The following is a 115343-nucleotide window of genomic DNA, read 5'->3' on the forward strand; positions in this document are numbered from 1 at the left end:
AAAGTGTGTAAATTAATTAATCTATAAATATATTAAAACCAATTTATTCATTATTATAAAAGTTAAAATTATTGAAAGATATGTATAAAGATGTGTGAAAAGATTAGTGTGAAATAATGTAATTAAAATAATAAATCATTGGTTAGAAATATATTTATAGATTTTTAATAAATGTATATTTAAGAAAGGGAGATTAATATGATTATTAAAAATGTTAATGATAAAGAGTTTAAAAAGTATGGACAAGTACTAAAAAACTATGATTGCACAGAAATAATTGAAAAGATGAAAAGTACACCACTACCAGAAGATGTAATATATGAACCATCAATTAAGGAACTTGAAGAATTAGCTATAGCTAAAGAGTTACAAGATAGAGAATATGGAGAATTACCAATACAAATAGGATACTGTAATGGTAACAACTATATGTTAAATGCAGTAGAATATCATCGTTCATCTGAGATTAATATAGCAGCAACTGATCTTATATTACTTATAGGAAGTCAACAAGATATTGAAGACGATTACTCATATGATACATCTAAAATTGAAGCTTTCAAAGTTCCAGCTGGAACTGCAATTGAAGTATATGCAACTACTCTTCATTATGCACCTTGCAATGTAAATGAAGAAGGTTTTAGATGCGTTGTAGTTTTACCAAGGGATACAAATTTACCTTTAGAAAATAAGGTTGAAAAAAGTGGAGAAGATGCGTTATTATTTGCTAGAAATAAATGGTTAATTGGTCACAAGGATACAGATTTAGGTGATCAAGGCGCATTTATAGGGTTAGTTGGAGAAAATATCTCAATAAAATAGATTATAAATAGAAATTAAAATCCATTAATTTGTTTTGAATCTAAGCAGACATATTGACTCTATGATTTAAATATGTTTGCTTATTATATATAAATCAGCAAAGAAATATAGCTGATATTTACTTGATAATAATAAATTTAAATAAACTATAAGAAGACTTAATAAGCATAAAAATTATTAAATAAACTATAAGAAATAAACTATAAGAAATAAGAAAGACATTATAAATTAAATGAAAAGATTAGAGTAAAATGGAGGAATTAGACAATGAATAATATACCACAAGTAAAATTAGGAATTATTGCAGTAAGCAGAGATTGTTTCCCAATGGAATTATCAGCAAATAGAAGAAAAGCAGTAGTAGAAGCTTTTAATGGAGAAATTTTTGAATGTCAAACAACTGTTGAAAATGAAAAGGATATGAGAAAAGCTTTAGCTGAAGTTAAAGAAGCTGGAGTAAACGCATTAGTTGTATATTTAGGAAACTTTGGTCCTGAAACTTCAGAAACTTTACTTGCTAAAGAATTTGATGGACCAGTTATGTTTGCAGCTGCTTCAGAAGAAAGTGGAGATAATTTAATAGGCGGACGTGGAGATGCATATTGCGGAATGTTAAATGCAAGCTACAATTTAGCTCTAAGAAACATTAAAGCATACATTCCAGAATATCCAGTAGGAACAGCTCCAGAAGTTGCAGGAATGATTTCTGAATTTGTACCAGTTGCTACTGCACTACTTGGATTAAAGAACTTAAAGATAATTTCTTTTGGTCCAAGACCTCAAGATTTCTTAGCTTGTAATGCACCAATTAAACAATTATACAATTTAGGTGTTGAAATAGAAGAAAACTCAGAACTAGATTTATTTGCTGCATTTAATGATCATAAAGATGATCCAAGAATTGCAGACGTTATAGCTAGCATGGAAAAAGAATTAGGTGAAGGAAATAAAATGCCTGGTATCTTACCAAAGCTTGCTCAATATGAAATTACATTATTAGACTGGATGGAAGAACATAAAGGTTCAAGAGAATACATTGTATTTGCAAATAAATGCTGGCCTTCATTCCAAACACAATTTGGATTTGTACCATGTTATGTAAACAGCCGTTTAACAGCTATGGGAATTCCAGTATCATGCGAAGTTGATATTTATGGTGCATTAAGTGAATACATTGGAACTTGCATAAGCCAAGATGTTGTAACATTACTTGATATAAACAATACAGTTCCAGCTGATATGTATGAATCAGAAGTTAAAGGGAAATTTAATTATTCATTAAATGATACATTTATGGCATTCCACTGTGGTAATACAGCAGCTTGTAAATTAACATGTGGAACAATGAAAAACCAAATGATTATGGCAAGAGCTCTTGAACCAAATCAAGAACCAAATATAACTAGAGGAACACTTGAAGGAGACATAGTACCAGGAGATATTACATTCTTCAGATTACAAAGTAATGCAGATGCAGAACTTACAGCTTATGTAGCAGAAGGTGAAGTATTACCAGTTGCAACTCGTTCGTTTGGAGCTATAGGAGTATTTGCAATTCCTGAAATGGGAAGATTCTATCGTCACGTATTAGTAGAAGGCAGATATCCTCATCATGGAGCAGTTGCATTTGGACACTTTGGAAAAGCTGTTTACAACTTATTTAGATATTTAGGTGTTAAAGAAGTTGGATTCAATCAACCAAAAGGTATGCTTTACAAAACTGAAAATCCATTTGCATAGTTTAAAATTTATAAATATCTAAATAATAACTTAGAATTATGCGATAGCTTACCGAAATCATAAATATTTTGGTTACGAAAAGCTATGAAAATGTCGCTGAAGGTTCTAAGCAGCAGGTTGTATCCACTTTAGCATGCTCCAACTTTCAGTTTGACAAGCTAAAATGGAATAACCTACAGCTAAGAACCTTTAACAGCTCATTTTCATATGTTTTCTCCACAAATATATTTATGATTTCTAGTGAGGATATTAACTTAAAGTTTTAGCAACTTTGTAAATATGTTCACCTAATGAATCTAATTCTTAAGTTTTTTATTTATAAAGATAAGTCATTAACATATAATTAATTCTGTTTATATAAAGATATAGGCTGAAAGCATAATATTTATAGCTTTCAGCCTTTGTTTTATGTATTTTCTTAGAAGTGTATAAGGGGGAGACTCTAGATTTGTTTGTTATTAATTGTTAAATTCTCAATATATTAATAAGTTTTGTGATAAATATAAAAAAATATCAATAAAATATTGACAAATGGTAGTACTATAAAATATAATAAGACATAGATAAAGCAATGGAGCATTTATTTTATATAGGTGTTTTATTGCTTTTTTTTATTTATTATTGCTGATATATCAGTGGGATTTCAATGAATTTCAGTGAAAGGAGAGATAAATCTGTGTCAAGCTGAAAAGTCGTATGCTAAAGAAATATATAAGCAAATTAAGTTAGATATTTTGAACCAAAGAATAAAGGATGGCGATTTTCTTACATTATCAGAATTGGCAGATAAGTACAATGTGAGTAAAACACCTGTAAGAGATGCGCTAGGAGCGTTAGAGATTCAAGGATATCTTAAATCTTTACCTAGAAAAGGTTATTTAGTAAAACCTATAACACAGAAAAATATAAGAGAATCTTTTCAAATGAGATTTATTTTTGAAAAAGTAGCTGTAAGTTTAGCAGTTAAACTGGCTAGTGATTCGGAATTGCAAAATATAATGCAATTAGCTGCGAAATTTCCAGAAGTCTCGCAGGAAAATGAGATTGCACGGTTTAATGAGTTAAATGATATGTTTCATATGTCGATCATAAAGGCAACTCACAATTCTCTTCTAATTGAAATGTGTGAAGGAGTTATGGAAAATTTATCACGGATACTAATGACAGATAGCAAACATTTAGAGTTTGTGAATGAAAAAGAAGAACATATAAATATAGCAAGAGCACTGATTCATAGAGATAGTAAAACTGCAGAAAAACTTATAACGGAGCATCTTCTACATTTAGAATCAAGAGTAAATACTAATGAAAGCATTATAGTATAAGAAGTAAAGTTTAGGGTAAGCTTTTAGTCAGAAGAAAAGTTTTGCTTTTTGAATGTAAAGGTATGATAAGAACTTCTATATTTACAAAGAATGTGTAAAAATTTTAACTTATTATAAAATAAAAATTATTAATAAATACTTTTTTAATTAATTAAGGGGGAAAAAAAATGAACAAAAAATCGTTAGTAGGAATTGTACTAGCATCAGTTATGACAGTAGGTATAATGGCAGGTTGTGGGTCATCAAAAAATGATTCAGCAAAAAGTGGTGATGGAAACAAGAAATATGTAATTGCATGTGATGCTAAATATGCACCATTCTCTTTTGAGGAAGATGGAAAATATAAAGGTATAGATGTAGAACTTTTAGATGCAATTGCAAAGGAAGAGAAATTTGAATATGATTTAAAGCCAATGGACTTTAATGGAATTATTCCTGGACTTACATCTAATCAATTAGATGGTGCTATTGCAGGAATGAGTATTACAGATGAAAGAAAACAATCTTTAGATTTCTCAGATGGATATTTTGTTTCAGGGCTATCATTAGTTGTTAATAAAGATAACGCTGATATAAAAGGTGCAGACGATATAAAAGGTAAAAATGCATCACTTAAAAAAGGCACAGCAGGAGCAAAATTTGCTGAAGACAATGAATCAAAATATGGATTAAAGCTAAACTATTTTGATGATTCTCCATCAATGTTCCAAGCTGTTGAAAATAAGAATTGCGATTTCTTATTAGAAGACTATCCTGTTATTGCATATAAAATTAAGGTTGATCCTGATTCAAAATTAAAAATTGCAGGAGAGAAGCTAACAAATGTTGATTATGGATTTGCAGTTAAAAAAGGTGAAAATGCAGACTTATTAAAGAAATTCAATGAAGGTTTGAAAAAATTAAAAGAAAATGGGCAATATGATAAGATCGTTGATCAATATATTGCTAAATAAATAGTAGATAAAATATGAACTACTAATGATTAAAATAAGCTATGAGTTTATTTTAAATAAAAAGCTATGAACTTAGGAGACGATGTTTCTAATTTATAGCTTTTTCCTATTAAAATTGAATTTGAAACTGAAATAAAAACTTAATTCATAAAATGAGTATTAAATATCAAAAATGAAGGAGAATGCATCACTTGATTCATAATTATGAATACATAGCTTTTATAAAATCTTTGTTTTGAAACAGTAAATATTGCCTATAAACGCGCATATATATTAGATATAATTATTTTATTATATGGCTTGTTATATTTATACATATACTTAATGCATTGACAGTTTTTGAATTAAACTATATAATAAGTTTCATAATGAAGTAAAAAATTATTTGAAATTTATTGTGTGGAATGGTTTTTCCAGAGTGCAATAAATTAGATTTTTTAATTAAAATTAAATAAATATTGCAAAGGGGCAAGGAAAAATGAACAAAAGATCATTATTAAGTATTTTATTAGCATCAGTAATGTCTATAGGGCTAATGACTGGATGTGGTGCATCAAAGAGTGATACAGGATCAGGTGAAGGAAATAAAAAGTATGTTATTGCATGCGATTCAAAATTTGCACCATTCTCTTTCGAAGATAATGGGAAATATAAAGGAATAGATGTAGAACTTTTAGATGCAATCTCAAAAGAAGAAAATTTTGAATATGAATTAAAGCCAATGGATTTTAACGGAATAATTCCAGGTCTTACAGCTAATCAATTGGATGGAGCTATAGCAGCTATTACTATAACTGATGAAAGAAAACAAACATTAGACTTTTCTGATGGGTACTTTGTATCAGGGTTATCAATAGTTACAAATAAGGATAACACTTCAATTAATGGAGTCAATGATTTAAATGGAAAAAGTACTTCAATAAAAAAAGGAACAGCAGGAGCAAAATTCGCTGAGGATAATGAAGCTAAATATGGATTAAAGCTAAATTATTTTGAGGATTCTCCATCAATGTTCCAAGCTGTTGAAAATGGAAATACTGATTTCCTAATGGAAGATTACCCAGTTATTGCGTACAAGATTAAAGTGGATAGTGGAGCAAAATTAAAAATTGTTGGAGATAAATTAGATGCTGTAAATTATGGATTTGCAGTTAAAAAAGGTGAAAATCAAGATCTATTAAAGAAATTTAATGAAGGATTAAAGAAATTAAAAGATGATGGAAAGTATGACCAAATTGTTGGTCAATATATAGGAAAATAGTAAGGAGAATTAAAAATGGAGATTTTTCAACTACTAAAAGATAGTCTACCTAGTTTATTAAGCGGGCTTTCAGTAACAATAGAAGTTGCAGTAATATCATTAATATTAGCAGTTATATTCGGGATAATTTTAGGAATATTTAGCATAAGTACTTCAAAAATTTTAAAAGGTATATCTACAATATATATCTACATTGTCCGTGGAACACCACTTATGGTTCAAGCTTTATTCTTATATTTTGGTGTTGGACAGGCATTTGGTATAAGATTTGACCCTATAGTTGCAGGTGTAATAACTCTTACTGTAAATGCATCAGCTTATATGGCTGAAATATTTAGAGGCGGAATACAGGCTGTAGATAATGGTCAAATGGAAGCTGCAAGAAGTTTGGGACTTAATTACTCAAAGGCTATGAGAAAGGTTATTTTACCCCAGGCTGTTAAGATTATGATTCCATCTATATTAAATCAATTTATTGTTACATTGAAGGATACATCAATATTGACAGTTATTAGTATAAGAGAACTTACATCATCAGGCCAAATTATTATTGCAAGAAATTTTAAGGCACTTCAGATGTATGCAATTGTAGCTTGTATGTATTTTATAGTAATAACAATATTGACTTTAATATCAAGTTATATAGAAAGGAAAATCAGCTATGGTAATAAGCGCTAAGAATCTTAAAAAACGTTATGGACAATTAGAAGTTCTTAAAGATATATCAGTAAATGTTACAGAAGGTGAAGTTCTTTGCATTATAGGCCCTTCAGGATCAGGAAAGAGTACTTTTTTAAGATGTCTTAATGGTTTAGAAGAAATTCAAGCAGGTAGTATTACAATACTAGGCCAAGAGCTTGTGAATAATAAGGACATAAATAAATTAAGAGAAGAAATCGGAATGGTGTTTCAATCTTTTAATTTATTCCCACACCTAACAGTTCTTCAAAATATGTTATTAGCACCTTTAGAATTGAAGAAGATGAACAAAGCTGAAGCAACTGAAAAAGCTCTTTCATTATTGGACAAAGTTGGATTAAAAGATAAAAAAGATGTTTATCCAGATACTTTATCTGGTGGACAAAAACAAAGGGTTGCAATTGCCAGAGCTCTTGAAATGAATCCTAAGATAATGTTATTTGATGAACCAACTTCTGCACTAGATCCTGAAATGGTTGGTGAAGTGCTTAAGGTTATGAAAGATCTAGCTCAAGAAGGAATGACAATGGTTGTAGTAACTCATGAAATGAATTTTGCTAGAGATGTATCTGATAGAGTTATATTTATGGATCAAGGATATATAGTTGAAGAAGGTCCTCCAGAAGAAATATTCACTGCACCTACTAGTGATAGATGTAAAGAGTTCTTAGATAAGGTAATTAACAATTAAAATTTATTATATGAGAAATAAAGAGCATTGTTTCAATTTCAATATTTAATGATATTGAGAAACAATGTTCTTTTTATATATTTTTCATGGTTTTTTACTTGATTTATTTATTAATATGCTATAATTTATATTTATTAGGTATTATAAGTAGAATAATAAATCTAAACATTAACTCGTTAAAATATATAAAGAAATACATTATATTTTCGATTTACTTGTTTAGAAAATATGGCACATAGAAATTGGGGAGGATAAAAATGATACAAATTAATCCGAAAAATTCTGAATTAAAAAATATAATAATTCTAGCTACTGGAGGAACTATAGCTGGTACGGGAGAAGAGGGGAAGACTACTAATTATACAGCAGGTAACATAGATATAGAAGTACTAGTTAGTAGTGTCAGAAACCTTGATAAAATAGCTAATATATATGGTGAGCAGATTGCTAATGTTGATAGTAATGATATAACTATGAATCATTGGTTAACTCTTGCTAATAGAATAAATGAACTTTCAAAGCAAGACGATGTGGATGGCTTTGTAATAACACATGGTACTGATACATTAGAAGAGACAGCATACTTTTTAGACTTAACAGTTAAAACAGATAAACCAGTCGTATTGACAGGAGCAATGAGACCGTCAACAGCAACAAGTGCAGATGGACCTTTAAATTTATATCAGTCAGTAGCATTAGCTGCTAGTGATTTATCTAGAGGGCATGGGGCCATGGTTGTTTTTTCAGATGGAATTTATAGTGGAAGAAATGTTCAAAAAATCAACACTTTTAAAACAAATGCTTTTAACTCAATTGAATTTGGATGTCTTGGTTACATGAGGGATAATATACCATTCTTTTTTAATAAGTCAATAAAGCCACATACAATTTATTCACAATTCGATGTTACAGGATTAACTGAGCTGCCTAAGGTTTCTATCGCATATTTCCATATTGACGCTGATCCTTCGATTATTGACTACTTTGCTCAAAACTCAGAAGGAATTGTAATAGCAGGTGCGGGAAGTGGTACTTTCAGCTCAAATTGGTTGGAAGAAATCAAGAATCTTGAAACAAAGGGTATTCCAGTTGTGAGATCTTCAAGAATAGGAAACGGTATAATATTAACGGATTCAACTATAGATAAATACTCAAATTGTATTCCAAGTTATACATTATCACCTCCAAAATCTAGGATATTACTTACACTGGCACTTACTAAGACTAAAGACTACTCTGAAATAAAAAGAATATTTGCAGAGTATTAATTCAAATATTATAAAAATTTCAACTAAATGTAGTTTGGTATAAAATGTTTCATAGATCTCATACGAATTGGAAAAGTTATATTTAAGGTGAAGATGGTTTATAAAAATACTATCTTTACCTTTTTATTTATAGATAACCCAACTACAATCTATACTTATGCGTATAACTCACCGAAATGAATAATATACTTTTGTTCCAGTTTCTAGGTTATTTTGATGGGTAATTCTAAGGCTATAAAGTTGCACCCAAAGTGCTAGCCTCAAAGAACAAGCGCTCACAGAGAAAGTTCTGCTTACCAAATGTAAAATTTGGAGCATCACTTTTTGAACTAGCGCATTTGGAATAGTTCAAAGGAAACTCGACTCACTTCGTTCACTGAGTAATTTCAATTGACCAAATCATAGATTTGGAATTTCAATTAAGAATTACATCCATCATAATTACCAATGAAACATTCCACAAAGTATATCACTCATTTCTGGTTGGAATATATTGCATAGTCTAGGTATAGTTTATGATTGTGTTATCTATATAGGTATCCAATTTAAGAATTCGACTTATTAGATGAACAGATTTACAAAATTGCTAGAATTTTAAGCTCATATCGTTACTAGAAATCATAAATATATTTGTGAAGAAAACATTTGAAAATGAGATGTTAAAGGTTCTTAGCTGTAGGTTGTTCCATTTTAGCTTGTCACACTAAAAGTGGGAGCATGCTAAAGTGGATACAACCTGCTGCTTAGAACCTTCAGCGATATTTTCATAGCTTTTCGGAATCAAAATATTTATGATTTCGGTAAGTTATCACGTAAATACAGTTTTAAATTTAGATATTAAGAAATATTTTAGTCATCAAATAAAAGTTCGTATTCATATAATAAATGAAATCAATATAATGTTATAGGGCTTTTTATATGAAAGAACAATGCACAGAAAGCAATGACTTTTTTAAGAGATTATATAAAACTGGTAAATTAATTGAATTTGATGAAAAATCTAAAATAGTGTTTATAAGTGATGTTCATAGGGGCGACGGCGGGTATGCTGACTCTTTAAGACAAAACAGAAATATTTATAAAGCTGCTCTTGGATTTTATTTTGAAAATGGATATACTTTAATTGAATTAGGTGATGGTGATGAATTATGGAAAAATAAAGATTGTTTAGATATCGCCTATAATTATAAAGATGTTTTTTCAATGCTTAATGACTTTTATGATGATAATAGGTTGTGCTTGGTATACGGAAATCATGATATAGTAAAAGCTAACCCAGAATTTATAAAACGGCAAGAAAGACTTTTTGCAAATGCCGGAAATGGCTTTGGACGTGAGATGATAAACTTATATTCTAATATAACTTTTTATGAAGGTGTTATACTTAGATATATGCCATCAAAAGAGGATATAATTGCATTCCATGGGCATCAAGTAGATTTTATTAATTGTGAGATGTGGAAAACTAGTAGGTTTCTAGTAAGACATGTATGGAGATTTATGGAGGGAGTTGCAGGGTTTAAACCTCCAACTAGCCCAGCAAGCAATTATGATAAAGGAACAAAAATAGATCATATACTTGGACATTTAGCTCGTAAGGAGAAAAAAGTTATAATCTGTGGGCATACTCACAACGATATATTTCCTGAAGCAGATGAGGGGATTTATTTCAATGATGGCTGCTGTGTGTTTCCATCAGCAGTAACTTGTATTGAATTAACAGGTGGTAAAATATCATTAATTAAGTGGGCTATAGAAGTTGATAGTAAAGATGTTTTATACATTAATAAAACTATAATTGGAGGTCCTGAAAATTTAGAAAAGTACTTTTATTATGCAAAACAGTTTTAGCATAGAATAACGTTTAAAAAGGAGATTATATATGAAGTTTATTGATTTACATTGTGATACTGCAAGTAGAATTTTTTATGAAAAGTTAAATCTTAATCATAAGAAGTGTAAAGTTAATATTGAAAATTTAAAAAGAGGCGAAAATTTAGGGCAGGTTTTTGCATTTTTCATAGAGAAAGAATCAATTGAAGATCCATATGATGAATTTATAAAATTATATAATAGCTTTACTCAAGAAATAAGTAAAAATACAGGAGAGATAGAAATTGTAAGAAATACAGCTGAGCTAAAAAATGCTGAAAAATCAGGTAAGATTGGAGCTTTTTTATCCATAGAAGAAGGAGAAGTCATTAAAGGAGATATACAAAAGCTGAGAACTGTATATGATATGGGAATTAGGATCATAACAATTACTTGGAATTACCAAAACTCATTAGGATATCCTAACGCAGGTTATACTTATAGAAATAAAGGATTAACTAGAAAAGGAGTCGAAGTTATTGAAGAATGTGAAGCCTTAGGAATAATTCCTGATGTATCTCATTTATCAGATGCTGGATTTTATGATTTGATTAGAATCTGTAAAAAACCATTTATAGCTTCACATTCTAACGCACGTGCGATTACAGATCATCCTAGAAATTTAGATGATAATATGATAAAATTGTTAGCTGAAAAGGGTGGAGTAATGGGAATAAATTTTTGCGCTGATTTTTTGGGAAATGAAAGTGTATCTTCAATAGAAGAAATGATTTGTCATATAAAACATATTAGGAACATTGGAGGAATTGATGTACTTGCCCTTGGAAGCGATTTTGATGGAATACACAATGAGGTGGAAATAGAAAACGCTTCAGAATTTAATAAATTATATTTGGCACTTAAACAAAATAATTTTAAAGAATCAGAGATAGAAAAACTATTTTATAAAAATGTCCTAAGGGTTTTTGAAGAAAACTTTAAATAATAAAAATTTTTATATATGCTGCAATTCACAATTACGGCCAAAATTTTTGAAATATATGTATTATAAAAAAATTTAATTTATAAAATATTATCTTAAATTATCAGTCAATACAAACTAAATAATTTTATGAAGAGTGAATATGTTATTTAGAAGTTATATAGTAGAATACAATGAAAATTTAAAAGGTGGTGAATTTGTCAGATATTCAGTTATATAATATCTGACTAAGGTTTGTTATGAATAAATTAAGGGGTAAAGTTGCACTAATTACAGGTGCATCAAGAGGCATAGGAAGAGCTATAGCAGTAGAACTCGCAAAGGAAGGGGCAAGCGTTATAATAAATTACTATACTGATGACGAAGGTGCAAAGGAAACTTTGGAAGAAATAAAGAGTATAAACGGCTATGGAGTTATAGTAAAAGGAGATATATCAGCTTTCGATAATTGCCAAATGATAGTTGAAGAAGTTTTAAAAGTAATGGGGAAGATTGATATTCTAGTAAACAATGCAGGCATAAGTCATATAGGCTTATTTATGGATTTAACAGAAGAAGAAATAAGCAGGATATTGAATACAAATCTTTTAGGAGCAATTTATTTAACAAAGAATGTCCTAAATAATATGATTTCCAGAAAAAGTGGAACTGTCATAAATATTTCTTCTATGTGGGGAGAAGTTGGAGCCTCTTGTGAAGTGTTGTATTCAGCTACAAAAGGCGGATTGAATTCATTCACAAAAGCACTTGCAAAAGAAGTAGCGCCTTCTAATGTAAGAGTAAATTGTATAGCTCCAGGAGTAATAGATACAAAAATGAACTCATTTTTAGAAGGAGATGAAAAAAAATCCCTAGAGGAAGAAATTCCTCTAGGAAGATTTGGACTTCCAAGTGAGATCGGTAAAATTGCTGTATTTTTATCTAGTGAAGATTCATCGTATATAACAGGGCAAATAATAAGAGCAGATGGTGGATATATTTAATGTATATCCGCTTAATCTTCTTCACCTTCAGGTGATACTATTTTCTCCAAGTAAAAATAAAATTCTACACCATTATTGATGTTCTGTAAATTAAACTCACTGTTATGAAGACGTAGTATATTTTTAACTATTGATAAGCCAATTCCAGTACTGTTCTTTTGAGTTCTTTCTCTAGATTTATCTATTCTATAGAATTTATCAAAAAGTTTGCTTATTTCAGCCTCAGGAATAACTACGCCAATATTTTGAACAGATATTTTAAACTTGTCTAGACCTTCTTCAATATTTACGTTTATGTCATTGCCAGGAGGAGTATATTTAATTGCATTTGTTATAAGATTAGTTAAAACCTGCTCCATTTGAAATGGATCTGCATAAACATAGCTATAAGGTATTGATGAATTAAAGTTTACATTGAACTTATTTTCTTCAAAGTCTAGCTTATGCTTCTTTAATATTTTATTAATTAATCTATTAATATTAAAAGATTCAAAATTTGGTTTTATAATCCCAGATTCAAGTTTTGAAAGTTCTAGCATATTAGTGACTAATACAGTCATCTTTTTTGACTCATCAATTATAGTTTCTAAATATAAATTAGCGTCTTCGCCAGATACAATACCATCTTTAATGCCTTCTGCATATCCTTCTATAATTCCTATTGGGGTTTTTAGTTCATGACTAACGTTAGATATGAAATCTTTTCTCATATCTTCTAATTGTCTTTCTTTTTCAATATCATCTTTTAATTTCTTGTTTTTTTGCTGTAAATCTACTAAAGCAGCTTGTAGATTTTTAGATAAAAAATTTAGCGATTTGGCAAGGCTTCCTATTTCATCATCTCTATCAGCTTCACAAACTTTTGCTGAGAAATCCATATGAGATATTTTGTTTGCTGTATTGGTTAAGTTTACAAGAGGCTTAGATATAAGGTTAGAGTAAATTGAAGAAAGTATTATTGATATAACAATCAATCCAAAAAACAAATATACAAAAAATTCACTCATAACTTCAGAGGCTTCCTTTATTGGCTGAATTGAAGCAACGCAAAAAATAAGACTATCATTTTTGGTGGTTATGGACATAGGGCTAATTACACCAATCTTACTTAAGCCGCTGCTCTCATTGGTAAAAGTTGTATACTTGGTTTGAGAATGAGTAATAACATCATTAATCAAATCGCTATTATTTATTAATTCTTTACCAAAAGAAGTTAAGGTATCAAAACTCTCCTTATCACTATAAATATTGTTAGAAAAATATTTTATATCTCCATTTGTTGATGTAATGATGATTTTAGCATTATTATCATTCTCAAATTTTTGCAAGGCCTTATACAAATCAGCATCATTGTCAATATGAAGTGAATATAAATCATGAAACTTATTAACTTCTTTAACTAATGAAATTGTTTTTTTGTAAGAATAAAAACTTTCAAAGAAAAAAGCTTGTGCAAAGTAAGTTATGAACATTAATGCAAGAACAAGGCCTAATGTTATGCTAAATAGCCTTTTAGATAAACTACGCCTCATTTATTTAACCTCAAATTTATAGCCGCTGCCACGAACTGTAATTATATAATTAGATTTATCTAACAGCTTTTCACGAAGTCTTTTAACGTTAGTGTCAACTGTACGTATATCTCCATAGTAGTCAATCCCCCAAACATTATCCAATATATTATCTCTACTTAAAGCAATTCCTTCATTAGTAACTAAGTACATTAAAAGTTCGTACTCTTTTGGCGATAATATTATTTCTTTGCCATCAATTTTTACTTCATGCGAAAGTTTGTTTATAGTTAAACCGTTAAAATCTTGAAAGCTCGAATCTAAGTCTTCTCTAGTTCTTTTTAGAAGCGCCTTAACTTTAGCGATTAAAACTTTAGGACTAAAGGGTTTTGTGATATAATCATCGGCTCCATAATCATAACCTTGAAGTTTATCCTCTTCTTCACCTTTTGCAGTAAGTAAAACTACAGGAACTGTAGAGACTTCTCTCAATTTTTCCAACATAGTTAATCCATCCATAACAGGCATCATAATATCTAAAAGTACCAAATCAATTTTTTGTGTACTAAATACAAATAATCCTTCTTCGCCATTTGAGGCTTCAAAAACATTAAAATCTTCTTTTATTAAATAATCTCTAAGTAAAAATCTAATTCTTAGTTCATCTTCAACAATTAAAATAGACTTTCTCATAACATTTCATCTCCTTATATATGAACGTGTAAATTCATACAATGCTTATAATAACATAATACCTTACAAATAAGGCAATTCTATTACAATTATATATCACATTGTACAATTTTTTGTGTCCTAAGCGCAATATAATATTGCAAAAATAATCCTTTATCAAAACTCTAAAAATATTACAAGAATTTTGGTTGTAATTGTGAATTGCAATATACATATTATATTAAGTTTAGCATATAAAGATCAATATGTATGTTATAATAGTAAATCTACATTTAAGATTGCAATAAAACAAGATCTAAGCAGGACTAAAATCTGCAAGCTCAATTACAAGGTATATATTAAATTCGTTATAGTATAATAATGTAAATACGCTCATATATTATATTGGATAATAATTATCTATAAATAATAAATTTATAATGATTATCATGAATTTGGAAGAAATAAAAAAGATTTTTAAGAATATACGTCACACATCTTGCATGGATAATAATACTAATTTTGAATTGGAACATATATTTGTGTTATTATATAGATGTATAGATTATTTTTGATTATAGAAATTTACTTTTGTTTTGTGATATGATTATGAATGGCATATTTATACTTTAAAACGTGATTAGCATTACTAGTGTTATTTTAAATGAAAAGATCGCAAAGTATCAGGATATTTGATATTTAATTAGGAGAATAGTGAATGATAAAATTAAATTTTGATGTGAAGAGACATACACTTGAAAATGGCTTGGAAGTAATAACTATTAAGAAGGATACTCAAATTGCATCTATTAATATAGGAGTTAAGGTCGGTGCTCTATATGAGAATATGAAAGAAAAAGGTATAAGTCACTTTATTGAACATACTTTGTTTAAAGGAACCATCAATAGAACTGGTGAAGAGTTAAATGATGAATTAGAGGCTTTAGGTGGAGAATATAATGCTTATACAGATTATGATGTTACGGTTTATACGATTAGCTGCTTGATTGAAGAATTTAAAAAAGCAACAGAGCTTTTGGCTGATATGATTGTAAATCCAACATTTGATAAAAATGAAATAGAAAAAGAACGAGGTGTAATTTTATCAGAAATAAGGATGAGCAAAGATGATATAGAGGATTTTAGTTTTAAAAATGTAAATAAACTTGCATTTAATAAAAGTGCTTTGAAATATGAAGTTACCGGACTTGAAGAGAATGTTTCTGGATTTACCAGAAAGAAATTGATGTCTTTTTATAAAAGGTACTATACACCAAAAAATTCTCTTATAACTATGGTATCGCCTTTAGAGCATGATGAAGCTATAAACTTAGTGAAAAACTATTTCAGTCAATGGGAAGGGCAAAAGCCGGAACCTATAAATATTATAATAGAAAAAAATAAAGAAATAACAGGAATAAGTTATAAGAAGGATATAGAGCAAAGCACTATAGTCTATTTATATACCTTCAATGATTTAGAAAAATCAAATGAACTTCCACTAAGAATTTTGAATCATAGACTTGGGGAAAGTTCGAATTCACTTCTTTTTAGAGAAATTAGAGAGAATAGGGGATTAGCTTACGATATTTATACTCATTTAGAAATAACCAATAATATAAAAACTCTCTATATATACACAGCAGTTAGTGAGGAAAACATTGATGAAGCTAAAGCGGCCATTGAGGAAACAATAAAAAGCGTAGTTGATGGAAAGATTCAAATAGGAGATAGAGATTTAAATATAATGAAGAAAGTCCATAAGACAGCTGTAATATCAACATTGGAGGATTCATCTGAGTTATGCAATTACATGCTTCATCAGGCATTAGAGGGCGAGGACATATTTGAATTTGTTAAAGATATGGATCGATTAAATATGGTGGATATATTAAAGATTAATGAAGTTGGAAAAAAAGTTTTAAAAAGCCCAACGATACACATATTAAAGTCTAACTAGTAAATTAAATAATAAAAAAGGTGAAAGTTTTAACTATGGCAAAAATAACGAAAATAGAAATTCAAAAGAGAAACAAAGAAAGAGTTAACTTATTCTTAGATGGTGAGTATGCATTTTCTATTTCAGCAGAATTGGTTTATAAAGAAAGTCTTAAAGTAAATAGTGAAATAAATCCTGAAAAATTGAGGACACTAGCAGAAAGTGAAAACTTTATGAGGTGTAAGGAATCTGCTTTGAGAATAATAGAAAAAACATATAAAACCGAAAAAGAGGTTAGAGATAAGCTAAGGCTTAAAGAGTATGACGAATCATCTATTGACAAAGCTATTGAATTTCTTAAAGAATATAATTTTATAAATGATGGCAATTATACAAAAATTTTTATAAAAGATAAATTACGATCAATGGGAAGTCAGAAAATAAAATATACATTGCTTCGCAAAGGAATTTGCAAAGAAATCATTGATGAGGAATTATTAAATCTAGATAAAGAAAATGAAAAAGATGTTGCATTTGATATAGCACAAAAAAAATATAATTTAATAAAGAATAAAGAGACCGATACTTATAAGATTTCAGGAAAATTATATAGGTATTTAATTTCAAAGGGATATAATACAGAGGTTACTAGTCAGGTAATCAAAAAAGTTATGGCTGTAGACGTGGATGATTTTTAATAGTGTTTTTATATTTCGCCCGTTGAAATTCAAAGCGCATATTTTAGATGTATTTTTAATATGCTTATGTTCTCATTTTTGATATAATTAGAATATACATTATAATAGGGTGAAAATATTATTTGTGGGGGAAAAATTATGAATGAAAATAAAACTATGTTAGTAGTTAATGGAATCATCTCAGGATGTATCCAAGTAAGTATCATAATTGCACTATTAGTCTTTCCTAGTATAATATTTAATTCCACGTCAGTTCACTCATTTACAGAAAATGTTCTTAAACAAGAATATTCACCAAATGAAAATAGCAAGATTGTAAATAGTAAATTATTTAAGAACATACAGTCAACTAAAAATGCATCATCAAAAGAAATTATTCTTTATAATGGAGTTACTATAGAAGACGGTATTAAATCAAATGAAGAAATTGATAATAAAGCGCTAAAATTAACTCAGGGTGCTAAAACTGATAGGGAAAGAGCAAAAATATTATATAGTTGGATTGGAAGTAATATAAAGTACGATAATGAAAAGGCTCAAGAAGTTTTAAGTGGAGGAGACACTGAAAAAATGCCAGAAAGCGGTGCAATACCAGCGTTCAGTAGTAGAACAGGTATTTGTTTTGATAAGGCATGTCTTTATGTAGCGATGTCTAGAGCTGTTAATCTTAAAGTTAGGCTTTTAGGAGGCCAAGCCTATGATGGAGAACAATATGTTGGCCATGCATGGAACCAAGTTTATTTAGAGGATGAAAATAAATGGATCAATGTAGATACAACCTTCTATGATGGAGGAAATTATTTTGATTCCAATTTATTTAATAAGCATAATGTAGAAGAAGTTGCTGGTGAATGGTAAATTAGTTTGCTTTTTTAAATTTTGAAATAATAAGATCTATGGCCTTTTCACAATCTTTGTCATTAGGATCTATTGACCATGCTAAATTAAAAAAACGTAAAGCTGTATTAAGGCTTTCTTTCATGACATAGCAATATCCAAGATTAAAAAAGTATTTACTTTCATGCTTAAGAGAAATTGCTTTGTTAAGCATAATTATTGCATCATCAAATTTTTTGAGTTTAATTAAACAAACTCCACAATTATAGTATGAACAAGCCGTGTTTAAATTTTCTGATGCAGACTTTTTATAAAAATCCATGGCTTTTTCGTAATCCTTCATATTGTAAAATTTGTTTCCTTCGGTAAAATAATTCATTTGTGACCTCCAATAGCGAAATTGTAAATAATAACTTAAATTCTTTATAATTATAGACAATACTTTATATTAGTATACATATGGAATTATTTATTAAGGCATAATCAAAAAAATAATAGACCAGTATGCATGGGGGATTATTTTCTTTCATGTGCCTAAGCTTTAAAATTATATAACCAATATGTACATTGAAAAAACAGAGTAGGTGAAATAAATATGATAAATTATAAAATTGGTTTAGATATAGGATCAACAACAGTAAAATTAGTGGTTCTTAATAATGAGAACATTTTAATATATAGTAAATATAAAAGACATTTTTCAGATATAAGAAGTACAATAATTGACTTGATAAAGGAATGCTATGATGAATTAGGGAATATTAACTGCAAAATTAATATAACAGGATCAGGAGGATTGTCAGTATCAAAATGGCTTAATCTTGGTTTTGTACAGGAAGTAATTGCATGTTCAAAAACAGTTGAAACAATTATTCCGGAGACTGACGTTGTAATAGAATTAGGCGGAGAAGATGCAAAAATTACATATTTTAGAGGTGGAATAGAGCAACGAATGAATGGAAGTTGTGCCGGCGGTACTGGAGCTTTCATTGATCAAATGGCCATATTATTGAATACTGATGCAATGGGGTTAAACGAGTATGCTAAAGAATATAAAGTAATATATCCTATAGCATCAAGATGTGGTGTTTTTGCGAAAACAGATGTTCAGCCATTGATAAATGAAGGCGCTAAAAAAAGCGATATAGCTGCATCAATATTTCAAGCTGTAGTTAACCAAACTATAGGAGGTCTTGCATGTGGTAAGCCTATAAGAGGCAATGTGGCATTTTTAGGAGGTCCTTTATTTTTCCTTTCAGAATTAAGGGAAAGATTTATTGAAACATTGAATTTAAAGGATGACCAAATTATTGCACCAGAAAATTCTCAACTTTTTGTTGCGATGGGAGCGGCTCTATTGTCAACAAAGGAAAAATCAACATCTTTAAAAAATATAGTAGATAAAATTTCTGATATTTCTAATATAAAGGATGACACTGAACCAAGACTTGAACCGTTATTTAAAGATAAAGAAGATTACAACAAGTTTAAAGAGAGACATGATAAAAATGTTGTAAAAAGGGGAGAGTTAAGGGAATATAAAGGACAAGCATTTTTAGGAATAGATGCTGGTTCTACAACTACTAAAGTAGCACTTATAGGTGAGAATTCCGAGCTTCTATATTCTTACTATGGAAGCAATGAAGGAAATCCGTTAAATAAAGTTGTAGAAATCATGAAAGATTTATATGAAAAACTTCCTGAAACAATAGAGATTGTAAACTCTTCTGTTACAGGTTATGGAGAAGCTCTTATTAAAGCAGCACTTCATATAGATATAGGAGAAATTGAAACAATTGCACATTATAAGGCTGCAGACCATTTCTTACCAGGTGTAGATTTTATCTTGGACATAGGCGGACAAGATATGAAGTGCATAAAGATAAAAAATGATGCAATTGATGGAATACTTTTAAATGAAGCTTGTTCATCAGGATGTGGATCTTTTATTGAGAGTTTTGCTAAGTCTCTTGATATGAAGGTAGAGGATTTCGCAAATGAAGCCTTAAAATCTAAAGCTCCAGTGGATTTAGGTTCTAGGTGCACAGTATTTATGAACTCTAGAGTTAAACAGTCTCAAAAAGAAGGAGCTGAAATTTCAGATATATCAGCTGGCCTTTCATATTCGGTTATAAAGAATGCTTTGTTTAAAGTAATAAAGTTAAGAGATGAAAAAGACATAGGTGAAAAAGTTATAGTACAAGGTGGAACATTTTATAATGAAGCTGTACTTAGGAGTTTTGAACTTATATCAGGCCGAGAAGCAGTAAGACCAGATATCTCAGGACTAATGGGAGCATTTGGTTGTGCGCTTATTGCAAAGGAACGATATATTGAAGGAGAAAAGTCAACTTTATTACCTAGAGATGGAATAGATCAATTTGAAATGACAGCATCATTTAGAAGATGCGGAAAGTGTGGGAATAATTGTTTGCTTACTGTAAATAAATTCTCTACAGATGAGGAGTTCATTTCAGGAAATAGGTGCGAAAGAGGGCTTGGAATAGAAAAGTCTAAGGAAAACAAACTACCAAATTTATTCGATTATAAATATAAGAGAACATTTGCCTATAAGCCTTTAAAAGAAGAAGAAGCTAAACGTGGAGTTATAGGAATTCCAAGAGTTCTTAACATGTATGAAAATTATCCGTTTTGGTTTACACTTTTAACTAACTTGGGCTTTAGCGTTAAATTATCAGCACCTTCAAGCAAGAAGATATATGAACTTGGAATTGAAACAATTCCATCAGAGTCAGCTTGTTATCCAGCAAAATTGGTGCATGGTCATATAATGAATTTAATAAATAGAGGAATTAAAAATATATTTTATCCTTGTATATCATATGAGAAAAAAGAGTTTATGGATGCTCAAAATCATTACAATTGTCCTATGGTAACTTCTTATCCAGAAGCGATAAAAAATAATATGGATGAATTAAAGGAAAGCAACATTAATTTCATGGAACCATTTTTATCTTTGGATAACGAAAAGGAACTTATAAAAAGAATAGTGGATGAATTCAAGGCATTTGATGTAAGCATGCAAGAAGCTAAAATAGCAGTGGAAGAAGCAAGTAAAGAAAGAGAGAGTTTCAAAAAGGATATTCAAAAAAAAGGTGAGGAAGTTATTTCATACTTAAGAGAGAATAATAAAAAAGGAATAGTATTAAGTGGAAGACCTTACCATGTAGATCCTGAAATAAATCATGGAATACCTGATATAATAAATTCTTTCGATATGGCTGTGTTAACAGAAGATAGTGTGTCTCATTTAGGTATATTAAAAGATAAACTTAGAGTTGTAGATCAGTGGATGTATCACTCAAGATTATACAGAGCGGCTGCTTTTGTTGCTGATGAGCCTTGTGTAGATATGATTCAGCTAAATTCCTTTGGTTGTGGATTAGATGCAGTTACTACAGATCAAGTTTCTGAAATTATATCTTCAAAAGGAAAGATATATACAGTTTTAAAAATAGATGAAGGAAATAATTTAGGAGCTGCTAAGATTAGAATTAGATCATTAAAAGCTGCAATGGGCGAAAGAGAACGAAAAAATTATAAACCAGTTGAAGAACAAATAGTATACCAAAATCCAGTATTCACACCAGAGATGAGAAAAAAACATACGATTTTATGCCCTCAAATGTCTCCTATTCATTTTGACTTAATTGAGACAGCAGTGAATGCATCAGGCTATAATTTAGAAGTTTTACCATCAATGGACATGAAAGCTGTTGATGAAGGATTGAAATATGTTAATAATGATGCTTGTTATCCATCAATTATAGTAATCGGTCAAATAATTGAAGCTTTAAAATCTGGAAAATATGATTTGAATAATACTTCAGTTATAATATCTCAAACTGGCGGTGGTTGTAGAGCAACAAATTATATTGGATTTTTAAAGATGGCTTTAAAGCATGCTGGATTTGAACAAATACCTGTTATATCGTTAAATGCAGTAGGTCTTGAAAAACAACCAGGTTTTAAGATTACTCCAAAATTGCTTCATAAAGCTATTATGGCATTAGTATATGGAGACTTATTCATGAGAGTATTGTATAGGACAAGGCCTTATGAAAAAGTTAAAGGATCTGCCAATGATATTTATAAGAAGTGGAATGAAAAGGTAAAATTAAATTTAGTCAATGGAAGCAAGAGAGAGTTTAATAACAACATAAAAGAAATCATTCAAGAGTTTGATGAATTACCACTACTAAATGTTAAAAAGCCTAAGGTTGGTGTTGTTGGAGAAATATTGGTTAAGTTCCATCCAACAGCAAACAATGATATTGTAGGGATTTTAGAAAATGAAGGAGCAGAAGCAGTTGTGCCAGATCTTTTAGATTTCTTTTTCTACTCAGCATTTGACGCAGACTTTAAAGCAAAATATTTGGCAGGAAGTAAGCTTTCAAAAAATTTATGTAATATGGCTATTTCGTATATTGAAACATACAGAAAAACTATGAAAAAACAACTAGAAAAAAGCGTTAGATTTTCTAAGCCAAAGCACATAAAAGAATTAGCAGGTATGGCATCACCTATACTTTCTCTTGGAAACCAAACTGGAGAAGGTTGGTTTTTAACAGCAGAAATGATAGAACTTATTGAGTCTGGTACAAGTAATATAGTGTGTCTTCAACCTTTTGCATGTTTGCCTAATCATGTTACTGGAAAAGGTATGATAAAAGCACTAAAAGAAAGATATCCAAAATCAAATATAGTGGCAATAGATTATGATCCTGGTGCCTCAAATGTAAACCAGTTAAATAGAATTAAGCTAATGTTGTCAGTTGCCTTTAAAAATTTAGGTGATGAACTTAAATATCATAAAAAACAAAATGAAAGTATTGTGGAGCAGCAATTTCATAATGAGGCAGGTTTAACACTTGAAGACAATATTTAATTAAATTGTGTTAAATTTAATGTTTTAGTTAGCATAATCATGTATTTATAATGCATAATGTACATAATTTATAATTAACGTACATTATGCATTAAAGCTTTTGAAGGAATTTACATGTAATTGTTTTTATTACAATTATTGTTTTATGTTAGTTTTAGTTTATATAATGGTTATTGTACAGTTTTATAGGCTATTAAAGTAATGTGCAATTTATTAGGAGGTAATCGATGGATACGCAAAGTAATCATCAAGAAAAAGAGGAAATTAAAAATAAAAAATTTAAACCGTTAGTATTCTTTTTGGGGATAATATACATAATTCTCTTTCTGTGTATAAGTACACCTCTAGTGTTATTTTTTGGACCGTATGAAAATACAAGAAAAGTATTTGTTTCAACATTACTTGGAACAAGACATGCATATCTATTAACTGATTTTATGTCTCAGGAAGAAATAAATAAAATCTTAGGAGTTAACAAAAATACAGAAGAAACGAAAGATGACAGTACCCAAAATACAGAAACAGATTTAAATAAAGTAAAAGTTAAATATACTAGTGGAAATGAAATAACTAGATATGATATACATACGGACAGGTATAATGGATATATACTTGAAATAAAAAATCCATTAGGAGTTAAAGTTGCAATGACAAAATATTTAGGAAAAATGGGACAGAAAACCAGCGAAATGGCAGAAGAGAATAATGCTATTGCAGCTATTAATGGTGGATCTTTTGTAGATAAATCTTCTGATGGAACGCTTTATGCAGGAACTGGGGCAGAGCCAGGAGGATTTGTTATATCAGGTGGAAAAGTTGTATATCCTAAGAGCAATATCAATAGGACTAATGTTGAAAATGTTATAGCCTTTACTAAAGGTGGTCAGCTTATTGTGGGAGATCATACTCTTGATGAGCTTCAAAAGCTAGGAGTACAAGAAGCAATGTGTTTTAGAAGGCCTAATATTATTATAAATGGTAAGCCTCAAGTTAAAGATAAGACATCTGATGGGCTTAATCCTAGAACTGCAGTAGGGCAAAAAGAAGATGGTACAGTTATATTTTTGGTTATTGATGGGCGAAAAATCACAGCGCCTGGAGCAAGTTTGTATGATGTTCAAGAAATAATGTTAGATAGAGGTGCTATTAATGCGGGTGCTCTTGATGGTGGTTATTCTTCTACAATGTACTATAAGGGAGAAGTGATAAATTCTCCAAATGCTTGGGATGGTGAAAGATCTGTTGCCACAGCTTTTTACGTTGAGTAAAATAAATTTTATGAAAAATTATCATAATAAATATTACATATAACACAAAAGTAGAAGTGATTTTGAAGTATCTTTTTAGGAGAGGATAGTTAATGAAAAACCTGATAAGAATAGTAGTGTGGACACTTATAGCAATAGTAATTCAACAAGGTATATTTTTATATGTAGAAAATATATATTTATCTTCAGATGTAAAAATTCAAGCTGAAAAAGTTGAAGAAAAGGAAACTCCAAAAGATAATAAGCAAAATGAAATTAATATTAAAGATGGGGTGTCTAAAGCATCAGTATCCTCAGATGGCAGATTTGTTGCTTATATAGAAAATAGTAAACTTAAGGTATTAGATAGCAATGATAATAGTGAAAAAGAATTCCAATGTGATAATGGCGGAGATGTAGTGTTCTATAAATGGTTAACAAATGAAAACAATATAATAGTTATACAAAAAGTGCAAAAAAAAGGAGGCGCTTATTTTGAGCCAGTCTCTTTTGATGCAAAGAAAGGAGAAACACGACAACTTGCAGATTTTAATTTAAATGAGTTGAAAATAGATACAAGGAATACAAGCGATAAAGTAGGCAATGTAGTATTTTCTACTGCAACACATAGTCTTTACATAAAAATTGATAAAGCGAATGGAAAAAGTGATTTATATTATGCTAATGTAATGAATCAATTAGAGAAAGTCAGATCAAATAAAGAAATTGGAAATATAGTGGTTCCTACTACAAGTACAAATGCGGTAATGGAAATGGGGAATGGAGCAACCATATTAAATAGTGCCAATAACATAGAAATACCAAATGCAAAAGTTATAAAAATACTAGGCAGTGATATTAATGACAATGTATATTTTGGTGAAGAAGTCAGCGGAAATATTACTAAAATATATTATTCAGCATTAAACGAAGGAAAAATAAAATGGAATATGCTGATTTTGCCAAAGCCAGTAAGTAAAGAAGATATAATTGTAGATTATTCAGGAAAGGTGTATATTAATGATAAATCTGCCAAAAGTGTTTTAGAGCTTATTAGTAAGAAGACAATTAATTATGAAGGAGATCTTCTACAATCTTATTCTAAAGGGATTATTTCTATAAATGGAAATAAGTTAACAAAGTACGAGATTGGAGAAAACAGAATTTCCATTAAGCAATAATATTCTTAATAAAAACTACTGTACTAAATAATCGTGATTTTGATAATGCAAAAATATAAGAAATTTTTGTATTTAAGGATCTATCATAATAAGATATAATAATTCATATAAGTTTTAAAAGAATAAAATATAAAAAAAGTCATATAATTAAATTTATGTAAATATAAAATCAATGGTAAAAGGGGTGGAACTCATGGATAAAAGTAAAAAAAATAAGTTAATTGGTACAGGAGTTATTGTTGGATCCATGGCAGCATTAAGTGGTGCCATAGCAATGGGTAAGAGATTTAGAAATAGAAAAATAAAAAAGATCATTGATATTAAGACATATTCAACAGGTGTAATAAGGAGTTTTGGTACTTTATATTTAAATGATGAAAAGCAGAAGGTACCAGGAGATTTCTTGCAGTTTAAAGACATTACTTCATTTGCAGGCCAAAAAATAGAAATTAAAGATACTGATAAAGATGATGATTATAAATTGTCTTGGATAGAGATAAATGATGCTGGAAAGAAATTATTGATTTGTGATAGAAATATTTTGAAAAATATTTCATGGAATGAACTAAATGATCAAAATTTAGTTTTTGGTAAAGTAGTGATAGTGGAAGGGGAAAAATACATCTTAAGGCTTTTAACTGGATATAGTGAAAAGAAAAATTATAAGAATAATGAATGGGATAAGTATATAGTAAATCCTAATAAAATTGATGGACTTCCACCAAGTGAAGATTATGATGTAGATAATAATATAAAGAAATTTGATGATGAGAAGATTAATGGAAATAATAATGCTTTATGGCATTGGTATAATTTCTCATCTTTCACTCAAAGCGAAGGCTTAAGAAGTGAAAAATTCTGTATAATAAGAGGATATTATTCAACAACATATTCTAAGCAGTCAGTTAAGGACTTAAAGTATGAAACTGTAGGGTATAGACCGGTTTTAGAATTGATTGAATAAAATATAAGCGTATGGGCACTTATTTATAGTAGCTTATGCGCTTTTATATTAAAAATAGATAATAATAGGAGGAAAAATGAAATTAACAAATTTAAGTAACAGAAAGAAAGGAATAATATTTATAACTGCATCTGCATTTGGATTTGCAATGATGTCAGCATTTGTTAAGATTTCTGGTGATTTGCCATCATTTCAAAAAACTTTTTTTAGAAATATAGTATCACTCATAGTGGCATTTGCACTAATATCAAAACATAGAGGAAACTTTTTTGGTCAAAGAAATAATCAGAAGACATTATTGCTTAGATCAATATTTGGAACATTAGGGATTTTATTTAATTTTTACTCCATAGATAAATTGGTTCTATCAGATGCTAATATGTTAAATAAATTAAGCCCTTTCTTCGTAATTATTTTTTCGGGGATATTTTTAAAAGAAAAAGTGAATATAAAACAAATTATAGCAATAATTGTAGCATTTATAGGAACTTTATTCATAATAAAGCCATCTTTAAACTTAGAAATAATGCCTGCAATAGCTGGAATTTTAGGTGGCGTCACAGCAGCAGCAGCTTATACATGTGTTAGAGCTTTAAGTGGAAAAGAACATCCGGAAACTATTGTGTTCTATTTTTCTTTTATTTCTAGTGTAATTACTTTTCCATTAATGATAATATACTATGAAAATATGAATATAATGCAACTTATCTATTTGCTTTTAGCTGGTATTTTTGCAAGTCTTGGACAATTTGGAATAACTTTAGCGTATAAGTATGCACCAGCAAAAGAAATATCAATATTCGATTATACAAATATAATTTTTTCGGCAATAATAAGTTTATGTTTATTTGGAATACTTCCTGATTACTTAAGTCTTGTGGGATATATTATCATCTTCAGTGCATCCTTATATATGTTTGTATACAATAAAGATTGATTATAAATAATATAAAAAATATTAGTTAAGGAAAAAAATATAAAATTTATTAATAAAACTTGACAAAAGTGGTTATATATAATATTATCTAATTGAGAATGATTTTCAAGATTATTTAAATAAATAGGGAGTGGTATAAGTAATGAAAATAGTATATTGGTCAGGAACAGGAAACACAGAAAAAATGGCAGAATTAATTGCAAAAGGAATCATAGAAAGTGGGAAAGATGTTAATACTATAAATGTCTCAGATGTAAATATAGACGAATTACTAAATGAGGATATACTTATTCTAGGTTGTTCAGCAATGGGGGATGAAGTATTAGAAGAGTCAGAGTTTGAACCATTTATAGAGGAAATTTCAACTAAGGTATCAGGTAAGAAAGTTGCGCTTTTCGGTTCTTATGGTTGGGGCGATGGAAAATGGATGAGAGATTTTGAAGAAAGAATGAATGGATATGGTTGTGTTATAGTAGAAACACCATTAATAGTTCAAAATGAGCCAGATGAAGCTGAACAAGATTGCATAGACTTTGGTAAGAAGATTGCTAATATATAATTAAATTTGGTGGTGATATGATATGAAATATCTAGATTTTTACAAAAGATTAGATTTGATGGATGAGAAGGAATATATAGAAAATTTCTTGGTATATAATTCATCATTAGTAATCGCAGGAGTTAAACCAGCTGTAACTATAAATTTGAAAAAAAGTAATGAAAAGATGTATATTGGCTGGAATGACTTCGGAAAAAAATTTATAAAGAATATAAATCTAAAATTCATAGAGTTAAGAGAAAATAATGATTGCATGATAATAATGATTTATGATGAAAATATATTAGAAAAAGAGTTAAATAAAAAATCACATATAGATTTTTTAGCAAACATAGGGTATCCTTCCCAAATAAAAATAGATAGATATATTGATACATTAAAATTTAGATATAATAAATATCACTGCCCTCATGAGCTTGGATTATTCCTAGGAATACCATTTGAAGATGTTAAAGATTTTATGGAATGTACTACTAAAAAATGTTTACTATGTGGATACTGGAAGGTATATAACGATAGTAAGAAAGCAAAGATGATTTTTAACGCATATGACACAGTTAAAGAATATACAATAAATAATATGCTTGAGGGAAGTTTATCGCGTGACCTCGCTTTAAGTATAAAAAACTCCTTTTATAAAAATGCTTTATACATTTGATTATAAAAATTGTATTTAGCAAATAGATAATTTAGATTATTAAAATTGATTAATATAATTAAAAAAGTTTTATCAAAATTTTGAATACAAAATAAAATATTCTTGGTAACGCACACTACCATGAATGTGAGTAATTAACCACCAAAAGTTTAATATTTAGTGACCACACACCACTAAGTATTATGATTAAAAGATATTTGTTAATGTCCACACACCATTATGAATATCTTCATAAATAGTACAAACGAACAATTTCTATTTAATATAAAAAAGTAGATACATTTCATAAAATTCAAATATGGCCCACAAGGTTTGCAAAAACTTTGTGGGTCTAAAATTTTAATAAATTTTTACAATAATAGATAATTAAAGTATAATTTATTTAAGGATATTTTTCTGTAAAATAGTAAAAAATATAAAAAACATCATTAATGGCTAACTAAATTAATTATTATTTTAACAATATCTGGGCGAAATCAAAGATTTAGTAGATAAATTATTTATGGTATAGGGAATTTTGAAGAATAAGGATGTGAGAAAATGAATATTATGTTCAACAAACTTTTTGAAATAGATAAAGTAAGTGATTCAATTGAAAAAATCAATTTTAGGGAAGCAGTAAGAGGAATAATAATAAAGGATAAAAAGATTCTAATGGTACATTCCAAGAATAAGGATTATAAGTTTCCAGGAGGAGGAATGAAAAAGGATGAGGGGCATATAGATGCTCTGAAAAGAGAAGTAGAAGAAGAAACTGGATATGTTTGCAGTAAAATTGGTGATCAACTTGGAATTATAACAGAAAGAAGCAAAGATAAATATGTTAATAATAGAGTTTTTAAGATGATCTCTTACTATTACTTAGCAGAAGTATCAAATGTAAGGAAAGCTCAAAAATTGGATCCATATGAGGCTAAATTAAAATTTAGGCCAGAGTGGATACAAATAGAAGATGCTATTAATAATAATGAAAAAATAATATCATCAGGAGTAGAAACAATTCCAAACTGGATTTTTAGAGAAACTTATGTGCTAAAAGTGATAAGAGATTATATAAATAGATTTAATAAAATAACATAATAATTAATACGTATATATTGCTGTAATAAATTTATATCTAAAGTTTTAGTAAGTGAAATACTAATATGCAATTTAAATGTAGAAATCTAATTAAAGAATATATATTAAAAAGGCTCGAAAGAAATGTAAGAAATTTTATGAATTAATTCATATTGCACAGAATATTAATAAAAACAAGTGTTAGTCAAAAGAAGAATAATCTAAATACCTTATTTTAGTGATAAAGTATGTAGAGTAAGGTGGTGATTTTTAGTAATAAGTGATAAGATTATAAATAGTTATAAAAATTTTATATCAAAGAAAGAATGATATATGTTTATGAAATATTAACGATATGTCATTCTATTTGTGTGTTTTTATAAAAAATATATTATAAATTATTGATTTTGGGATAGCGTGTATTAGAATACATTATGGAAGATGGAATTTATTATTGAATATATGAGCATTAAATTGTTGGAGTAGCGAGGAGTGATATAAAGACGAATATGAAGATATATAATGTGAATTGAAAATGGACAGGGGTAATAGCTATAAATATATAGCTTTAATTTTTGTTTAACGTTAACAGAAAAAACTAGTAACTTGGGTGTTTTACTAGAAGGAAGAAGGATATTGTGTGTTAATAAGAAAAGATGTTTTAAAGTTAGCAATACCTATAATGATAGAGCAAACATTTGTTATGTTATTAGGTACATGTAATACAATGATGGCAGGACATATTGGTGAACAAGCTGTATCAGCAATAGGAATGGTTGATTCTATAAACAATATGTTCATATCATTTTTTGCAGCTTTATCAGTTGGTGCAACGGTAGTAGTTGCGCAGCAGATAGGAAGAAATAAACCTAAGAAAGCAAATGAAACAGCTAAACAAGCTATTGTATCAGGTATTTTAGTATCATTAATTATAACACTGCTTTTGTGGATTTTCAGGATTAAATTAATTAATGTACTTTATGGTTCAGCAGAAGAATTAGTTAAAATCGATGCAAAACTATATTTGGAGTTTACTTTGCTTACGTATCCATTTATAGCAATAGAACAAATTGCTAATGGTATACTCAGAGGATGTGGAGATACAAAAACTCCTATGCAAATAACAATATTTATGAATCTTATAAATATTGCTTTAGGATATACATTGATATTTGGAATTAATACACTGAATATACCATCATTTGGAATAGCTGGTGCAGCAGTAGCAATTGCAATTGCTAGACTTATTGGTACTTTAATTATAATGTTAGTTTTATTTAGAGGAAGTAAAATTATAAAATTAAAAAATATATTTCCATTTAAATTTGATATGGAAATACAGAAAAATATATTTAATATAGGAATTCCAGCGGGCATGGAACAAGTGATATTTAATGCAGGAAAATTAATAGTTCAGATGTTTATAGTTACAATGGGAACAGCATCTATTGCTGCCAATGCAATTTCATCATCAATTGCTATAATGATAAATGTTCCAGGAAATTCACTTTGTTTAGCAGCAACAACTTTTGTGGGACAGTATGTAGGGAGAAATGATATTAAAGGTGCAAAGAGTACATTAATATACTTGACTAAGTTTGGTACTATTTGCTTAGTATCTTTGGGATTGATTTTTATACCTATATCAAAATGGTTAGCATCTCTTTATACAAATGTTCCAGAGGTAATAAATATATCAGCAACATTAACTAGAAGCAACAGTATAGCATTAATTGCTTGGGGGATATCTTTCATACTTTCATCAGGCCTTAAAGGAGCTGGTGATACCAGATATACTATGCTAACTGCATTTATAGGTATGTGGATATTTAGAATATTTGCAGGTTATATTTTAGGTATTGTTCTAGGAATTGGTGTTTTAGGAATTTGGATTGCTATGTATATTGATTGGATTGTACGTGGACTTATGTACTGCTTTAGGCTTAGAGGAAATAACTGGCTTAAGCATAGAATTTCTGACTAAAATAGTTAAAAGAAGTTATCTAAGAATAGGAAAATAATAATGGATGATTAACATTAATTTTTATTATTTTTAGATAACTTCTTTTTATATAGTTATAAAAAATTTGCAAAGATATTAAAAAAATAGTTATAATTTAAAAGAAAATGTTTACAATAATAACGCATAAGATTATAATAAGTAATAGAGTGTTTAAAAGTTTAAATTATTAAATATTAATCTAACTTTTAATATAACCTCTAATACTCATTAATCTCTTTACATATAATTGGACTCCACTTTGGAGTTCTTTTATTATGTTCAAGAAATATTAAGTACATAGGAGAAGAATTATGAGAATAAGGTTTGGCTATGTAGCAATTTCAATGAGGTTGGGTAAAAAGATTTCTAGTTCAAGCACAGTTACATTTACAAATTATAATAAAATTATTTCTGAAAAGAACAAATTAGATAAACTAAAGAGCATAACACTATCTAACTTAAATGATCTAGAGAAAATACTTAATTATAATGTGGAGAATCAAATACACTTTTATAGAATAACATCTGCTTTAATTCCTTTAGTTACTCATCCTGATGTTGGTTATTGGGGACATAGAGAGATTTTTAAAAAGGATTTTGAATTTGTTGGAAGAATAATTAGGCAAAATAATATGAGAGTGGATACACATCCAGATCAGTTTAATGTTTTAAATAGTGCAAGTAATGAGATCGTTAAAAATTCTATCAGCAATTTAATGCGTCAAGTAGAATGGTTTGAGGATCTTGGGTATTTACATGGAAAAATGGTTTTGCATGTTGGAGGAGCAACTGGTGGAAAAGAGTCGGGAATAAGCAGATTCATTGATAATTTTTCTCTAATTCCAGAAGAAATAGGATCTAAATTAATTCTTGAAAATGATGATAAAATATATACGGCAAAGGAAGTTTTAGATATATGCAGGACTTTAAATCTTCCAATGGTGTTAGATGTTCACCATCACAATTGCAATAATAATGGTGAAAATATAGAGGACTTACTTGAGGAGATTTTTAATACATGGGATAATGAATTTTTCCCACCTAAAATACATTTTTCAACGCCTAAAGACCACGATAAAGATAGAAAACATGCTGATTATATAAATGCAGAGGATCTTATTGAATTCTTAGAAAAAGCCAAGGTTCTAGATAGGGATCTTGATATAATGCTAGAATGCAAGCAGAAAGATGAGGCACTGTATAAATTAGTAAAAGATATAAAAGTCATAAGACCACAGTATAAATGGATCGATAACAGCACTTTTGAATTATAAAATAGTTTTAGCAACTACCTAGAAAATTTAATATTTTAGGTAGTTATTTTTATGAATATATATTTGAATTTAGCATCATTGATAATATTCTGATATAATAGATATATATGTTTTGGGAGGTAAATAATAATCTGAGAAGGAGGAAAGTATTGAATTGTGCTGCTTTATAACATAATATTAACAAAAATTATTCCAATGGGATTCATATGAAGAAAGAAGGGATTTATTGATGAGAAACGTTATTAGAAATCTATTACTTGGATTAATAATAATATCAGCAATAATAGGACAACCTGTTTTTGCAGCAGATAATGATTTAAACTCATATGTATATAACCATTTAGAAAATTGGGACACAGAGTTTCAAATTGATTATTATAAATCTGATGTATTAGAAGTGGTACAAAATATTGCAAAAGATGATGATTACTTAATGAGATCACTAGAGAAAATGGTCTATGAAAGAGTTGGAGATAAAGCAACATTAAAGGTTACTTATAGAACAACTAAAGATCAAGAGTTATATATTAATCAAGAGCTAACTAAAATAGTTAATTCTATAACTACCAATGGAATGAGCGATTTTGATAAGGTCAAGGCAATAAATGAATATTTAATAAATAGATTTGAATATGATGATAGTCTTGTATCTAATAATGCCTATTCTGCATTGACAACTGGAAAAACTACATGTCAAGGTTATGCCATGACTGCTTATAAAATGCTTAAATTAGCAGGTGTAGAGAATAAAATTATTATTGGAAATTTAGATGGCGTTCCTCATGGATGGAACTTAGTTAAATTAAATAATAAGTGGTACCATTTAGATGTCACAAATAATGATGCATTAGGAAATAATAAATATTTTCTAAGACAAGATAAGGTTCTAAAAAATGATGGATTTACATGGAAAGAAAGTGATTATCCAGAATGCTCTGAGGATTATAATTATGAGAATAATAAGGCAAGCAGTTATGCTGGATTATTATCTGAGCTTAAGTCAAATAAAGATGGTAAGTGGAATTTAGTTAATTCTGCGTGGTGTTTTATGGAAAACACAGGACGTTATGCAACTGGATGGAATATAATAGATAATAATTGGTATTACTTAGGCAATGATGGCATAATGAAAACAGGATGGATATACTCTAATGGAAAATGGTATTATTGTTATCCTGGAAGCGGGGCTATGGCTCTTAATTCCGTTATTGATGGAAAATATAGAGTTGATTCAAATGGAGCATGGATATCATAGCTGTAGCAATTAAACAATAAAGTTTATATTGACAAAAGCTTAAGTTTTTTGTACAATTTAAACAATTTAATATATCGCATAATAAGGAAAGTAATTTATTATATTTCTTTATTCTAGATTTTCAATAAAAGCAATGAAAAGAATAAGTAGAAATTAGTGATGCCATACAGAAAGTTACCGGTTGATGAGAGGTGCATGGAAGCTGGTTTTGAATACATCTTAGAGCTTCAAGCTGAAAAAAGTTTCTTTTGAGTAGGTGATGACGGAACCCTGCACCCGTTATAGTGCTAAAGTATAACCAAAATTTTGGCGTACTTGAAGAGGTTAATCGTGTGAGCGATTAATGAATTAAGGTGGTAACACGGGAGTTATACTCTTGTCCTTTATATTTTAAAGGACAAGAGTTTTTTTGTTGCAAATATTGAATCTTGTAACGCTTACTTATATTAAAAATAAGAAATATTTAGGAGTTAAGAAGATGAAAAAGAATGCTGAAGAACAAATTAAAATTATAAGGAAAGGAGCTGCAGACATAATTAGCATTGGTGATTTGGAGAAAAAAATTATTAAATCGGCAAAAGAAGATAAACCTTTAATAATTAAGTTAGGGTTAGATCCAACTGCGCCAGACATCCATTTAGGTCATGCGGTTGTATTAAGAAAGATTAAGCAAATGCAAGATTTAGGGCATCGAGCAGTTATAATAATTGGGGATTTTACTGGTAAAATAGGAGATCCAACCGGAAAATCTAAAACTAGGAAGCCTCTGACCGAAGAAGAAGTAGTAGAAAATGCATTAACGTATCAAAAGCAAATTTTCAAAATTTTAGATAGAGATAAAACAGAAATTAAATTTAATAGTGAATGGTTATCTAAACTGTCATTTGAAGAAGTTTTAAAACTGGCTGCGACTACAACAGTTGCAAGAATGCTGGAAAGAGAAGATTTTAAAAAGAGATATAATTCTAATACTCCTATTGGAATTCATGAATTTTTTTATCCTCTAATGCAAGGTTATGATTCTATCGCATTAAAGGCGGATATAGAATTAGGAGGAACTGATCAGACATTTAATATTCTTATGGGGAGAACATTACAAAAAAATGCTGGAATGGAGCAACAAACAGCAATATTTATGCCTATATTAGAAGGACTGGATGGAAAGGAAAAAATGAGTAAGAGTTTAGGAAATTATATAGGAATACAAGAATCAGCAGAAATAATGTTTAAGAAAGTAATGGAAATTCCTGATGATTTAATTATAAAATATTACGAACTTGCTACCGATGAGCATCCAGATAAAATTAGAGGAATTAAAGAAGAGTTGGATAATGGCAAAAATCCAAGAGATGTCAAATTTGAGCTTGCAAAAATTATAACAAGATTATATCACACAGAAGAAGAAAGTAAATTCGCACTTGAATATTTTGAAAATGTATTTAAAAATAAAAATATACCTGATGAGGTGCCTGAAATAAATATATCTTCTGAATGTAGCTTGTTAGAAGATGTTGGAAAAGTTCTTGTTAAAAGTAACTTAATAAAATCCTATAATGAATTTAAAAGGATTTTAAGTCAAGGTGGAGTATATGTAAATATGCAAAAAGTATCTGATTTTAACAATATAACAATTAAAAATGGAGATATAATAAAGTTAGGCAAGAAGAAGTTTGTTAAAATAGTAAAGTAGCTAAAAGTGTATTAAAAGAATTAAATGAAAGAATATATACTATATTAAAAGAGGCACTCAATTGAACTGCCTCTTTTAATAAATTAATTCATAAAGAATTATGACTGCTTTTGCTTTTCTATGTAATTTTCGTACCAATTATTAAATAGAACTTTACATGAAGCAGCAACTGGCACAGCAAGGAGCATTCCTAATAACCCGCCTACATTGCCACCAATTAGTATAGCCATCATTGTAAATACCGCATGTAAACCTACACTATTTCCAACAATTTTAGGGGCTAGAAGATTATTATCAATTTGTTGTACAACTAGCATAGCAACTATGGCGTAAACTATTCTTATAGGTGTACCACTTAAAAGTCCCATAATAGCAGCAAGAATAGTGCCAATAATTGGGCCTACATATGGAATCATATTGCTTATTCCTGCAATTATACCAATTACAAAAGCGTAGTCTATTCCAACAATTGAAAGTGCTATCGCTGATAAAACTCCAACGAAAAAAGCTTCTAGCAATTGACCGCGCAGGTACTTAGCAAAGACTTCATGAACAACTCTAAAAACGTAAATAATTTTACTGCCTAAAATACTTTTACCAAATACTAAATAATAAAGCTTATTCCATAGTCCTATAAAATATTCAGAATCCTTTAGAAGATATATACTGATTACAAGTGCAATAAAAAATGTTGCAACACCACTTCCAATTGACATTATATATGAGGTCATATTACCTAAGTTGCTTTCAACATATCTTTGTAAATATATAATTCCGCTAATAATATAAGGTTTTATATTATCTATAAAAGAATTATCCAGCCTATCTAAAGTCCCTTTTATGGATTCAGTTGAAAAGGAATTACTCTTTAAGTATAGGGAAATGTGTTGAGTCATATTTATAATAGTAGTATTATTTGATATCTGACCGCCTATCATAAAATAGATTCCTAAGATTAAGCCTGAAAATATACCAATAATTAAGACATATGTAATCATAATTGCTATAATTCTTCGAGTAGATGCCTTCTCTAATTTATATAGTTTGTTCTGCTTTAGAAAAGTTTCAATGCTTCTAGTTATAGGATATAAAAGATATGCTATTATGATACCGAAAATCAGCGGCTTAATTAAATTAGTTAAATATCCTAGAAAGTCAAATGCAGATCTAAATAATAATCCCATATTTAAAATAATTAAAAATGCTATATATAGTATAACTGCTGTAATAACTATATATATGGAATACTTGAATAATTTTTTATCAAATTCAATTTTCATATAACGGTACTATCTCCTTATTTTATTTTAACTTAATTTACTATTATATGAATTATATCATATTTTAAAGCAAATATATCATATAAATATTTAAGTAAAACCTATAATGGGATAATAGATAACTTTTTGTTAAAACATTTCTTAAAGCTTTCATCCATTTCTACAGGTAAACTATCTTGCATGTATTTAACACTACTCTTTGGAAGTGTTAACTTAAAAGTATCTTTCTGGTTTATAATTGTGACTTCGGATAAACTATTATAAAAATACTTATCAATTTTATGAGCAAGACATAATATTATTGAAATTTTTTTGCATATTAGAATCTCCTCTTTTCTAAGGATGTTTTTATATTCATCTGATAATTTGTAATCAAATTTACCGCTTAGTGCTATGGCGTAACCAAGCATTAATATTTGTTTATGTGTAAGTCCTGAAATTAAGGAGTTAATTATGATATATAAGCTGTGTTTATAAGCATGTTTTATGGAAATACTTATCCCTAAATCATGCAATTTAGCTGCTGCACCAAGAAGTTTATATTCTAATTCTAAAAATTCATAATTTGGTTTTTCAAGGTATTTAAAAAATACAAGAGATAGATCACGTATTTTTTCAGCATGTGAAATATTTAAGTCATTATTTGTTAAAATATTGTTCAATGAGTAATCTAAAATATCAAGATTATCAAGATCTTTATTCAAGAGTTTTTCGTATAAAACACCTTCACGGATTCCATATTGACTAATTCTAAAAGCAGGACAATTGCAATAGTTCATAAGCATTACAAGTGCCGAGAAAGGTGCAGTAAATATGTCAGATCTTTCTCTAGGTAATCCCTTTAATTTTGCCTTTTGGTTCGTATTAAGATTGAGAACATATTCATGAATTATTTTAATTTCATCAAAAAGCATAGTATAATTATGGAGCAGATCAAGTGGATATTTAATAAATTTCTTATGAATTTTACCAATCGAACGAGCTGTTCCGCCAATTCCTATTAAAGGCAAATTTTTAGCAAGTTTTAGCCAAGGCAACTTATCAAATTCATTAAATATAAATTTCTTAAATGCTGAAATAGTATTTTTATCTGCGGGCACATCAAAAGGAAATAGCTTAGTTAGTGGTATGGATCCGAGGGGCAAACTTACTCCATTAAGTATTTTTTTATCTTTCATTAAAGTGATTTCCATGCTTGAACCGCCAATATCAATAAGTAAAGCATCCTTTATATCCATGGTAGCTTTGATTGTTATATATCCATAAGCTGATTCTTCAATTCCACTAAGAACTCTAATATCTAAGTTAGTCTTATCTTTAACCAAAGATAAAATATAATCTCTATTTTTTGCACGTCTGATTGCCTCAGTAGCAACTACAATTATTTCGACTACATCATTTTTCTCGCATAAAATCTTGAAGAATTCTAAAGTAATTAACAACTTACCTATTCCTTCATTTGATAAATTGTCATTTTCATCAATAAACTGACCAAGTCTTGTCATTCTTTTTTCTTCATCAATTATTTTAAATGAATTATTCTCATATATTTCATATACTAGAACCCTCATTGAATTGGAACCTATATCAATAACTGCGATATTTTTCATTGTTCACTCCTCCTCTATATAAAAATATGATAAAAAGTTAACTTGTATATAATAACATTTTAACTTAAAGTTAACAAAAATATTAGATTATATTAGTATACATTTAAATATATTACATTATTCAATGTGTATTTAAAATACTATATTTACAAATAATTAAATTAAGTTGAAAATGATTAGCTTATAGGATGAGGAGAATAATTATGGATGAAAATTATACATATGATAATTACGAAAATTTTTTTAATCGTGAACTTAGTTGGTTGGAATTTAATCAACGAGTTTTAGATGAAGCTAAGGATAATACGAACCCCTTATTGGAACGATTAAAATTTTTATCCATATCAAGTTCCAATCTCGATGAATTTTTTATGGTGAGAATTGGATCATTATACAGTCAAATTCAAGCAGGATTTGATGAAAGAGAAGTTTCTGGATTAACACCAAGTGAACAGATTAGTAAAATACTTTATAGAGTTAGGGAGATGGTTAAGGACCAATATCATACATATGAGCATTTATATGACCACTTAGGTTCCAGAAATATAAGAATTTTCACGTATGATATGTTAAATGAAGAACAATTAGAATTTATAAATGACTATTATAAAAATATATTATATCCAGTTTTAACACCTATGGTAATTGATTCAGGTAGACCATTTCCTTTGTTGTTGAATAAAACATTAAATATAGGGGTTATATTAAAAGAAAGTAAGAGTGAACAAGAATTGTTTGCTACAATTCAAGTACCATCAGTTTTAGGGAGATTAGTTCCTATACCAGGGGGGATAGGTGAAAACTTTGTATTATTGGAAGATGTCATAAAAAACCACCTAAAGGAATTGTTTGGATTTAAAGTATTAACAACAGCGTGCTATAGAATAACTAAAAATGCAGATTTAAGTTTAAATGAAGAAGGCGCAGAAGATTTGCTTGAAACAATAGAAGAATCTCTTAAGCAGAGAAGGTGGGGGCTTGCCGTAAGATTAGAAATTGAAGAAACAAATGATACCAGGATTATAAATAAATTAGAACAAGAATTTGAAATTTCGGAGGATCAAATATTTTGTATAAAAGGGCCAATTGATTTAACATTTATAAATAAATTATATAGTATTAAGGGATATAGTGAACTTAAGTTTGAGCAAATAAAGAGTCTGCAAGTTAAGGAATTACAAGAAGAGGATATATTTCAAGAAATAAGCAAGAAGGATATTTTTCTACACCACCCATATGAAAGTTTTTCATTAGTAGTAAAATTAGTAGAAACTGCTGCTCAGGACGAAAAAGTACTAGCTATAAAGCAAACCCTATACAGAGTAAGTGGGAATTCACCTATAATAGCTGCGCTTTCAAAAGCAGCAGAAAACGGAAAGCAGGTAACAGTATTAGTTGAACTTAAAGCTAGGTTTGACGAAGAAAATAACATTCATTGGGCAAGGCAGCTTGAAAAAGCGGGATGTCATGTTATATATGGTGTGATTGGATTAAAAACTCATAGTAAAATATTATTGATTGTTAGAAAAGAAAAAAAAGGTATTAAAAGATATGTTCATTTAGGAACTGGAAATTATAATGATGTAACAGCTAAATTCTATACAGATATTGGGATAATAACATCAAAGCCTGAATATGGAGAAGATGCATCAGTTATATTTAATATGCTTTCAGGATATTTTAAACCTGAAAATATGAGTAAAATAACTATTGCACCGTACGGATTACGAAAAAAGTTGGAGCATCTAGTTGAAAGAGAAACTGAGCATGCTAAAAATGGAAAGAAAGCAAAAATAATTGCAAAAATGAATTCGTTAGTTGATAGAAAACTTATGATAGCCTTATATAAGGCATCACAAGCTGGAGTTAAAGTAGAACTTATAGTTAGAGGAATTTGCTCATTAAGACCTGGAGTTAAAGGCTTAAGTGATAATATAACAGTGAGAAGCATTGTAGGAAGATATTTGGAACACAGCAGAATATATTATTTTTATAATAATGGAAAAGAAGACACATATATATCAAGTGCTGATTGGATGTATAGGAATTTAGACAAAAGAGTTGAAACTATGACAGTAATAGAAGATAATCTTATAAAAAAGGAACTTAAAGAAATGCTTGAATTATATATAAAAGATAATGTTAAAAGTAGGATATTACTAGAAGATGGTTCTTATACAAAAATTAAAAGTGAAGGTAAAATTGTTAATGCACAGAAGGATATGATAGAGATTTGTAAAAAGTTTAATCAGAAAAGTTAGATAAATATATGATTTAAATAAATATGTTATATGTTGAGCAGAAGTGATATAAGCAAATAAAATTCGATAGAATTTAATAATTAGGATTCTTGAAAATGGAAATTAGCTTAAGTAGTGTTAAATAGAGATAAAAAAGGCTAAAGTGTTAATAGTCATAATCGATAATTAATTATAAGAATATAATTGAGACATAAATATTAAATTACATTAAATATTCTAGGAGATGAGCAAAATGAAGAATAACAAATTAAGAATTTTATCTTTAGCCTTATTAGCATTCCTAGCTCAAGGATCTTGTACTTATGCAGCAAGTTCGGATAAGAGCGATTATACTAAAGATGAATTAAACAATTTAACTCCAGGATGGGATGCAAAAGACATAGACAAAAGTAACTATAAAGTTGATTCCTATAAAAACTCATTTTCAAGTACGCAGACCCCAGATGCAAAGGATAAGGATACTAGTGATACAACAAGTAAAGATAATACTTCAAGCACAACAACTGCCGTAGACACAAGTGTAGGAAATGCTATCGTAAGCAGTTCACCGAGCACAGGAAACAGAGGAGATTTTTGGGGAAAGACTTCAGATGGAAAATGGATATTGATTGAACAAGGTGTTCCCGTAAGTGGTTGGAAAATGGTAAGAGGACAATGGTATTACATGGATTCTAATGGAGTAATGCAGACTGGATGGATAAACGATGGAAACAACTGGTATTATTTAAATTCAGATGGATCTATGGCATATAATACGTATGTAGGCGGTTATTATCTTGATTGGAACGGTGTTATGCAATAGTCTATTAAAAAATAAATTGTTATAAGTAATTTCTAGGCAAAACTTATGTTTGGTTTAATCAATCAAGCTGTGAGTTTTGTCTTTTTTATTTTGAATAGAAAAGAGTTGAATCTTAATATTTAACAAGTAGGGTATAATAATTTATCTTAAATGGAAAAATGAAAGATGATAAAATTATTATTTATAAAATGATAAAAGATAATGACATTTAAAATTTTAAACATAATAAATATAGTTAAGTGCAAGAGTAAAGTCGTTAATAACGAATTTACTCTTGCAATCAAGAAGTTAGTTTTTCATTTTACCAAAATAATAAATATATATACTTGACATAAAGTTAACTCTAAGGTGTAAAATTTATAGGAAAGGTTCATATTCATGGATTTATTACCTGATATTCTTATATTATGATATGAAAAAATAATATAGATTGAGGTATGAGAAACAAAATTCATGGATTATTATTTTTAATAATTATAACTTAAATTATATATTATAAGGAGAGAGCGTTTATGGAAAATTTTAATTATTCAATACCTACTAAAGTTTATTTTGGAAAAGGGCAAATCAAAAATCTTGCTGCCATAATTAAAGAATATGGTAATAAAATACTTATAGCATATGGCGGAGGAAGTATTAAGAAAATTGGGTTATACGATGAAATGATTAAAATATTAAATGATAATTCAATATCATATGTTGAATTGTCAGGAATAGAGCCAAATCCAAGAATTGAAACAGTAAGAAAAGGAATTAAAATTTGTAAGGAAAATAATGTTGAAGTAGTTCTTGCTGTAGGAGGCGGAAGTACAATAGATTGTGCGAAAGTTATTGCGGCAGGAGTAAAATACGAAGGAGATCCATGGGATTTAGTAACTAGTCCACAAAAAATTAATGAAGTATTGCCTATAGTAACAATATTAACACTATCAGCGACTGGTTCTGAGATGGATCCACATGCTGTGATTTCTGATATGACAACTAATCAAAAATTGGGTACAGGTCATGAAAATATGAAACCAAAAGCTTCAATTTTAGATCCTGAGTATACTTATTCAGTTCCTAAAAATCAAACTGCAGCTGGAACTGCTGATATTATGAGTCATATATTTGAAACTTATTTTAATCATACAAAGGGTGTGGATATCCAAGATAGTACAGCCGAAGGATTACTTAGAGCTTGCATAAAATATGGTAAGATTGCAATAGAGAATCCAAAGGATTACGATGCAAGAGCAAATTTAATGTGGGCTTCAAGCTGGGCTATTAATGGCTTGATTTCATATGGAACAAATTCACCTTGGGTGGTACATCCAATGGAGCATGAATTGAGTGCTTTTTATGATATAACACATGGGGTTGGATTGGCTATATTAACACCTCATTGGATGAAATATTCTTTAGACGATACTACTGTTTTTAAGTTTGCTCAATATGGAATAAATGTTTGGGGAATAGATAAAAACTTAGATAAGTTTGAAATAGCAAATAAAGCAATAGAAAAGACATCTGAATTCTTTAAGGAATTGGGTATACCAAGTACTTTAAGGGAAGTTGGCATTGAAGAAGATAAGTTAGAATTAATGGCAAAAAAGGCTATGAATCCATATTTTAAGTATGCTTTTAAGCCATTAGATGAAAATGATATATTAAAGATTTTTAAAGCAGCACTTTAGCAAATACCACAGTGTACGCTTGTGTAAGAAAAGTCTAAATATATTAGATTAATAGCGTACAAATTTTATGAAAATTATATACTAAAATATTAACGGCAGTATACTTACTGCCGTTAATACTATATAAATTTAGAGGGAGATAATGTTTATGAAATTATTTAGTAAAGGTGATAAAGTAGGAATTGTTGCTTGTTCAAATGGCTTAGATAAAAGTAATATATTAAAGATGAACGAGCTAGGAGAAGCATTGAAAGAATTAGGACTTATACCTGTATTTAGTGATAATTTATATAAAAATTATTCTGTATTTAATGGGAGTAATAAAGAAAAAGCTGAAATATTAATGAATTTTTTTATAGATAATGATATTAAGGGGATTTTTGATGTATCCGGTGGAGACTTAGCTAATGGCATATTGGATCATTTGAATTTTGAAACGATAAGAAATAATATGAAACCATTTTTGGGGTATAGTGATTTGTCTGTAGTTATTAATGCTATATATTCTCAAACAAATATGAAGACTTATTTATATCAAATAAGGAATTTAATTGGTGATAGAAGAGAAGTTCAAGTGGAAGAATTTAAAAATACATTTATGGATAATGGAAGTAAACTTTTAACATTTAATTATGAATGGGTGCAAGGATGTGCTATGGAAGGAATTGTGGTAGGAGGAAATCTTCGATGTTTATTAAAACTGGCAGGTACAAAATATATGCCGGATTTTAAAGATAAAATTATTTTCTTAGAAAGTTTAGGTGGTGACGTTCCAAAGATGTTCACGTATTTGACACAATATAAACAACTGGGAGTATTTGAACAAGTTAAAGGAATAATTCTTGGTGAATTCAGTGAAATGGAAAGAGAAAAACACGTTCCAAACATTTCGGAAATTACTAAAGAGATAGTAGAAAATTCTAATATTCCAATTATAAAAACTAGTGAAATTGGTCATAGCAAAAGTTCAAAATGCATAATAATTGGAGGGAAAATAAAACTATAGTTTATATGAAAAACCATGTGCGAGTAGAAGTGATTCTTTTATATACATGGTTTTTACATTATTTTATGGAATTTATATGAATTTTAACCTATAATTATATAGTACATAATGAAAATATTATAATGGGAGGGGAAAATGTTAAAAAACTTTAGGACATTATCTATAACAATAGTTATGTTATTAATAAATTCTATTGCTTTTACAGGATGTAAAATTGATACAAGAGATAATTATGGTCTGGATAAGGACAATCCTGTTGCAGTGGAAGTATGGCATTATTATAATGGAATACAAAAAATACAGTTTGATAAAATGGTAGAGGAATTTAATAAAAGCGTAGGTAAAGACAAAGGAATAATTGTTGAGGCATTTAATCAAGGAAGCGTAAGTGAAATTACGGATAAGGTTATTGATATCACAAAGAAAAAAGTTGGAGCAGAAAAAATGCCAGATGCTTTTATGGCATATCCAGATACAGCTTATGAGATAGAGAAGTTAGGACTTTTATCAGACTTTGGCAAATATATGTCAGAGAATGAAATAAATAAATATATAGACAGTTACATAAATGAAGGAAAATTGGATACTGAAGATAAGCTAACTATATTTCCATTAGCTAAATCTACAGAAATTTTAATAGTAAACAAAACAGATTGGGAAACGTTTTCCAAAGAAACAAATGCAGATATAAGTGAGTTTAATACTTGGGAAGGGATCGCAAATTTAGCTAAAAAATACTATGATTGGACTGATAGAAAAACAGAAGCTAAAGATGACGGGAAAACTTTTTTCGGAAGAGATGCTATGGCAAATTACATGATAATTGGAAGTCAAGAATTGGGTGAGGAGATATTCAAGGTTACTAATGGCAAGCTAGAGGTTAATATTAATGAAAAGGTTATGAGGAAGCTATGGGATAATTTTTATGTGCCATATATAAATGGATATTACGGAGCATATGGCAGATTTCGTTCTGATGATGCAAAGGTAGGAAATATAATCGCATTAGTAGGATCTACGTCTGGAGCAGGGTATTTTCCAGATTCAGTTATAACAAATGATGATCAAAACTATAAAATTGAATCGATGATTTTACCGCTTCCTAAGTTTAAAGATTCAAAAGTTGCGTATATGCCACAGCAAGGTGCAGGTATGGTCATGATTAAATCTGACTCTAGACATGAATATGCAGTTACAGAATTTTTGAAGTGGTTTACAGATTCTGATAGAAATGCTAAGTTTTCAATAGCAGCTGGATATTTACCTGTTAAGAAAGAAGCAAATCATAGTGAATTTATTGAGGGGAAAATTAATAATAACGATGTTTTGGATGTCCCCAAAAAGTCACAAGAAGCTGTTTTAGAAGCTATAGATCAGGAAAGAACATACAAGTTTTATGCAAGTAAAGCTTTTAATGGCGCAGATGAAGCAAGAGATATTTTAGAAAAATCTATGCTGGAAAAAGCAAAAATAGATAGAGAAAAAGTTAAATCTTTGTTGAAAAAAGGAATTTCTAGAGAAGAAGCTATAAAGAGTTTTAACACAGATGATAATTTTAATAATTGGCTTGAAGATTTAAGAAAAAGCATTAATGCAGTTACTTAATTTGATTTGTAATTCATAAAATTACAAAGGTTCAAAGTCACTGCGAGCGGGGTGAAATAATGTTCTTAATAAAAAATAAGAACTCTATAATTAGAAAGTTACTTATTCCAATGGTAATTGTTGTATTAGCACAAGTAGTGCTTTTTGTAAGTGTGGTTCTATTGAGTGGAATTGTTGGGATTCTTAAAAATAATTCATTTAATTTGTTAAACCAGAAAATTCAATCAAGAGGTAGTTACATTCAAAATGAGATGATTCAACATTGGAGTAATGTTAGTGAATCTGAAAGCTTGATTAATGCTAATATTTTGCACAAGCTTCATAGTAAGGGGATTACGGTAAAGGATTTGGACAGCAACACACAATTCACTAAAGAGTTATTGGAAGATGTTTCGAGTAATTTGATATTTATGCTCAGAAAGAATTATGTAACTGGAGCATTTTTAATACTTGATAATAATTCTGAAGAAAAAGTAGGATTATATTTTAGAGATTTAGATCCTAATTCAAATCCAAGTGATAAATCAGATTTATTGATGGAAAGAGGTCCTGCTTCCATTGCACAAAATTTGGGGATTCCTTTAGATACATGGTGGAATAACAGGTTTATATTTAATCAGAATAAGAATTCATCTCCAGAAGAATTTTTTTCAAAGCCTATCAACGCAGCTGTAGATAATAAAGGATTATCTTATAAGGATTTAGGATATTGGAGTAAACCATTTTCATTAAGTGATAAAGATATACAAATTGTTACTTATTCAGTTCCGTTGTTAGATGAAAATGGCAAACCATACGGAGTTCTTGGAATTGCTATTTCATTAAATTATTTAAATTCATTACTTTCATATGATGAAATAGACTCTAATGGGAGAGGTGTTTATCTAGTAGGCGTTGACGATAACAAGAATATGAACTTTGAAAAGATTACAACAACAGGACCATTAGCAGGAAAAATACTTGGAGAAGAAAAAAATATTCAGTTTAATAAAAAAGAAATATATGATTCAATATATGAGATAAAAGAACCAGATTCAAAAAATATAGCTTATGCATCAACAAAATATATTAATTTATATAATACAAATACACCATTTGAAAAAGATACTTGGGCAATTATTGGAATAATAGAAAAGGATAATCTTCTATATTATTCAGAGAGATTTGAAAGGCTTCTATCGGTATCATTAATTATTTCGACTCTGGGGGGAATAATAGTAATTGTTATTGTAGGTGAAAGGGTTACGAAGCCAATAAGAAATTTAGCTCAGGATGTTAGAGAAAGTAATCCTAGTAAACCAATAGAACTTGGGAAAATAAGTATCTCAGAAATCGATGAGTTGTCATCAGCAATAATGACGTTAAGTTCTAACGTGGCAGACTCTGCTTCGAAAATGTCTCAAATTATAAAATTATTCAATATGCCCATAGGCGCTTTTGAATATAAAATAGGACATGAAGTAGTGCTATGTACAGACACATTTTTTGATGTAATAGGAATTGAAAAATCAAAGCGATTTGATTCATACGTAGATAAAAGATATTTTAGTAAAATTATAAAGAAGATAACAGAGGAGAAAGAAAGTTTTCAAGAAGAAACTTATAGGATTAAAGGAGCGAATAAAGAAACTAAGTGGATTAAGTTAAAAATTTTAGAGGAAGAGTCTAGAACTCTAGGAGTAGTAAGTGATATTACACAAGAAATTTTAGAAAAGCAAAAAATAGAGTATGAAAGAGATTATGATATACTTACTAATATGTTAAATAGAAGAGCATTTCATAATACAGTAAAAGAAATATTAGAAAGCGAGGATCTTAAAGTAGGAGCATTTATAATGTGGGATTTAGATAACTTGAAATATGTAAATGATACTTATGGACATGATTATGGAGATGAATACATAAGAAAAGCATCCGAAATATTAAAGGAATTTGAGAAATATGGAGGAGTTGTTGGAAGAAGATCAGGGGATGAATTCTATACATTTTTATACGGATATGAAGATAAGTACGAAATTAGAAAAATTGTAAAAAGTATTCATTCTGGTATCGAGAATTCAGTACTTAAGTTACCTAATAATAGAGAATTGAAAGTTAGAATATCAACAGGGATAGCATGGTATCCACATGATGCTATAACTTTTAAGGATTTAGCTAAATATTCAGATTTCGCAATGTATAAAATTAAGAAAACAGTAAAAGGAAATATAAGTGAGTTTAACAAAGAAGAATATACTGAGGATTCTTTCTTGTTCAGCAGTCAAGAAGATTTAAATAAATTACTTGATGAAAAACTTATTAAGTATGCATTTCAGCCAATAATAGATGCAAGAACAGGAAAAATATTTGCGTATGAAGCTCTTATGCGTTCACAGTTAGAGTCCCTTAAAAATCCGCTTCATATAATAAAGCTTGCAACTGCTGATTCACGATTATATGAAATAGAGAAAATTACATTTTTTAAAGCTCTTGAGAGCTTTGTAAGGAATAAAGAGGAATTCAAGGATGCTAAACTTTTTATAAATTCTTTGCCAAACTATGTCTTATCATATGAGGATAGGAAGAGGTTTGAAGAATTGTATGGAGAACATCTTGAAAGATTAGTAATAGAACTACTTGAAAATGAACGCTCTAATGGAGATAACATTTCTATAAAAAGAAAAGTAATTGAAAAGTGGAATGCCAAACTTGCTATTGATGATTTTGGCTCAGGATATAATAATGAAGCAGTATTGTTAGCAATTACAACAGATTATGTTAAAATAGATATGGAAATTGTAAGAGGAATTGATAAAGATTTAAATAGGCAGCAGATTTCAAAAAACCTCATATCTTATGCTAAACAAAGAAAAATTAAAGTTGTAGCTGAAGGGGTTGAAACAAGAGAAGAATTAACGAAACTTATAGAATTTGGAGTTGACTATCTCCAAGGATATTATTTTAGCAAACCAGAATTTACTCCACCTGAGATAAGTAAAGACTCAGTTATGGATATTCTGGAAATCAATAAAGAATTTAACACAAAATAAAACCAAGTCATATTTTGGGGGATAGATACTAATGGAAAAAGAAGTAGGCGCTAAAGTTGTTAATGGGAAAATAATAATAGCTGATGGGATAAATGGGGAAATTATAACTATAAAAGCTAAAGAAAATGTAAATCTATTTATTAATGATGTAGAATGTGAAAAGTTTAAACCATATGAAGTAAGTTCAAAAGATAAGATTACTTATAATTGCGAGACAACTCCTGCAAAGAGAGAAGTAAATATAACTATATCTGAAGATAAAATGAAAGCTTATATGACAGTGGAGTATATACCTAAGACTGAATACAAAATAAAGGACAGGGAATTTTACATAAATTTAGCTGTATCTACTGAAGTTCTGTTGAAAGAAGAACCTGAATACTTTACTGTTCAAGAGTTATATAAAAAACTAAAAGAAAAAGGAATAGTTTTTGGAATAAAGGAAGAATCTTTAGAATTGATCTTAAAAGGGTGCTCGAGTGAAGTTTTGGTCGCAGAAGGATTGGAGCCAGTTAAGGATACACCGAGTGAGGTAAAGTTGTTTTTTACACCAACTCAAATGGTTTTTCCAGAACCAGATTCTAATGAGAAAGTAGACTTTAAAAATTTATTTAGAATTTCCAATGTTAATGCTGGAGATAAAATCGCAGAAATAATCCCTGAGATTCCAGGAAAGAATGGAATGAATATTTTTGGTAAAGTTATAGAGCGCGAATATATTAGAAGCTTACCAATTGATGCATCAAAAGGATGTAAGATTGAAAATAATCATATTATATCTCTTATTGATGGAAAAGCACATATTGCTAATAGAAGTGTAAGCGTAAATCCTATTTACACCGTGGAATCAGTAAATATGGAAACTTGCAACATTAAATTTTATGGAGATGTAGAAGTTTATGATAGCGTACAGGATAATATGTTTGTTAGCGCTGGAGGTTCATTAGATGTAAGTCAAAATGTTAATATGGCTAATGTTGTTACAGGTGGAGAAATAACAATCTTAGGAAACACAATTAATTCAAAGATATTATCAGGACAAGTAGATATAAGAAAAAAAGAATATTCAGATGTACTTACTGAATTTAAAAATATTTTAGTTAGTATGATAGAGTATATTAACGGATTGAATCTACAAAATTTTGAAAGAAAAGATTTTGTAAAGACACTGACTGAGAAGAATTTTGGGAATTTTCAAAAAGTAGCATTAAATATAATTTCTTTAAATATAAAAAATAAAACAAAACGCAGCAAACTTGTAGATTTTATAAAAGGAAAGATATTAGGACTTAATATCTTGGAAATAAAGTCAATTTATGATCTAAAAACTTTACTTAACATATTGGATAATGAAATAGATTATTATGATAAGAATATAATAGTCCCCCTAGATATTCGGATTGGTTATTGTCAAGAATGCGAGATAAAATCTACAGGAAATATTATCATAGGTGGTAAAGGTGAATATACTTCAAAGTTAACTGCAATGAAGGATATAATTTTTACAAGATCTGATTCGGTGGCTAGAGGAGGAGTTTTATCTGCCGGTCAAAATATAAGTTTAGGAGTAGTAGGGAGCAGAGCATATATACCTACAACGTTAATGGTACCACAGTATGGGAGAATAACTGCTGCTAAAGCATATGCAAACACAGTATTTTGTTTTGGTAGGACAAAGGTTACATTGGATGAAGATCTGAAAAATATTAATGTGTATTTTAATAGTGAGAAAAGGGCAATTGAATTTGGTAAAACGGCACTGTAAAACTATCTACTCTAAAAATATAAAAAATATAGGGTATGATGGTTCGAGAAAATATGTTTGTTTTAAAAGAATTTTTGGAGAAAATTAAAGAATTATAAAAATAATAAGTAAGTATTTGTCTAAAAAATATATATGTGATATAATAAGTCAACAGTTCATACAAAAGACTCGTATATTTCCGATATTATGGTTGGAAAGTCTCTACCTGCTATCCGTAAATTAGCAGACTACGAGGTAGTGTTTTAGTGCTAAGTATTATTATATTCGCATATAAATACAACACCTCAGCTTTAAGATGGGGTGTTGTATTTTTTTGAAAACTTTTCTGAATATATGTATAAAGAATTTGCGTGTCTATGTATGATTAAATTTTACATAGGGAGATTGAAAGAAAATGGAATTAAGTAACAAAGAGATTTTAATCGAAGATTTGGACTGTAAAAATGAAGAAATTAGCGAGCTTCTTTATGGAGTTGAAGACAAGCCTAATTTATCTACACAAATTTTGCTAGGATTTCAGCACATATTTGCTGCGTTTGGAGGAATTATAGTAGTTCCATTAGTTATTTCTAGTGCATTAGGTTTTGATATAGTTACATCAACAGCACTTATGAGTGCAACTATATTGTCAGCTGGGATAGCAACTTTTATTCAATCGAAAGGTATTGGTCCTGTTGGTGCAAGAGTTGCATGTATAATGGGAACAGATTTTACATTTGTAGCACCATCAATTGCAATTGGGAGTATTTACGGACTTCCAGGAATATTAGGTGGGACAATACTTGGGTCATTAGTCGGAATAGGTTTAAGCTTTGTAATACGACCTATGATGAAATTATTTCCACCACTTGTTACAGGAACAGTGATAACATTGATAGGACTAACTCTATTACCTGTATCGATGGATTGGGCTGCTGGTGGTAGTGGTTCGCCTAATTATGGAAACTTAACTAATATTTCAATTGCTATGATTGTAATGATTATAACTTTATTGTTAAACAGATATGGAAAGGGATTAGTAAGCAGTGCCTCAATATTAATTGGAATGGCAATTGGATACATTGTTTGTATTCCTCTTGGAATGGTTGATTTTTCATCAGTAAGTTCAGCAAGTTTTATATCATTTCCAAAGATATTTGAGCATGGAGTTAACTTTGATCCTAAATTAGTACTTCCATTTATTCCTGCTTATTTTGTTACAACAATTGGAACAGTAGGATGTTTAAAAGCTATCGGAGAAGTTTCGAAGGTTGAAATGGACGATAAGAGAATTGGAGCAGGAGTATTATCTGATGGACTTGGAAGCATGCTTGCAGGTATTCTTGGAACTTTCCCTAATACATGTTTCAGTCAAAATGTAGGTTTAATTCCGTTAACAAAAGTAGCAAGTAAATATGTGGCTATGATGGCTGGGATAATACTCGTAATACTAGGGTTTTTACCAAAATTTGCAGCACTAATAAATATAATGCCTCAACCAGTTTTGGGTGGAGTAGGTATTGTAATGTTTGGTACAGTTGCGGCATCGGGTATTAAGACTTTAAGCAGAGTAGAATTAAATAACCGTAATTTATTAATAATAGCAACAGCAATTGGACTTGGTGTTGGAATTACATTCCGTCCTGATTTTATAAGTCAATTACCAGAAGGTCTTAAAATGATTTTCTCATCAGGTATTTCGACTGGAACTATTGCAGCGCTAATATTAAATTTATTATTAAAACAAGAAAAGAGTGGAGTAGAATAGAATGGAAAGCTTACATAAAAGAATTTTAGAAGAAGGACAAGCATTGTCAGAAAATGTACTGAAAGTTGATTCATTTTTAAATCATCAAGTGGATCCGGAATTAATGTACGAAATGGGTACATACTTTAAAAATTACTTTGAGAATCATAAAATAACAAAGGTGTTTACAATTGAAAGTTCTGGTATAGCACCTGCTGTGATGACTGCAATGCAAATGAATTTGCCTATGGTTACTCTAAAAAAGCAAAACTCAAAAATACTGAATGGTGATGTTTATCAAACAACTGTACATTCATTTACTAAAAGTTTAGATTATGAGTTGACATTATCTAAAAAATATATAAATGATGAAGATAATATATTAGTTATAGATGATTTTTTAGCAAATGGCGAAGCGGCACTTGGGGCTGCACGTTTGATAGAAGAAGCTGGAGCAAAAGTTGCAGGAATAGGAATAGTAATAGAAAAGTCATTCCAAAAAGGAGCTCAAATGCTTAAGGACAAAGGATATGATGTATACTCTTTGGCAAGAATAGCGAAACTATCAAAAGGTATAATAGAATTTGTTAAATAAAGTATTTTTATTACAAAGTAAAAATTAAATTATATTTATTAGCATTTTAACGAGTGTCTAATAAAGATCTTATAAATTAGAGTTGTTCAATTTTGCATAATACAAGCAAAGTTGAACAACTTTTAATATTTTACAGAACATTTAAATTATCTAATAGTTATTAAAAAGTTATATAAAAATTATTTTTTATATAACTTTTTTTCAATGGAATTCATTTTTTTGTGTTTAATATACACAAGATATAAAATAAAATACTTTATCAGGATAAAGGGAGTATAATACTTTCTTAAATCAATTATTGATTTATGTCATTCTAAAAAGTAAAATAGATATATAATTAATTTCCAATATATGAAATTCTTTATTGGAAAGCTATATAAAATAAAAAGGAGACAAAGATATGAAAGCTTATGAACGTTTATTAAAATACGTTAAGGTATATACTACCTCAGATGAATCTTCAGAAACACATCCAACAACTAAAAGACAATTTGATTTAGCTAATATATTAGTTGAAGAAATGAAGGAAATTGGACTTCAAGATTGTAAAGTTGATGAACATTGTTATGTATATGGAGTTATTCCTGCAACAAAAGGATATGAAGATAAGGCAAGTATGGGGCTTATAGCTCATATGGATACAGCACCAGCGGCTAATGGAAAAAATGTAAAACCACAAATCATAGAAAATTATGATGGCGGCGATATTATTTTAAAAGGAAATAATAGCATTTTGTCACCTAAAAAGTTTCCACATTTAAAAAACTTAAGAGGTAAGACTATAATTACTACAGATGGAACATCATTGCTTGGAGCTGATGATAAAGCAGGTATTGCAGAAATACTTACTGCATGTGAAACTATAATAAATGAAAATATTCCTCATGGGAAAATATGTGTCGGATTTACTCCAGATGAAGAAGTTGGACTTGGAGCGCATTTATTTGATGTAAAAAATTTCGGGGCAGATTTTGCATACACAATTGATGGAGGCGAGGAAGGTGAAATTTCATATGAGAATTTCAATGCTGCAGCAGCAGAAGTGAATATTCATGGGGTATCAGTTCATCCAGGGTCTGCAAAGAATACAATGATTAATGCAACAAATGTAGCTATTGAATTTAATTCTATGCTGCCATCATGTGAAAGACCTGAGCATACAGAAGGATATGAAGGTTTTTATTATTTAGATAGTTTTAATGGAAATACTGAACATGCATCACTAAAGTATATTTTGAGAGATCATAATAAGGAAAAGTTTGAAAATAGAAAATCAACAATGCAATTAATAGAAAAATTATTGAATGAAAAATATGGTGAAGGAACAGTTAGGGTTACATTAAAAGATCAATATAAAAATATGGTTGAACTTATAAAACCTTGTATGCATTTAATAGATAACGCTACAGATGCTATGAAAGATTTAGGTGTTGCTCCAATAATAGAACCTATTAGAGGAGGTACTGATGGTGCTACTTTAAGTTATATGGGACTTCCATGTCCTAACCTTGGAACAGGAGGCCATGCTTTCCACGGTGAATTTGAACATATTGCAGTTGAGAGTATGGACATTTGCACTGAAATTATAATAGAAATTCTAAAGAGATATGCAAATCAATAAATGAGAATATTTAATTTGAAATAATTCTTTTGGATTAAATTACAAGTGAAAATATGAGATTATAAAAAATGAATTATTAAATTAAATATTATACCTCAGGTTTTTAATTACATTAAGAGCCTGAGGTATTATTATATTATTTTATAAAATGCAGAAAATATATAAGTTCTTACTAATGAATACTTTTTTAATGGAAGATGTATTTAAATGAAACTTTTTAAAAAGTCGAGAATTTAAGAATAAAGGAATATAAGAATTTAAATTTTTAACAATAAAAAAACTTAGAAAGTTAATAATTTATAGGGAACATAAGGGTTTGTAGAGTATATAGAAATCACCATAAATAATAGATTTAAGTTATTATGCTTAGAATAGTATAAAAATTACTAATATAGCTTGTTCGAGCTATTCTATTTATTTCTATTAGATAGGTAGTTCTTGTGAATAGCATTAAAGAAAAAGTCGGTAATTTCTTCATTAATTTTATCATTAGAATTATTATGGACTTGATTATTTTTCTTTTTTAAACAAGGAGTATGTTCATTAGATTTTTGCTTTTTAGCTGAATCGAATTTTATTATTTTTGAATTGCTCATTATAATATCATCTCCGTTCTTTATTATAGAATGTCTTTCGCCATTTATATATTTTACATACATTAATTCCATGAACGCACCGCCTTATACTTATTAATTAAAATAAAAGTATTAAATAAATTTACTGATAACTAAATATATGAGTCTAGCTTATGAAATATTACATAATAATATTAAAGTAATTTTTATCACCGATATGAGTTATGGTATAATTTTCATGTAATCTTATAAAGGAATAAATATATTTAATCATAGTTATATTATTAATAGGAAATATTTTTGCAGTTAAATATTATATTAGTATATGGAGTGGGATAAATGAAAAATAATGCAGCACAAAGAGAATTTAAAAAGTATAAGGGTCAGATAAATCAAATAGAAGAAATAGTTGAGCATTCAAAGCCAGGAGCATTATTAGAGCATGAGAGTTCAATAAGAAAGAAACTTAGACATCTTAAGGAATTAGAAAATCAGAGTTTAAGAGATTTTAATGAGGTTTATGAGAGATATGAAGAGCTATTAGAAACTGTTTCAAAGAAAATGCTTGATTACTATAATAAAAATAATAATACAAGTTTTGATTTTTATGAAGTAGTGCGTGGAAATTATAATAGTTTTTTAAATCAAGGACTAATGACAATATTAACAAAACAACATATTCCCAAATTAGTTGCAAAAGAATTTGAAGAAAATTTCCCAAGTAATCCTAAAGATGAGTATCGTCAAGCAAGAAGCATGAAAAGAAAGTTCTACATACATTTAGGCGATACAAATACAGGTAAAACTTATAATGCTTTAGAACGTCTTAAAAGTGCAAAAAAAGGTGTTTATTTATCACCACTTAGAATTCTAGCTTTAGAAAATTTTGAAAAGTTAAATAGAGAAGGAGTAATTTGTGATCTTTTAACTGGTGAAGAGGAAATAATAAATGTAGGATCTACTCACACATCATGTACAATAGAGAAAGTTAATTTAAAAGAACATTATGATATAGCTGTAATTGATGAGATTCAGATGATAAGTGATCCTTTTCGTGGAATGGCATGGAGTAAAGCTCTACTAGGGCTTCAATGTGATGAAATACATATATGTGGAGCTGCTAATGCTAAATATATATTAGAAACAATTATAAGTGATTGTAAAGATGAATATGAAATAAGAGAATATACAAGAGCTATACCATTAGAAGTTGAATATAAGAATTTTAGTTATAATGATGTTCAGGAAGGTGATGCTGTTGTAGTCTTTTCTAAAAAAAGAGTATTAGAAATAGCAGAGGAATATTCAAGTAGAAACATCAAGGCAAGTATAATTTATGGTGATTTACCACCTGAAGTTAGGAAAATGCAATACGAACAGTTCATTAATAAAGAAACAAAGATTCTTGTGACTACTGACGCAATAGGAATGGGAGTCAATCTTCCTATTCGAAGAATTATATTTATGAGTATAAGGAAATTTGACGGAGAAGAAGTAAGAGAGTTAACTTCGCAGGAAATAAAGCAAGTAGGAGGGCGTGCTGGTAGGCTTGGTATTTATGACGTTGGGTATATTGCCAGTGTTGGCGGCAATGCAGATATAATTAAATCTAAATTAGAAACAGAAGACGAGGTTATAAAACAAGCTGTTATAGGACCATCAGAAGCAATACTTAAGATTAGAAGTCTGCCTTTAAATGAAAAATTAGCCCTTTGGAGTACAAGAACAGAAAAATTAGATTATTATACTAAGATGGATGTAAGTGAATATATTTTGATCTTGGATAGGCTAAGGAAATACAAGCTTAATGAAGAAATTCAATGGGATTTACTGAAAGTTCCATTTGATGTGTCTAGAGATGAACTTATGAATGCATTTTTAAATTATGTAGATGAACTATTTGTGAATAAACAGAAAGAATTATTTAAACCCCAAAACTTTAATGGTGGTTTGGATGATTTAGAAATTTATTATCAGAAGATAAACATGTATTACTCATTTTCTAAAATATTTAATTTAAAACTAGACGTTCAATGGGTTTATGATGAGAGATTAAAAGTAAGTGAAGAAATAAATGATATATTATTAAGACTTTAATAATATCAATAATTAATGATGTAATAGGTAATAATAAATTGAGTATTAAGCTTACTTAAATTTGTTATTACCTATTATTTCGTAAAAACACATTTCAAAATAAACATTATAAAATTAGCAACCTAAGAAAGATTTAAAATTAGTAACAAAATATGATAAGGGACAATAATATGAGATTGAAAACATAGAGTAATAATGTTAATAGATAAATTTGTCCTATTTCAATTTTTCATGAAATATTGGAGGTAGCTGATTGAGTAATAATATTATCGAAATGAATAAAATTACTAAAAGTTTTTTTATAGGGAAAGAAAATCAATTAGATATACTTAAGGATATTGATATTAATGTACAAAAAGGTGAATTTATAGCCATTGTTGGCTCATCTGGATCTGGAAAGAGTACATTAATGAATATTATAGGAGTACTTGATAGACAAACATCAGGTCAGTATGTTCTTGATGAAATAGATGTTAGTAAAGTAAGCGATAATAAATTAGCAGAGATTAGGAATAAGAAAATTGGATTTGTATTTCAGACTTCTAATTTAATAGCTAGAACAAATTCTATCCAAAATGTAGAGCTGCCAATGCTATACTATGGAATGGATAGAAGAACAAGAATTAATAGAGCAAAAGAACTATTGGAGTTAGTTGGAATGGGAGATAGGTTAACTCACCTGCCTAGTGAGCTGTCAGGAGGGCAGAAGCAAAGAGTTGCTATTGCTCGTGCATTAGCAAATGATCCAGATATTATACTTGCTGATGAACCAACAGGAGCGCTTGATTCAGAAACAGGAAGAATAGTCATGAATTTATTTCATAAAATACATGAAAAGCAAGGAAAGACTATAGTGCTAATTACGCATGATAATAATTTAGCAAGTGAAACCCAAAGGATATTAACTATAAAAGATGGAAAAATTATTGGGGAAAAGCATCTTTGTTAAAAAATATAAACTCAAATTATTTATTGATATTCCATATTAAATAATTCCGTATTATTGTAATAGTATAGCACATTTATGAAATGTTGTTCACAAATACCAATAACATCGCTAAAGTAATATACGAATTTGAAAATTTATCTCAATGATTATATTAAAATGGAATTTTATAAGGAATTGAAAAGGTTAACTTTAAAATTATCATAAAATTTTCTTGAAAATTGTAATAATATATTTATATATATCCAATTTTGAGGTATACTTTAATTGTTTGAGTTTTTTTATAATAATAAGCCGATTTACAAAATAATTTAAAAAGGGGAACGCAAATGAGTGAATTAAATCATGAACTTGGAATTATAGCATTAGAAAGTTGTTCAGAATTAGGAAATGCTATAGACAAGTATATCCAAAAAAACAGAAATTGTACTGAGTCATTCTTAGTGCCACTTGATGAAATACGATTTTCTAATGGAGAAGGAAAAGTAAAAATTTCTGAATCTATCAGAGGAAAGGATATTTATATTTTATGTGATGTTGGAAACTATAGCTGTACATATAAGATGTTTGGGATTGAAAATCACAAGGGTCCTGATGAACATTTTCAAGATATAAAGAGAACTGTTGCAGCAATTAGAGGTAAGGCAGCAAGAATAACTGTAATTATGCCTCTTTTATACGAATCAAGACAACATAGACGTAAAGGTAGAGAATCTTTGGATTGTGCTTTAGCACTTCAAGAACTTGAAAGATTAGGTGTTGATGAAATTATCACTTTTGATGTACATGACCCTAATATTCAAAATGCTATTCCTTTACTATCTTTTGAAAATGTATATCCAACATATGATATTGTAAAGGGAATCTTATCAAATGAGAAATCATTAGAATTAGATAAAGAAAAGCTACTTGTAATAAGTCCTGATACCGGAGCGATGGATAGGGCTATATATTACTCAAGTGCTTTAGGAGTAGATGTTGGCTTATTCTACAAGAGAAGAGATCATTCTACAATTGTTAATGGAAAAAATCCTATTGTTCAACATGAATATATGGGAAGAGCTGTTGAAGACAAAGATGTATTAATAGTTGATGATATGATAGCATCAGGAGAGTCTGTTCTTGATATAGCTAAGGAATTAAAGAAAAGAAATGTTAAGAATATATATGTTGCAGCAACTTTTGCTTTCTTTACAGAAGGCGTTGAAAAGTTTAATAAGGCTCATGAGGAAGGTTTATTAGCAAGAATATATTCTACTAATTTAACATATATACCAGAAGAGTTAAAAGACTCAGCTTGGTTTAAGAGCGTTGATATGTCAGAGCTTTGTGCTAGAATTATCAATAGATTAAATTATGGAAGATCAATTGCTAAATACATGGATGCGACAAGAATAATACATAGCTTATTAAATAAGTAATTACTTTATATCTATATTTATAAGAAAAGAGCTACTTAGGTTTTTAAATGAAATAACAATTTCATTTAAGTAATTAAGTAGCTCTTTTTAATAGTTATAGTAGTGAAAGTAAATTTATATAATAAAGCAGTGTACATACTACAATAATGTTAATTATAAAAATGTTCTTCTTGATGCTATTAATCTAAGCTCAGTAGCATCTGTTATATCATAATTATATTCACTACCTTTAGAATGTGCTGAATTTTTATTGTAAATATATTCTGAATTACTGAAAAGTGAATTTAAAACAGACTTACATAGTTTAAATGCATAATTTAGAATTTTAGATATACCTTTTGAAACCTTATTAAGGGAAATATTTTTATTAGTTGTATAGGTTACCAATTTAAAATTAGATTTATTAATAGCTTTACCGTTCATAATAATCCCTCCAGTTTAAAAAATAATTTGTACTTTTTAATGATATTTAATTTTTTATTACTTCTATACTAATAATATAAATCATTTATATAAAAACTGCATCCTCATATAAATTCCCATTTGGTAAAATTGTAGGCAATTTTCTGAAGATATTTATGAAAATAAATTTAATATTATCTTTATAGTAATAAAGGTTTGGTAAATGTTAATAATTAATAAATTTAATACAAATTTCTTCTGAAATGGATTAAAAATTTAATATATTTTAGTAACAATACAGTAATAAAAGTTATGATTAGTTAATATATATAATGTGAAAGAGAATTAAGTAAAATAACTTTTTATAAAACTATATAATATCAAGTGAAACTTGATTCAGGTGGGGGAATGCCCGGCTAAATCGTAGTTTAACTTATCTAGGTCTACCCAAAGTTTCCACCTGCTTAAAAAGTGATGACAAATGTGACTAGACATCAGATAAATTATGTTGTTATTGTTAGTTAAGAATATTCATATATTAAGATTTTGTTTTTAGAATGTTGAGATTTATATTTAGTAGATGCCAGGGGAGGATAAGATGAAAATTAGGTGTAAATTTGCGTTAATAGTAGCTTTACTATTTTTTATGACAATGATGAGTAATGAATTGCCAGCTTTTGCAGAACCTGAACTATCACTCGAACAAGCTATACAAAACATTCAAGAATGTGATAGCAAAATTGATAATAATATAGACAAGCTAAATAAGATTAAAGAAGAAGTTTCTCAAAAGGAAAAGCAAATAAAGGATAATGAAGAACAATTAAAGATAGCTAAGGAAGATGTAGAAGAGAAAGATAAGAAATTAGCCGATAGATTAAAAGGTATACAGTTAAATGGAGGTGTTGAATCAACAACGCTTCAATACTTAGATGCTTTAATTTCTTCGGGAAATGTTTTAGAAGCAATGAATAAGGCATCATTAATATATAAAATATGTGAAAATGATAAAAATATGATTTTACAAGCAAAAGAGTCCGAAAAAAGGATAATAGAAGTAAATGAAGAGATAGAAAAAGGAAAAGCTGATTTGCAAAAAAATGAAAACGATATTAGAAATCAAGTTGTAGAATTAGAGGATCAAAAAGATAAACTATTAAAATATATTAAAGATAATAATATATTATTGAGCAGGAATACAGGCATAACTGTTCCGGTTACATTATCATCTGATATTACTGGTCAGAAAAGGTCTCTAATAGAAGAAGCTGAAAAATATTTGAAAGTTCCTTATTTATGGGGAGGAGAGTCACCATCAGGCTTTGATTGCTCGGGTTTGATTCAATATGTATTTAAGTCGCAAGGGATATATATACCTAGAATATCACAGGACCAGCAGCGTTTTGCGAAAACAATTAGCATATCTGAAATTAAACCAGGAGATTTGGTATTTAATAAACCATCAGAATCTACACACGTAGGGATGTATATAGGGGATGATATGTATATTCAAGCGCCTCGAACTGGAGATGTTGTTAAAATAAGCAGATTAAGTAGGTCCAATATGAAATATGTTGGAAGAGTATTAGATTAGAGTCATATTAAAAATTACAGCACATAAGGTACTTAAAATATTAATAGCGGCCTTATGTACTGATGTTAAAAATATTTAATCATATATATCAGAAAACTCTATTTTTATTCTTTGAATATTACTTTCTTTTGCTAAATCCTCATCTGAAGTAACATTTTCGCTTTCTGGCAAAGCTTTAACGGGAAGCTCTATTATAAACTCACTGCCTTTGCCATATTCACTATTGATTTTAATTGTACCATTGTGAAGTTCAACAAGAGATTTTACGAGAGAAAGTCCTATGCCACTTCCTTCTCTTTTTCGCGAAAGTGATTTATCTACTTGAACAAATCTCTTGAAAATGGATAATTGTTTATCTTTAGGGATTCCAACACCAGTATCTCTTACAGAGACTATAATGCTTGAATCTTTATCTAGTATATTTACAAATATGCTTCCTCCAGAAGAAGTAAATTTTATGGCATTTGAAAGAAGATTAAGCATTATTCTTTCGATTTTATCCGCATCGCAAGCCATTAGCTTTTCTTCAACGTTTGTATCAAAAATAATGTCTAAACCTTTGTTTTTAGCATAATCAGTTACAGATAAAGTTATATCTTCTATAGTGGATATGATATTTTCATTTTTTAAGCTGAGTTTAAAGTATTCAGCATCAATTTTAGTAATATCTATTAAATTATTTACTAGCCTTAATAACCTATAGCAGTTTTGTTTCATAATATTATAGTATTTGCTTATTTTGTCTTTACTATCTGTATTAGTTTTGTTTGCTCCAATTAAATTTAGAAGCTGCAGTGTGCTAAGCATTACGTTTAGTGGGGTTCTAAATTCATGAGATAAATTTGCAAAAAATTCTGTTTTAAGTTTATCATATTCTGCAGCTTTATCTAATAACCGACTTTGCTCTTGTATTTTTAATCTAAGATTTTCAGATTTTTTATGTTCCGAAATATCTCGGATAACACTTAATATACATGGGTTGCCTTCATATTCAATAGCTCCGGAGTATATATTTACTGGAATAACATTTCCATCGAATTGAATCATTTTTTCTTCGATTATAGGTACTGATATATTATGCTTAAGCACTTTTTCAAATCTATTAAGTATAATATCGCGATAATCCTTATGAACAATGCCAATTTCAAATAAGTCTCTACCTAGAATGTTTTTAAAATTATCAATGTTTAGTAATTTTTCCACGCCTTTATTTACAAAAAGAATTTTATAATTTGTGTCTAAAATAAAAACTCCCTCATAAATACTGTCTAATATGTATAAGAGTTGCCCCTTTTTCTTTTCAATTAACTTATAAGTGTCTTTTAGTTTTTTATATTTCTCTTCTCTGAGAATTTTTATATTACTAATTTTTTTCTTATTTTTTAATTCAAGTTTCCAATCAAGCATAATCTTTTCAATAAACATATGAAAAAAATCTAAACCGACAAAAAAAGAATCGTAAGGTAAATTTAAGTTGTTAGCTAGTATTTGAATTTCTTTTGTGCTGTCCTCATAAATTCCTGTATCTAATAGGAGAAGCTTATTGGGTTTTTTATCTAAAATAAATGAGGTATTATCTTTATCCATGTTTTTAAGCCAGCCTGATGTTATAACATATGAATTTGTATCTAAAAGATTATTAACTACATCTTTATTAATAAATAAGTTAAGACAGTGTTCCATTTTATATAGTGTGCATTTTTCTTTGTTATTAATAAAATCTTCTAAGTTAGAGCTGCAACAATTATTTTCAATAATAACAAAAATTTTATTACACATTTTTTCACATAAATTAATAGCCTCTATTAAACAGTGATTTTTTGTGTTTGTTGCTTTTGAACATGTGGATGTAAATGGTATAATCATAACATTTTTTATATTATAAGTCTTTACTGCAAATTCAATCTCTTCAATAAAATTTTCACAAATTACTATACCCAAATTAGTTTTCATGTTATCCTCCCATTTTAGCTAAGAGATTAATTTACCTCATAGCTGATTTTTACTAATAGATCATATATTATTCAATAGCGATTTTGTAAGTAAAAGTGACTATTCCATATGTTTAAATAATTAGCTATGTATATAGGCTTGGCTAAGTATATATAAATTTATAATTTATCAGAAATTTGTTTTAACATAAAAAGTTGATTAAACAAATGCATTAATATTATACCCCTTTTTTTTCTAAAATTCTATAAAATTACCCATTTTTACAGTTTATTTGATATTATAAAATGTAGATAGTATCTTGTATTAAGAGCAAGGTAAATTTAAAATGAAGAGATAAAACAATGAAAGATGATACAAATATAATTTTTAATATTATAAAGTTACTGTTTTGCATATACTATGTTTAACTTAGAAGCAATATATAAAATAAGCTGATAAAATTGGAGGAAACAATGAATACAAAAGAGAATTTTTTAAGCAATGTGAAAAGCGGTGAAAGCGTAAAAATATCACTAATGGTCATGAAAATATTATTTAGAGATCCTGCAAAAATAGTTTGCATATTGGCTGATAAAAGTGGAGAAACGAAGGCAAATTTACCCAACAAGAAAGATGATATTACAGATGGAATAGTTTTAGAAGTTGAGGGAATTAAAGATGGAATTCTAGATGTGAAAAAATATGAAATTATTACAAGCTATAGCATTTCAGATTATCTTCCGACAGTAAATAGGCCTATTGATGATATTATGCAGGAAATAGAGCTTTATACAAGTAAGTATATTGTTTCAAAAGAGGCTAAAGCCTTGAACGATTATTTCTTTAAAGACGAAGAGTTTCTAGACAAATTTAAAAGAGGTATAGGCGGAGTATCGATGCATCATAATTACATAGGAGGACTTGCGGAACATACATTAAATGTTATGCATTTAACTTTAATGCTTTGCGAAAGATATGGTTGCAGAAGAACAGAAATTGCCATACTTGCTGCAAAACTGCATGACATAGGGAAGATTTATGAGTTGTCTTATGATGGACCGTTTAAATATACTCTTAGAGGTGAAATGGAAGGGCATATAGTTATTGGTGTTGAAATGATAGATAAGGCAATCATGAAAAATCCTTCATATTATAGTGAAGATTTTATCATGAGAATAAAAGGCTGTGTAGTTCAACATCATGGAAAACTTGAATATGGTTCACCTAGAGAAATGAGAATGGAAGAATCTTTTATAATAAATTATGCAGATTCAATAGATGCAACAATGAATAAAATTTCTCAAATAAAAGATAGAACAGAGCCAGGAAACTGGTCAGAATATGACAGAAGAATTGAAACTAAATTATATTTATAGTTTAAGAAAAGGGACGCGATTATTATATGAATATTTTATTTATGAAAGTCACATTAAGAGCATCGTGGGTTCACTCATTAAAAGAGAAAAGAATGATTGTAAAAAGCGTAACACAAAAATTAAAAAATAAGTTTAACATATCTGTATCTGAGGCTTATGAACAAGATGTTCATAAAACAATAGTTATAGGTATTGCAGGAATATGTTCGAATTCAGCTCAATCCGATTCTACTATGGAGAACATTATAACCTTTATAGAAAATAATACAGATGCAGAAATAATAGATATACAAAGAGAAGATATTAGAGTGTAAAGATAGAGACACATAAATATAAGTGTTTGAGGGATGTGTCATAGAGCAATAATTTTAGATTCTATATATAAAATTACGAATTTAAATCCGATACTTTTTAATAAATTGTGTAATTAGTTCTAAAGAATACCAAGTCAGTATGATAAAATTTTCATACTGACTTGATTATTTAATTAATATATTTTATTAAACTTGTTCTGCAATATAGTAAAGCAATTGCTCAGTAGCAGCCCAACCTAAGCAAGGATCAGTAATTGATTTGCCATAAATGTGTTCATCAATTTTTTGACATCCTTCTTCTATGTAACTTTCGATCATAACACCTTTAACTAATTTTTTTAAATCATTGTTATATCCTCTGCTGTAGAGTATTTCTTTAACTATGCGGGGTTGTTCAGCAAATTTCTTCATAGAGTTAGCATGATTTGCATCGACAATTACTGCTGGATATGGAAAGTTGCATTCTCCATATAATTCAGAAACTCTCATCAAATCTTCGTAGTGATAATTAGGAATATTATTACCATGCTTATTAACTGAACCACGCATAATTGCATGCGCATAAGGATTACCAGTAGTATTTACTTCATTGTGCCTATATAAAAAATTATGTTTTGCATGAGCCGCTTGGATTGAGTTAAACATTACTGATAAGTCTCCGCTTGTTGGATTTTTCATACCAACAGGGACATCAATCCCACTGGCTGTAAGTCTATGCTGTTGATTTTCAACACTTCTTGCTCCAATAGCCACGTAAGTAAGTAAATCATCGCAGTACATATAATTCGAAGGATAAAGCATTTCATCTGCTGGAGTTAACCCAGATTCTTCTATAGCACGAATAAACATCTTTCTGATTGAAATCAATCCTTCAAGAATATTAGGTGATTTTTCAGGATCTGGTTGATGAAACATTCCTTTATATCCTTCACCCGTAGTTCTAGGCTTATTTGTATAAATTCTAGGAACAATAAAAAGCTTATCTTTAACTTTTTCATTTACTTTTGCAAGTCTGTTAACATAATCGCAAACAGAATTTTCATCATCTGCCGAGCAAGGTCCTATTATAACTACAAACTTATCACTATTGCCTGAAAATATTTTCTTGATTTCTTCATCTCTTTCTGCTTTAATCCTTTTTAGATTGTCAGCTAGAGGAGTAATTTCTTTTATTTCCTCTGGAGATGGTATTTTTCTTACATTTACAAAACTCATTGTAAAGCCCCCTTGTATAAAATTATATATCTAAAAATGAATGAAAGAAATATGTTGTATACTATAAATGATATAATGTTATATTATTTTAAAAGAAGTATATATCATTTGAAAAAAAATCAAATTTAGTATATCTATATTACTATATAATTGCTGAAAAATCTAGTAACGTTTAGAATTTATCAAAAATATTTTGAATTTTTTATAAATATGTTAAGAAAATTTACGAAATAGTAATCAAAGTAGATTTTGTCTTTGTTCGATTTACGAACAGAGACAGAAAAGATAAATGGAACATTTTTATTATTTACAATTTAAGTGCTTTTTAGGAATTTATTTCAAGGAAACTGCATATATTTTATAGGTAAAAATATTTGAGAGGTATTTATGTCTATTTATTTTGATTTAAAAACTATTAATGAACTTACAGGAAGCAATTCTTTTAGGCAACCTAAAGAACTTACATTAGATGATTTATCACAATATGATGGAAGAGGAGGAAAACCTGCGTATGTAGCTATAGAAGGTGTCGTTTATGATGTAAGCAATGAATCAAATTGGAGCGGAGGGACACACCATGGTCTTAATGCAGGTCAGGATTTAACAGACCAATTTAATTCTTGTCATGGAATGATGCAAATTCTTAATAATGCACCTAAAGTTGGTATATTAGTAGATGATAATAACATGCGTGACATGAATTTTGATATCAATGAAAATATGAAGAGGCAAGTTAAGCAAAATACATCGAATTTTAGACCAGATGATTGGATTAGATATATTGAGCCAATAGTGAGTTATTCTTTGAATGATACTAGTCAGGGAGCTGGATTACAAGGTGTTGGCGCACGACGCGCATATCAAAAAGCTATTTTACTAGGAGTGCTTGTTGGCTTAGGTAAAACTCCTCAGGAAGCAATTACACAAGTTCAACAGTGGCAGAATACAGGAGCAACCACTTTATTAGGAGGACCAAGTACCGGAGGAACAACAAGCGGTGGCATGGGAACCGGAGGAACAACAAGCGGTGGCATGGGAACTGGAGGAACAACAGGCGGCATGGGAACTGGAGGAACAACAGGTGGCATGGGAACCGGAGGAACAACAAGCGGTGGTATAGGAACTGGAGGAACAACAGGCAGTGGCACAGGAACTGGAGGTACAACAAGCGGTGGTATAGGAACCGGAGGCACCACTAGAGGCGAATCAATAGTAAGAAATAGACTTTTTTTTGATTAGATTAGATATTAAAAGCATAAAGGATGTGATATTATTCATATCCTTTTTGAGCAGAAAGATAAGTTTGCCTAATATATTAATTTACAATATAGATTTTATTTATCAATAAGATTATTTATTAAATACAAAATAAAAAGAAGCATTGATTAAATATTAATAGTTTGGGATTAAATTACATTACATTAAGATATAAAATAGGAATATGTTTAACTTATGATAATGTTCCAAGTTATAGAAAATTAGAAATGAAAGTTATCATAAAGTTTATCATACACGGAATATCAAAATTAGAGGTCTGAATCATACTAACATTCTTTCGATTTTGTTTATTAATTCTAAAGGTAAATCACCTCTTAAAGATCTTTCTAGTAAATTGGGATTTTTTATGTCATTTGTTAATAGAAATTTTTCTATTAGCGCTGCTTTTTCTTTTGTGTTAGGATTTAATTGATAAAGTACATACAAATCTTCTAAGGACATTAAGGGGATATCAATCTTATTAATTTCCGTTAATTCTGAGATTGAATCAGAATGAAAAATATATTTGAATGTACCATTGCTGTGATTAATCTTTAATCCGGCTATAATATTAACCTCAGAGCCTTCTATAATAGATTTATGAAAATATTTTGGTGAATATAATTTACTTTCATTGTTTGCTATTTCATTACTCATATCTTTAAACATTTCATCAATTTTTAAAATATCGTTTACATCAACAAAAATAGATATATCATTTAGGTTATTTAAAAGACCAAAGTGACTTAGTAAGACTGATCCCCCAGCACCCCAAACGATATTTAAATCATTAAACTTATTTCCTATATAACTCAAAGCTTTAAGCATTTTTTTCACCTCTTGAATTTATATTAATATAGATTATTGATGTTAATAATATTATTAATATTTAAAAAAATTTTATTCATTAGAGCGCAAAATATAAATAATGACCTATTTAGGGGAATAAGTCATTATTTACACCTTTGTTAGCATTTATATAATTATTAATTATGGGGAGAAATAATAATAATTAAATTACTATCTCAAATATATGGTATAGTAGTTTATAGAATATATAAAATTAGTGAGAGTGAGATAAATTATGGAGTGGATTGATGCAGTAAAGGAATACAATCCCTGTAATGAGCAGGAAATGAAGGATAAGGAAATTATATTAAAGTATTCTAAAATATTTGATGATATTTTAACTAGAGATAATGAAATTATACATATGACAAGTTCAGCATTTGTGATTAATAAAGCTAGAAGCAAGGCTTTAATGGTTCATCACAATATATATAATTCATGGGCATGGACTGGTGGCCACGCTGATGGAGAAAAAGATTTACTTTTTGTTGCTATTAAAGAAGCAGGAGAGGAGACTGGGGTAAAAAAATTAATGCCAGTTAGTAATGAAATAGCTTCAATAGATATTTTACCTGTTTTTGGACATATAAAAAAAGGAAAATTTGTTTCTCCACATTTACATGCTTCTCTAGCATATATTATTGAAGCTGATGAAACTGAAGAACTTATTGTTAAGCCAGATGAAAACAGTGCTGTTAAATGGATACCTATTGATGAAATAAATTTATTTTCTAATGAACTACACATGAAGAAAGTATATGATAAAATAGTTTCTAAGATAAAGAATTTATAGTTATTGAAATATGCAGGGAAATGCCTTCAGCACATAAAATTGATAGGGTAATAATGCTGATAATTATTTACATAATATTTTATTGTAATGAAAAAATAGAATTATGAAGGGGAATCTGATTATAAACTTAATTACAGTAAGTTTGATTATGTAAGGAGAAATAAATATGAGATATGTAATAGTTTCTGTAGTACACGGTGAAGCAGGAGATTTTAATAGTAATTTAAGAAAAGAACTTTTTAAAAATTTTAAAGCAAAATCATCTAAACTTCCTTCACATTTTACAATTAAGGCACCTTTTGAATATGATGATGGAATTACAGATTTAAATAATGTTCTCGATGAATTTATTAAAGTGGAAAAAGCAGAGCTATTTACAATTGATGGATATGATCATTTTAATGATAGGGTAATTTTTATGAAGGTAAATATGTCTAAGGAGGCAAAAGAAGTTCATGATAGGCTAATCGATAAAATGAATGAGATACCGTATGTTAAATTTGATAGAAAAGATGGCAAAAATAAAACTTTCCATGTGACCTTGGCATCAAAGAATTTAAAATCTATTTATGATAAAGTTTGGGATTACATTCATCGATATAATTGTGAGTTTAAGTGTAGCTTCGATAATATAACTATTTATAAATGGGAAGAAGGAACTTGGAAATTATATAAGGAATTTAGATTAAGTTAATTTAACTACAATTGAAGGATATAGAGATAAAAAACTATTTTGTTGTTTAACTATTTAAAAGGATAGATAGACAACAAAATAGTTTTTTATTTTTTAAAACAATTTTTATACGGTCATATTTTTCTTTGAGTGCATGTTTAAAACTAAAAGCCTTGAAGATATTAATGCAGTAATAGGAATTATAAGAATAATACCTATGCCGCAGCTTAAAACTTGAAATACTTCAGAACAAAAAACTTTTTCATTTATAATAGTAGAGATAGGGTAATTGAGTTCATTAAAATATATTATTAATGTCATAAATCCGCTTATGTATGCAAAGAGAAGGGTATTAGTCATAGTTCCTAATATATCTTTGCCAATATTCATTCCAGATTTAAATAAGCTATACTTACTTGACATAGGATCATTCTTATAAATTTCATTCATTGATGATGATATTGATATAGATACATCTATAATTGCTCCCAATAATCCAATTAGAATTTCACATATTACAATTTTTGAAAAGTTCAATTGAACATATAGAGATAGGAATGCAACAGTTTCTGCCTGCTCATTGCTAAAACCTTGTATTTGAGCATTCATACTCATATTATATGTTATAAACATAACTAAGAAAATAACTATTATAACAGATAATAAAGAAGAAAATGTTTTTTTATTAAATCCATTAATAAAAAATAAACTAAAAAAACTAATGAAAATTGCACAAATAAAAGTAACTTTAATAGGATCAATTTTTGCACCAATTAGAATAAGCATAAAGAAAAAAGTAAAGAAATTTAAGATTAAAGTAAAAAATGATTTAATTCCTCTTGTGCCTCCAACAATTGTCATAAGAATAAATAAAATAATTAATAATATTAGTATTATATTCATGATCTTAAGCTTCTCCAATCTTATGTTTTTTTAGAATAGCAATAGAGGTAAAAATTGTTATTGGAATACTTAAAACTATTCCGATGCTTCCAATAAGCGCTCTCATAAATTCTAGAGAAAGATTTATATTTATAATATAAGTTATAGGTAACCCGTTTCTAAGCAGAAGTAATATTATTGGCATACTACCACTTAGATAAGCAAAAACTAATGTATTTGACATTGTTCCCATAATATCTTGTCCAATTTCTCGAGCAGATTTAATTATGGACTTACTATCAATATTAGGATTTTTATCATAAAGCTCATCTATGGCAGAAGATATAGAAATTGCAATATCCATTATTCCACCTAGTGTACCTATAATAAGTTCAATGAAAAATATCTTTTCTGGAGGATGAGTTAGAAACTCCATTTCTTCAAAGTGAATTCCACTCCAATTATTTAACTTAATCACAATACCAGCTATTAGCATTGAGGTTAAAGTACCTGCTAAAGTTCCAATTATGGCGGAAGCTGTTTTTTTATTTTTTCCTGATACTATAAATAAAGAAGCAATTATAAAAAGTATACTTCCTATTATAGAAAGTATAGCTAAGTCATAACCTTTGGAAAATAGACCAATTATTGAAAATACAATTAAAATATTAGCAACAACACTTACTAAGGATTTAAAACCTTTTATTCCTCCAACGAGTAATATCAGAGCTATAAAAATGTTTATCATATAAATAACATATTTGTCCCTCTTTAAATCCAGAATTTTTGCAGAAGTTATTCCATTATTATCGTCACTTTGCAGAGATATAAAAATTTCATCATTTACTTTTAAATCTAAATCGTTAACTTGAGAAAATGATGTTGTATTATTAAGTTCAATGGAATTTCCTTTAAATGTACCATTCATAATAATAGCTTCAATTTTTTGATTTTTCATAGGTTCTATTTTTCCAGTAGAATCTTCTTCTTTAGATTCATTTTCAGTTATTGATGTTATTTTAGCTATTGGATTTCCATATAAATTTTCATTAGTAGAAATAAAAAACAAACTAGCTAAGGATACAACAATTAGAATTAATATAATTAAAACAGTCTTTTTATTAGGTTGTTTACCTGTATTTGCCTCTAATTTAAATAAGCACTTATTTAATAAATTCTTAGTCATACACCTGGATCTCCCTTACAATGGATAATTATAATAAATTGTAAATTTACATTCTAAAAAATTATACTCTTATAAAGTTGTGTAATCAATCATATTATGATCAAAAAATGTAAAGTTACTAATTATTTGATTTTACATAATAAGATAAGGAATTATGGAATTTTTTTATTCTTGTAACATTTTTGACTAAATTCTGTGACAAAACTGTAAAAATTATCTTATATAATTTAAGAAAACATAAGTTAATACAAAAATAATTGGACTATAGAATAACATATTTGAAAGGATGTAATTTAAATGAAAAATAAAAGTATTAAGAGTAAAGTTATGACAGGCGTTATTTTAGCTAGTATGGTAATATCTGCAAGTACAGGAGTATTTGCGGCAGATTCTTCAAATGTTTCAAACAATAAGTCAGCAGTTCAACATAAAGGTAGAGAGAATGCTTTCCAAATAAAACTAGATCCTTTAGTAGCAGCAGGATCAATAACTTCAGATCAAGAAACTGCTATCAAAGAAGCATTAATGCCACAAAGCGGATTTAAAAATGGAGAACATAAGGATTTATTTAAGACTAAATTATCAGATTTAGTGACAGCTGGAACAATAACAGCAGATGATCAGACAGCAATAGAAACAGCATTTAAAGGTGCAAAAGGGAATTTTAAAACAGTTTTAGATAACTTAGTAACAAATGGTACACTAACTTCAGATAAAGAAACAGCAATAGAAAATTCATTAAAGTCAGAAGATAAAAATGAAGGACATAAAGATTTCTTTAAGACTAGATTATCAGATTTAGTGACAGCTGGAACAATAACAGCAGATGATCGGACAGCAATAGAAACAGCATTTAAAGATGCAAGAGGGAATTTTAAAACAGTTTTAGATAACTTAGTAACAAATGGTACACTAACTTCAGACAAAGAGACAGCAATAGAAAATTCATTAAAGTCAGAAGATAAAAATGAAGGACATAAAGATCTCTTTAAGACTAAGCTATCAGATTTAGTGACAGCTGGAACAATAACAGCAGATGAGCAGACAGCAATAGAAACAGCATTTAAAGATGCAAAAGGGAATTTTAAAACAGTTTTAGATAATTTGGTAACAGCTGGAACATTGACCTCAGATAAAGAAACAGCAATAGAGAATGCGTTAAAACTACAAGAAAAGCAATTAGGAGAAAAAGATAAATCTAAAGGAATTGAAAAATATAAAGAGATGATAAAGACTAAATTAGATGGATTAGTAACAGCAGGAACAATAACAACTGATCAAGAAACAACTATAATAGAGGCTCTTACACCTTCTAAATAAAGTTGAATTAATATTAATATGTTATAATATTTAACAGATATCGTATACGGTTATAAAAAATAATAATTAAAGAAGGGAGTATCGCAAAATGGTTATATTTTGATTATAAACGATGCTCTTTTTCGTTCACGACTTGACTTGTTGGAATTCTAAATGAAAAAGTATTATTTAAATATTGAATATAAATAAATAATATCAAAACATTGAATAATAATGCTATTTATTGTATAATTATTCATATAATAAATAATATATGGATTAAATAAAAAATTATTACGTAAATTTAAGTTATATATTGTTTATACATAGATAAACAATTTAAGAATTAGACTTATTAGATGAACATATTTACAAAGTTGCTAAAACTTTAAGCTCATATCTTCACTAGAAATCATAAATATATTTGTGGAGAAAACATTTGAAAATGAGCTGTTAAAGGTTCTTAGCTTTAGGTTGTTCCATTTTAGCTTGTCAAACTGAAAGTTGGAGCATGCTAAAGTGGATACAACCTGCTGCTTAGAACCTTCAGAGATATTTTCATAGCTTTTCGGAATCAAAATATTTATGATTTCGGTAAGTTATTACACAAGTCTAGTTTTAAAGTTGGACATCTATATTATGTATAAACTTATTTACAGTATATATACTAAATAAAATAGATTTTTTATTTATAAAAATATTATAAATAGAAGGAGAATGAGCATGGCAGTAAATTTAAGGGGAAGAAGTTTTTTAAAGTTATTAGATTTTAAACCAGAAGAGATTAGATATCTGTTAGATTTGTCTAAGGAATTAAAAACATTAAAAAGAACTGGAATTTTACATGATAAGCTGAAAGGTAAGAACATAGTATTATTATTTGAAAAGACATCTACAAGAACAAGATGTTCATTTGAAGTGGCTGGAAGAGATTTGGGAATGGGGGTTACATACCTAGATTCAGCAGGATCTCAAATGGGGAAAAAAGAAAGTATAGCAGATACAGCAAGAGTTCTTGGTAGAATGTATGACGGAATAGAGTATAGAGGCTTTAGTCAGGAAATAGTTGAAGAATTGGCTAAGTATGCAGGAGTTCCAGTATGGAATGGATTAACTGATGAATTTCATCCAACTCAAATGATTGCAGACCTTCTAACAATAGAAGAGAAACTTGGAAGACTAAAAGGTGTTAATTTTGTCTATATGGGAGATGCAAGAAATAATATGGGAAACTCTCTCATGGTAGCTTGTGCAAAGATGGGCTTAAATTTCACTGCTTGTGCACCTAAAGAATTATTTCCATCAGAAGAGTTAGTGGAAAAATGTAAGGAGATAGCTCAGGAAGCTGGAGGTACGATAACTTTAATAGAAGATGTTAATAAAGGAACTAAAAATGCAGATGTGATCTATACTGATGTATGGGTATCAATGGGTGAACCAGATGAAGTTTGGGAAAGTCGACTAAAATTGTTGAGCCCATATCAAGTAAACAAGGATGTTATGAATAATGCAAATGAAAACGCAATATTTATGCATTGTTTACCGGCTTACCATGATTTAAAAACTAAAGTGGGAAAAGATGTAGGAGAAAAATTTGGCATGACTGCATTGGAAGTTACGGATGAAGTATTCGAAGGAAAACAATCTGTAGTATTTGACGAAGCAGAAAATAGAATGCATTCTATAAAAGCGATAATGTTAGCAACAATTGGTGCATAAATTATCCAGAATTAATCTTAATTATACAAAAATTATTCACTAAATTAGAGAGAGTTTTCTATAGTAACTCTCTCTAATTAATTTTGATCTATTTTTAAATAAGCAAATATACTCATGAAATGGTAAAATTTTATTTGAACCAAACATCTTCATATTCTTTATGTGAAACAAACTCCTCTTCTGCAAACCAACATTGTGGTATTATCTTTTTGTTATGTTGTCTAGCAAAATCCACGACCCTTTTAACCAGTTGCTGACCGATATTTTTTCCTCTAAGTTCTGGTGATACAAAAGTATGATCAAGTATAATGTTATTTTCTCCACTATCTATATATGTTACTACAGCTTTTATATTATCTTCGTCATCACCGATATAAAATTTATGATTACCTTCCTTAATCTCAACCAAAATAATTCTCCTTTCTATTTCCAAGTAAAGTTCAAATTTATTTATTAAAACTATTATACTTTAATAGTTTATCCAAAAGATAAAAATAATCCACAAAATTTAAAATATTAAAGATTTTATCAAGGAATCTATATGCCGACTCAATTAATTAATAGAGAAACTCAGAATATATATTTTAAATAAAACTGTGAGTTTTATATTTAGTAAAAAATTTATTAAATGTAAAACTATGTTAAAAAAATATCAATTATATAACAAAAATTCAATAAAGAGATTAAAGTTAAATGTGTATTTTTTACACAGTAAAGATAGTCAATTGCTAATTAATGTTTAAATAATAACTTATTTAAACATTAATTAGCAATTTGAATGTTAAAGAATTAACGTCTTAAAAATGTTAATTTAAAAACTATTCTTTAAATTAAAAATATAAAGGTTTATAATAAAACAAAATACCAAATAATTCATTAATTAATAAGGTATTACATTTTATGTATTATATTGAATGCTATGAAAACGTATATTTGTGAGGTGATATATTTATGCTATATTTTTTAACTGGATGAAAGTTAATAGAAACGTATTCGTGTAATAAGTTATAAGCAATTTTAAGGAGTTTGATAACGATGAAAACAGAACAAGGCCTAGTAATTGAGGTGGTTGGAAATTCGGCAAGAATTAAAGTTGGTAGACATAGTGATTGCAAAAACTGTGGTGCTTGCCCGGGAAGCGAAAGCCTAATCTTAGAAGCGAATAATAAAATAGGAGCAAAGCCAGGGCAAAGAGTAATTCTTGAAATAAAAGAAACCAATGTTCTGAGAGCAGCTTTTATTGTATTTATTCTGCCGTTGATTGCTTTATTTATTGGTGTAATGTTAGGAGGGTTTATAGGTCAATATATAGGAGTTAATAAATTTATGTTCCAAGTGATTGGTGGGGTAGTTATATTTGCTTTATCTATTGTTATTGTAAAACATTTCGATAAGGCAAGTGCTGCAAATGAAAAGTCCAAGCCAGTAATTATTCGCATTTTATGATAGATTTATTTCTCGATATTTAAATAAAAAATTGATGAACTATTATTTATTCAAGTATATATTACTCATATTGTAAATATTATTTACTTGTATTATAAATATTATCTTACGAATTATTGTAGTTATGTAAATTTAATTGTAAATAATTTATTCTTAAGAGGTTTGTGAGGCGATTATTAATGTTAAAAAGTTTTCTCGGAGGAATTCATCCGAAAGACAGTAAAAAGTATACTTCTGATAAGGCCATTGAGTTACCACCATTACCTGAAACAGTAACTATTCCTATGAGCCAACATATTGGAGCACCATGTACGCCTATAGTTAAAGTTGGGGATATAGTAAAAAAAGGACAGGTCATAGCAACTAGTGAAGCATTTATGCATAGTCCAATACATTCATCAATATCAGGAAAAGTTACAAGTATTGCAGAAATGCCACATACATCGTTAGTAAAATGCTTATCAGTTGTTATTAAAAGTGATGGGTTAGACGAATGGGTCGATGGAATACCATTAGAACGAGATTGGGAAAATCTTGAGAAGAAAGAAGTTCTTGATATCATAAAAAATGCTGGAATAGTTGGAATGGGTGGTGCTACATTTCCTACACACGTTAAACTTTCTCCAAACAAGGAAGTTGATACATTTATCGTAAATGCTGCTGAATGTGAGCCATACTTGACAGCAGACTATAGAATGATGATTGAATATGCTGACCGTATAGTAACTGGAGTTAAGATAGTTATGAAAACACTAGGAGTTAGCAAAGGAATTATAGGAATAGAAGATAATAAACCAGAAGCAGTAAAAGTTATGAAAGAAGCATTTAAGGGTACATCAGTTGACATTGTAGCTCTACCTACAAAGTATCCTCAAGGTGCAGAAAAGATGCTTATAAAAGTGCTTACAAGTCGAGAAGTTCCATCGGGTGGATTGCCTATGGATGTTGGAGTTGTTGTACAAAATGTTGGTACAGTTATAGCTATTTATGATGCAGTAGTAAATGGCATTCCAATAATTCAAAGAGTTACTACTGTTTCAGGAGATGCAATTAAGGAACCTAAAAATCTATTACTAAGAATAGGAACAAGTTTTAAAGAAGCCATAAGTTATTGTGGTGGATTTAGCAAAACGCCAGAGAAGCTAATTATGGGAGGGCCTATGATGGGAATGGCTCAATTTTCATTAGATGTTCCTGTGATTAAAGGTGTATCTGGAATTCTAGCATTAAGTAAAGATGCCATAAATTCTGGTGAGGAGTCCCCTTGTATAAGATGTGGAAGATGTGTTGAGGCGTGTCCTATGGGTCTAATCCCAAGTATGCTAAGCATATTAGGTGAACGTCATAAATTTAAAGAGGCCAAAGAAGAATATAATTTGCTAAATTGTATTGAATGTGGAAGTTGTGTTTATACATGTCCTGCAAAACGTAACATAGTTCAGTATATAAAATATTCAAAATCACAAAATTTAGCAATGGCACAAAAAAAGTAAAGGAAGAAGGGGTAAAATGAGTTCCGAAATTGGAGTACAAGAAAGTAAAGTGCAAGGAATTAAAGCAAAAGAAGCTGATACACAGGAAAATAGTTTTACTGTATCAGCATCTCCACATATTCGTTGTGATGAATCAATCTCAAAGATAATGTGGAATGTAAACATAGCATTAGCACCAGCTGCTATTTTTTCTATATATTATTTTGGTATCCCTGCATTAATTAACTTAGTTGTTGGTGCAGCTTCAGCAGTTGCTTTTGAATATCTGGTTCAAAAATTCCGCAAAAAGAAGATCACAGCATTTGACGGAAGTGCATTTTTAACTGGATTATTGCTAGCTATGTGCGTGTCCCCAACGTTACCTGTTTATATGATAATAGCGGGTTCGTTTGTAGCCATAGTAATAGCCAAGCATTCTATGGGTGGGCTTGGATATAATATTTTTAATCCGGCTCATATTGGAAGAGCAGCATTAATGGTATCTTGGCCAGTTGCAATGACAACATGGACAAAGATGACAACTTCAGTAGATGTTGTTAGCTCTGCTACACCATTGAACATATTAAAACAACAAGGATATTCTAAATTGATTGAAACTTTTGGTGGCAATACAGAATTGTATAAAGCTATGTTTATTGGCACAAGAAATGGAAGCGCAGGAGAAACTTCAACAATACTTCTTATAATTGGAGGCGCGTATCTTATATATAAGGGATATATAAAATGGCAAGTTCCTGTATGCATGATAGGAACAGTAGGAATAATAACCTGGATTTTCGGACCTTCAGGTTTATTTAGTGGTGATCCTATTTTCCATATGATGGCTGGAGGATTAATTATAGGTGCATTTTTTATGGCGACAGATATGGTTACGGCACCTATAACTTTAAAGGGGCAAATAATTTTTGCAGTGGGAGCTGGACTAATAACATCATTAATTAGATTAATAGGTGGTTATCCAGAAGGCGTTTGCTATTCGCTTTTACTTATGAATGCTGTAACACCACTAATAGATCGTTTTGTAAAGCCAAAACAATTTGGAGCAAGGGGGTAGTAAAATGTCCAATGAACATGCTATTAATAAGGAGTATTCTATTTTTCAGATAGCGATAAATTTAATAATAACTTGCTTGGCATCTGGTTTAATAATAGGACTAGTATATTATGTTACGGCACCGATTGCATCTGAAAAGAGAGAAATATCAAAACAAGAATCTATGAGAGCATTAGTTAGTGATGCCGATAATTTCAAGGCTGTTCCGGATAAGGCCGATTGGTTTACAGCCGAAAAAGGCGGTAAAGTAATTGCATATGTAGTTCCAGGAGAAAGCAGAGGATATGGTGGAGAAATTAAAATGCTTGTAGCTATTACACCAGCAGGAGAAGTAATAGATTATAAGATACTAGCACATAATGAAACTCCAGGTCTAGGAGATAATGCTTCAAAAGAACCTTTTAGAAGTCAATTTAAAGGAAAAAAAGAAGCAAATTTAACTGTAACAAAAGATGCGTCTGATAAGGATGATATTCAAGCTATGACAGGCGCAACCATTTCATCTAGAGCTGTAACATTAGCTGTCAAAAATGCTGTGCATGAAGTAACAGAGTTTGCAGGAGGTAAATAATATGAAGGAAAAGTGGAAAATTTTTAGCAAGGGTTTGTACGATGAAAATCCAATATTTATGTTATGCTTAAGTCTTTGTCCTGCATTAGCTGTTACATCATCAGTGATCAATGGTTTTACTATGGGCTTATGTGTAACCTTCGTTATTACAAGCAATAACGTAGTTGTATCGCTTACAAGAAAATTTGTAAACCCAAAGGTTAGAGTACCAGTTTATATTACATTTATAGCTACTATAGTTACCGTTGTAGAACTTGCATTGCAGGCAATATCACCTGAATTATATAGTGCTCTTGGTATTTATTTAGACTTAGTAGTTGTTTTTGCTATAATACTTGCAAGAGCAGAGGTATTCGCATCAAAAAATAAAGTGTTTCCATCATTCTTAGATGGATTTGGAATGGGATGTGGTTTTACACTAGCTATGCTTTCAATATCTGTAATAAGAGAGCTTTTAGGAAGTGGATCAATTCTTGGGTTTAAAATACTAGGCTCATGGTACAACGCGCCTTTAATTATGATACTACCAGCTGGTGCATTTATACTAATAGGTTATATGATAGGAGCAATAAAGCTCCACAATGCACATAAAGAAGCTAAAAAAATAGAAGGAAGTGAAGCATAATGAGAGAGTATTTTACATTGTTTATAGGTGCGCTACTTGTAAATAATTTTGTTTTAACAAAATTTGTTGGGCTTTGTATATTTTTTGGAGTTTCTAAAAGTTTAGATGCATCAATAGGTATGGGAATGGCAGTTACCTCTGTTATAACTCTAAGTTCAATGTTAGCATGGGTTGTATATAATTTTGTACTTTTGCCATATCATTTGACATTCTTAACAACTATTGTTTTCGTTATACTTATAGCAAGTTTTGTGCAATTATTAGAATTAATTATAAAGAAACAAGCACCTACATTATACAGCATGTGGGGAATATATCTTCTTTTAATAGCAACAAACTGTATTGTATTATCAGTTCCATTATTAAGTGTTGAGTCAAACTACTCGTTTGTAAAAAGTGTAGTGTTCTCAATTGGATCAGGAATGGGATTTGCACTGGCCTTAGTACTTATGGCAAGTTTAAGAGAAAAGCTGGTTTATGCAGATGTGCCAAAACCACTAGAAGGAACAGGAGTTGCTTTTATATTAGCAGGTATGTTGGCATTGGCATTCTTGGGATTTTCAGGAATGATATAAAGGAGATGAGTAAAGATTATGTTTACTGTTATAATGGTTTTAGTGGTCCTTGGAGGAATAGGTGCGGTTTTTGGTTTTATCTTAGCATTTGCAAATAGAAAATTTGCTATGGAGGTGAATCCACTAATTCATGAAGTAGAAGATATTCTTCCTAAAGGACAATGTGGTGCATGCGGCTATGCAGGATGTGCAGCATATGCAGAAGCAGTAGTTATGAAAGATGATGTTCCTCCTAATTTATGCGTTCCAGGAAAGGATGCTGTAGCAAAACTTGTAGCAGAAATTACAGGTAAAAAAGCAGAAGAAGTGGAACCAAGAATAGCTCATGTTAGATGCAAAGGAACAAGTGAAAAAGCAGCATTAAGTTATAAATACAAAGGAGTTCATGATTGTAAGGCGGCAAGCCTAATACAAGGAGGACCAAAAGGATGTAAGCATGGATGTATTGGATTTGGGACTTGCGTAAGCAGTTGTCCTTTTGGAGCTATGACAATGGGAGAAAATGGACTTCCAGTTGTTAATAGAAAAAAATGTACTGGTTGTGGTAAGTGTGAAGAATCATGTCCTAAAAATGTCATTCAAATGATATCAATAAATGCTAGAGTAAAAGTTGATTGTAATTCAAAAGATAAGGGAGCTATTGCTAGAAAGTTATGTAGTGCTGCTTGTATAGGCTGTGGACTTTGTGCAAAGAATTGTAGCTATGGAGCTATTCAAGTTCAAAATAATCTCGCAGTGGTGGATCAGAAAATATGTGCTGAAAAATGTAGTGAAGCAACATGTTTAGCAAAATGTCCAACAGGAGCAATAAAAGTTGCGAATGAATTAATTGCTAATAAAAATTCAGACACAGTAAAAGTTACAATTTAAAATTTACAGTATTTTATATTAAATTATGGTTTAATATAAAATATTTATTAAATGTATAGCCAGTAGAGATGAAAAAATGTGCATTTCTACTGGCTATACATTTTGTAATTAGTGGGGCATTGTAGTAAACGTATGAGAGAATTTTTATTATTAATAGTGATAAAACTCATTGACTAATATTTAAATCATTAAAGAAAGGAAGCTTGGACATATGTTTGAATATAAAATTAGAAGTTATACCAATAAAAATACCTGTACCAATTCCGGCTATAGATAAAATTGGTAAATAAAGTGTAACTGCAATATTTTGAACTATAATTGCGGCTACAATTAATTGTCCTACATTGTGGAAAAATGCTCCAGCAGCACTTACACCTATTATACTAACTTTATCTTTCCAAATATTTTTTACGAAAAGCATTATATAAAAACTAAGCAACGCTCCAGCAGCACCATACATAAGTGTAGAGAGATTTCCACCAAACATAGTTGAAAGAAGAAGCCTTAATATTATAATTAAAAAAACATCTTTTTTATTATTCAATATGTATAATGCTATGACAGTAATTAAATTAGTTAACCCAAGTTTTGCACCAGGTGCAATAAATGGAACGGGAATCATACTTTCAATTGTATACAAAGCCAAAGCTTGTGATACTAGAATACCTATAAATACTATACGAAAAGTTTTATTCATTTAAACACCTCAAACTGTTTGCCATTATATCACTGCTTTTTATTTCAATCATAAGTTTATGTGGAAGACAAACTATAATTTGGCCTGGTTCTGATATAAATCCAGATCTAACGCATATTTTATCCTTGCAATCGGCATCTATTACTTTAATAGATTTATCTTTGACGTCTATTATATTATCACCGTATGAAGTTTTAATATCTATTTGGTCCTCACCTCTATGCTCAGATAGGTTGATTTTCTTATAAAATTTACCGTCTATAGTTATCTCAGCATATGTTCCATTGTAATGTTTGCCCATTATTACCCCAAAAACAAGTTCAGGAATAAGTGATATACATAGTAGAATAACTATTATAATTATATCCCATTTTTTAAACATATTATTTCCTTCTTTAATCTATAAATTTATTATACATTTTTGACAAAAATTTTAAAATATATTATGGTTAATATTGTATATTAAGTTAATTTTTAAATCAAGAAATTAATTATATAAGTTTTAAACAATATAACGTATCCTGAGTATTAAAAATACTCACAAAGCTTGTAATTTACTAATTACTGCTATAAAATAATAAACAAGATTGTGAACACGTGTGTAATTATTGAGCGTAAAAGAAATTATTTATAACCTCTAGCTATATTTGCGTACTAAAAATTAATTCTTTGCTAGAGATAAAAGCGCTTTATTTATTAAAAATTTGGAGGATTAATATGGCTACTACGATTAAAGATATAGCGAAAGCACTAGGAATATCACATTCAACTGTTTCAAGAGTACTGACTGGATCTAAATCTGTAAATGAAAAGACCAAAGAGGCGGTACTTAATGCAGTTAAAGAGCTAAACTATATTCCTAATATGAATGCGAGGAGTTTAAAGATAGATAAAGCTTATAATATTGGTGTATTTTTTTCAACTATAAGTAATGGAACCTCACCATTTGTATTTCAAACTGTTATAAATAATGTGTACAAGAATATAGACAAAAAGTATAATGTCATTGTTAAAGGAATAGATATGTATGAAAAAAATACTATAAATCCTAAAAATTATGATGGAATACTAGTAGTAAGTCAAAAAATAGATGATGATGATTTTATTAGAGAAATATTAGAGAAAGAGATACCTATTGTAGTCATAAATAGAAAGGTAAATCATGATGTTATAAATGTATATACAGATGAGAGTGTTGGGGTGTATAAGGGAGTAGAGGAATTAATAAAAAATGGTCATAAGGATATTGCAATAATAGAAGGAGCAATCAATTTCGATTCAACTAAAATGAGGCGAGAGGGATACTTAAAAGCTTTCAATAACTATAATATTAAATTGGACAAAAATCTGGTGCTAAATGGGAACTTTACTGTCAAAAGTGGATATGAAAAAGCTAATGAATTAATAGAAATGAATGAAAAGTTTTCAGCTATATTTGCTTTTAATGATGAAATGGCAACTGGGGCAATAAAAGCTATTACAGAGCATGGATTAAGGGTTCCAGAAGATATTTCAATACTAGGATTTGATGGGAATGAAATTGGCAGATTTATTACTCCAAGTATTACAACAATTAAAAGGCCTATGGGAGAAATAGCAAGAATTGCCACTGACTTACTTTTAAGATTGCTAAATAATGAACGAGATATAACAACTAAGAAAATATATATAGAATCAGAATTGGAACTAGGTAATTCAATTAAAGATTTAAATTAGAATAAATTATATAAAGCTATAGTGAAGCAAAAGTTTTCCTCACTATAGCTTTAAAATTTAATTCAAAATGAGAATAAAAAACTATTGCAAATATTTACATAAGCGTATATACTTGTATTAAGAAATAGGGAACACGTGTGCAAAGGAATTACATAATATTAAGGTTAGGAATTTTAGTAAAACCTTCTTGATAAAATGTATATATAAACTTTGAATATTTTTTTACTCAATTAGGAACACGTGTGCCTAAAAATTATAAGGAGAGAATATTATGAAAATGGAAATTCGATACTCAAATCATCCAGAAGACTCTAAACGCTATGATACAGAAACTTTAAGAAAACACTATTTAGTTGAGAAAGTATTTGTAGATGGAGAAGTGAATTTAGTTTATAGCCATAATGATAGGATCATATTTGGAGGAATTACACCAGTAAAAGAAGCATTAAAGCTTGGAGCGTCTAAAGAATTAGGAACAGATTACTTTTTGGAAAGAAGAGAACTTGGAGTTATTAATGTAGGTGGAGAAGGAACAATTATAGCGGATGGAGTAGAATATAATCTAAATTATAGAGATGGATTATATGTTGGACAAGGCACTAAAAATATAGAATTCAAATCAGCTGATGGAAAAAATCCAGCTAAGTTTTATATAAATTCTGCGCCAGCGCTTAAATCATATCCAACAGTAAAAATAGATTTAGAAAAAGCTAATAAGATAAAATGTGGCGATGAAATAAACATGAATAAAAGAACAATAAACCAATATATTCATCCTGCAGTATGTGAAAGCTGTCAATTAGTAATGGGATTAACAATACTTGAGCCAGGAAGTGGATGGAATACAATGCCATGTCATACTCATGAAAGACGTATGGAAGTATATTTATATCTTGATGTACCTGAAGATCAAGCAGTAATTCATTTTATGGGTGAAGGACAAGAAACAAGGCATATAGTAATGAAGAATGAGCAAGCAGTAATTTCACCAAGCTGGTCAATTCATTCAGGCATTGGAACTCAGAATTATTCATTTATATGGGGAATGTGTGGAGAGAATATAACATTTGATGATATGGATAACATAAGAATCCAAGACTTGAAATAATATAATTAATACTAACATAATCAAAAGAACAAGTTTCTGCATACTAATTACTAAATTGCAGTTATAATTATATAGTTTAAAAATGATGAGACATAGTTCTAACTAATATGGTAATAGTTAAACGCAGAAACTTTATTATGGAAGGATAGTTTTAAGAAAATACCATAGTACATGTATGATTATCTTAAAACTATTGCACATACGATACTATAAAAATTTAAATACAAATGATAGGTTGGTATTTTTAATGTAGAAATAAATTTAAAATATAGTAAGTTAAAGGAGGGATGAAAATATAGCAATATATAAGTAAACTAGTTATATAGTCATTGAAAACGTTGTGATGACTTAAATCTAATGGAATTTATTTTGGTGGTTTTTACAAAAAGATTAGTATGAATAATGTTGTGTTATGAGTATATCAATACAAATGAAACAGTTATGAGAGTTAAACTATAGTATTTAAGGAGTTGTTATTATGAAAATTAAACAAAATATTGAGAAAGTTCCTGGAGGTTTAATGATAGTGCCTTTATTTCTTGGAACATTACTTAAAACGCTTTCACCAGATGTTAATAAGTTTTTTGGAGGATTTACGGGTAATTTTTTAACTGGAACATCTGTTATTCTATTCATATTTTTTTTCTGCATAGGAACAACTATTGATCTACGGACATCAGGTTATATTGCAAAGAAAGGCATTTCATTATTAATAGGAAAGGTTTTATTTGCTTCATTATTAGGAGTACTAATGTCCCATATATTTCCGGCTAATGGAATACAAACAGGAATCTTATCTGGACTTTCAGTTTTAGCAGTTATTGCTGCATTTAATGAGACAAATGGTGGGCTTTATCTAGCATTAATGACGACTCTTGGAAGAAAAGAAGATGCTGCTGGATTTCCGTTTATAAGTATAGAATCTGGACCTTTCATGACAATGGTGGCTATGGGTATTGCAGGAATTGCCTCATTTCCTTGGCAAACATTAGTTTCTACATTGATTCCTTTTGCATTGGGTATTGCTCTTGGAACTTTGGATCATGATTTTCGTAAAATGTTTGCTCCAGTTGTTCCGGCTTTGATTCCATTTTTTGCATTTACTTTAGGATTTAGCTTAAACTTTGGGATGATTATTCAATCAGGATTTATGGGAATTATAATGGGAGTTGCAGTGGTAGCACTTTCAGGTGGATTATTATCCCTTATTGATAGATATTTAACCGGATCTGATGGTGTTGCAGGTTGGGCAGCATCATCAACTGCTGGTGCTGCTGTTGCGGTTCCTTATGCTATAGCACAAGCAAATGCACAATTTGAACCAGTTGCAGCTTCAGCTACAGCAATTATCGCAACAAGTGTATTAGTAACATCAATATTAACTCCTATTGTAACTATGTGGTTTGAAAAAAGAGCACGGGCTAAGGGATTACCAATTAAGCCATCTAAGTATAATAAAAATAAAGAAGTTAAGAGTAGTTTAAGTGAAATTTCTGCATAAAAGATGTTAAATAAATTTATTCAAAAGCTGTAGGCATAGATTTGGCCTGCAGCCTTTTTATTCTTTAGAAATTTATATTCCAGTAAAATCAGTGGACGAGGTACTCCTTGAGGGTATAACTTAAAAAAGGTTGATTGGATAGTTTGGGTATTTAATACAGAAAAAATTATATATATATTGTGATCATAAATTTATAGTTAAAATTTTGGTTAGATAAGTACTTAGTTAGGACAAAATATAGAAATTCGATTTCAACATATAGATTTCAATTAAGAGAGCTATAATTTATCAGTATGAAGATAGGTAGCTAAAGAATTGAAATTATTAAGTATAAATGGTAAAATATATATTAATATCATTATCTAGCATTGATTTTTATATTAGTGAAAAAGGTCCTAAATTAGAAAATATACAAATTAAATAATCAAGGAGCATTGCTATGAAGCTTACTTTTAGATTAAAACTATTCTTTTATTTTGTAGGAATTATATTGTCTATATCTATTCCAATTGCACTAATAACTTATAATTATATGTATAAATCCCTTAAAGAGCATCTATTTTCAAGCGCTAAAGCCCAAATGGTGCAGGTTGATAACAACTTTTCTAACATGTTAGGGCAAATAAAGTACAATGCTAAGTTTCTTGCAACTTATTCAGATGCAAAAAAAGCAGACCAATCTATTTCAGCTCTATTTAATATTCCTGATATTGCGATAAATAAAAAATATTCAAAACAAATACCTGGGATAGAGAGTACTATATATAATGTGCTTGAGGCTTATGGAACATCTCATCCAGAAACAACTTATGTGTACATTGGTACTAAATGGGGAGGATATATTCAATGGCCTGATGGATTAAGTACTAATACATTTGATCCAAGGACAAGACCATGGTATTCTTTGGCATTATCAAATCAAGATGAAGTGGTAATTTCAGATCCATACGTTTCGGCAGTTGATAATTCCAAAAGTGTAATTATAAGTGCGTCAACAACAGTAAAAAATGAAGATGGAAGCATTGTTGGAGTTATGGGTATAGATTTAAGTTTGGAAAAGTTATCTGAAATAATAAGAAATATTAGGATTGGAGATACAGGCTATGTTTTTCTTTATTTAAAAGATGGAACTATGTTAGCTCACCCAGATATAGATTTAAACTTTAAAAATATCTTACATTTAAATCAGTTAGGTTATACATATTCTCAAACAGATGAAGCTTCAAAATTTTCATTTGATAACTATGATAAATTTATAGATTTGGATAATGGAAGTTTTGAAACTTATATAAATGGAGATCCTGTTTTAGTTAATGTTTATACATGTAAGGATACTGGTTGGAAGATGGCTTCAGTTATACCAAAAAGTGAATTGGAAAGCAAAGCTAGCAAGATGGGATATTTAATAATTATGATAACAGTGGGTGTTTCATTTCTTGCTATTTTCGTTACACTCATTGTTACTAAGAAGGTAACAAAACCGATTACAGAATTAGTTCCTTTAATGCAAGCGGCTGGAAATGGGGATTTATCAGTAAAAGCTAGTATTAATTCAAATGACGAGTTTGGAAAATTAGGAAGATCTTTCAATTTGATGATTGGTAAGTTACGTTCAAGCTATGAGGAATTATCATCAGTTTATGAGGAATTGCTGGCGACAGAAGAAGAATTAAGAGTACAATATAACGAATTACAACAAAATGAGGAAGCACTTAGAGTTAGTGAAGAAAAATACAAACTCGCACTAGAATGTGCAAATGACTCGATTTGGGAATGGAATTTAGTTACAGATACATTCTTTGCTTCTGATAAATTAATTGATATTACTGGATACAAGTTGGATGAGATAAATAATTTGAGAAACTTTGTGTATGAGAATGTTCATTCAGATGATCTTGATAAAGTGAAAAAAGATTTCAAAAATCATATTGATCAGCTTACAGATGTTTATAGCTCTGAATTTAGAATAAGAACTAAGAGCAGTTCGTACGTTTGGATTCTCTCTTGTGGTAAAGCGTTAAGAAATTCTGAAGGAAAAGTTATAAAAATAACTGGTTCTATTAGAGATATTTCTGAAAGAAAGATTTCAGAGGATAGAATAAAATTCATGGCGTTTTATGATTCTTTAACAAAACTTCCTAATAGGACATTGTTTATGAATAGGCTAAATGAACAACTACAATTATCTAATTACGCCAATAAACAAGGAATTGTATTTTTTATAGATCTAGATAATTTTAAGAATATAAATGATACTATGGGACACGAGTATGGCGATAAATTGCTAATAAGTTTAGCAAAACAGTTTGAAAATTTAATCGAAGAAAAAGATACAATATCTAGACTTGGTGGAGATGAATTTATATTACTTCATCCTGATTCAAAAGAAGACGAAATACAAACTTATGCAAACAAGCTATTAGGTTTGTTCGATAAAGTATTTAAAATTGATAACAAGCATATGTATATAACTGCAAGTGTTGGAATAGCTTTGTATCCTAAAGATGGAAGGGATAGTAGTACAATTTTAAGAAATGCAGATGCCGCTATGTACAGGGCAAAGGAATTAGGTAAAAATAGATTTTCACTTTTCGATCCAGAAATGTATCTAAGTCTTGAACGAAAGACTAGCATAGAAAGAATATTAAGGACGGCAGTTGATAATAATGAACTTATCATTAACTATCAACCTCAGTATGATTTACAGGCTAATAAAATATTTGGCTTTGAAGCATTACTTAGATTAAATAGTAGGGAACTTGGTTTTATATCCCCTGCAGAGTTTATTCCAATAGCAGAGGAATGTGGATATATCACACAATTAACTTTATGGGTGCTTAAGGAATCTTGCAGACAAAGTGCTAAGTGGTTTGAAGCAGGCTATAAATTTAATAGCATAAGCGTTAACATCTCATCAGTTGATTTACAAGAGACAAATTTCTTAGATAATGTTAAAGAAATTATTGAAAGTTCATCTGTTAATCCGAATATGATTGAACTTGAGATTACTGAAACTGTTCTTATGAAATCATTTGATTCTAGTATTGGAATATTAAAGAAATTAATGGACATGGGAATTAGAATTGCGCTTGATGACTTTGGCACGGGATATTCATCATTAAGCTATCTTAGAAGAATTCCTATAAATACATTAAAGATTGATAAATCATTTATAGACAATATTTCTTCAAATAAGAAAGAAGAAGCGATTATAAAAAATATTATTCAAATGGCACATAGTATGGAATTAAAAGTTATTGCTGAAGGAGTTGAGACTGAAGGTCAGCTTTTAATACTTGAAAGAATGAAATGTGATTATATTCAAGGGTATTATTTTAGCAAGCCTCTTCTTGCTAATCAACTTGAAGAATTACTAGAAAAATAGAAAAGTGAATAAGTATGATTACATTTAAGGTGTTAAAATATAAGGGTCACATATAAGTATAAGATTCCTATAAATGAATTTGTATTATTCATTTGTCACATAATATTAATAAGTATACAGAAATAAATAATTTCAAAAGAGAACAGGGAGGAAACAAATGAATCAAGAATATGTAAAAAAATCCAATGAAGAATTAAAGATGAGTCTGACAGATGAACAATATAGAATTACACAAGAAAATGGTACAGAAGCTCCATTTTCTAATGAATATGATAATCAGTTTGAAAAGGGGATTTATGTAGATATAACTACGGGTGAGCCATTGTTTGTATCAACCGATAAATTCAACTCTGGGTGTGGCTGGCCTGCATTTTCCAAGCCAATAGATAGAAAGGTAATAAAAGAAAAAATGGATAAAAGTCATGGCATGGTAAGAACGGAGGTTCGAAGCAGTACTGGTGATGCACATCTAGGACATGTATTTACTGATGGACCCGAAGATATAGGAGGTTTAAGATACTGTATAAACTCAGCAGCACTTAAGTTTATCCCAAAAGACAAGATGAAGGAAGAAGGTTATGAAGAATATTTAGATAAGATACTATAATAGTAGTATCATCATCATGATATTAATTATAAGTAACTTTAAGAGAATCAATAAAGCTAATATTTTTTAACGGCGGTAAATGTATCGCCGTTAAAATTTAATCAAAAATTGAATTATATTTCTATCTTTTCTGAATCTTCTAATACAATCAAATCTTCTGGGTAAGGATTAAAATAAGTTTGTTTCAAAAGGTAATCAATATTAAATCTAACTACATAGGATTTGACTAAAAGCATAGGAGACATTATTGTAAGTTTTTTCATCTTGTATTTTTCTAAGGAATCAAGTAATAATTGAGTTTCTTCATTAGTTATGTATTTTGAAAAATATCCCATAGCATGCATTAGAACATTTATATTATTTGTATACTTAGGAAGTTTTTCAAATGCCAAATTCAAATTCTTCTCATATTCAGCTATAATACTTTTTATATCATTATTTTCACCATTTGCTGTAATTCTACCTAAGATTTTAGTATACTTTTGGCTATTTGCCATGAGTAGTAATTTATTTCTACATTGAAAATGTATTAATTCATTAAGTGAATTAGATTCCTTGACTTTTCTAAAATCTGCATTAATAAAAATTCTTGTAAGAAAATTATCTCGAATTCTATAATTATGTAATCTGCCTTCATCTTCTATTGGTGTATAAGGAAATTTTTCTTTAATCTTATTTCCAAATATTCCGGCACCTCTTGTGCTTCCTGTAACCTTAGCTGTGCCATTATAAATTTTTACATTTTTATGTCCACAGGAAGGTGAACCGCTTTTTAAGAGAAAACCGTCTATATTACTTAAATTTTTCAAATATGATTCTGAAAACTCAACCATTTCTTTTGTGAATTCTTTTCCTTCTTTAGGCTCATATAATTTCAATTCATTATTTTCAGAGACAACTCTAATTGTTGGTCGTGGAACTTTAAGTCCTATAGAAGTTTCTGGACAAACATTTATAATATTAACAAAAGGTTTCAATTTTTCAACAAATGCATCAGTTATCATTTGTCCATTGTAACGACAGGCTTCGAAACCTAAACATTTACTAAAAAATACATTTGGTTTAAATAAATCACCCATGAAAACACTCCTTTTTTCATTTTACTTATAATATTATCATTTTATAAGTAAGTAATTCATTAAAAGTGTCAATAATAGAGAAATCATCGATTTATCATTATTGACAGTATTAGATTTTAAGGGTAGGATAAAAATGAAATATTTCTGGAAACGACCTTAAATATTTCCAGAAGGAATAACTTTTAAATATATAATTAATATTTACATAGAAAGGATTTTTTATATGACTAAAATAGATATTATTTCAGGGTTTCTTGGGGCAGGAAAGACTACTTTGATTAAAAAATTAATAGAAGAAGCGTTTCAGGGTGAAAAGCTTATGATAATTGAAAATGAATTTGGCGAGATAGGAATTGATGGAGGATTTTTAAATAATTCAGGAATTGAAATAACAGAAATGAATTCAGGATGTATTTGTTGTTCTTTAGTTGGAGATTTCGGAGTTGCACTTAAAGAAGCATTAGATAAATATTCACCAGAACGTATAATAATAGAACCATCGGGAGTTGGTAAATTATCAGATGTAATTAAGGCAATAGAAAATATAAAAAGCGAAGTAGATATTAAACTTAATAGTTTCACGGCAGTTGTTGATGCTGTAAAATGCAAAATGTATATGGATAACTTTGGAGAATTCTTTAATAATCAAATTGAAAATGCAAATACTATTATCTTAAGCCGAACTCAAAAGATTTCAGAAGAAAAATTAGAAGTATGTGTATCCCAAATAAGAGAACACAACAGTTTTGCAACAATAATAACAACAAACTGGGATGAGATTAATGGAAAGCAAATTCTATCTGCAATGGAAAGGGAAGAGTCCCTTGAAAAAGAGCTTTTAGTAGAAGTAAAGAATAGTAAGTCTGAAAATCATCAACACAGCGAAGAGTGCTGTTGCAATAATAATAAGAACCATACTAAGGAAGAATGTGAATGTGATAATCATGAACATCATATAGATTGTAATTGTAATGATCATAACCATAATCATCATACTAATGATCATGAGTGTGGATGTGGACACGATCATAATTCACATGATCATCATCATGCAGATGAAGTATTTACGAGTTGGGGAATGGAAACACCAAAAAAGTTTTCAAAAGTAGAAATAAATAATATATTAAAAACTTTATCGGAATCTTCTGAGTATGGAATTATATTGCGTGCTAAAGGTATAATCCCTTGCTCAGATGGAGGTTGGATAAACTTTGATTTAGTTCCGGGCGAGTATGAAGTACGTGAAGGAATAGCAGATTATACAGGAAGGTTATGCGTTATAGGTACAAATTTAAATAAGAATGAAATAGAAGAATTATTTGATGTATAGATACAAGCTAAATATTTGGGATTTATATAAGAATTGCGATTAAGGAAGAGGAATGAACATTACTGATAATATAGATAACCAAATCAATAAATATATGGGCTAGTCTATATTCTTAATTTTTAAGTTGGATATCTATATAGATAACACAATCATAAACTATACTTAGACTATGAAATATTCTCAAACCAGAAATGAGTGATATACTTTTGTGGAATGTTTCATTGGTAATTTTGATGGATGTGATTCTTTGGCTATAAGTTGTTCCAAATGTGCTAGTTCAAAAAGTGAGAATCGAAATTTTATATTTCGTTCTTCGAACTTTCTCTGTGAGCGCTTGTTCTTTGAAGCCAGCACTTTGGGTGCAACTTTATAGCCTTAGAATCACCCATCAGAATTACCTAGAAACTGGAACAAAAGTATATTATTCATTTCGATGAGGTATACGCATAAGTCTAGGTTATATATTGCTTATCTATAATAAAATTCCTCTCTTTAATGAATTCAAATAATTTAAATTCATTTGAGTTTATTTAGTGATATTATGACATTTTTTTGACTTATATCTGAAGAAGGACTTTTATCAATCTCGATTTCAGGGATATTTAGAGAATTTTTCTCACCTAAGGCCTTAATTATCCATAAGATTCTTTTTTGATAGTCCTGTAGTAATTTCCTATTCATGGACATTACCTCTTTTCATAGAATTTAATATGTAGTAGGTTATACTAATATAAATAAAATATACATTAAATGAAATTTTAAGATAAAGTATTTATAATTATGAGGAAAGAAATTTAGAATTAGCAATAGAAATTCATAAGAAAAAACAATTTAAGTTCTGAAATATTAAAAAACTTAAATTATGAATGTAAATTTATAGATAGAATTATGTTACATTTAATTAGAAAAATAAGTGAAAGAAGGAATTGATTTATGACTGATGTACCAGTTTTTCTTATTACTGGTTTTTTAGAGAGTGGTAAGACTACTTTTATAAAAGAAATATTTAATGATCCAGAGTTTTATGATGGGGAAAAAATTCTTTTAATTGTTTGCGAGAACGGTGTAGAAGAATATGAAGTGGAATTTTTGAAAAAACACAATGCAAATATTGTTAGCATCGGCAATATAGAAGAATTTACAGATTTAGCATTAAAAGAATTCAATCAGAAATATAAACCAACCAAGGTTGTTTTTGAATACAATGGAATGTGGCAATTTGACATTTTTGATAATGTGAAGTTTCCTGATAGATGGGAGATTGCTCAAATTATAACAACTATTGATGCATCGACATTTGAAAGTTATATGAGTAATATGAAGTCTTTATTAATAGAACAATTTAAGAATTCAGATTTGATTATATTTAACCGTTGCAACGATAAAACAAATAAATTGAAATTTAGAAATAGTGTAAAAGCTATTAATTCAAGAGCAAATATGATATTTGAATTAGAAAATGGCGAGATTGATGATAGTCCCTTAGAATTACCATTTGATATACATAAGAAAGTAATAGAATTTAAAGATTACGATTATGGGGTTTGGTACTTAGATGCAACAGAATATCCAGAAAAGTATGAAGGTAAAAATGTAAGAGTAAAAGGTCTTGCTTACAGCAATCCTAAGTATCCTAAAGGTGTTTTTGCATTTGGTAGAAATGCAATGACTTGCTGTGAAGATGATATATCATTTTTAGGTATTCTGTGTCAGACAAGTAAGGCATTTAATTTTAAAGATAAGGAATGGATCGAGTTAGAGGGTATAATTCATAAAAAATATATACAGCAAGAACAAAGGGAGATTCCATATATAGTGGTTCAAGATTATAAAAAAATAGATAAGCTTGAGGAAGAATTAGTTTATTTTTAATAGATTAGCCATGTATATAAACTTAATATATAAAAGCAGGTATATTGGAAAGTTTCTTAATATACCTGCTTTTTCTGTTTGTTAAATTTATAAATTTGTTGAAAGTTTTTAATTAATACTGGTGTCTCTTTCGATAAACTTTGCAACTCCATCATCATCGAAGCTTGAGATGACACTTGTTGCAACCGCCTTTGCTTCAGAAACTCCATTTTCAGGAACATACGAACGATCTGCAGATTGCAACATTTCAATGTCATTAAAATTATCCCCAAAAGCGATTACTTCATTTGCGTCAATCAGTTCCTTTAATTCTTTTATAGCAATGGCCTTAGATGCTTTAGAACTAAATATATCTAAAAAGTAATTATCTTTATATACATTTTTGTTAGGAACACATTTTAATATAGGGTTATCTAAAATGCAATTTTCAACATTTTTTATACGATCAAAAGAACCATACAAAACAAAATATAAAATTGTATACCCATCCTTTGGAACTTGTTCAAAATCATCGTATTGATGACAACGACCTTTGTATAATAAATGCCTTTCTGCAAAATACTCAAGATCAGATGGGTCATCAAGATTGTTGTATATGAAGTGGATATCTCCATCTTTTAATGCATACATAAATCCATAACTTTTATACTCATCAAATATTTTTATTAGATGATTTAACTGAGATATTGGAAATTCATTAATTTTTAGATATTGCTCTTTATTTAAATCATAAAATCCTATACCGTTATTTAATATGATAGGAATGTTAATTGGAATTTCACTTATCAATCTTTTTGCAGCCTGAAGGTTTCGTGCAGTTGCAATACTAAACAATGTACCTTTTTCTATTTGTTTCTTTAAGATTTTTAGTGATGTTTGTGAAACTTCTCCATTAGAATTTAATAAGGTACCATCTAAATCTGTTACATATAATATTCTTTTATTCATCTATTGCACCCCTTTATATAAGATAGAAGATTTCTGTAAAATAAGTATTAAGAGAATTTATATTACAGTAATTTATATATTGTGAGTTTAGCATAAGAAAGCTGTCAATTCAAGGAAAATAAGGATATATAAATCCATTAAAGTTCATGAGTGCTGACATTCATGAAAAAATTGACAAATGACTATTTTAAAATATAATTTATTATAGTATGTAATTAAAAGATAGTTAGAAGTGAAAGGACATTTTATGTATCAAGAAGAAAGATTATATGAAATATTAAATATACTTAGAGAAAAAACCGTGTTATCTAATAAAGAAATAATGGAAACATTTAATATATCAAGGGATACTGCTAGAAGAGACATTGTTAGATTAGTAGAAGAAGGAGTTGCTATTCGAACTCATGGAGGAATTGCAGTGCCATCTATAAGAACTGAAATTAAGGATTATAAGAGCCGCTTATCTATAAATTCAGAAGAAAAAATAAAATTGGGTAAATATGCAGCTAAATATGTTTCAACAAATCAAGTATGTTTCTTTGATGTGTCTACTACCATTGAAGCGTTATGTCAGTGTGTTGAGGATGATATCTCTATATATACGCATTCTTTAGATAACATGGAAATACTTGCTGAAAAAAAATGTGATGTTCATTTATTAGGTGGAAAATTGCAACGTAAAAATCGTTTTTTATATGGCAGTGGCACAATAAATCAAATCGAAGATATACATTTTGATATAGCATTTTTAGGTGCTGCAGCAATTAGTGAAGATGGAATTTATGTAGTTGATTTTGAGGATTCATATATAAAGAGAAAGGTAGCAGAAAGAAGTACTTTTGTATGTGTTATAGCTGATAGTGAAAAGTTCTTCAATTCCAGCACGTTTAAAGCTATTTCATTTGATAGAATAGATTTATTAATAACTACAAAAGAGCCGCCTGAGAATATAGAAAAAAGAATGAAAGACTCAGGAACTGTTATTGAAATAGTGTGATCTTATAAAAAATGAGAATAAATTATTTACGTAATTTATTCTCATTTAGCTTAATTAAATTTTATTTTGCTGCTTTATTAGCCCTTTTCTGTAAGCGTTAAGAAGCATCTTTAAGTCATCTATTTGCTGCTTGAGAGTTACACCTACATCAGTATCTTCAACTCTTTTCCTATTTACAACTTGCTCTAGTAAGAGAGTTGTGGATAATATGTCAGTCTCTTCTTTTATGGCTGCTTCGGTGGATTCAAATGGCTGATGAGATACTAACTGAAGCCCAAAAGAGTTATATATTAACGTATATCCAGCTAGTCCAGTTTTGGGCTGATATGCTTTTGAAAAACCTCCATCTATAACTAGTAGAGTTCCATTTGCTTTTATAGGACTTTCTCCATTTTTTTCTTCAACGGGCATGTGGCCATTTATTATATGAGATTCTGGTGAACTAAGCCCAAATTCATTTAGTATTTTTTTGCAGATATCCTCATTATCTCTTAAGCTAAAATAGGGATCTTTTCTTTCATAATGAGTTTCTTTTTCTTCAATAAAATACTGTTCAAATATTGTCATTCTATCCTTACCAAATAATGGCGAAGAAGCACCACACCACAAATACCACATTATATCTTCTTTATTATCAGAATCATCCTTGTCTTTTGAAAAATAGGCCTCTCTTGCTAGCATATCCAATTTGTCTAAAAGTTCTTTACCTTTATATTCTTTATCAGCTATTTTGACTTTTTTAAAGCTTCCATCTTCATTTAATGGTATGAATCCATGATATAGTAAATTGGAATTAAATTTTAAATATAAACTTCCATTTGAATATAGGAATCGAACATGCTTATTATACTTATCGCTATTAATAAAAGAGGTTTTTAACTTATCGATTAATTCTTTCTCATCATAAGTAAGTTCATATGGATTTTTAAGGTCTATAGTAGGAAAAAATGAATCTTTCAATTTATGCGTTTTACCGTTTAAGTTAATGGTTCCTTCAGCATAATTAATTTTATTTAATAAAAGCCTATGATTCATATTAAATTCAGGATGCCTTAAAATCACCTGACCTTCGAGTTTAAATAATATTATAGCTATAGCTTTGTGCATTTGAGCTATTAAATTAATTTCATTAATGCTGTATTTTTTATCACAATCCATCTTAGGCAAGAAGATATTACAGGGATGATCCTTATAAAAATCCATAGAAAAAGTTGCTAGAGGGAGAAGGTTAATTCCGTATCCATTTTCTAAAGTATCCAAGTTAGCATACTTTAGAGAATTTTTTATAACATTAGCAATACATACGTCTGAACCACAGGCAGCACCCATCCATAAGATATCATGATTTCCCCATTGGATGTCAACAGAATGATATTCAACTAAAGTATCCATAATAATATCGGCACCGGGACCTCTATCGAATATATCCCCTAAAATATGAAGTCTGTCTATAACAAGTCTTTGTATCAATTTAGAAAGAGCAACTATAAATTCCTTTGATCTATCTGTGTCTATAATAGTTCTAATAATTTGTTCATAATATTCATATTTATCTATTCCTTTAGGCTGTTCATGTAAGAGCTCTTCTATTATGTAAGTAAAATCTTTTGGAAGAGCCTTTCTTACTTTTGAACGTGTATATTTAGAAGAAACGTATCTGCATATTTCAATTAACCTGTATAAATTTATTTTGTACCAATCATCTATGTTTTCTTCTTGCTTCAATACTATCTCTAGTTTTTGCTCAGGATAATATATAAGGGTTGCTAAACTTTTTTTCTCACTTTGCATCAAGCTATTACCAAAAAGATCTTCAATTTTTCTTTTTATGACCCCTGATGCGTTTTTTAATACATGAATAAAAGGCTCATACTCTCCGTGGATATCAGTTAGAAAATGTTCAGTTCCTTTTGGCAAATTTAAAATTGCCTGCAGATTTATTATTTCAGTAGAAGCTTCGTTGATTGTCGGATATTGTTTAGAAAGCAACTCTAAATATCGTAAGTTGTCAGATATTTCATTAGTTGATAGATCGTATTTTTTCATTATTACATCTCCTTTGTTGCTATTAAGATAATATCTTCTATAACTAATTAAATTATAGAAGAAGGTTTGATAATAAACAATAATATTAATAAAATAAGAGCTTAAAGTGAATCAAGCTCTTATCATCCTATAAATTTATATTTTACTTATACCAACAAGAATCATAACAGATCTAGGTTCTATTTCAAGTGTCTCTCCAACTTGGAGCATCTGGTCAATTGAATCGCTAATGTCTTCTCCAGAAGGCATGGATGTATTTACAGCGATTCGCCATTCTAAATATATAGGGAGCTCAGGTAATTTTATATATTGCGTTTCCCAATGTGCATTGATGCATAGGTACACAATGTCATCTTCTTTTTCTTTTTTATTCCATCCTGCAAACATTATCCCAACAGTTCTAGTACTATCTGATGGATCTAAATACCAAGGCTCTATACCATGTTTACTAACAGGAGGTAAGCCACATCGTGATTCTTCAATTCTGTCTTTAATAGCAGGATGCCGTTTTCGAAAATTAATCATATTCTTAAAGAAAGTAAATAAATCATGATTCTTATATAGAAGACTCCAGTTTAACCATGAAATTTCATTATCCTGACAATATGGATTGTTATTTCCAAACTGTGTATTTCCAAATTCATCTCCATATAAAAGCATTGGCGCTCCTTGGCTAGAAAGAAGAACAGCACAAGCATTTTTTATTAGCTTTCTTCGCAACTTTATTATATTTTCATCGTCAGTTTCTCCTTCAGTACCACAATTCCAACTATTATTGTTGTTCTCACCATCTGTGTTATTCCAACCATTTTCTTCATTGTGTTTATCATTATAAGAATATAAGTCATATAAAGTGAATCCATCATGGCATGTAATAAAGTTTACTGAAGCATTTTTTCCTCTTATATCTGGATTATAGAGGTCATAAGATCCGGTAATTCTTTCAGCAACAGTGGCAGCTAACCCTGAATCACCCTTTAGAAACCTGCGAATATCATCTCTATATTTTCCATTCCATTCACACCATCTTTTCCAAGATGGAAAACTGCCGACTTGATATAATCCACCTGCATCCCATGCTTCAGCTATCAATTTTGTATTTGCAAGAATAGGATCAAATGCTAGGCTTTGCAATAGTGGAGGATTATTCATTGGTGATCCATCTTCGTTTCTACCGAGGATTGAAGCTAAATCAAATCTGAATCCGTCAACACGATATTCTGTAACCCAGTAACGAAGGCAATCTAAAATCATTCTATGAACAATTGGGTGATTGCAATTTAAAGTATTTCCACATCCGCTAAAATTATAATATTTACCATCTGGTGTAAGCATGTAATAAACATTATTATCAAACCCCTTAAAAGATATATATGGGCCATATTCATTGCCTTCAGCAGTATGGTTAAAAACAACATCTAAAATAACCTCTATTCCATCTTCATGAAATTTCTTTATCAAAGACTTCAGTTCATCACCTTCTTTATTACGTTCAATTCCAGCAGTGTAACTGGTGTTTGGAGCAAAGAAACACACAGGATTATAACCCCAATAATCACAAAGCAAATTACCTCTAACATATCGTGCATCAAGCATTTCATCAAATTCAAAAATTGGCATAAGTTCTACTGCATTGATTCCAAGCTCTTTAAAATAAGGAATCTTTTCGGCTAATCCGGCAAATGTTCCAGGATAATTAACTTCTGACGATGGATGCTTAGTAAAGCCCCTTACATGTAACTCGTAAATAATCAAATCTTTCATAGGAATTAAAGGCCTTTTACTGTTGCCCCAATCAAAATCATTAGAGACAACTCTTGATTTATATTGATTTGCACATAGTGTTTTTGTTCCCCATACACTTTGCCCAGCAATTGCTTTTGAGTAGGGATCAAGTAAAAATTTACTACTATCAAAAACTAATCCTCTTTCAGGCATATATGGACCGTCAACACTATATGCATATTCGAATTCTTCAATATCTAATCCAAGTACTATCATAGAGTATACATTACCTATTCGATAATATTCAGGAAAAGGAATGACAGCATAAGGTTCACACATAGCAGTCTTAAATAAGAGTAGTTTACATGATGTTGCGTTCTGAGAGTGGATAGTGAAGTTAACACCCCCAGGTATAACTACAGCACCATTTTCTAGATAAAATCCAGGACGAATTTTAAATCCCTCAAATTCGTCGGTGGGGATTAAATTTTTCTGAAGCGTTTTTACAAATTCATCGAAATTTACAGTATTTTTTAAGGTATTTATATCTAGTTCTATATTCTCAGCAATTGAAAATTTAGAAGTATCCATAATATATTTTCCTCCTTGATATTATTAGGATCCTCTTACTTTTATTATATTAGAACGAATATGATTTGAATCAGTGAATGAAATCATTATTTAATTATTACTTAAATTGTTGTATTAAGATTCCAATTTACATGTTTTGAACTAATTAAGTTAGAAATATGGGATTAAGATATTTAAGTTGTGGTATAATTTTCATATAAGCTATTAATTGCACAAAATTGGTTATATAAAAAATAATCTCTGATGAAGGGTAATATATTATAGATAATAAACAAAATGAAGAATGTTTTGTATAAAACAAATGGAGAAACTATATACACTATAAGATTTGGGAATGAGGGGGAAATAGATGACTAAAAAAATAATTTACAGTTTACTTATTGTAGCAGCGGTAGTTTCTGCAATACCAAAAGAAGTTTCAGCAGAATGGAAGCATAATAATACTGGTTGGTGGTATGAGGAAGGAAAATCTTATAGTACTGGCTGGAAACAAATAAATGGATCATGGTACTATTTTGGTAATGATGGTTATATGAAGACTGGATGGATTTTAGATAAGGTTTGGTGGTATTATTTACAGGATAACGGCGCTATGGCATCTGGTAAAACATCAATTAAAGGTAAGGATTATGAGCTTGATAATAATGGGAAATGGATAAATAATGCTCTTCCTAATAAAAATGTTAATATGAACATTAGCAGACCTCCTTCAGAGGAAAAAATGAGTACAACCCCAGATTTTAGCTTGTTTGATGAAAACGGAAATACGTATTTTAAAATTCAAGATAGCTATTATTTAAAAGGTGTATGGAATATAGATGGTAATATATATATTTTTGATGAAAATGGTGTGTTGCAAAAAGGCGAATATACGTCAGAAAGTGGCAGAAAATATAGCTTAGGAGATGATGGCAAAGTTATAGAATGTCTTAGTGACAAAAATTATAATTTATGTCCAGAATATGCACTGACTACTAAATCAACTACAGAGAATTATGAAGTTAAATTAGATGATAATAATATGTTTACTATAACTGATGTCAATTCAGATGACCCAGAAAAGGATGGAGTAAGAATTGAAGATGGAACAGGTTACAAATTAGACAATACCAAACCAAAGGCAACTATTAATGGAAACACTTTATATTGTAGAACTAATCAAGCTATAGATTTAGGAATGATAAAAGTAAGTAGTGTAGATGATAAAAGTTCATCATTTCCTAATTTAATAGCATTGTCTAAGAGTGAAGATGATAGTGTTGCCGTTTCAGGAATAAATTTAAGTTTGGAGGATGGATTTTTTAAAGAGATTCATCCAACAGTTATTGCATACAAAGCAGGAAAAACTACTATTACAATAAATGTTAATGGAACCAAGACTTCATTTGATGTAGTAGTTACTGAATAATTTTCTATACTGATAATGCATAAAATTTATATTTTTATGGTTGTTAAGTTAATTTTAATATATATTTAATGTTGAATTAAAATATAAACTCAAATAGAAGAATTGAGGAATTTATATAAGTAGTAATACAAACTTAAATGAAAAAGAATATAAATATTATATTTTGACTAGTTACATAATTTTAGTAACTAGTCATTTATTTTTTGGAAAAGAAAATTATTTGTCAATTAAATTTTTTTCATATTCCTCTATCATTTTTTGGGTCATCAATCCTCCAATTGGTCCACCTACAAGTCCGTTTAATTTTGATGACTTATTTCATTTATAATTATCATTAAGTTCTATGTCAAGTTCATTTCCAAATTCTATTTTTAGCTTATCTAGTTTTTCTCTAGCTTCCGGAACTAAAGGCCTTCTGCTCATAATTTAACACCTCCATATCAGTATTAGTTTTATAAATTTATAGTAAAATATACTTAATAAATTATTGAATTTAAATGAATGGAACTTGTGAAAAATTAATGGAAAGGAGGATTTTAACACTTTTTTTACAAGTATTTGCATAGATTAAAATTTATGAGAGTGGTTAATATATTAATGCCAAACAAAATCATAGATTAAGGGAGGTAGATTAAGATGGCTTCAAGAAATAAAACTTTAGTTCCAGAGGCAAAAACAGGTTTAAACAGATTAAAAACTGAGGTAGCTTCAGAAATTGGGTTAAATAACTATGAAAACATTGATAAAGGGAACCTTTCTTCAAGACAAAATGGTAGTGTTGGCGGAGAAATGGTTAAGAGAATGATAGAGGGTTATGAACAAAGTCTCTAGAAATAGATATTTAATGTCGTAACTCGGTTCATTAATTACCATAGATCCTAAAATGAAAGTTAGTAGAACATAGCTAATGATTTATGTTCTACTAGCTTTTTTTATGTATGAATTTATATTCAAATGAAGTCTATGGAAAACAAAAGAGAATAAAAGAAATTAGAAGCATAGATGAGATTATGAAAAATAATGAAAATAAAATGAGATAGATGGCAGAAAATTCATATGGAATTACCTTACAATATGGTATAAAATGTAAAAGAAGGCAATTAAACATATACTCAAAGGAGTTGAATAATATGTTATATTTATATACTATATCAATAAAGTTAAGTTGTTTATCCTTAATATTACTATTATTTAGGCTTGTTTTAAACAAGAATAATATTAATATTTTTGGTAACAAGGAAAAAAGAGGTCTACTGATAACCATACTTATTATTAGTATTGTGCCAATAATCAATATATTTTTTGCAGCTTCAAGTATATATGCGTCAATTTTTATGAAAAAGGAAAAATTTATAAAATTCATCAATGAATAGCTTTAGTAGAATCTAAGGCTATTTTTTCATGAATTTATTACCTCTATAAACTACCAATAAAAAGTATATGAATATTTTTCATCATAAAGTAATTATAAATATGGTTAGGAAAATAATTTATAAATATGAAATTATTGATATATATGACAACGATATTACGATATTATTATATATTTTATAAGATTTATATAAGCGTATTTCATCTTTCTCAGTTACAGATATAATATTTATAAGAAGCTTAAGATTAACTAAATTATGTATAGATAATTAATCTGGAGGAGATGAGTTTGATGAAAATTAGATATGTGCTATCGGAATTATGGATTGCGTTTGGTTTCCCAAGTATAATTTTAGGAATCATAATTTTAGCATATTACTTTTCTAAGAAGAGAATAAAAGAGAACATAGTTTTCTGTAAAATTTTTAGATATGTCAAGATATCATCTTGCATAATATTTATTTCTTTTATAATAATAGAAGCTTTAATAATTAACTATCCAAAGTATAATCGAAATAGCGACGATTATATTATTGTACTTGGCGCAGGACTTGATCATGGAGTAGTTCCTAATTTAATACTTCGGGAAAGACTTGATATTGCTATAAAATGTATGAAAGAAAATTTAGCCCAATATATCGTTTTATCTGGAGGACAAGGCACAGATGAAAGTATATCAGAGGCACAGGCCATGAGTGAATATTTACAGGCTAAAGGGATAGAAAAAAACAAAATAATATTAGAGGATAAATCAAGAGATACTAATGAAAATCTAAAATATTCTAAAGAAAAGATTGAAGAATTTAGTAACAAACCAATAAGTGATATAAAAGTAAAAATAGTAACAACAGACTTTCATGCTTTTAGAAGTAGTGTTTTAGCAAAGAAGAATGGGTATAAAAATTTTGATAATTATTCAAGCACTATGCCTTGGTATTTTGTACCTTCAACATATGCTAGGGAATCCACTGCAGTTATTAAGAGTATATTGCTTGACAAATAAATGAGTGATTGTGAAATAATTATACTACAACAAGGTCTATAAATTTAACTTACAACAACAAACGATTACAAGCACAAGATATACATAATTAATATATAATAATATAAAGGATTATATATTTAGTTAGAAGGGGATAAGTATGTTGGCGGTAGTTATTTTAGTTTGCATAGTATTAATTGTATGTAATGCTTTTTATGATACCGATAAAAGTTGAAAAATAGAAATCGTCAAGCAAAATTAGACTAACTTTATAAAACTAAATGGGATTTTTTTTAAAACTAAGCAGATATAATTTAAGGCTATCTATTCATTAAGATAGCCTTTTTGTGTTTATAGAAATTAAGAATTAACATGGTAACTTGATTACAAAAGTAGATCCTTTTTTACATTCACTATATACCTCTATTTTTCCACCACATAAGTCAATAATTCTTTTTACTAGGGCTAATCCCAAACCGTTGCCTTCAGAAGAATGTGATTTATCGCCTTGGTAAAACTTATCAAAGATATGCTTTTGGGTATCTTCGTTCATACCTATGCCGTTATCTGAAATGCTTGTTGTAATCCAGTTTTTATCTTTCTTTAAAGTGCATCTAATAGTACCATCTTCAGGTGTGAATTTTATTGCATTACTAAGTATGTTTATCCATACTTGCATCAACAGTTCTTCATTTCCATGAAAAGTAATTGAGTCTAAATCTATATCTAAGTCAATATTTTTGTTGGACCATTTGGATTCTAAAAGTAATAGAGTTTGCCTTAGTTGTTCATCTAATTTGAATCTGCTTCTTTCTGCTATTATATCTTGATTCTCTAATCTTGAGATCTGTAATATGCTGCCAACTAAGCTTGATAGCCTTTTTGTATTATTTAGTATTTTATCTGTATATTTAGACTTTTCTTCTTTACTTAGATTGTTATCCTGTAGCAAAGTTGTGTAACCTTCAATAGAGGCAAGAGGAGTCTTAAATTCATGAGATACATTAGCAATAAAGTCACTTCGAAAGGTCTCTATGTTATTTAGTTCGTCTACCATAATATTAAAGTTTTGAGACATTTTTTTTAGCTCTTCAACGTAGTAATACTTATCTTCATCTAATTTGATATTAAAATTACCTTTTCCGACTTCCATAATTGCTTCACTAAATTTTACTAGTGGAGCTAATATTTTTTTACCTATTATAGCTGATATGGTTGTCCCAACTATTATACTAATTATAGATAGATCGATAATTGGCCAAAGAAACTTATTAGCTTCCGAAGAGAAATTTGGATGAAAGAATATAGCTAAAATTGCAGTAAGTACTGATGATACAAACATTATTGAAAAAATAATAAATGAAAAGACTAGTCCTAATTTTAAATTTGGTTTATCATTCATAATTTTTTACCACCTTATATCCGAGTCCCCTTACAGTCAAAATATCAAAATCTATGTTATTTTTAAAGCGATCACGCAAACGGTTAATATGTACATCTACTGTTCTTATATCAGTTTCAGAATCAAGCCCCCAAAATTCATCCATAAGTTCTTGTCTTGTGAATATACGATTAGGGTAAGAAATAAGCTTATATAAAATATAAAATTCCTTTTGTGGAAGGACTGTTGCCTCACCATTTTGATATACTGACAAGGAATCATATTCAAGCATGGTATCACCAACACTTTGCTTTCTTTCACTAATAATCTGAGCCCTTCTAAGTAATGCACCTACTCTTAACACCATCTCATTAACATCAATTGGTTTAACCATGTAGTCATCAATTCCAAGAAGAAAACCACGTTGTTTATCCTGAAATCTTTCCTTAGCTGTAATCATTAATATAGGCAGATTAAATTGAGCATCACGAATAGATTTTATTAGTTCAAAACCATCCATATTTGGCATCATGATATCAGAAATAATTAAATCGATATATTCTTTATCCAAAACATTAAGTGCTTCAATTCCATCTTTCGCACCAGTAGTCTTATAGCCATTTTTAAGTAAAACAGTTGAAAATAATTCTCTTAATTCTTTATCATCTTCTACAATCAAAATATGAAACATTTATATACCTCCATTTTATGCACTAATTATACTACTTTTTTATCTATGTTTAAAAGTATCATATCTATATATAAATTCAAGTATTTAATTATAGATAAAATATTTACTATAATAATTAAATTTCAAATAAATAGAAAAGTTTAAATTCAGTTAACAATTCTATGATACACTCCATATTAAAATAACATAAGTAGCAAATGATAGCTATAGATAAATAATAATCCAAACAATTTTAGGCAGATATGTTTTGTAACTCATAAAAATTAAGATATTTTTTAGGTTACAAACAAAGTATAAAAATTAAAAGTATGGTATTATTTTCATGTACATATAAAATATTTCAATGATTTATTTGCATGTGAATCATTGACTGTCTGGTCGGTCATTTAAATAAAATGTGAATATAATGAGTCAGTAATTTATTGTAATACAGTATTTTTATAAGTGAGGTGGTTTTTTTGGCAAGATTGAAAAATAAGGAAAATGAAATTCTTGCCGCTGCAATAGACATATTTTTCAAAAAAGGTTTTTCGGGAACTAATATGCAGGATATTGCGGACAAGGCACAGATAGGTAAGGGTACAATATATGAATACTTTAGAAGTAAAGATGATTTATTTGTACAAGCTTTAAAGTACGACCATAGAAATTTCACTATGAATGCAAACCAGAAGATATCACAAGAAGAATCATTTCTTAAAAAGCTAGGAAAGCTTATAGAATTAACTGAGCATGCTGTTATAGAAAGGGCTGGAAGGATAAGTTATTATATAGCAAATGAGATTTCAGAATTAAATCCTGAAGCAAAACGTGATCTTGAAGATTTTATAAAAGATATAAAAAGAAATGGGAGAAATATTACATACAATATTTTAAAGCAAGGAATCGAAGAGGGGGAGGTAAGGCATACAGGTATAGATATTGATTTTGCTACAAATGTTATAGGAGGAATGGTGGCATTACATTGTCATCGGACTTGTCATGAAAATTATTATTCAGTAGAACAAAGAAGAGAGGAAAATGAAAAGCTTATAAATTTCATTATGGATGGAATTGGTGCAAAGAAAAATTAAATTTATAATATATAAATTAACAAAATAAACTATATGTTTACAGATTAGGAGTGTGAAACATGAAAAATGTAAAAAAAATAGTTATATATGCTGTAATTGTTATAGCTGTAATAGGCTGTGCTGCAGTAGCTAAAACTAAGTTATTCACAGCTAAAAAAGAAGCAACCACTGCCGTTGCTGCTAGTAAAACTACTGTTGAAGTACAGATTGCCAAAGCACAAGAAAAAAGTTTAGGGGATTCATATAAAGCAACACTAGAAGCTTATCAGCAAGGAATAGTAACTAGTAAGATAGCAGCAAAGGTTGTTGCTGTGTCGGTTGAGAATGGACAATATGTAAATGCTGGGGATACTATAGCTACGCTTGATGACCAAGATATACAAAATAATATAAAAACTGCACAAGCTCAGGTAGAAGTTAGTGAGCAGCAAGTCAATTCAACGCAGCAACAACTAAATTCATCGCAAGTAACGCTACAGAAATTGCAAATTCTTATGGACGATGCACAGCGTAATTATGATAGACAAAAGACTCTTTTTGATGGAGGCGCTATATCAAAAACAGATCTTGAATCAGCTGAAAAAGCTCTAAACACTTCTAAAGCTGATTATAGTTCAGGATTAGCAAGTATTGAATCAGCAAAAGCAAGCATTGAAAGTTCAAAAGCAAGTTTAGAAGCACAAAAAGTAAATTTACAGAAGGCTCAAAATGATTTGGCCAACACAGTGATTAAAGCACCTATAAGCGGAGTTATAAGCGATAAAACCTTAAATGTAGGACAGATGGCATCTCAGGGAGCGGCCCTTGCAAAAGTTAATGATATATCGTCTGTATATGCAACAATACAAGTGCCACAAGAGAAAATAACTGGAGTAAAAATAGGTCAAGCTGCAACAATTACCGTAGATGGAAATGATAAAACATATGATGGCACTATTGAAGCTATGGACTCTGCAGCGGATGCTACAACTAGAGTATTCAATTGTAAAGTAAAAATAGATAATGGCGATAAGTCACTGTTACCTGGTATTTTTGGAAAGGTACAGCTTATTAGCGAGGAAAAAGCACAAGTTATAACTGTTCCGATTAGTGCTTTAGCTGGTAACGAAGGAGATTATTCTGTTTTCTTAAATGATAATGGAACAGCTAAAAAGCAAAAAATTACAATTGGTGAAACTAATGAAAATAACGTTGAAGTAACAGATGGTATTAAAGAAGGGGATCAGGTAATATGTACTAATATAAGTACGCTTCAAGAGGGTAGTGAAGTAGATGCAATTATAAAGGATGATAGTTCTTCAGATAACACAGCTTCTGAACAAGATGGCGGTGCAGATGATACAACAAATAAGTAGGAGGGATAATAAATGAATATAGCAAATATTAGTATTAAAAGACCTGTATTTATATCAGTTATAATGATTGTCCTTACTATTTTAGGCTTTGTATGCTATAAGGGATTGACACTTAATGATATGCCAAATGCTGATATGCCTTATGTTTCCGTTGTAGTAACAGAAAATGGAGCTACACCAGAAAATATAGAAAGTAAAGTAACAAAACAGATAGAAGATGCAGTACAGCAAATTTCTGGAGTTCAAAATATAACTTCAAGTGTAAGTTCAGGGATGTCACAAACTGTTATAGAGTTCGATTTAAGTAAAAATGGTGAAGTTGCAGCACAAGAAGTTAGAGATAAGATTTCAAGTGTTAGAGGTAAATTACCAACTGATGCTGATGATCCGATAATTTCTAAGTTTGATATGTCGGCAACATCAATTATATCCATAGCTGTTTATGGTTCAACTGATAATCAAAAAATGACAGACTTTGTAGATAATACTCTAAAGCCAAAGTTATATGCGGTATCGGGTGTTGGAGCCGTAAATGTATCTGGTGAGGATACAAGAGAAATTCATATAAAGTTAGATAATAATAAATTATTACAATATGGCCTTACATCAGGTGCTGTAATAAATAGTATTAAGAGTGATAACATTGATCAGTCAACTGGTAAAGTTATTGATGGAGATAACCAGATATCTATTACAACAAATAGTAAAATACAAAAAGTGGAAGATTTTAAGAATATCTTGGTGTCCAACAAAAACGGAACAGAGATTAGAGTAAAAGATATTGCAACAGTTGAAGATGGGATTGTTGAAAAAACAAGCCAAGCTTACTATCAAGGTAATCCGTCAATTGGTATTGATATCGTTAAGCAATCTGGTGCTAATACAGTAGAAGTTGCAAAAGAAGCTAAAGCAGCATTAGAACAAGTTAAAACTTCATTACCAGAAGGTATGCATGCTGATATTGTTACTGATAATTCAACATCAATAAAAGATACAGTAGATGATGTTATGAATACTATTATAGAAGGATGTATATTAGCAGTTGTTATTGTATTTTTATTCTTAAATGAATGGGAAAGTACCCTTATAAGTGCATCATCTCTTCCGATATCTATAATAACTACTTTTATTTGTATGAAAGAGATGGACTTTACATTAAATACTATGTCTTTAATGGCATTGTCGCTGGCAGTAGGACTTTTAATTGATGATGCTATAGTTGTTATAGAAAACATTGTAAGGCATCTCCATATGGGAAAACATCCAATTGATGCTGCTAAGGATGCTACCTCAGAAATTGGATTTGCAGTAATAGCAACAACTTTAGCTGTTATTGCAGTATTCTTGCCTATGGCAATGATAGCTGGAATAATTGGAAAGTTCTTCATTGAGTTTGCACTTACAATTGTTTTTAGTATGGCAGTTTCATTGTTTGTATCCTTTACCCTTGTGCCAATGATGTCATCTAGAATGCTTAGATCAGAAAGAAAAGAAAGTAAAACATTTATTGGTAAGTTTTTTGGGTGGTTTAATTATAAATTCGATCTTTTTGCCGAGAAATATTCACATTTATTAGCTTTTCTTCTTCATAAGAGGATAACAGTCTTGGCTGTTTGCGCAGTTATGTTTGTAGCGAGTCTTTCGCTTATTCCATCATTAGGTTTCGTAATGATACCTATAACTGATAAAGGACAAATAACAGTTAATGCTAATTTTGATTCAGGAATAACATTAGATACTGCAAGTAAGGAGACTAAACAGATTGAAGAGATTGTTAAGAAAAATCCAGAAGTTGAATATGTATATTCAACAGTCACTAATAGTAAAGCAACAGTTAATATTACATTGGTAGATAAGAAACAACGTAAGATTAGCTCCAGAGATATGGCGCAAAAACTTGGAACAGATCTAAAGATACTGCCTGGAATGGATATTACAGCATCAGCTGCATCTATGGGAGGTGGTGGCGGATCCTCAAAAGATGTAGCCATTAATCTTGTTGGTGATGATAGAGCAAAAGTTCAAGCTTTTGCAGAAAAGATGAAAGCAGAGATGGCTAAAGATCCAGATGCTACTAATGTTGGTGTTAATACCAATTCAGGTACACCAGAGGTAAAAATGACTGTTGATCGTGATAAGGCTGCTGATTTAGGTGTTAACAGTTCAGACGTAGCTAGTACCTTGGCTACATTATTTAATGGTTCAACTGTAACTAAGTATGATGGTGGAAAAGATAGATATGATGTTAAAGTTTTGCTTCAAGATGAGCAGCGTAAAAATCTTAGTAATCTTGATGGAATTTACGTTTCAGGTTCAAACAATAAGCTTGTTCCGCTAACTGAAGTAACTAAAAAAGTTGTTGGAACAACTTCTTCAACATTACATAGGTACAATAAGCAGGCACAAGTCGAACTTTCTTGTAATGTAAGAGGTTTATCTACTGGAACTTTACAAAATAAGTATTTAGCTAAGATAAAAAGTGAATTGCCGGCGGGAGTTTCTTTGTCTGTTGGAGGAATGAATGGAACTATGCAGAAGAGTATGATTAGTTTGGTGCAAAATTCAGTTTTATCAGTTCTTTTATTATATTTAGTTATGGCAGCCCAATTTGAAAGTTTTGTTGACCCTATAGCTATAATGTTCGCTCTACCACTAGCATTGATTGGAGCAATAATAGGATTATATGTTGGTGGAAGTCAATTAAGCATGATGGCAGCAATAGGTATTGTAATGCTTATGGGACTGGTTGCTAAAAATGGTATATTGCTTATTGATGCTGCAAAGGAAAGAATTAAAAAGGGAATGCCAAGAAATGAGGCTTTAGTAGAAGCTGGTCTTGTAAGATTACGTCCTATAATCATGACTACTTTAGCAATGATATTTGGTATGATTCCTACAGCATTAGCTACAGGAGCAGGTACTGAAATGCGTAAGCCGATGGCACAAGCGGTAATTGGAGGATTAATCACTTCAACAATATTAACATTATTCGTAGTTCCAATAGTTTATACAATACTTGATGGATTGAAAAAAAGATTTGCAAAAAAAATTCATAGAAAAAAATCAACACCAATTGATAGCGAATCAAATGTAAGCATATAACAAAGAAATTGCTAATTTTAATAAGATCATACTAAAATTAAGTTTTAGTATGATCCATATATAAAGTGTATTAGTTTAAATACAAAGTTCAGGAGCAAATCCTAAATTATGACTACATTTACTAAACAATAAAATTGTAGTAAAATAAAGCTACAACAGAAAAATAATCTAGTAAATAAAAAGAGAATTCGAATTTATATTAAAATAAATATTAATGAAGAGGAGATTTATACATGAGAAAAAATATAAATAAGATAATAGCATTTGCAATAGGGATTAGTGTTATGAGTGGTAGCGTTGTACCAGCACTTGCAGCAGATTCAACTCAACAAACAACTACTAGTACAAGCACTGCAACAAATTCACAAATCGTAAACGGAAAGCAACTGCTTACTTTAGATGAAGCTATAAAAGAGGCAATTAGTATAAGCGAGGTATTACAACTTGATACTAGTAAAATAACTTACCAAGATAAAACTAATGACATAAATGAAGACTTGGATGATTCTAAAGATGTTAGTGGAGACGAAGAAGATTTTAATGATGATACTAGAGAAGCTAATGCAAATAAAGCTAGGCAACAAAGGGATTTTGATCAAGATGCTTTAATTCAAAAAGTTACTAAAGCATATAATAATATCGTTACAAGTCAAATGAAAATAGATAAAGCTGGAAAAGAATTGCAAATTAAAAACAAGACATTAAATGATGCAAAACTTAAAAGCAGTCTAGGAATGGTAACATCAAGTGATTTGAAATCAACTGAACTTGAAATTGAAAATTTACAAATAACACAGAAAACAAGTGAAAATACATTAAAGGACGCTGAATATAGCTTTAAAGTATTGACAGGTAAGGATGTAACACAATATACTTTGGAACAGGATATTCCTTATGAAACATTAAAAATAGATGGATCTATAGATACTTACCTAGATAAAGTTATAGATAACTATTTAAAATACAGGGAACAAATACTTAAGCTTAAGAAAGATCATTATTATGATTCTGATAATAAAATAAGTGACGGCGATGTAAGTGATGCAAAAAAAATAACAGATGAAGCTCAAGAACCTAAATTAAGTGATTATAACGGAAATATTGAAGCTTATCTCACAGATTACAATAAATATCAAGCTGCTAAAAGTGCATATGCAAATGCCATATCGGCACGTTTAACTTATTTAGGTAATAGACTTAGTGTGGATCAAGAACAAACAAGTATAGATGAGGACAAAAAGAACTTTAAAAATCAACTAAGAACACTTTATACAAATCTTATTACAGCACAAGATAATATTAATTATATTAAGCAAAATATAGAATTAAGCAACAAGAACCTTAGTGATGCAAAACTTAAATATGATTTAGGAATGATAACTGAATCTGCTTACAATACCCAAGTTTTGAGCAGTGAAGATCTAAATATTCAATTAAGAAGCCAAATTGATAACTATAATACATTAAAGCAAGAAATCCAAAAACCTTGGATAGCATTTTCTGGAGCACAATAGTATTAACTTGGATTTCAGATTTTTAGAAATCTGAAGACTTCAAAAATATATTCATACTAATTATCACATAAATAAGGTGATTAGTATGAATTATTTATAATATATAAAAGTTCAGTGGCCTTAAGACGATATAAACTAAGTTTAGATTATAATATTTAGTTTGTTTTTTTTATTAATGGTGGAAAATGCTAAATAAAAAGAGGGAGAATTTTAGGGTGGAAATTAAAGAAAAAATTTTAAAGTCATCTATCAAACTATTTATGGAAAATGGTTTTTTTGAAGTGTCTATTAGAGATATTTTTAAACAAATTAACATAAATAAAAGTGCTTTTTATAAGTATTTTAAAAGTAAAGATGAGCTTATATATAAAGTGATAGAAGAGTTTTGTTCTCCATACTTCGATGAAATTATAGGTACTACCAATTTATGCAATGAATCCGCAAAAAAAAGGCTGAAAACAATTTTTATAAAATATTGTGGAATAATACCATATTTAAAAAAGATTCTAAATATAAATAGATTTAACTATATTGCTGTCACATTTATAACAATTGAAGGATTGAAAAGTTATGAAAATAGAAATCTAGTAAATGATTTTAACCATAGATTATTGGAAGGAATAGACAATGTTGTAGAAGAAGGAAAAGAATTAGGTGAGATTTTGCCAGAAATTGATTCTCTATCTACATCAAAGAGTATTGTGTCGATGTTGCAAAGTTCTATGGTACTTTGGGCAATGAATCAAAGTATCGATATAAATTTATTATTCAAAAC

92 protein-coding genes, 1 pseudogene, 1 riboswitch and 1 other annotated feature (1 of these 95 running past the window's edge) are annotated in these 115343 nt (G+C 29.2%); of the genes and pseudogenes, 70 read left to right on the plus strand and 23 right to left on the minus strand.

Annotation, left to right across the window (positions count from 1 at the left end):
* Positions 1-198 precede the first annotated feature (198 nt).
* The 11 genes from L3B96_RS13690 (at position 199) to L3B96_RS13740 (ending at position 12557) form a co-directional block, all read left to right on the plus strand.
* Complete coding sequence (locus L3B96_RS13690; RefSeq protein WP_012058604.1) at positions 199-822, plus strand: DUF4867 family protein; 624 nt, start codon at positions 199-201, stop codon at positions 820-822.
* A gap of 267 nt (positions 823-1089) precedes the next feature.
* Positions 1090-2562 carry an L-fucose/L-arabinose isomerase family protein gene (locus tag L3B96_RS13695; protein ID WP_238861437.1) on the plus strand — a complete coding sequence of 491 codons (1473 nt, stop codon included), beginning with the start codon at positions 1090-1092 and terminating at the stop codon, positions 2560-2562.
* 656 nt (positions 2563-3218) lie between these two features.
* The gene (locus L3B96_RS13700; protein ID WP_077831651.1) at positions 3219-3887 is read left to right on the plus strand and encodes a GntR family transcriptional regulator; all 669 of its coding nucleotides are present in this window, start codon (positions 3219-3221) and stop codon (positions 3885-3887) included.
* Between the two features lie 167 nt (positions 3888-4054).
* On the plus strand, positions 4055-4840 hold the full coding sequence (locus tag L3B96_RS13705) for a transporter substrate-binding domain-containing protein (RefSeq protein ID WP_077831650.1): 786 nt from the start codon (positions 4055-4057) through the stop codon (positions 4838-4840).
* A 478-nt stretch (positions 4841-5318) separates the two neighbouring features.
* Positions 5319-6101 (plus strand): transporter substrate-binding domain-containing protein, encoded by a 783-nt coding sequence (locus L3B96_RS13710; RefSeq protein ID WP_173706881.1) that lies wholly within the window; start codon positions 5319-5321, stop codon positions 6099-6101.
* 15 nt (positions 6102-6116) lie between these two features.
* Positions 6117-6779 (plus strand): amino acid ABC transporter permease, encoded by a 663-nt coding sequence (locus tag L3B96_RS13715; RefSeq protein WP_023976727.1) that lies wholly within the window; start codon positions 6117-6119, stop codon positions 6777-6779.
* Positions 6763-7491, plus strand: a complete 729-nt coding sequence (locus L3B96_RS13720) for an amino acid ABC transporter ATP-binding protein (RefSeq protein WP_012058608.1) — start codon at positions 6763-6765, stop codon at positions 7489-7491. Before L3B96_RS13715 ends, L3B96_RS13720 begins: the two co-directional genes overlap by 17 nt.
* A 257-nt stretch (positions 7492-7748) precedes the next feature.
* Positions 7749-8759, plus strand: coding sequence for an asparaginase (locus L3B96_RS13725; RefSeq protein ID WP_012058609.1), 1011 nt, complete (start codon positions 7749-7751; stop codon positions 8757-8759).
* Between the two features lie 918 nt (positions 8760-9677).
* Positions 9678-10610 (plus strand): metallophosphoesterase, encoded by a 933-nt coding sequence (locus tag L3B96_RS13730; RefSeq protein WP_238861438.1) that lies wholly within the window; start codon positions 9678-9680, stop codon positions 10608-10610.
* 31 nt (positions 10611-10641) lie between these two features.
* On the plus strand, positions 10642-11577 hold the full coding sequence (locus L3B96_RS13735; RefSeq protein WP_238861439.1) for a dipeptidase: 936 nt from the start codon (positions 10642-10644) through the stop codon (positions 11575-11577).
* Positions 11578-11813: 236 nt separating this feature from the next.
* Positions 11814-12557 (plus strand): SDR family oxidoreductase, encoded by a 744-nt coding sequence (locus L3B96_RS13740; protein ID WP_238861440.1) that lies wholly within the window; start codon positions 11814-11816, stop codon positions 12555-12557.
* An 11-nt stretch (positions 12558-12568) separates the two neighbouring features.
* Here L3B96_RS13740 and L3B96_RS13745 read toward each other — a convergent pair whose 3' ends face one another.
* Together L3B96_RS13745 and L3B96_RS13750 are read right to left on the minus strand one after the other, a co-directional pair.
* On the minus strand, positions 12569-14089 hold the full coding sequence (locus L3B96_RS13745; RefSeq protein WP_238861441.1) for a HAMP domain-containing sensor histidine kinase: 1521 nt from the start codon (positions 14087-14089) through the stop codon (positions 12569-12571).
* Positions 14090-14761: a response regulator transcription factor gene (locus L3B96_RS13750; protein WP_012058614.1), complete on the minus strand. Its 672-nt coding sequence runs from the start codon at positions 14759-14761 to the stop codon at positions 14090-14092.
* A gap of 697 nt (positions 14762-15458) precedes the next feature.
* Here L3B96_RS13750 and L3B96_RS13755 point away from each other — a divergent pair.
* The 3 genes from L3B96_RS13755 to L3B96_RS13765 all read left to right on the plus strand — a co-directional run bounded on the left by L3B96_RS13755 (position 15459) and on the right by L3B96_RS13765 (position 18235).
* Positions 15459-16700, plus strand: a complete 1242-nt coding sequence (locus tag L3B96_RS13755; protein ID WP_012058615.1) for a pitrilysin family protein — start codon at positions 15459-15461, stop codon at positions 16698-16700.
* Positions 16701-16735: 35 nt separating this feature from the next.
* On the plus strand, positions 16736-17377 hold the full coding sequence (gene recX / locus L3B96_RS13760) for a recombination regulator RecX (protein WP_077855264.1): 642 nt from the start codon (positions 16736-16738) through the stop codon (positions 17375-17377).
* Positions 17378-17515: 138 nt separating this feature from the next.
* On the plus strand, positions 17516-18235 hold the full coding sequence (locus L3B96_RS13765) for a transglutaminase-like domain-containing protein (protein WP_171781030.1): 720 nt from the start codon (positions 17516-17518) through the stop codon (positions 18233-18235).
* 1 nt (position 18236) lies between these two features.
* On the opposite strand, the gene L3B96_RS13770 is transcribed toward L3B96_RS13765, so the two are convergent.
* On the minus strand, positions 18237-18593 hold the full coding sequence (locus L3B96_RS13770; RefSeq protein WP_238861442.1) for a tetratricopeptide repeat protein: 357 nt from the start codon (positions 18591-18593) through the stop codon (positions 18237-18239).
* Positions 18594-18809: 216 nt separating this feature from the next.
* On the opposite strand from L3B96_RS13770, the gene L3B96_RS13775 reads away from it, so the two are divergent.
* The 12 genes from L3B96_RS13775 to tyrS all read left to right on the plus strand — a co-directional run bounded on the left by L3B96_RS13775 (position 18810) and on the right by tyrS (position 35949).
* Positions 18810-23123, plus strand: a complete 4314-nt coding sequence (locus L3B96_RS13775) for a 2-hydroxyacyl-CoA dehydratase (protein ID WP_238861443.1) — start codon at positions 18810-18812, stop codon at positions 23121-23123.
* Positions 23124-23350: 227 nt separating this feature from the next.
* Positions 23351-24391, plus strand: a complete 1041-nt coding sequence (locus L3B96_RS13780) for a phosphodiester glycosidase family protein (protein WP_238861444.1) — start codon at positions 23351-23353, stop codon at positions 24389-24391.
* Positions 24392-24483: 92 nt separating this feature from the next.
* A complete protein-coding gene (locus tag L3B96_RS13785) occupies positions 24484-25551 on the plus strand; it encodes a hypothetical protein (RefSeq protein WP_238861446.1) in 1068 nt (355 codons plus the stop codon).
* A 193-nt stretch (positions 25552-25744) separates the two neighbouring features.
* Positions 25745-26515, plus strand: coding sequence for a hypothetical protein (locus L3B96_RS13790; RefSeq protein WP_077306714.1), 771 nt, complete (start codon positions 25745-25747; stop codon positions 26513-26515).
* Between the two features lie 76 nt (positions 26516-26591).
* Positions 26592-27452 (plus strand): DMT family transporter, encoded by an 861-nt coding sequence (locus tag L3B96_RS13795; protein ID WP_238861449.1) that lies wholly within the window; start codon positions 26592-26594, stop codon positions 27450-27452.
* A 142-nt stretch (positions 27453-27594) separates the two neighbouring features.
* Complete coding sequence (locus L3B96_RS13800; protein WP_238861450.1) at positions 27595-28011, plus strand: flavodoxin; 417 nt, start codon at positions 27595-27597, stop codon at positions 28009-28011.
* 22 nt (positions 28012-28033) lie between these two features.
* Entirely contained in the window at positions 28034-28669 is a 636-nt protein-coding gene (locus L3B96_RS13805) for a DUF3793 family protein (RefSeq protein WP_039769757.1), read from the plus strand.
* Between the two features lie 540 nt (positions 28670-29209).
* Complete coding sequence (locus L3B96_RS13810; RefSeq protein ID WP_012058626.1) at positions 29210-29749, plus strand: NUDIX hydrolase; 540 nt, start codon at positions 29210-29212, stop codon at positions 29747-29749.
* Positions 29750-30368: 619 nt separating this feature from the next.
* Entirely contained in the window at positions 30369-31712 is a 1344-nt protein-coding gene (locus L3B96_RS13815) for an MATE family efflux transporter (protein WP_238861451.1), read from the plus strand.
* A gap of 329 nt (positions 31713-32041) precedes the next feature.
* Positions 32042-33004 (plus strand): UV DNA damage repair endonuclease UvsE, encoded by a 963-nt coding sequence (gene uvsE / locus L3B96_RS13820; protein WP_238861452.1) that lies wholly within the window; start codon positions 32042-32044, stop codon positions 33002-33004.
* A 229-nt stretch (positions 33005-33233) separates the two neighbouring features.
* Positions 33234-34259 carry a transglutaminase-like domain-containing protein gene (locus L3B96_RS13825; protein ID WP_238861454.1) on the plus strand — a complete coding sequence of 342 codons (1026 nt, stop codon included), beginning with the start codon at positions 33234-33236 and terminating at the stop codon, positions 34257-34259.
* Between the two features lie 124 nt (positions 34260-34383).
* Positions 34384-34646, plus strand: a binding site (T-box leader).
* Between the two features lie 91 nt (positions 34647-34737).
* The gene (gene tyrS, locus L3B96_RS13830; RefSeq protein ID WP_238861456.1) at positions 34738-35949 is read left to right on the plus strand and encodes a tyrosine--tRNA ligase; all 1212 of its coding nucleotides are present in this window, start codon (positions 34738-34740) and stop codon (positions 35947-35949) included.
* 98 nt (positions 35950-36047) lie between these two features.
* Here the strand turns inward: tyrS and L3B96_RS13835 are convergent, their stop codons facing one another.
* Positions 36048-37229 (minus strand): AI-2E family transporter, encoded by a 1182-nt coding sequence (locus L3B96_RS13835; protein ID WP_077855276.1) that lies wholly within the window; start codon positions 37227-37229, stop codon positions 36048-36050.
* 101 nt (positions 37230-37330) lie between these two features.
* The gene (gene ppx, locus L3B96_RS13840) at positions 37331-38839 is read right to left on the minus strand and encodes an exopolyphosphatase (RefSeq protein WP_077830058.1); all 1509 of its coding nucleotides are present in this window, start codon (positions 38837-38839) and stop codon (positions 37331-37333) included.
* Positions 38840-39042: 203 nt separating this feature from the next.
* Between ppx and L3B96_RS13845 the strand changes: the two genes are divergently transcribed.
* From L3B96_RS13845 to pepT, 10 genes are all read left to right on the plus strand, one after another.
* Positions 39043-41100 (plus strand): RNA degradosome polyphosphate kinase, encoded by a 2058-nt coding sequence (locus L3B96_RS13845; RefSeq protein ID WP_039769754.1) that lies wholly within the window; start codon positions 39043-39045, stop codon positions 41098-41100.
* Positions 41101-41332: 232 nt separating this feature from the next.
* The gene (locus L3B96_RS27260) at positions 41333-41902 is read left to right on the plus strand and encodes a cell wall-binding protein (RefSeq protein WP_077306720.1); all 570 of its coding nucleotides are present in this window, start codon (positions 41333-41335) and stop codon (positions 41900-41902) included.
* Between the two features lie 512 nt (positions 41903-42414).
* Positions 42415-43578, plus strand: coding sequence for an iron-containing alcohol dehydrogenase (locus L3B96_RS13855; RefSeq protein WP_017213095.1), 1164 nt, complete (start codon positions 42415-42417; stop codon positions 43576-43578).
* A gap of 148 nt (positions 43579-43726) precedes the next feature.
* Positions 43727-44584, plus strand: a complete 858-nt coding sequence (locus L3B96_RS13860) for a S66 peptidase family protein (protein ID WP_238861457.1) — start codon at positions 43727-43729, stop codon at positions 44582-44584.
* A gap of 135 nt (positions 44585-44719) precedes the next feature.
* Positions 44720-46189, plus strand: coding sequence for an extracellular solute-binding protein (locus L3B96_RS13865; protein WP_236898200.1), 1470 nt, complete (start codon positions 44720-44722; stop codon positions 46187-46189).
* A 59-nt stretch (positions 46190-46248) separates the two neighbouring features.
* Complete coding sequence (locus L3B96_RS13870) at positions 46249-49218, plus strand: EAL domain-containing protein (protein WP_238861458.1); 2970 nt, start codon at positions 46249-46251, stop codon at positions 49216-49218.
* A 31-nt stretch (positions 49219-49249) separates the two neighbouring features.
* Positions 49250-50983: a FapA family protein gene (locus L3B96_RS13875; protein ID WP_012058639.1), complete on the plus strand. Its 1734-nt coding sequence runs from the start codon at positions 49250-49252 to the stop codon at positions 50981-50983.
* Positions 50984-51131: 148 nt separating this feature from the next.
* Positions 51132-51233: riboswitch (purine riboswitch) on the plus strand.
* A 144-nt stretch (positions 51234-51377) separates the two neighbouring features.
* Positions 51378-52730: a nucleobase:cation symporter-2 family protein gene (locus L3B96_RS13880; RefSeq protein WP_023976519.1), complete on the plus strand. Its 1353-nt coding sequence runs from the start codon at positions 51378-51380 to the stop codon at positions 52728-52730.
* Between the two features lies 1 nt (position 52731).
* Positions 52732-53304 (plus strand): xanthine phosphoribosyltransferase, encoded by a 573-nt coding sequence (locus tag L3B96_RS13885; RefSeq protein WP_012058641.1) that lies wholly within the window; start codon positions 52732-52734, stop codon positions 53302-53304.
* A 400-nt stretch (positions 53305-53704) separates the two neighbouring features.
* On the plus strand, positions 53705-54925 hold the full coding sequence (gene pepT / locus L3B96_RS13890) for a peptidase T (protein WP_238861459.1): 1221 nt from the start codon (positions 53705-53707) through the stop codon (positions 54923-54925).
* Between the two features lie 410 nt (positions 54926-55335).
* Here pepT and L3B96_RS13895 read toward each other — a convergent pair whose 3' ends face one another.
* Positions 55336-55593 (minus strand): hypothetical protein, encoded by a 258-nt coding sequence (locus L3B96_RS13895; protein WP_012058643.1) that lies wholly within the window; start codon positions 55591-55593, stop codon positions 55336-55338.
* 246 nt (positions 55594-55839) lie between these two features.
* Between L3B96_RS13895 and L3B96_RS13900 the strand changes: the two genes are divergently transcribed.
* The 3 genes from L3B96_RS13900 to L3B96_RS13910 all read left to right on the plus strand — a co-directional run bounded on the left by L3B96_RS13900 (position 55840) and on the right by L3B96_RS13910 (position 59964).
* A complete protein-coding gene (locus L3B96_RS13900) occupies positions 55840-57597 on the plus strand; it encodes a helicase-related protein (RefSeq protein ID WP_012058644.1) in 1758 nt (585 codons plus the stop codon).
* 253 nt (positions 57598-57850) lie between these two features.
* Positions 57851-58546, plus strand: a complete 696-nt coding sequence (locus L3B96_RS13905) for an ABC transporter ATP-binding protein (protein WP_023974604.1) — start codon at positions 57851-57853, stop codon at positions 58544-58546.
* 326 nt (positions 58547-58872) lie between these two features.
* Positions 58873-59964 (plus strand): ribose-phosphate pyrophosphokinase, encoded by a 1092-nt coding sequence (locus L3B96_RS13910; protein WP_012058646.1) that lies wholly within the window; start codon positions 58873-58875, stop codon positions 59962-59964.
* A 153-nt stretch (positions 59965-60117) separates the two neighbouring features.
* On the opposite strand, the gene L3B96_RS13915 is transcribed toward L3B96_RS13910, so the two are convergent.
* Positions 60118-60387, minus strand: a complete 270-nt coding sequence (locus tag L3B96_RS13915) for a hypothetical protein (protein WP_012058647.1) — start codon at positions 60385-60387, stop codon at positions 60118-60120.
* Positions 60388-60964: 577 nt separating this feature from the next.
* On the opposite strand from L3B96_RS13915, the gene L3B96_RS13920 reads away from it, so the two are divergent.
* Positions 60965-61960 carry a C40 family peptidase gene (locus L3B96_RS13920; RefSeq protein WP_012058648.1) on the plus strand — a complete coding sequence of 332 codons (996 nt, stop codon included), beginning with the start codon at positions 60965-60967 and terminating at the stop codon, positions 61958-61960.
* 75 nt (positions 61961-62035) lie between these two features.
* Here the strand turns inward: L3B96_RS13920 and L3B96_RS13925 are convergent, their stop codons facing one another.
* Positions 62036-63913, minus strand: coding sequence for a PAS domain-containing sensor histidine kinase (locus tag L3B96_RS13925; protein WP_238861460.1), 1878 nt, complete (start codon positions 63911-63913; stop codon positions 62036-62038).
* 452 nt (positions 63914-64365) lie between these two features.
* Here L3B96_RS13925 and L3B96_RS13930 point away from each other — a divergent pair, with 452 nt between their 5' ends.
* Positions 64366-65268 (plus strand): 3'-5' exoribonuclease YhaM family protein, encoded by a 903-nt coding sequence (locus L3B96_RS13930; RefSeq protein WP_012058650.1) that lies wholly within the window; start codon positions 64366-64368, stop codon positions 65266-65268.
* Positions 65269-65294: 26 nt separating this feature from the next.
* The gene (locus L3B96_RS13935; RefSeq protein ID WP_012058651.1) at positions 65295-65582 is read left to right on the plus strand and encodes a DUF503 domain-containing protein; all 288 of its coding nucleotides are present in this window, start codon (positions 65295-65297) and stop codon (positions 65580-65582) included.
* A 186-nt stretch (positions 65583-65768) separates the two neighbouring features.
* Here L3B96_RS13935 and L3B96_RS13940 read toward each other — a convergent pair whose 3' ends face one another.
* Complete coding sequence (locus L3B96_RS13940; protein WP_238861461.1) at positions 65769-66797, minus strand: 3-deoxy-7-phosphoheptulonate synthase; 1029 nt, start codon at positions 66795-66797, stop codon at positions 65769-65771.
* Positions 66798-67184: 387 nt separating this feature from the next.
* Here L3B96_RS13940 and L3B96_RS13945 point away from each other — a divergent pair, with 387 nt between their 5' ends.
* The gene (locus tag L3B96_RS13945; RefSeq protein WP_238861462.1) at positions 67185-68036 is read left to right on the plus strand and encodes a cytochrome b5 domain-containing protein; all 852 of its coding nucleotides are present in this window, start codon (positions 67185-67187) and stop codon (positions 68034-68036) included.
* 300 nt (positions 68037-68336) lie between these two features.
* On the opposite strand, the gene L3B96_RS13950 is transcribed toward L3B96_RS13945, so the two are convergent.
* Positions 68337-68882: a hypothetical protein gene (locus tag L3B96_RS13950; protein WP_238861463.1), complete on the minus strand. Its 546-nt coding sequence runs from the start codon at positions 68880-68882 to the stop codon at positions 68337-68339.
* Between the two features lie 256 nt (positions 68883-69138).
* Here L3B96_RS13950 and L3B96_RS13955 point away from each other — a divergent pair, with 256 nt between their 5' ends.
* On the plus strand, positions 69139-69696 hold the full coding sequence (locus L3B96_RS13955; protein ID WP_238861464.1) for an NUDIX hydrolase: 558 nt from the start codon (positions 69139-69141) through the stop codon (positions 69694-69696).
* Between the two features lie 166 nt (positions 69697-69862).
* Entirely contained in the window at positions 69863-70390 is a 528-nt protein-coding gene (locus L3B96_RS13960) for a 2'-5' RNA ligase family protein (protein ID WP_238861465.1), read from the plus strand.
* 105 nt (positions 70391-70495) lie between these two features.
* Here the strand turns inward: L3B96_RS13960 and L3B96_RS13965 are convergent, their stop codons facing one another.
* The gene (locus L3B96_RS13965) at positions 70496-71272 is read right to left on the minus strand and encodes a YibE/F family protein (RefSeq protein WP_238861466.1); all 777 of its coding nucleotides are present in this window, start codon (positions 71270-71272) and stop codon (positions 70496-70498) included.
* A 4-nt stretch (positions 71273-71276) separates the two neighbouring features.
* Entirely contained in the window at positions 71277-72437 is a 1161-nt protein-coding gene (locus L3B96_RS13970) for a YibE/F family protein (protein ID WP_238861467.1), read from the minus strand.
* A gap of 297 nt (positions 72438-72734) precedes the next feature.
* On the opposite strand from L3B96_RS13970, the gene L3B96_RS13975 reads away from it, so the two are divergent.
* Complete coding sequence (locus L3B96_RS13975) at positions 72735-73757, plus strand: hypothetical protein (protein WP_238861469.1); 1023 nt, start codon at positions 72735-72737, stop codon at positions 73755-73757.
* A gap of 702 nt (positions 73758-74459) precedes the next feature.
* Complete coding sequence (gene argF, locus L3B96_RS13980) at positions 74460-75455, plus strand: ornithine carbamoyltransferase (RefSeq protein WP_238861470.1); 996 nt, start codon at positions 74460-74462, stop codon at positions 75453-75455.
* Between the two features lie 130 nt (positions 75456-75585).
* Here the strand turns inward: argF and L3B96_RS13985 are convergent, their stop codons facing one another.
* The gene (locus tag L3B96_RS13985; protein WP_012058661.1) at positions 75586-75864 is read right to left on the minus strand and encodes a GNAT family N-acetyltransferase; all 279 of its coding nucleotides are present in this window, start codon (positions 75862-75864) and stop codon (positions 75586-75588) included.
* A 626-nt stretch (positions 75865-76490) separates the two neighbouring features.
* Here L3B96_RS13985 and L3B96_RS13990 point away from each other — a divergent pair.
* The 7 genes from L3B96_RS13990 (at position 76491) to rnfB (ending at position 82089) form a co-directional block, all read left to right on the plus strand.
* Positions 76491-76901, plus strand: coding sequence for a SoxR reducing system RseC family protein (locus L3B96_RS13990; protein ID WP_012058662.1), 411 nt, complete (start codon positions 76491-76493; stop codon positions 76899-76901).
* Positions 76902-77080: 179 nt separating this feature from the next.
* Complete coding sequence (rsxC, locus tag L3B96_RS13995) at positions 77081-78394, plus strand: electron transport complex subunit RsxC (protein ID WP_012058663.1); 1314 nt, start codon at positions 77081-77083, stop codon at positions 78392-78394.
* A gap of 16 nt (positions 78395-78410) precedes the next feature.
* A complete protein-coding gene (locus L3B96_RS14000; RefSeq protein WP_012058664.1) occupies positions 78411-79448 on the plus strand; it encodes an RnfABCDGE type electron transport complex subunit D in 1038 nt (345 codons plus the stop codon).
* 4 nt (positions 79449-79452) lie between these two features.
* A complete protein-coding gene (locus tag L3B96_RS14005) occupies positions 79453-80019 on the plus strand; it encodes an RnfABCDGE type electron transport complex subunit G (RefSeq protein WP_012058665.1) in 567 nt (188 codons plus the stop codon).
* Between the two features lies 1 nt (position 80020).
* Positions 80021-80644 carry an electron transport complex subunit RsxE gene (gene rsxE, locus L3B96_RS14010; protein WP_012058666.1) on the plus strand — a complete coding sequence of 208 codons (624 nt, stop codon included), beginning with the start codon at positions 80021-80023 and terminating at the stop codon, positions 80642-80644.
* The gene (locus L3B96_RS14015; RefSeq protein WP_012058667.1) at positions 80644-81219 is read left to right on the plus strand and encodes an RnfABCDGE type electron transport complex subunit A; all 576 of its coding nucleotides are present in this window, start codon (positions 80644-80646) and stop codon (positions 81217-81219) included. Before rsxE ends, L3B96_RS14015 begins: the two co-directional genes overlap by 1 nt.
* Positions 81220-81237: 18 nt before the next feature.
* On the plus strand, positions 81238-82089 hold the full coding sequence (gene rnfB, locus L3B96_RS14020) for an RnfABCDGE type electron transport complex subunit B (RefSeq protein ID WP_017211713.1): 852 nt from the start codon (positions 81238-81240) through the stop codon (positions 82087-82089).
* Positions 82090-82255: 166 nt separating this feature from the next.
* Here the strand turns inward: rnfB and L3B96_RS14025 are convergent, their stop codons facing one another.
* Together L3B96_RS14025 and L3B96_RS14030 are read right to left on the minus strand one after the other, a co-directional pair.
* Positions 82256-82786, minus strand: a complete 531-nt coding sequence (locus tag L3B96_RS14025) for a Gx transporter family protein (protein ID WP_238861472.1) — start codon at positions 82784-82786, stop codon at positions 82256-82258.
* Complete coding sequence (locus tag L3B96_RS14030; protein WP_012058670.1) at positions 82779-83168, minus strand: NusG domain II-containing protein; 390 nt, start codon at positions 83166-83168, stop codon at positions 82779-82781. The genes L3B96_RS14025 and L3B96_RS14030 overlap by 8 nt, the downstream gene beginning before the upstream one ends.
* 335 nt (positions 83169-83503) lie before the next feature.
* Between L3B96_RS14030 and L3B96_RS14035 the strand changes: the two genes are divergently transcribed.
* The 5 genes from L3B96_RS14035 (at position 83504) to msrB (ending at position 91103) form a co-directional block, all read left to right on the plus strand.
* Positions 83504-84502, plus strand: a complete 999-nt coding sequence (locus L3B96_RS14035) for a LacI family DNA-binding transcriptional regulator (RefSeq protein WP_238861474.1) — start codon at positions 83504-83506, stop codon at positions 84500-84502.
* A gap of 271 nt (positions 84503-84773) precedes the next feature.
* Positions 84774-85610 carry a 5-dehydro-4-deoxy-D-glucuronate isomerase gene (gene kduI / locus L3B96_RS14040; RefSeq protein WP_012058672.1) on the plus strand — a complete coding sequence of 279 codons (837 nt, stop codon included), beginning with the start codon at positions 84774-84776 and terminating at the stop codon, positions 85608-85610.
* Between the two features lie 478 nt (positions 85611-86088).
* Entirely contained in the window at positions 86089-87111 is a 1023-nt protein-coding gene (locus L3B96_RS14045; RefSeq protein ID WP_238861476.1) for a 2-keto-3-deoxygluconate permease, read from the plus strand.
* A 439-nt stretch (positions 87112-87550) separates the two neighbouring features.
* Complete coding sequence (locus L3B96_RS14050; RefSeq protein ID WP_238861477.1) at positions 87551-90496, plus strand: EAL domain-containing protein; 2946 nt, start codon at positions 87551-87553, stop codon at positions 90494-90496.
* A 157-nt stretch (positions 90497-90653) separates the two neighbouring features.
* The gene (gene msrB / locus L3B96_RS14055; RefSeq protein ID WP_238861478.1) at positions 90654-91103 is read left to right on the plus strand and encodes a peptide-methionine (R)-S-oxide reductase MsrB; all 450 of its coding nucleotides are present in this window, start codon (positions 90654-90656) and stop codon (positions 91101-91103) included.
* 113 nt (positions 91104-91216) lie between these two features.
* Here msrB and L3B96_RS14060 read toward each other — a convergent pair whose 3' ends face one another.
* Positions 91217-92182 carry a DUF523 and DUF1722 domain-containing protein gene (locus tag L3B96_RS14060; protein WP_238861479.1) on the minus strand — a complete coding sequence of 322 codons (966 nt, stop codon included), beginning with the start codon at positions 92180-92182 and terminating at the stop codon, positions 91217-91219.
* A 223-nt stretch (positions 92183-92405) separates the two neighbouring features.
* Between L3B96_RS14060 and L3B96_RS14065 the strand changes: the two genes are divergently transcribed.
* A complete protein-coding gene (locus L3B96_RS14065) occupies positions 92406-93512 on the plus strand; it encodes a GTP-binding protein (RefSeq protein WP_238861480.1) in 1107 nt (368 codons plus the stop codon).
* A gap of 516 nt (positions 93513-94028) precedes the next feature.
* On the opposite strand, the gene L3B96_RS14070 is transcribed toward L3B96_RS14065, so the two are convergent.
* Positions 94029-94193: a hypothetical protein gene (locus L3B96_RS14070; protein WP_238861481.1), complete on the minus strand. Its 165-nt coding sequence runs from the start codon at positions 94191-94193 to the stop codon at positions 94029-94031.
* A gap of 252 nt (positions 94194-94445) precedes the next feature.
* Between L3B96_RS14070 and L3B96_RS14075 the strand changes: the two genes are divergently transcribed.
* Positions 94446-95384 (plus strand): GTP-binding protein, encoded by a 939-nt coding sequence (locus L3B96_RS14075; RefSeq protein WP_238861482.1) that lies wholly within the window; start codon positions 94446-94448, stop codon positions 95382-95384.
* 108 nt (positions 95385-95492) lie between these two features.
* Here the strand turns inward: L3B96_RS14075 and L3B96_RS14080 are convergent, their stop codons facing one another.
* Positions 95493-96332, minus strand: coding sequence for an HAD-IIB family hydrolase (locus tag L3B96_RS14080; protein ID WP_238861483.1), 840 nt, complete (start codon positions 96330-96332; stop codon positions 95493-95495).
* A gap of 247 nt (positions 96333-96579) precedes the next feature.
* Between L3B96_RS14080 and L3B96_RS14085 the strand changes: the two genes are divergently transcribed.
* Positions 96580-97329, plus strand: coding sequence for a DeoR/GlpR family DNA-binding transcription regulator (locus L3B96_RS14085; RefSeq protein WP_077830245.1), 750 nt, complete (start codon positions 96580-96582; stop codon positions 97327-97329).
* 54 nt (positions 97330-97383) lie between these two features.
* On the opposite strand, the gene L3B96_RS14090 is transcribed toward L3B96_RS14085, so the two are convergent.
* Positions 97384-99375 carry a fructose-1,6-bisphosphatase gene (locus tag L3B96_RS14090; protein WP_238861484.1) on the minus strand — a complete coding sequence of 664 codons (1992 nt, stop codon included), beginning with the start codon at positions 99373-99375 and terminating at the stop codon, positions 97384-97386.
* A 135-nt stretch (positions 99376-99510) separates the two neighbouring features.
* Positions 99511-101691: a glycogen debranching protein GlgX gene (glgX, locus tag L3B96_RS14095; protein WP_238861485.1), complete on the minus strand. Its 2181-nt coding sequence runs from the start codon at positions 101689-101691 to the stop codon at positions 99511-99513.
* Between the two features lie 349 nt (positions 101692-102040).
* Here glgX and L3B96_RS14100 point away from each other — a divergent pair, with 349 nt between their 5' ends.
* Positions 102041-103099, plus strand: a complete 1059-nt coding sequence (locus tag L3B96_RS14100) for a cell wall-binding protein (RefSeq protein ID WP_238861486.1) — start codon at positions 102041-102043, stop codon at positions 103097-103099.
* Positions 103100-103315: 216 nt separating this feature from the next.
* Here L3B96_RS14100 and L3B96_RS14105 read toward each other — a convergent pair.
* Positions 103316-103522 (minus strand): annotated as a pseudogene (locus tag L3B96_RS14105) (alpha/beta-type small acid-soluble spore protein).
* A 213-nt stretch (positions 103523-103735) separates the two neighbouring features.
* On the opposite strand from L3B96_RS14105, the gene L3B96_RS14110 reads away from it, so the two are divergent.
* Together L3B96_RS14110 and L3B96_RS14115 are read left to right on the plus strand one after the other, a co-directional pair.
* Entirely contained in the window at positions 103736-103930 is a 195-nt protein-coding gene (locus tag L3B96_RS14110) for an alpha/beta-type small acid-soluble spore protein (RefSeq protein ID WP_238861487.1), read from the plus strand.
* Positions 103931-104762: 832 nt separating this feature from the next.
* Positions 104763-105473, plus strand: coding sequence for a YdcF family protein (locus L3B96_RS14115; RefSeq protein ID WP_238861488.1), 711 nt, complete (start codon positions 104763-104765; stop codon positions 105471-105473).
* 346 nt (positions 105474-105819) lie between these two features.
* Here the strand turns inward: L3B96_RS14115 and L3B96_RS14120 are convergent, their stop codons facing one another.
* Together L3B96_RS14120 and L3B96_RS14125 are read right to left on the minus strand one after the other, a co-directional pair.
* On the minus strand, positions 105820-106854 hold the full coding sequence (locus L3B96_RS14120; protein WP_012058686.1) for a HAMP domain-containing sensor histidine kinase: 1035 nt from the start codon (positions 106852-106854) through the stop codon (positions 105820-105822).
* Positions 106847-107524, minus strand: a complete 678-nt coding sequence (locus L3B96_RS14125) for a response regulator transcription factor (RefSeq protein WP_012058687.1) — start codon at positions 107522-107524, stop codon at positions 106847-106849. Before L3B96_RS14125 ends, L3B96_RS14120 begins: the two co-directional genes overlap by 8 nt.
* Before the next feature lie 449 nt (positions 107525-107973).
* On the opposite strand from L3B96_RS14125, the gene L3B96_RS14130 reads away from it, so the two are divergent.
* The 5 genes from L3B96_RS14130 to L3B96_RS14150 form a co-directional block, all read left to right on the plus strand.
* Positions 107974-108597 carry a TetR/AcrR family transcriptional regulator gene (locus L3B96_RS14130; protein ID WP_236892240.1) on the plus strand — a complete coding sequence of 208 codons (624 nt, stop codon included), beginning with the start codon at positions 107974-107976 and terminating at the stop codon, positions 108595-108597.
* Between the two features lie 59 nt (positions 108598-108656).
* Positions 108657-109952, plus strand: a complete 1296-nt coding sequence (locus L3B96_RS14135) for an efflux RND transporter periplasmic adaptor subunit (RefSeq protein ID WP_238861490.1) — start codon at positions 108657-108659, stop codon at positions 109950-109952.
* A gap of 12 nt (positions 109953-109964) precedes the next feature.
* Positions 109965-113054, plus strand: coding sequence for an efflux RND transporter permease subunit (locus L3B96_RS14140; protein WP_012058690.1), 3090 nt, complete (start codon positions 109965-109967; stop codon positions 113052-113054).
* A gap of 233 nt (positions 113055-113287) precedes the next feature.
* Positions 113288-114568, plus strand: coding sequence for a TolC family protein (locus L3B96_RS14145; RefSeq protein WP_238861491.1), 1281 nt, complete (start codon positions 113288-113290; stop codon positions 114566-114568).
* A 215-nt stretch (positions 114569-114783) separates the two neighbouring features.
* Positions 114784-115343 carry the 5' portion of a TetR/AcrR family transcriptional regulator gene (locus L3B96_RS14150; protein ID WP_017211688.1) on the plus strand. The gene runs 46 nt beyond the window's last position, so the window shows 560 of its 606 coding nt (coding positions 1-560); the start codon lies at positions 114784-114786; its stop codon lies beyond the right edge, outside the window.

Source organism: Clostridium sp. YIM B02569 (assembly GCF_022320765.1).
Classification (GTDB): Bacteria; Bacillota; Clostridia; order Clostridiales; family Clostridiaceae; genus Clostridium; species Clostridium beijerinckii.

Excerpts from the sequence above, each read along its gene's own strand:
- L3B96_RS13810 (WP_012058626.1), top strand. The coding sequence starts at position 29,210 with ATGAATATTATGTTCAACAAACTTTTTGAAATAGATAAAGTAAGTGAT.
- L3B96_RS13785 (WP_238861446.1), top strand. The coding sequence starts at position 24,484 with ATGAAAAACCTGATAAGAATAGTAGTGTGGACACTTATAGCAATAGTA.
- L3B96_RS13835 (WP_077855276.1), bottom strand. The coding sequence starts at position 37,229 with ATGAAAATTGAATTTGATAAAAAATTATTCAAGTATTCCATATATATA.
- L3B96_RS13805 (WP_039769757.1), top strand. The coding sequence starts at position 28,034 with ATGAAATATCTAGATTTTTACAAAAGATTAGATTTGATGGATGAGAAG.
- L3B96_RS14075 (WP_238861482.1), top strand. The coding sequence starts at position 94,446 with ATGACTGATGTACCAGTTTTTCTTATTACTGGTTTTTTAGAGAGTGGT.
- L3B96_RS13790 (WP_077306714.1), top strand. The coding sequence starts at position 25,745 with ATGGATAAAAGTAAAAAAAATAAGTTAATTGGTACAGGAGTTATTGTT.
- L3B96_RS13930 (WP_012058650.1), top strand. The coding sequence starts at position 64,366 with ATGAATACAAAAGAGAATTTTTTAAGCAATGTGAAAAGCGGTGAAAGC.
- L3B96_RS13935 (WP_012058651.1), top strand. The coding sequence starts at position 65,295 with ATGAATATTTTATTTATGAAAGTCACATTAAGAGCATCGTGGGTTCAC.
- rsxC (WP_012058663.1), top strand. The coding sequence starts at position 77,081 with ATGTTAAAAAGTTTTCTCGGAGGAATTCATCCGAAAGACAGTAAAAAG.
- L3B96_RS13950 (WP_238861463.1), bottom strand. The coding sequence starts at position 68,882 with ATGCTTAAAGCTTTGAGTTATATAGGAAATAAGTTTAATGATTTAAAT.
- L3B96_RS14000 (WP_012058664.1), top strand. The coding sequence starts at position 78,411 with ATGAGTTCCGAAATTGGAGTACAAGAAAGTAAAGTGCAAGGAATTAAA.
- L3B96_RS13705 (WP_077831650.1), top strand. The coding sequence starts at position 4,055 with ATGAACAAAAAATCGTTAGTAGGAATTGTACTAGCATCAGTTATGACA.
- L3B96_RS13960 (WP_238861465.1), top strand. The coding sequence starts at position 69,863 with ATGAGATATGTAATAGTTTCTGTAGTACACGGTGAAGCAGGAGATTTT.
- L3B96_RS13715 (WP_023976727.1), top strand. The coding sequence starts at position 6,117 with ATGGAGATTTTTCAACTACTAAAAGATAGTCTACCTAGTTTATTAAGC.
- L3B96_RS14050 (WP_238861477.1), top strand. The coding sequence starts at position 87,551 with ATGAAGCTTACTTTTAGATTAAAACTATTCTTTTATTTTGTAGGAATT.
- L3B96_RS13725 (WP_012058609.1), top strand. The coding sequence starts at position 7,749 with ATGATACAAATTAATCCGAAAAATTCTGAATTAAAAAATATAATAATT.
- L3B96_RS13695 (WP_238861437.1), top strand. The coding sequence starts at position 1,090 with ATGAATAATATACCACAAGTAAAATTAGGAATTATTGCAGTAAGCAGA.
- L3B96_RS13825 (WP_238861454.1), top strand. The coding sequence starts at position 33,234 with ATGAGAAACGTTATTAGAAATCTATTACTTGGATTAATAATAATATCA.
- L3B96_RS13910 (WP_012058646.1), top strand. The coding sequence starts at position 58,873 with ATGAGTGAATTAAATCATGAACTTGGAATTATAGCATTAGAAAGTTGT.
- L3B96_RS13900 (WP_012058644.1), top strand. The coding sequence starts at position 55,840 with ATGAAAAATAATGCAGCACAAAGAGAATTTAAAAAGTATAAGGGTCAG.
- L3B96_RS13855 (WP_017213095.1), top strand. The coding sequence starts at position 42,415 with ATGGAAAATTTTAATTATTCAATACCTACTAAAGTTTATTTTGGAAAA.
- L3B96_RS13940 (WP_238861461.1), bottom strand. The coding sequence starts at position 66,797 with ATGAGTTTTGTAAATGTAAGAAAAATACCATCTCCAGAGGAAATAAAA.
- L3B96_RS14145 (WP_238861491.1), top strand. The coding sequence starts at position 113,288 with ATGAGAAAAAATATAAATAAGATAATAGCATTTGCAATAGGGATTAGT.
- L3B96_RS13945 (WP_238861462.1), top strand. The coding sequence starts at position 67,185 with ATGTCTATTTATTTTGATTTAAAAACTATTAATGAACTTACAGGAAGC.
- L3B96_RS14025 (WP_238861472.1), bottom strand. The coding sequence starts at position 82,786 with ATGAATAAAACTTTTCGTATAGTATTTATAGGTATTCTAGTATCACAA.
- L3B96_RS13875 (WP_012058639.1), top strand. The coding sequence starts at position 49,250 with ATGGAAAAAGAAGTAGGCGCTAAAGTTGTTAATGGGAAAATAATAATA.
- L3B96_RS14125 (WP_012058687.1), bottom strand. The coding sequence starts at position 107,524 with ATGTTTCATATTTTGATTGTAGAAGATGATAAAGAATTAAGAGAATTA.
- L3B96_RS14080 (WP_238861483.1), bottom strand. The coding sequence starts at position 96,332 with ATGAATAAAAGAATATTATATGTAACAGATTTAGATGGTACCTTATTA.
- L3B96_RS13915 (WP_012058647.1), bottom strand. The coding sequence starts at position 60,387 with ATGAACGGTAAAGCTATTAATAAATCTAATTTTAAATTGGTAACCTAT.
- L3B96_RS14110 (WP_238861487.1), top strand. The coding sequence starts at position 103,736 with ATGGCTTCAAGAAATAAAACTTTAGTTCCAGAGGCAAAAACAGGTTTA.
- L3B96_RS13860 (WP_238861457.1), top strand. The coding sequence starts at position 43,727 with ATGAAATTATTTAGTAAAGGTGATAAAGTAGGAATTGTTGCTTGTTCA.
- L3B96_RS13895 (WP_012058643.1), bottom strand. The coding sequence starts at position 55,593 with ATGGAATTAATGTATGTAAAATATATAAATGGCGAAAGACATTCTATA.
- uvsE (WP_238861452.1), top strand. The coding sequence starts at position 32,042 with ATGAGAATAAGGTTTGGCTATGTAGCAATTTCAATGAGGTTGGGTAAA.
- L3B96_RS14005 (WP_012058665.1), top strand. The coding sequence starts at position 79,453 with ATGTCCAATGAACATGCTATTAATAAGGAGTATTCTATTTTTCAGATA.
- L3B96_RS13990 (WP_012058662.1), top strand. The coding sequence starts at position 76,491 with ATGAAAACAGAACAAGGCCTAGTAATTGAGGTGGTTGGAAATTCGGCA.
- glgX (WP_238861485.1), bottom strand. The coding sequence starts at position 101,691 with ATGGATACTTCTAAATTTTCAATTGCTGAGAATATAGAACTAGATATA.
- L3B96_RS13795 (WP_238861449.1), top strand. The coding sequence starts at position 26,592 with ATGAAATTAACAAATTTAAGTAACAGAAAGAAAGGAATAATATTTATA.
- L3B96_RS13710 (WP_173706881.1), top strand. The coding sequence starts at position 5,319 with ATGAACAAAAGATCATTATTAAGTATTTTATTAGCATCAGTAATGTCT.
- L3B96_RS13970 (WP_238861467.1), bottom strand. The coding sequence starts at position 72,437 with ATGACTAAGAATTTATTAAATAAGTGCTTATTTAAATTAGAGGCAAAT.
- argF (WP_238861470.1), top strand. The coding sequence starts at position 74,460 with ATGGCAGTAAATTTAAGGGGAAGAAGTTTTTTAAAGTTATTAGATTTT.
- rnfB (WP_017211713.1), top strand. The coding sequence starts at position 81,238 with ATGTTTACTGTTATAATGGTTTTAGTGGTCCTTGGAGGAATAGGTGCG.
- L3B96_RS13965 (WP_238861466.1), bottom strand. The coding sequence starts at position 71,272 with ATGAATATAATACTAATATTATTAATTATTTTATTTATTCTTATGACA.
- rsxE (WP_012058666.1), top strand. The coding sequence starts at position 80,021 with ATGAAGGAAAAGTGGAAAATTTTTAGCAAGGGTTTGTACGATGAAAAT.
- L3B96_RS13730 (WP_238861438.1), top strand. The coding sequence starts at position 9,678 with ATGAAAGAACAATGCACAGAAAGCAATGACTTTTTTAAGAGATTATAT.
- L3B96_RS14100 (WP_238861486.1), top strand. The coding sequence starts at position 102,041 with ATGACTAAAAAAATAATTTACAGTTTACTTATTGTAGCAGCGGTAGTT.
- L3B96_RS14120 (WP_012058686.1), bottom strand. The coding sequence starts at position 106,854 with ATGAATGATAAACCAAATTTAAAATTAGGACTAGTCTTTTCATTTATT.
- L3B96_RS13740 (WP_238861440.1), top strand. The coding sequence starts at position 11,814 with ATGAATAAATTAAGGGGTAAAGTTGCACTAATTACAGGTGCATCAAGA.
- L3B96_RS14065 (WP_238861480.1), top strand. The coding sequence starts at position 92,406 with ATGACTAAAATAGATATTATTTCAGGGTTTCTTGGGGCAGGAAAGACT.
- L3B96_RS13800 (WP_238861450.1), top strand. The coding sequence starts at position 27,595 with ATGAAAATAGTATATTGGTCAGGAACAGGAAACACAGAAAAAATGGCA.
- L3B96_RS14035 (WP_238861474.1), top strand. The coding sequence starts at position 83,504 with ATGGCTACTACGATTAAAGATATAGCGAAAGCACTAGGAATATCACAT.
- L3B96_RS13920 (WP_012058648.1), top strand. The coding sequence starts at position 60,965 with ATGAAAATTAGGTGTAAATTTGCGTTAATAGTAGCTTTACTATTTTTT.
- tyrS (WP_238861456.1), top strand. The coding sequence starts at position 34,738 with ATGAAAAAGAATGCTGAAGAACAAATTAAAATTATAAGGAAAGGAGCT.
- L3B96_RS14045 (WP_238861476.1), top strand. The coding sequence starts at position 86,089 with ATGAAAATTAAACAAAATATTGAGAAAGTTCCTGGAGGTTTAATGATA.
- L3B96_RS14015 (WP_012058667.1), top strand. The coding sequence starts at position 80,644 with ATGAGAGAGTATTTTACATTGTTTATAGGTGCGCTACTTGTAAATAAT.
- L3B96_RS13735 (WP_238861439.1), top strand. The coding sequence starts at position 10,642 with ATGAAGTTTATTGATTTACATTGTGATACTGCAAGTAGAATTTTTTAT.
- L3B96_RS14135 (WP_238861490.1), top strand. The coding sequence starts at position 108,657 with ATGAAAAATGTAAAAAAAATAGTTATATATGCTGTAATTGTTATAGCT.
- L3B96_RS13745 (WP_238861441.1), bottom strand. The coding sequence starts at position 14,089 with ATGAGGCGTAGTTTATCTAAAAGGCTATTTAGCATAACATTAGGCCTT.
- L3B96_RS13865 (WP_236898200.1), top strand. The coding sequence starts at position 44,720 with ATGTTAAAAAACTTTAGGACATTATCTATAACAATAGTTATGTTATTA.
- kduI (WP_012058672.1), top strand. The coding sequence starts at position 84,774 with ATGAAAATGGAAATTCGATACTCAAATCATCCAGAAGACTCTAAACGC.
- L3B96_RS13765 (WP_171781030.1), top strand. The coding sequence starts at position 17,516 with ATGAATGAAAATAAAACTATGTTAGTAGTTAATGGAATCATCTCAGGA.
- L3B96_RS13955 (WP_238861464.1), top strand. The coding sequence starts at position 69,139 with ATGGAGTGGATTGATGCAGTAAAGGAATACAATCCCTGTAATGAGCAG.
- L3B96_RS13925 (WP_238861460.1), bottom strand. The coding sequence starts at position 63,913 with ATGAAAACTAATTTGGGTATAGTAATTTGTGAAAATTTTATTGAAGAG.
- L3B96_RS13880 (WP_023976519.1), top strand. The coding sequence starts at position 51,378 with ATGGAATTAAGTAACAAAGAGATTTTAATCGAAGATTTGGACTGTAAA.
- L3B96_RS14070 (WP_238861481.1), bottom strand. The coding sequence starts at position 94,193 with ATGAATAGGAAATTACTACAGGACTATCAAAAAAGAATCTTATGGATA.
- L3B96_RS13690 (WP_012058604.1), top strand. The coding sequence starts at position 199 with ATGATTATTAAAAATGTTAATGATAAAGAGTTTAAAAAGTATGGACAA.
- L3B96_RS14085 (WP_077830245.1), top strand. The coding sequence starts at position 96,580 with ATGTATCAAGAAGAAAGATTATATGAAATATTAAATATACTTAGAGAA.
- L3B96_RS13845 (WP_039769754.1), top strand. The coding sequence starts at position 39,043 with ATGGATGAAAATTATACATATGATAATTACGAAAATTTTTTTAATCGT.
- L3B96_RS13770 (WP_238861442.1), bottom strand. The coding sequence starts at position 18,593 with ATGAATTATTTTACCGAAGGAAACAAATTTTACAATATGAAGGATTAC.
- L3B96_RS27260 (WP_077306720.1), top strand. The coding sequence starts at position 41,333 with ATGAAGAATAACAAATTAAGAATTTTATCTTTAGCCTTATTAGCATTC.
- L3B96_RS13975 (WP_238861469.1), top strand. The coding sequence starts at position 72,735 with ATGAAAAATAAAAGTATTAAGAGTAAAGTTATGACAGGCGTTATTTTA.
- L3B96_RS13780 (WP_238861444.1), top strand. The coding sequence starts at position 23,351 with ATGGATACGCAAAGTAATCATCAAGAAAAAGAGGAAATTAAAAATAAA.
- L3B96_RS14115 (WP_238861488.1), top strand. The coding sequence starts at position 104,763 with ATGAAAATTAGATATGTGCTATCGGAATTATGGATTGCGTTTGGTTTC.
- L3B96_RS13775 (WP_238861443.1), top strand. The coding sequence starts at position 18,810 with ATGATAAATTATAAAATTGGTTTAGATATAGGATCAACAACAGTAAAA.
- L3B96_RS14090 (WP_238861484.1), bottom strand. The coding sequence starts at position 99,375 with ATGAAAAAATACGATCTATCAACTAATGAAATATCTGACAACTTACGA.
- L3B96_RS14030 (WP_012058670.1), bottom strand. The coding sequence starts at position 83,168 with ATGTTTAAAAAATGGGATATAATTATAATAGTTATTCTACTATGTATA.
- L3B96_RS13885 (WP_012058641.1), top strand. The coding sequence starts at position 52,732 with ATGGAAAGCTTACATAAAAGAATTTTAGAAGAAGGACAAGCATTGTCA.
- L3B96_RS13755 (WP_012058615.1), top strand. The coding sequence starts at position 15,459 with ATGATAAAATTAAATTTTGATGTGAAGAGACATACACTTGAAAATGGC.
- recX (WP_077855264.1), top strand. The coding sequence starts at position 16,736 with ATGGCAAAAATAACGAAAATAGAAATTCAAAAGAGAAACAAAGAAAGA.
- pepT (WP_238861459.1), top strand. The coding sequence starts at position 53,705 with ATGAAAGCTTATGAACGTTTATTAAAATACGTTAAGGTATATACTACC.
- L3B96_RS14140 (WP_012058690.1), top strand. The coding sequence starts at position 109,965 with ATGAATATAGCAAATATTAGTATTAAAAGACCTGTATTTATATCAGTT.
- msrB (WP_238861478.1), top strand. The coding sequence starts at position 90,654 with ATGAATCAAGAATATGTAAAAAAATCCAATGAAGAATTAAAGATGAGT.
- L3B96_RS13870 (WP_238861458.1), top strand. The coding sequence starts at position 46,249 with ATGTTCTTAATAAAAAATAAGAACTCTATAATTAGAAAGTTACTTATT.
- L3B96_RS13750 (WP_012058614.1), bottom strand. The coding sequence starts at position 14,761 with ATGAGAAAGTCTATTTTAATTGTTGAAGATGAACTAAGAATTAGATTT.
- L3B96_RS13720 (WP_012058608.1), top strand. The coding sequence starts at position 6,763 with ATGGTAATAAGCGCTAAGAATCTTAAAAAACGTTATGGACAATTAGAA.
- ppx (WP_077830058.1), bottom strand. The coding sequence starts at position 38,839 with ATGAAAAATATCGCAGTTATTGATATAGGTTCCAATTCAATGAGGGTT.
- L3B96_RS14060 (WP_238861479.1), bottom strand. The coding sequence starts at position 92,182 with ATGGGTGATTTATTTAAACCAAATGTATTTTTTAGTAAATGTTTAGGT.